The 115,343-nt window shown below is 70.4% G+C and carries 96 protein-coding genes (1 of these 96 running past the window's edge); 43 read left to right on the forward strand and 53 right to left on the reverse strand.

Going from position 1 to position 115,343, the window contains the following annotated elements; genetic code table 11:
- Positions 1–541: 541 nt before the first annotated feature.
- The gene (locus tag LDL49_RS26985; RefSeq protein ID WP_225294654.1) at positions 542–1,249 is read right to left on the reverse strand and encodes a response regulator; all 708 of its coding nucleotides are present in this window, start codon (positions 1,247–1,249) and stop codon (positions 542–544) included.
- The gene (locus tag LDL49_RS26990; RefSeq protein ID WP_225294656.1) at positions 1,246–2,397 is read right to left on the reverse strand and encodes a sensor histidine kinase; all 1,152 of its coding nucleotides are present in this window, start codon (positions 2,395–2,397) and stop codon (positions 1,246–1,248) included. Before LDL49_RS26990 ends, LDL49_RS26985 begins: the two co-directional genes overlap by 4 nt.
- Positions 2,398–2,509: 112 nt before the next feature.
- On the opposite strand from LDL49_RS26990, the gene LDL49_RS26995 reads away from it, so the two are divergent.
- Entirely contained in the window at positions 2,510–2,722 is a 213-nt protein-coding gene (locus tag LDL49_RS26995) for a DUF5957 family protein (RefSeq protein WP_225294659.1), read from the forward strand.
- The gene (locus LDL49_RS27000) at positions 2,719–4,215 is read left to right on the forward strand and encodes a multicopper oxidase family protein (protein WP_225294661.1); all 1,497 of its coding nucleotides are present in this window, start codon (positions 2,719–2,721) and stop codon (positions 4,213–4,215) included. The genes LDL49_RS26995 and LDL49_RS27000 overlap by 4 nt, the downstream gene beginning before the upstream one ends.
- 28 nt (positions 4,216–4,243) lie before the next feature.
- Here the strand turns inward: LDL49_RS27000 and LDL49_RS27005 are convergent, their stop codons facing one another.
- The 4 genes from LDL49_RS27005 to LDL49_RS27020 all read right to left on the reverse strand — a co-directional run bounded on the left by LDL49_RS27005 (position 4,244) and on the right by LDL49_RS27020 (position 5,682).
- Positions 4,244–4,543: a hypothetical protein gene (locus LDL49_RS27005; RefSeq protein WP_225294663.1), complete on the reverse strand. Its 300-nt coding sequence runs from the start codon at positions 4,541–4,543 to the stop codon at positions 4,244–4,246.
- Positions 4,473–4,919, reverse strand: coding sequence for a TetR/AcrR family transcriptional regulator C-terminal domain-containing protein (locus LDL49_RS27010; protein ID WP_225294665.1), 447 nt, complete (start codon positions 4,917–4,919; stop codon positions 4,473–4,475). The genes LDL49_RS27005 and LDL49_RS27010 overlap by 71 nt, the downstream gene beginning before the upstream one ends.
- A gap of 276 nt (positions 4,920–5,195) precedes the next feature.
- Positions 5,196–5,354, reverse strand: coding sequence for a hypothetical protein (locus LDL49_RS27015; protein ID WP_225294667.1), 159 nt, complete (start codon positions 5,352–5,354; stop codon positions 5,196–5,198).
- A 61-nt stretch (positions 5,355–5,415) separates the two neighbouring features.
- The gene (locus LDL49_RS27020) at positions 5,416–5,682 is read right to left on the reverse strand and encodes a hypothetical protein (protein ID WP_225294669.1); all 267 of its coding nucleotides are present in this window, start codon (positions 5,680–5,682) and stop codon (positions 5,416–5,418) included.
- Positions 5,683–5,740: 58 nt separating this feature from the next.
- On the opposite strand from LDL49_RS27020, the gene LDL49_RS27025 reads away from it, so the two are divergent.
- The 3 genes from LDL49_RS27025 to LDL49_RS27035 all read left to right on the forward strand — a co-directional run bounded on the left by LDL49_RS27025 (position 5,741) and on the right by LDL49_RS27035 (position 7,459).
- The gene (locus LDL49_RS27025; protein ID WP_225294670.1) at positions 5,741–6,961 is read left to right on the forward strand and encodes a right-handed parallel beta-helix repeat-containing protein; all 1,221 of its coding nucleotides are present in this window, start codon (positions 5,741–5,743) and stop codon (positions 6,959–6,961) included.
- Between the two features lie 154 nt (positions 6,962–7,115).
- Entirely contained in the window at positions 7,116–7,283 is a 168-nt protein-coding gene (locus LDL49_RS27030; RefSeq protein WP_225294672.1) for a hypothetical protein, read from the forward strand.
- Positions 7,280–7,459: a hypothetical protein gene (locus tag LDL49_RS27035; protein WP_225294674.1), complete on the forward strand. Its 180-nt coding sequence runs from the start codon at positions 7,280–7,282 to the stop codon at positions 7,457–7,459. Before LDL49_RS27030 ends, LDL49_RS27035 begins: the two co-directional genes overlap by 4 nt.
- A gap of 122 nt (positions 7,460–7,581) precedes the next feature.
- Here the strand turns inward: LDL49_RS27035 and LDL49_RS27040 are convergent, their stop codons facing one another.
- The gene (locus LDL49_RS27040; RefSeq protein ID WP_225294676.1) at positions 7,582–7,974 is read right to left on the reverse strand and encodes a MerR family transcriptional regulator; all 393 of its coding nucleotides are present in this window, start codon (positions 7,972–7,974) and stop codon (positions 7,582–7,584) included.
- 26 nt (positions 7,975–8,000) lie between these two features.
- Here LDL49_RS27040 and LDL49_RS27045 point away from each other — a divergent pair, with 26 nt between their 5' ends.
- The 3 genes from LDL49_RS27045 to LDL49_RS27055 all read left to right on the forward strand — a co-directional run bounded on the left by LDL49_RS27045 (position 8,001) and on the right by LDL49_RS27055 (position 10,627).
- Complete coding sequence (locus tag LDL49_RS27045) at positions 8,001–8,810, forward strand: alpha/beta fold hydrolase (protein WP_225294677.1); 810 nt, start codon at positions 8,001–8,003, stop codon at positions 8,808–8,810.
- Between the two features lie 38 nt (positions 8,811–8,848).
- Positions 8,849–10,003, forward strand: a complete 1,155-nt coding sequence (locus tag LDL49_RS27050; RefSeq protein ID WP_225294679.1) for an MFS transporter — start codon at positions 8,849–8,851, stop codon at positions 10,001–10,003.
- Positions 10,004–10,156: 153 nt separating this feature from the next.
- Complete coding sequence (locus LDL49_RS27055) at positions 10,157–10,627, forward strand: hypothetical protein (RefSeq protein ID WP_225294681.1); 471 nt, start codon at positions 10,157–10,159, stop codon at positions 10,625–10,627.
- A gap of 362 nt (positions 10,628–10,989) precedes the next feature.
- On the opposite strand, the gene LDL49_RS27060 is transcribed toward LDL49_RS27055, so the two are convergent.
- A complete protein-coding gene (locus tag LDL49_RS27060) occupies positions 10,990–12,129 on the reverse strand; it encodes an acyl-CoA dehydrogenase family protein (RefSeq protein WP_225294683.1) in 1,140 nt (379 codons plus the stop codon).
- A 37-nt stretch (positions 12,130–12,166) separates the two neighbouring features.
- Complete coding sequence (locus LDL49_RS27065; RefSeq protein WP_225294685.1) at positions 12,167–15,700, reverse strand: indolepyruvate ferredoxin oxidoreductase family protein; 3,534 nt, start codon at positions 15,698–15,700, stop codon at positions 12,167–12,169.
- Positions 15,701–15,795: 95 nt separating this feature from the next.
- Here LDL49_RS27065 and LDL49_RS27070 point away from each other — a divergent pair, with 95 nt between their 5' ends.
- Together LDL49_RS27070 and LDL49_RS27075 are read left to right on the forward strand one after the other, a co-directional pair.
- Positions 15,796–16,272 carry an Lrp/AsnC family transcriptional regulator gene (locus tag LDL49_RS27070; protein WP_225294688.1) on the forward strand — a complete coding sequence of 159 codons (477 nt, stop codon included), beginning with the start codon at positions 15,796–15,798 and terminating at the stop codon, positions 16,270–16,272.
- A 125-nt stretch (positions 16,273–16,397) separates the two neighbouring features.
- Positions 16,398–16,742, forward strand: a complete 345-nt coding sequence (locus LDL49_RS27075) for a histone-like nucleoid-structuring protein Lsr2 (protein WP_225294690.1) — start codon at positions 16,398–16,400, stop codon at positions 16,740–16,742.
- Positions 16,743–16,994: 252 nt separating this feature from the next.
- On the opposite strand, the gene LDL49_RS27080 is transcribed toward LDL49_RS27075, so the two are convergent.
- Positions 16,995–18,008, reverse strand: coding sequence for a LacI family DNA-binding transcriptional regulator (locus LDL49_RS27080; protein WP_225294692.1), 1,014 nt, complete (start codon positions 18,006–18,008; stop codon positions 16,995–16,997).
- 117 nt (positions 18,009–18,125) lie between these two features.
- Here LDL49_RS27080 and LDL49_RS27085 point away from each other — a divergent pair, with 117 nt between their 5' ends.
- The 7 genes from LDL49_RS27085 to LDL49_RS27115 all read left to right on the forward strand — a co-directional run bounded on the left by LDL49_RS27085 (position 18,126) and on the right by LDL49_RS27115 (position 28,165).
- Positions 18,126–20,033 (forward strand): glycoside hydrolase family 127 protein, encoded by a 1,908-nt coding sequence (locus LDL49_RS27085; protein ID WP_225294694.1) that lies wholly within the window; start codon positions 18,126–18,128, stop codon positions 20,031–20,033.
- 13 nt (positions 20,034–20,046) lie between these two features.
- Positions 20,047–21,414, forward strand: a complete 1,368-nt coding sequence (locus tag LDL49_RS27090) for an ABC transporter substrate-binding protein (protein ID WP_225294695.1) — start codon at positions 20,047–20,049, stop codon at positions 21,412–21,414.
- A complete protein-coding gene (locus tag LDL49_RS27095; RefSeq protein ID WP_225294697.1) occupies positions 21,414–22,295 on the forward strand; it encodes a carbohydrate ABC transporter permease in 882 nt (293 codons plus the stop codon). The genes LDL49_RS27090 and LDL49_RS27095 overlap by 1 nt, the downstream gene beginning before the upstream one ends.
- A complete protein-coding gene (locus tag LDL49_RS27100) occupies positions 22,292–23,194 on the forward strand; it encodes a carbohydrate ABC transporter permease (protein ID WP_225294701.1) in 903 nt (300 codons plus the stop codon). The genes LDL49_RS27095 and LDL49_RS27100 overlap by 4 nt, the downstream gene beginning before the upstream one ends.
- 27 nt (positions 23,195–23,221) lie before the next feature.
- Complete coding sequence (locus LDL49_RS27105; protein WP_225294702.1) at positions 23,222–25,135, forward strand: Ig domain-containing protein; 1,914 nt, start codon at positions 23,222–23,224, stop codon at positions 25,133–25,135.
- Between the two features lie 16 nt (positions 25,136–25,151).
- Positions 25,152–26,669, forward strand: coding sequence for an Ig domain-containing protein (locus tag LDL49_RS58490; protein WP_225294704.1), 1,518 nt, complete (start codon positions 25,152–25,154; stop codon positions 26,667–26,669).
- A 266-nt stretch (positions 26,670–26,935) separates the two neighbouring features.
- The gene (locus LDL49_RS27115; RefSeq protein ID WP_225294706.1) at positions 26,936–28,165 is read left to right on the forward strand and encodes an RNA-guided endonuclease InsQ/TnpB family protein; all 1,230 of its coding nucleotides are present in this window, start codon (positions 26,936–26,938) and stop codon (positions 28,163–28,165) included.
- A 106-nt stretch (positions 28,166–28,271) separates the two neighbouring features.
- Here LDL49_RS27115 and LDL49_RS27120 read toward each other — a convergent pair whose 3' ends face one another.
- Positions 28,272–29,663: a glycoside hydrolase family 43 protein gene (locus LDL49_RS27120; RefSeq protein WP_225294707.1), complete on the reverse strand. Its 1,392-nt coding sequence runs from the start codon at positions 29,661–29,663 to the stop codon at positions 28,272–28,274.
- Positions 29,664–29,878: 215 nt separating this feature from the next.
- Between LDL49_RS27120 and LDL49_RS27125 the strand changes: the two genes are divergently transcribed.
- On the forward strand, positions 29,879–31,066 hold the full coding sequence (locus LDL49_RS27125) for a cytochrome P450 (RefSeq protein ID WP_225294709.1): 1,188 nt from the start codon (positions 29,879–29,881) through the stop codon (positions 31,064–31,066).
- Between the two features lie 44 nt (positions 31,067–31,110).
- Positions 31,111–31,755 (forward strand): TetR/AcrR family transcriptional regulator, encoded by a 645-nt coding sequence (locus LDL49_RS27130; RefSeq protein ID WP_225294712.1) that lies wholly within the window; start codon positions 31,111–31,113, stop codon positions 31,753–31,755.
- Positions 31,756–31,819: 64 nt separating this feature from the next.
- Here LDL49_RS27130 and LDL49_RS27135 read toward each other — a convergent pair whose 3' ends face one another.
- The 3 genes from LDL49_RS27135 to LDL49_RS27145 form a co-directional block, all read right to left on the reverse strand.
- A complete protein-coding gene (locus tag LDL49_RS27135) occupies positions 31,820–32,848 on the reverse strand; it encodes a LacI family DNA-binding transcriptional regulator (protein ID WP_225294714.1) in 1,029 nt (342 codons plus the stop codon).
- Positions 32,845–35,712, reverse strand: coding sequence for a glycoside hydrolase family 3 protein (locus tag LDL49_RS27140; RefSeq protein ID WP_225294716.1), 2,868 nt, complete (start codon positions 35,710–35,712; stop codon positions 32,845–32,847). Before LDL49_RS27140 ends, LDL49_RS27135 begins: the two co-directional genes overlap by 4 nt.
- Positions 35,713–35,873: 161 nt before the next feature.
- Positions 35,874–37,058, reverse strand: a complete 1,185-nt coding sequence (locus LDL49_RS27145) for an ROK family transcriptional regulator (RefSeq protein WP_225294718.1) — start codon at positions 37,056–37,058, stop codon at positions 35,874–35,876.
- Positions 37,059–37,352: 294 nt separating this feature from the next.
- Between LDL49_RS27145 and LDL49_RS27150 the strand changes: the two genes are divergently transcribed.
- The 3 genes from LDL49_RS27150 to LDL49_RS27160 are packed head-to-tail and all read left to right on the forward strand — an operon-like array spanning position 37,353 to position 40,928.
- On the forward strand, positions 37,353–39,008 hold the full coding sequence (locus LDL49_RS27150; protein ID WP_225294720.1) for a type 2 periplasmic-binding domain-containing protein: 1,656 nt from the start codon (positions 37,353–37,355) through the stop codon (positions 39,006–39,008).
- Entirely contained in the window at positions 38,995–40,035 is a 1,041-nt protein-coding gene (locus LDL49_RS27155) for an ABC transporter permease (RefSeq protein ID WP_225294722.1), read from the forward strand. Before LDL49_RS27150 ends, LDL49_RS27155 begins: the two co-directional genes overlap by 14 nt.
- 2 nt (positions 40,036–40,037) lie before the next feature.
- The gene (locus tag LDL49_RS27160) at positions 40,038–40,928 is read left to right on the forward strand and encodes a carbohydrate ABC transporter permease (RefSeq protein WP_225294724.1); all 891 of its coding nucleotides are present in this window, start codon (positions 40,038–40,040) and stop codon (positions 40,926–40,928) included.
- Positions 40,929–40,968: 40 nt separating this feature from the next.
- Here LDL49_RS27160 and LDL49_RS27165 read toward each other — a convergent pair whose 3' ends face one another.
- The 8 genes from LDL49_RS27165 to LDL49_RS27200 all read right to left on the reverse strand — a co-directional run bounded on the left by LDL49_RS27165 (position 40,969) and on the right by LDL49_RS27200 (position 53,816).
- On the reverse strand, positions 40,969–43,680 hold the full coding sequence (locus tag LDL49_RS27165) for a cellulose binding domain-containing protein (RefSeq protein ID WP_225294725.1): 2,712 nt from the start codon (positions 43,678–43,680) through the stop codon (positions 40,969–40,971).
- Positions 43,681–43,857: 177 nt separating this feature from the next.
- Entirely contained in the window at positions 43,858–46,791 is a 2,934-nt protein-coding gene (locus LDL49_RS27170) for a glycoside hydrolase family 3 protein (protein ID WP_225294727.1), read from the reverse strand.
- 10 nt (positions 46,792–46,801) lie between these two features.
- Positions 46,802–47,614 carry a carbohydrate ABC transporter permease gene (locus tag LDL49_RS27175; protein WP_225294729.1) on the reverse strand — a complete coding sequence of 271 codons (813 nt, stop codon included), beginning with the start codon at positions 47,612–47,614 and terminating at the stop codon, positions 46,802–46,804.
- Positions 47,611–48,477 (reverse strand): carbohydrate ABC transporter permease, encoded by an 867-nt coding sequence (locus LDL49_RS27180; protein WP_225294731.1) that lies wholly within the window; start codon positions 48,475–48,477, stop codon positions 47,611–47,613. The genes LDL49_RS27175 and LDL49_RS27180 overlap by 4 nt, the downstream gene beginning before the upstream one ends.
- A complete protein-coding gene (locus tag LDL49_RS27185) occupies positions 48,467–49,774 on the reverse strand; it encodes an ABC transporter substrate-binding protein (RefSeq protein WP_225294733.1) in 1,308 nt (435 codons plus the stop codon). Before LDL49_RS27185 ends, LDL49_RS27180 begins: the two co-directional genes overlap by 11 nt.
- The gene (locus tag LDL49_RS27190; RefSeq protein ID WP_225294735.1) at positions 49,771–52,068 is read right to left on the reverse strand and encodes a TIM-barrel domain-containing protein; all 2,298 of its coding nucleotides are present in this window, start codon (positions 52,066–52,068) and stop codon (positions 49,771–49,773) included. The genes LDL49_RS27185 and LDL49_RS27190 overlap by 4 nt, the downstream gene beginning before the upstream one ends.
- A 145-nt stretch (positions 52,069–52,213) precedes the next feature.
- A complete protein-coding gene (locus LDL49_RS27195; protein WP_225294737.1) occupies positions 52,214–52,495 on the reverse strand; it encodes a hypothetical protein in 282 nt (93 codons plus the stop codon).
- 310 nt (positions 52,496–52,805) lie between these two features.
- Positions 52,806–53,816, reverse strand: a complete 1,011-nt coding sequence (locus LDL49_RS27200) for a LacI family DNA-binding transcriptional regulator (protein ID WP_225294738.1) — start codon at positions 53,814–53,816, stop codon at positions 52,806–52,808.
- A 148-nt stretch (positions 53,817–53,964) separates the two neighbouring features.
- On the opposite strand from LDL49_RS27200, the gene LDL49_RS27205 reads away from it, so the two are divergent.
- From LDL49_RS27205 to LDL49_RS27225, 5 genes are all read left to right on the forward strand, one after another.
- The gene (locus LDL49_RS27205) at positions 53,965–55,326 is read left to right on the forward strand and encodes an ABC transporter substrate-binding protein (protein WP_225294740.1); all 1,362 of its coding nucleotides are present in this window, start codon (positions 53,965–53,967) and stop codon (positions 55,324–55,326) included.
- Positions 55,326–56,240: a carbohydrate ABC transporter permease gene (locus tag LDL49_RS27210; RefSeq protein WP_225294742.1), complete on the forward strand. Its 915-nt coding sequence runs from the start codon at positions 55,326–55,328 to the stop codon at positions 56,238–56,240. Before LDL49_RS27205 ends, LDL49_RS27210 begins: the two co-directional genes overlap by 1 nt.
- The gene (locus LDL49_RS27215) at positions 56,237–57,079 is read left to right on the forward strand and encodes a carbohydrate ABC transporter permease (RefSeq protein WP_225294743.1); all 843 of its coding nucleotides are present in this window, start codon (positions 56,237–56,239) and stop codon (positions 57,077–57,079) included. The genes LDL49_RS27210 and LDL49_RS27215 overlap by 4 nt, the downstream gene beginning before the upstream one ends.
- Before the next feature lie 36 nt (positions 57,080–57,115).
- Complete coding sequence (locus tag LDL49_RS27220; RefSeq protein ID WP_225294744.1) at positions 57,116–59,200, forward strand: glycoside hydrolase family 2 protein; 2,085 nt, start codon at positions 57,116–57,118, stop codon at positions 59,198–59,200.
- 110 nt (positions 59,201–59,310) lie between these two features.
- Positions 59,311–60,960: a sialidase family protein gene (locus LDL49_RS27225; protein WP_225294746.1), complete on the forward strand. Its 1,650-nt coding sequence runs from the start codon at positions 59,311–59,313 to the stop codon at positions 60,958–60,960.
- Between the two features lie 3 nt (positions 60,961–60,963).
- On the opposite strand, the gene LDL49_RS27230 is transcribed toward LDL49_RS27225, so the two are convergent.
- From LDL49_RS27230 to LDL49_RS27255, 6 genes are all read right to left on the reverse strand, one after another.
- Complete coding sequence (locus LDL49_RS27230) at positions 60,964–61,836, reverse strand: carbohydrate ABC transporter permease (RefSeq protein ID WP_225294748.1); 873 nt, start codon at positions 61,834–61,836, stop codon at positions 60,964–60,966.
- A gap of 28 nt (positions 61,837–61,864) precedes the next feature.
- Positions 61,865–62,743: a carbohydrate ABC transporter permease gene (locus LDL49_RS27235; RefSeq protein WP_225294750.1), complete on the reverse strand. Its 879-nt coding sequence runs from the start codon at positions 62,741–62,743 to the stop codon at positions 61,865–61,867.
- Between the two features lie 4 nt (positions 62,744–62,747).
- Positions 62,748–64,070 carry an ABC transporter substrate-binding protein gene (locus LDL49_RS27240; RefSeq protein WP_225294752.1) on the reverse strand — a complete coding sequence of 441 codons (1,323 nt, stop codon included), beginning with the start codon at positions 64,068–64,070 and terminating at the stop codon, positions 62,748–62,750.
- A gap of 28 nt (positions 64,071–64,098) precedes the next feature.
- Complete coding sequence (locus LDL49_RS27245) at positions 64,099–66,195, reverse strand: glycoside hydrolase family 36 protein (protein WP_225294753.1); 2,097 nt, start codon at positions 66,193–66,195, stop codon at positions 64,099–64,101.
- A 40-nt stretch (positions 66,196–66,235) separates the two neighbouring features.
- A complete protein-coding gene (locus LDL49_RS27250; RefSeq protein WP_225294757.1) occupies positions 66,236–68,401 on the reverse strand; it encodes a carbohydrate-binding protein in 2,166 nt (721 codons plus the stop codon).
- Positions 68,402–68,512: 111 nt separating this feature from the next.
- Positions 68,513–69,562, reverse strand: coding sequence for a LacI family DNA-binding transcriptional regulator (locus LDL49_RS27255; protein ID WP_225294759.1), 1,050 nt, complete (start codon positions 69,560–69,562; stop codon positions 68,513–68,515).
- Positions 69,563–69,768: 206 nt separating this feature from the next.
- On the opposite strand from LDL49_RS27255, the gene LDL49_RS27260 reads away from it, so the two are divergent.
- From LDL49_RS27260 to LDL49_RS27275, 4 genes are all read left to right on the forward strand, one after another.
- Positions 69,769–70,080, forward strand: a complete 312-nt coding sequence (locus LDL49_RS27260; protein WP_225294760.1) for an STAS domain-containing protein — start codon at positions 69,769–69,771, stop codon at positions 70,078–70,080.
- A 127-nt stretch (positions 70,081–70,207) separates the two neighbouring features.
- The gene (locus LDL49_RS27265) at positions 70,208–70,624 is read left to right on the forward strand and encodes an ATP-binding protein (RefSeq protein WP_225294762.1); all 417 of its coding nucleotides are present in this window, start codon (positions 70,208–70,210) and stop codon (positions 70,622–70,624) included.
- A 170-nt stretch (positions 70,625–70,794) separates the two neighbouring features.
- Complete coding sequence (locus LDL49_RS27270) at positions 70,795–72,633, forward strand: HSP90 family protein (protein ID WP_225294764.1); 1,839 nt, start codon at positions 70,795–70,797, stop codon at positions 72,631–72,633.
- Positions 72,630–75,245, forward strand: coding sequence for a hypothetical protein (locus LDL49_RS27275; protein ID WP_225294767.1), 2,616 nt, complete (start codon positions 72,630–72,632; stop codon positions 75,243–75,245). Before LDL49_RS27270 ends, LDL49_RS27275 begins: the two co-directional genes overlap by 4 nt.
- Positions 75,246–75,512: 267 nt before the next feature.
- Here LDL49_RS27275 and LDL49_RS57155 read toward each other — a convergent pair whose 3' ends face one another.
- Positions 75,513–75,638: a hypothetical protein gene (locus LDL49_RS57155; protein WP_263655576.1), complete on the reverse strand. Its 126-nt coding sequence runs from the start codon at positions 75,636–75,638 to the stop codon at positions 75,513–75,515.
- Between the two features lie 202 nt (positions 75,639–75,840).
- On the opposite strand from LDL49_RS57155, the gene LDL49_RS27280 reads away from it, so the two are divergent.
- Positions 75,841–76,956: a branched-chain amino acid aminotransferase gene (locus tag LDL49_RS27280; RefSeq protein WP_225295162.1), complete on the forward strand. Its 1,116-nt coding sequence runs from the start codon at positions 75,841–75,843 to the stop codon at positions 76,954–76,956.
- Between the two features lie 156 nt (positions 76,957–77,112).
- Here the strand turns inward: LDL49_RS27280 and LDL49_RS27285 are convergent, their stop codons facing one another.
- Genes LDL49_RS27285 through LDL49_RS27300 form a run of 4 tightly spaced genes read right to left on the reverse strand, consistent with a single transcriptional unit; the run spans position 77,113 to position 80,564 of the window.
- Positions 77,113–77,376, reverse strand: a complete 264-nt coding sequence (locus LDL49_RS27285) for a hypothetical protein (RefSeq protein WP_225294769.1) — start codon at positions 77,374–77,376, stop codon at positions 77,113–77,115.
- Between the two features lie 7 nt (positions 77,377–77,383).
- Positions 77,384–78,280, reverse strand: a complete 897-nt coding sequence (locus LDL49_RS58495) for a carbohydrate ABC transporter permease (RefSeq protein WP_225294771.1) — start codon at positions 78,278–78,280, stop codon at positions 77,384–77,386.
- Positions 78,277–79,209: a carbohydrate ABC transporter permease gene (locus tag LDL49_RS27295; protein WP_225294773.1), complete on the reverse strand. Its 933-nt coding sequence runs from the start codon at positions 79,207–79,209 to the stop codon at positions 78,277–78,279. Before LDL49_RS27295 ends, LDL49_RS58495 begins: the two co-directional genes overlap by 4 nt.
- Positions 79,206–80,564: an ABC transporter substrate-binding protein gene (locus tag LDL49_RS27300; RefSeq protein ID WP_225294775.1), complete on the reverse strand. Its 1,359-nt coding sequence runs from the start codon at positions 80,562–80,564 to the stop codon at positions 79,206–79,208. The genes LDL49_RS27295 and LDL49_RS27300 overlap by 4 nt, the downstream gene beginning before the upstream one ends.
- Before the next feature lie 176 nt (positions 80,565–80,740).
- On the opposite strand from LDL49_RS27300, the gene LDL49_RS27305 reads away from it, so the two are divergent.
- From LDL49_RS27305 to LDL49_RS27325, 5 genes are all read left to right on the forward strand, one after another.
- On the forward strand, positions 80,741–81,415 hold the full coding sequence (locus tag LDL49_RS27305) for a GntR family transcriptional regulator (RefSeq protein WP_225294777.1): 675 nt from the start codon (positions 80,741–80,743) through the stop codon (positions 81,413–81,415).
- Positions 81,402–82,337 (forward strand): dihydrodipicolinate synthase family protein, encoded by a 936-nt coding sequence (locus LDL49_RS27310; RefSeq protein ID WP_225294779.1) that lies wholly within the window; start codon positions 81,402–81,404, stop codon positions 82,335–82,337. The genes LDL49_RS27305 and LDL49_RS27310 overlap by 14 nt, the downstream gene beginning before the upstream one ends.
- Entirely contained in the window at positions 82,334–83,470 is a 1,137-nt protein-coding gene (locus LDL49_RS27315; RefSeq protein WP_225294781.1) for a mandelate racemase/muconate lactonizing enzyme family protein, read from the forward strand. Before LDL49_RS27310 ends, LDL49_RS27315 begins: the two co-directional genes overlap by 4 nt.
- Before the next feature lie 153 nt (positions 83,471–83,623).
- Positions 83,624–84,343 (forward strand): DUF4429 domain-containing protein, encoded by a 720-nt coding sequence (locus LDL49_RS27320; protein ID WP_225294783.1) that lies wholly within the window; start codon positions 83,624–83,626, stop codon positions 84,341–84,343.
- A gap of 326 nt (positions 84,344–84,669) precedes the next feature.
- Positions 84,670–85,854: a DUF2786 domain-containing protein gene (locus LDL49_RS27325; protein ID WP_225294784.1), complete on the forward strand. Its 1,185-nt coding sequence runs from the start codon at positions 84,670–84,672 to the stop codon at positions 85,852–85,854.
- A gap of 449 nt (positions 85,855–86,303) precedes the next feature.
- Here the strand turns inward: LDL49_RS27325 and LDL49_RS27330 are convergent, their stop codons facing one another.
- From LDL49_RS27330 to LDL49_RS27340, 3 genes are read right to left on the reverse strand one after another with little or no spacing between them, the layout of a single operon-like run.
- Complete coding sequence (locus LDL49_RS27330) at positions 86,304–86,978, reverse strand: GntR family transcriptional regulator (protein ID WP_225294786.1); 675 nt, start codon at positions 86,976–86,978, stop codon at positions 86,304–86,306.
- Entirely contained in the window at positions 86,975–88,090 is a 1,116-nt protein-coding gene (locus LDL49_RS27335; protein WP_225294788.1) for a CaiB/BaiF CoA transferase family protein, read from the reverse strand. The genes LDL49_RS27330 and LDL49_RS27335 overlap by 4 nt, the downstream gene beginning before the upstream one ends.
- Positions 88,087–89,532: an aldehyde dehydrogenase family protein gene (locus LDL49_RS27340; RefSeq protein WP_225294790.1), complete on the reverse strand. Its 1,446-nt coding sequence runs from the start codon at positions 89,530–89,532 to the stop codon at positions 88,087–88,089. The genes LDL49_RS27335 and LDL49_RS27340 overlap by 4 nt, the downstream gene beginning before the upstream one ends.
- Before the next feature lie 66 nt (positions 89,533–89,598).
- Here LDL49_RS27340 and LDL49_RS27345 point away from each other — a divergent pair, with 66 nt between their 5' ends.
- On the forward strand, positions 89,599–90,759 hold the full coding sequence (locus LDL49_RS27345; protein WP_225294792.1) for an acyl-CoA dehydrogenase family protein: 1,161 nt from the start codon (positions 89,599–89,601) through the stop codon (positions 90,757–90,759).
- A gap of 5 nt (positions 90,760–90,764) precedes the next feature.
- On the opposite strand, the gene LDL49_RS27350 is transcribed toward LDL49_RS27345, so the two are convergent.
- From LDL49_RS27350 to LDL49_RS27390, 9 genes are read right to left on the reverse strand one after another with little or no spacing between them, the layout of a single operon-like run.
- Positions 90,765–91,847 carry a C45 family autoproteolytic acyltransferase/hydrolase gene (locus LDL49_RS27350; RefSeq protein WP_225294794.1) on the reverse strand — a complete coding sequence of 361 codons (1,083 nt, stop codon included), beginning with the start codon at positions 91,845–91,847 and terminating at the stop codon, positions 90,765–90,767.
- Positions 91,844–92,455, reverse strand: coding sequence for an FMN-binding negative transcriptional regulator (locus LDL49_RS27355; protein WP_225294796.1), 612 nt, complete (start codon positions 92,453–92,455; stop codon positions 91,844–91,846). The genes LDL49_RS27350 and LDL49_RS27355 overlap by 4 nt, the downstream gene beginning before the upstream one ends.
- A gap of 5 nt (positions 92,456–92,460) precedes the next feature.
- The gene (locus LDL49_RS27360; RefSeq protein ID WP_225294799.1) at positions 92,461–93,429 is read right to left on the reverse strand and encodes a P1 family peptidase; all 969 of its coding nucleotides are present in this window, start codon (positions 93,427–93,429) and stop codon (positions 92,461–92,463) included.
- Complete coding sequence (locus LDL49_RS27365) at positions 93,426–94,163, reverse strand: ATP-binding cassette domain-containing protein (protein ID WP_225294801.1); 738 nt, start codon at positions 94,161–94,163, stop codon at positions 93,426–93,428. Before LDL49_RS27365 ends, LDL49_RS27360 begins: the two co-directional genes overlap by 4 nt.
- Complete coding sequence (locus LDL49_RS27370; RefSeq protein WP_225294802.1) at positions 94,160–95,146, reverse strand: ABC transporter ATP-binding protein; 987 nt, start codon at positions 95,144–95,146, stop codon at positions 94,160–94,162. Before LDL49_RS27370 ends, LDL49_RS27365 begins: the two co-directional genes overlap by 4 nt.
- On the reverse strand, positions 95,143–95,988 hold the full coding sequence (locus LDL49_RS27375; protein WP_225294804.1) for an ABC transporter permease: 846 nt from the start codon (positions 95,986–95,988) through the stop codon (positions 95,143–95,145). The genes LDL49_RS27370 and LDL49_RS27375 overlap by 4 nt, the downstream gene beginning before the upstream one ends.
- Positions 95,985–96,881 (reverse strand): ABC transporter permease, encoded by an 897-nt coding sequence (locus LDL49_RS27380; protein WP_225294805.1) that lies wholly within the window; start codon positions 96,879–96,881, stop codon positions 95,985–95,987. The genes LDL49_RS27375 and LDL49_RS27380 overlap by 4 nt, the downstream gene beginning before the upstream one ends.
- 2 nt (positions 96,882–96,883) lie before the next feature.
- Complete coding sequence (locus tag LDL49_RS27385) at positions 96,884–98,503, reverse strand: ABC transporter substrate-binding protein (protein ID WP_225294806.1); 1,620 nt, start codon at positions 98,501–98,503, stop codon at positions 96,884–96,886.
- 12 nt (positions 98,504–98,515) lie between these two features.
- Positions 98,516–100,459 (reverse strand): primary-amine oxidase, encoded by a 1,944-nt coding sequence (locus tag LDL49_RS27390; protein WP_225294808.1) that lies wholly within the window; start codon positions 100,457–100,459, stop codon positions 98,516–98,518.
- Between the two features lie 96 nt (positions 100,460–100,555).
- Here LDL49_RS27390 and LDL49_RS27395 point away from each other — a divergent pair, with 96 nt between their 5' ends.
- On the forward strand, positions 100,556–101,551 hold the full coding sequence (locus LDL49_RS27395) for a LacI family DNA-binding transcriptional regulator (protein ID WP_225294810.1): 996 nt from the start codon (positions 100,556–100,558) through the stop codon (positions 101,549–101,551).
- On the opposite strand, the gene LDL49_RS27400 is transcribed toward LDL49_RS27395, so the two are convergent.
- Complete coding sequence (locus tag LDL49_RS27400; protein WP_372470439.1) at positions 101,546–102,244, reverse strand: response regulator; 699 nt, start codon at positions 102,242–102,244, stop codon at positions 101,546–101,548. The genes LDL49_RS27395 and LDL49_RS27400 overlap by 6 nt on opposite strands.
- Entirely contained in the window at positions 102,232–103,452 is a 1,221-nt protein-coding gene (locus tag LDL49_RS27405) for a sensor histidine kinase (protein ID WP_225294814.1), read from the reverse strand. Before LDL49_RS27405 ends, LDL49_RS27400 begins: the two co-directional genes overlap by 13 nt.
- Positions 103,453–103,583: 131 nt before the next feature.
- On the opposite strand from LDL49_RS27405, the gene LDL49_RS27410 reads away from it, so the two are divergent.
- Positions 103,584–104,630, forward strand: a complete 1,047-nt coding sequence (locus tag LDL49_RS27410) for an AF_0692 family protein (RefSeq protein WP_225294816.1) — start codon at positions 103,584–103,586, stop codon at positions 104,628–104,630.
- On the opposite strand, the gene LDL49_RS27415 is transcribed toward LDL49_RS27410, so the two are convergent.
- Complete coding sequence (locus LDL49_RS27415; protein ID WP_225294818.1) at positions 104,617–107,088, reverse strand: beta-glucosidase; 2,472 nt, start codon at positions 107,086–107,088, stop codon at positions 104,617–104,619. The two genes, LDL49_RS27410 and LDL49_RS27415, sit on opposite strands and share 14 nt — an antisense overlap.
- A gap of 42 nt (positions 107,089–107,130) precedes the next feature.
- On the reverse strand, positions 107,131–107,907 hold the full coding sequence (locus tag LDL49_RS27420) for a hypothetical protein (protein WP_225294820.1): 777 nt from the start codon (positions 107,905–107,907) through the stop codon (positions 107,131–107,133).
- Between the two features lie 279 nt (positions 107,908–108,186).
- Here LDL49_RS27420 and LDL49_RS27425 point away from each other — a divergent pair, with 279 nt between their 5' ends.
- Together LDL49_RS27425 and LDL49_RS27430 are read left to right on the forward strand one after the other, a co-directional pair.
- Complete coding sequence (locus LDL49_RS27425) at positions 108,187–109,665, forward strand: MFS transporter (protein WP_225294821.1); 1,479 nt, start codon at positions 108,187–108,189, stop codon at positions 109,663–109,665.
- Positions 109,662–110,138, forward strand: a complete 477-nt coding sequence (locus LDL49_RS27430) for a MarR family winged helix-turn-helix transcriptional regulator (protein ID WP_225294822.1) — start codon at positions 109,662–109,664, stop codon at positions 110,136–110,138. The genes LDL49_RS27425 and LDL49_RS27430 overlap by 4 nt, the downstream gene beginning before the upstream one ends.
- Before the next feature lie 76 nt (positions 110,139–110,214).
- Here LDL49_RS27430 and LDL49_RS27435 read toward each other — a convergent pair whose 3' ends face one another.
- From LDL49_RS27435 to LDL49_RS27450, 4 genes are all read right to left on the reverse strand, one after another.
- Positions 110,215–111,765 (reverse strand): M4 family metallopeptidase, encoded by a 1,551-nt coding sequence (locus LDL49_RS27435; RefSeq protein WP_225294823.1) that lies wholly within the window; start codon positions 111,763–111,765, stop codon positions 110,215–110,217.
- Between the two features lie 126 nt (positions 111,766–111,891).
- Entirely contained in the window at positions 111,892–112,356 is a 465-nt protein-coding gene (locus LDL49_RS27440) for a hypothetical protein (protein ID WP_225294825.1), read from the reverse strand.
- Between the two features lie 40 nt (positions 112,357–112,396).
- Positions 112,397–113,566, reverse strand: coding sequence for an MFS transporter (locus tag LDL49_RS27445; RefSeq protein WP_263655577.1), 1,170 nt, complete (start codon positions 113,564–113,566; stop codon positions 112,397–112,399).
- A 155-nt stretch (positions 113,567–113,721) separates the two neighbouring features.
- Positions 113,722–114,705: a LacI family DNA-binding transcriptional regulator gene (locus LDL49_RS27450; protein ID WP_225294827.1), complete on the reverse strand. Its 984-nt coding sequence runs from the start codon at positions 114,703–114,705 to the stop codon at positions 113,722–113,724.
- A gap of 166 nt (positions 114,706–114,871) precedes the next feature.
- On the opposite strand from LDL49_RS27450, the gene LDL49_RS27455 reads away from it, so the two are divergent.
- Positions 114,872–115,343, forward strand: partial view of an SDR family oxidoreductase gene (locus tag LDL49_RS27455; RefSeq protein WP_225294829.1) — the 5' portion only. 338 nt of this gene lie beyond the right edge of the window; the window shows 472 of its 810 coding nt (coding positions 1–472); it begins with the start codon at positions 114,872–114,874; the stop codon falls past the right edge of the window.

The following is a 115,343-nucleotide window of genomic DNA, read 5'->3' on the forward strand; positions in this document are numbered from 1 at the left end:
ACTTGCATCGACTGGAGATTGGGCTTCAGGCAATCCAGCTTTCGCCATATCACGCGGGTCCCCCCGGCACCCCGCCCCTGACCACTGGGCCCGGTCGCCAGGTTTCCTGACATGCTGTTGTCCCCTTCACCTTTCGGATCCAGGTCAGTCATTCGACCCAGGAACCTCCCTCCAAGTCCCTCCCGGCTCTGCCGGGGATGCAACAGAGCGCCTCGCGGCGCACGGGGATCTTTCGACGATCCAGCGGCGCGGAAGAACCTGGAAGCCGACCTGGCCAGCGGCCTTGGTGACCTTCAGGGTGAGGCCGAGGAATCTGCCCACCCAGGCGACCAGCATCCCGGCATAGGCGCTGTCGGCCCAGACCAGGGACAGCTGCGGGTGCAGGCCGCTTACCGCTATTGGGTGCTCCACCAGTACCGGGGCCCTAGCAGATCCAGGAAGCTGCGAACGGAATGGGCAGTGGACTTGCCGTGATAGCCGAGAGTGTCCATGTGATGGCCTCATGTGAGGCGAAGCACCCGGCAGTCGCTTCTGCGCGGGATTATGCCGGCGATGGTGCGGCGTCCCCGTCGTCGTCCGGCTGGCTGAGGGCTTCCTCGCCGGGGCGGACGAGGCCGCTCTCGTAGGCGATGTGCACCAGTTGGGCGCGGTCACGGGCGTCGAGCTTGGTCAGCAGGCGGCTGACGTACGTGCGGGTCGTCGCGGGGCTGAGGAAGAGCCGCGCCGAGATTTCGGCGTTCGACCGGCCCGCCGCGATCTCGGCGAGCAGCTCGCGCTCCCGCCCGGTCAGCCCGGCGAGCAGGCGTTCGCCGGCGGGGCGGTGCCGTACCGCGACGGCCGCGAGCACGCGCCGGGTGACGGCGGGCGACAGCAGCGCGTCGCCCGCAGCGACGGTGCGCACGGCGGCGCGCAGCTCGTCGGGCGCGGTGTTCTTCAGCAGGAACCCCGACGCCCCCGCCCGGATGGCGTCGAACAGGTGCTCGTCGGTGTCGAACGTGGTGAGCACGACCACCCGCACGTCGCGCAGCCGCGCGTCGGCGACGATCCGCCGCGTCGCCTCGATGCCGTCGAGGCCGGGCATGCGGATGTCCATGAGCACGACGTCCGGCCGTTCCGCGACCGCGAGCGCGTATCCCGCCGCGCCGTCGGGCGCCTCCCCGGCGACGGTGATGTCGTCCGCGCGTTCGAGCAGCGCGCGCAGCCCGGCGCGCATCAGCTCCTGGTCGTCGACCAGCGCGACGCGGATCACCGCCGCGCCACCAGCGGCAGCGACGCCTCGACGCGGAACCCGGCGCCGGGCCGCGAGGTCACAACCACCCGGCCGCCGAGCAGCGCGGCGCGCTCCCGCATCCCCGTGAGGCCCCGCCCGGCGGGCCCGGCGGTGAGGTCGGCGCCGCGGCCGTCGTCGGAGACGGTGACGCGGAGCCGGTCGCGTTCGTAACGCAGCCGTAACTCGGCCCTGCTCGCTCCGGCGTGCCGCAGGCAGTTGGTCAGCGCCTCCTGCACGATGCGGCAGGCGGCGCCGTCGACGACCGCGGGCAGCGGCGCCGGCTCCCCCTCAGTGGCCAGTTCGACGGCGAGCCCGCCCGCGGTGGCCGCGGCCACCAGTGTGTCGAGGTGGCGCAGGCTGGCGGCCGGGGCGCGGCCCTCTCCCCCGCCCTGGTCTCTGAGCAGGCCGAGGGTGCCGCGCAGTTCGCCGATGGCGTCGTCGCCAGCGCGCCTGATGACGGCGAGCGCGGAGCGCGCCGCCTCGGGGTCGCCGTCGAGCGCCTCGCGGGCCACGTCGGCCTGCACGGAGATCACGGCGATGGTGTGGCCGAGCACGTCGTGCAGGTCCCTGGCGATGCGCAGCCGTTCCTCCTGCACGCGCCGGCCCGCCTCGCGCTCGCGCTCGGCGGCGGCGAGGTCCGCGCTGCGGCGCTGCTCGGCGCGCAGCAGCCGGGTGGCCCGTACGGCGGCGCCGAGCGCGATGGCGGCCACCATGAGGCCCAGGGTGGACGCCAGCTCGAACCCCAGCAGGTATCCGGGGTCCTCACCGTCGCGGAGCCGGAACGTGGTGCTCACCACCACCAGGGCGGCCGCCACGGCGGAGGCGACCATGAGCCTGCCCGCCTCGGCGGCGGAGTAGAGCGCCGCCGCGACGGGCAGGGCCAGGCCGATCGGCGGGTAGCCTGCCGCGTAGTAGGCGAGCAGGCCGGTGGCCGTGGCCACGAGCGCCAGCACGGGGAAGCGGCGCCGCACGAGCATGAGCGCGCCGAGACCGGCCACGAAGGCGTAGGCCGCCGCGTCGGGAGCGCGGTGGCCGCCGAGGTCCATCGTGACGGCGACGGCGACGACGGCCGACACGGCGACGCCCAGCGCCGCGTCCCCGGCGACCTCGCGATTCCCCTCGATCACGAACCCGAGGATAGCCAGCACGGCCGGTGGGCCGCAGTCGCCGGATGTTGACATCCGCTGTCGCCCCCTGCCGATGACGCGCCGCCTCCCGCCGGGCCTAACGTGCGGCGGCATGAGAACGCTGGGAGTCGCCATCCTCGGGCTCTTCGCCGGTCTGGCAGCGGGATTTCTGCTGTTCAGCGAGGTGCTGGGCAGGATCGTCGCAGGTAACGGGCCGGTGGGGCCGCCGTGGACGTTCGTCATCGGGTTCGGCCCGCAGGTGCTGGCCGTCGTGGGCGCGGTGGTCGCCGTCGTGATCGACAACGCGCGGAGGGGGAGGTCGTGAACGTGTCGAGGCGGCGGCTGCTGCGGGCCGCCGCGGAAGGGCTGGTGCTCGTCCCGCTCGCCGGGTGCTCCCCGGGCGACGGCCACGGAACGCCGGGCCGCGGGGGCGCGAACGTGGAGACGGAATCCAGCGCGGGCGCGCTGGTGCGCAGTACGGCCCGGCTGCCCGCGCCGTTCACCGTGCCGCTGCCGATCCCCCCTGTGCTACGGCCCGCGCGCACGGACGGCGACGCGGACGTGTACGAGATCACGCAGCGCGTCGGCGAGGCGGAGCTGCTGCCCGGACTGCGGACCCAGGTGTGGGGGTACGACGGGATCTTCCCCGGGCCGACGATCGTGTCGCGGCGCGGGCGCACCACGATCGTGCGGCACCGCAACGAGCTGCCCGCCCCCGTGGTCGTGCATCTGCACGGCGGGAGGACTCCGGCCGAACACGACGGGTATCCCACGGACCTGGTCGCGCCCGGAACGGCGCGCGAGTACGTGTATCCGCTGGACCAGCCCGCGGCCACCCTGTGGTATCACGACCATCGGATGGAGTTCACCGGGCCGCAGGTCTATCGGGGCCTCGCGGGGTTCCACCTGGTGCGTGACGACGAGGAGGACGCGCTCCCGCTGCCGAAAGGCGACAGGGACGTCCCCCTCATAATCGCCGACCGGTCTTTCGCCGAGGACGGCTCGCTGCTCTACCCGGACGTGCACAGCGACTACATCAGCGGCGTGCTCGGCGACTGCGTACTGGTGAACGGCGCGCCGTGGCCGGTCATGGAGGTCGCCGCGGCACGCTACCGGTTCCGGTTGCTGAACGCCTCCAACGCGCGCCGCTACCGGCTCGCGCTCGATCCGCCGCCGCCTTCCGGGCCCGCGTTCGTCCAGGTCGGCAGCGACCTCGGACTGCTCGGAGCGCCGGTCGGGCACCAGGAGCTGCAGATCGCGCAGGCGAAGCGGTTCGACGTGGTGGTGGACTTCTCCCGGTATCCGCTCGGGCAGCGGGTGACGCTGGTCAACCGGCTCGGCGAGAACGGCACGGCGAACGTCATGCGGTTCGTGGTGGCGCGCAGGGCGGCCGACGACAGCCGCGTGCCGTCCCGGCTGGCCGGTTTCGAGCCGCTGTCGCCGTCGGCCGCGGTGGTCGAGCGCACCTTCACCTTCGAGCGGGGCGGCGCGGAACGGCACGGCATGCCGGTGTGGACGGTCAACGGCCGGCCGTTCACCCCGGACCACATCGCGGCCGAGCCCGCGCTCGGCACGGTCGAACGGTGGACGCTGCGCGCGCAGAACGTGCCGCACCCCGTCCACATCCATCTCGCGCCGTTCCAGGTGCTGGCGGGTGGCCGCTTCGCATCCGGCTGGAAGGACACCGTGGACCTGGCGAGCGGCGACCAGGCGGAGGTGCTGCTCAGGTTCGACGGCTACCGGGGCACATACGTCTTCCACTGCCACAACCTGGAGCACGAGGACATGATGATGATGGCCAACTTCCGGGTCCGCTGAGGCCCGTACGGCCCGCCCCTCGCGGCGGTCAGGAGGCGGCGGAATCGAGGTGGGAGAAGGCGGAGCGGGCGGACAGGAGGCTGTGGCGGAGCGCGCGTTCGAGCCGGTCGGCGTCGTGGGTGAGGCGGGCGAGCTCGGGCGCGGACAGCGCGTCGGCGCCCGACTCGGCGAGGAGCTCCTCGTAGCGGGGCAGCAGGGCGCCCAGCTCGTCGAGCCGGCACCGATGCCGGCGTGGCGTCCGGTATGCGCTGCCGCGGTCAGCGCAGCTTGAGCGTGGCAGCGGCGTGCTCGATCCAGGCGGCGAGGAACCGCTCCGACGCGAGGTCACCGGGAGTGTGGCCGATCATGGCCCGCAGCACCGGATAGTAGGTCAGGGACGCCAGGAGCACGGCCGCGGTCGCCTCCGGATCTTCGACGTCGACAGTGCCCAGCGCCTTTTGCGCGATGATCCAGTCGGCCCCTTGGGCGCAGACGTCCGCCAGCACCCCTTGCCACATTCGCTCGAAGAGATCGGGAAATTCGTCGGACTCCCGCATCATGATGCGGATCAGATCGCGGTCGCTCTCCAGCACTTCCCACACGACCCTCGCCATGCGCTCCAGCGTCGCCCGCCCGTCCTCGTCCGCCGGCCGCGCGGCCGTGGCGGCGGTGGCACGCTGCCCGATGATCTCGAGATTCCGCCGCACCGCCTCCTCCAGCAGCATGCCGGAATGCCGATCCCCTCATCGTTACGACTCCTACCAGGCACTGTAACCGCGCCATCGCGCGAGCGGTGGCACAGGTGTCGCGGTGTGCGGTGTAACGGCTCAGACCGACAGGCGTTGAAGTCCGTCCCGTGCGCTCCGGCGAAGGAGACGTGCAGGCAGTCGGACTGGGCGTCGATCACGAGTCGGGCAGTTGGCGCAGCAGCGCCCCGCAAGATCGTCTCTTTGGAAGCGTACGGGCGGAGCCCGTTCCGTTGTGAACTGTGGAGATACGAATTAAAATCCGATAGCCTTTACATTGTAGATTTCGATAGGCGCATCAAAAGGTAGGTCCTGACGACCGTTCTGCTGGTGCCGCCCTCGGGGCGTGGCGGGCTTGCCCGACTTCGGGCCGGTCTTGTTGGCTTCCGTCCTTGCCGCGATGTTGTCGATCACGATGCTGGCCCGGTTACCCTGGCGCCGTCGTCCGAAGCGGAGATCGACAGATCCCTTAGCTTTACCGGAAGCGGCGAAGTCTCTGGTGCACCGTGGATACCGGAATGCCCGTGGCCCGCGAAATGGATCCGCGCGACGCCCCTTCCTCGACCAAGCGCCATGCCACGGAAGCCCACCCGGGCAGGTTCTCGGTAGAGGACAATTCCTGTTCGACCTGGCCGGAGCGGTCGTCATCGTCGCCGGCATCACCCTGATGGCGCAGGCGGCCGGCCTGGCCTGACCCGAGCAGATCACGCGCCGGCCTCCGGTCGGCCAGAATGATCTCCACGGGGGCACGAGGGATCTCCGTGTCCCCGTGGCCATCATTTTGACAAAGGGGCCGACAAATGCGTCAGTTACCGATCCGTCTGCTCGCGGCAGGCGCCGCGCTCACCGCGGCCGTCACGGGGGCGGCCGTCCTCATGCCGGTGCCACCGGCCGCGGCGTCCCGCGTGGAGGCGACCTGCGCCAACACCACCGGCGACGCCGCCACGCTGCAGGCCGCGATCGACTCGTCCAAGGAGGGCGACGAGATCGTCATCAAGGGCCCGTGCCTCATCAACGCCACCATCAGCCTGCTCGACCGGCGCACGTATCGGGGCGACGCCAAGGCCGGGGCGGTGCTCAGGCAGGCCGACGGCGCCAACCTGCCCGCCCTGCTCGCCTCCGAGGGCTGGCTGAAGAACACCGAGTTCAGCGGCGACACCGTCCGCCTCGAGAAACTCACCATCGACGGCAACCGGGACAACAACACCGGCACCGTGGGCCTGCTGCTCCGCTCCTGGAACACCCGCGTGTACGACGTCGACATCTTCGGCACGCCCTCCGACGGCATCCGCATCAGCAATCCGTCGCAGAACGGCACGCCGCTGCGGAACACCATGGTCAACAGCGTCATCAGCGACGTCTACATCGAAGGCGCCGCCGAGGCCGGCCTGCGCATTGTCGACCCCGGCAACTCCGTCACCGACTGGACCTTCCAGCGCTCCTGGATCGGTTTCAGCGGCACGCACGCCATCCAGAGCGACAACGCCGCCGGATGGACGTTCAGCGACCTGCACCTGTACGCCACCCCCAAGAACGCCATCGACGCCCACCGCTGCTTCGGCACCTCGATCCACAACAACTACATCGAGGACTTCGGCGCCGAGAGCACCGCGAACCAGACCTACTACGGCATCCGCTGCGACCTGCAGGGCGAGGCCGCCACCACGATCACGGCCAACCGCATCCACAAGTTCCTGCCGCCGCCGAACGCACTGGCCGAACTCCGCGAGGCGCGCCGACGGGGCGCGGCGCCGCCCGAGCGCAAGCACGCCGTCTCCGGGCCGCTCCCGCCGGACGTGACCTTCGTCTACCTGGCGCTGGACGCCGTCAACTACGGCGTCGGGCACGCCGCCGTCAACGGCAACACCATCCTCGGCCACGGCACCAAGCGCGAGACCGGGATGCTGCTGACCAACGGCGACGGGGAGTCGATGTCCGTCGCCTCCAGCGGCAACCTGATCGACGACATCAGGGTCCCGCGCAAGATCGGCCCCAAGGTGCGCGTCACCAGGGGCTACTGACCGGCCTCGCGGGCGGCCGCGGTCACCTCGCGGCCGTCTGTCCGGGCCGATCGCACAACCGGCAACGATAGGTAGGTGCCTACGCCCCGACCCCGCTGAGGGGGTCTGCGCTCCCGGCGAGGTCGGAACGGAGGGGATCTGCGGGGCGTGAGCCGTGGCCTGGCCACGACCGTTGATCAGCGCCCAGCGCCTGGACCATCTGTTCGCCACCCCGGCCACCGGCACGCTGGCCCGCTGCGTCTACGACCACACCCCGCGCACCAGCCACCTCACCGACCACGCCGCCCTGCTGGCCACCTTCATCCTGGGCGCCCCCGCGTGAGCTCCCCTGCCGTGCACTGCTTCAGCTACCTGGCCGCCACCCACACCCTGCACGTGGACAACTACCCGAAGATCAACTACGGGGTCGAGGTCCACGCCACCGACCGATTCATGGCCGGCGACGGGCCGCTCATCAGCAGTCGAGCCCGAACGATCCCGACGCCGATGATGATGTGACCGGTTGACGCCGCGATCGATGCCGCGCTTGACGCGTGACCGGCACCGTCGCCTCAGGCCCGCGCCGGACGGCTGCGACACAAGAGGAGCCGGGTTGATGGGTTTGAGCCTTCTCCAGCGGTCTAACGCGATGCGGCGCCGATGACCGTGTCGAGCATGGTGCGGGATGTCTGCAGTTCCCGGATCGTAAGGGTGATCCGTTCTCTTTCCCGCTCCAGTTGGGCGACCAGGTCTGGGCAGGTGGGCACGAGGCGGTCGTCGTCCGCGCGTACGCAGGGCAGGACCTGAGCGATCAAGGTGGTCGTGAGTCCTGCTGCAAGCAGGCAGCGAATACGACGCACCGTTTCCACGTCCGCCTCGCTGAAGACCCGGTAGCCGCTCGGCAACCGCTGCGGCGCCAGGAGTCCTTGCTGCTCGTAGTAGCGCAGCAGCCGCTCATGAACGCCCGTACGCCGGACCATCTCCTTCATGTGCATCTGGCCCGCCTCCCACTCGGAGCGATTTGACTCTGACATTGATGTCGGAGTTTAGCGTGACCGGCATGAGCACTAATCACTCACTCCCCAAGCCCTACCTCGACGTCGTCGTGCAGGGCAGCGGCCCTGCGCTGCTGCTCGCCCACGGCGCCGGCGGCGGGATCGAAGGAAATTTCGGTCTCGTCCTCGACGACCTGGCACGTGACCACACCCTCATCGGCCCGCACTACCCGGGGGCCGGCGGCTCTCCCGTCGCCACCGAACCGCTGCAACTGGACGAGCTCGCCGACCAACTGGTCGACTCCGCCGTCGCGGCAGGGCACGAGTCGTTCGCCATGCTGGGCGAGTCGCTCGGCACCGCCGTGGCCGTCCGGGCTGCCACCCGGCACCCCGGACGGGTCACGGCGCTCGTACTCACCGCCGGCTTCGCTGTCGCCGACCCGGTCCTGGCGTTGGCCGCCCAGCTCATCAAGACCCTGGCACGGGCAGGAGCGTGGAGCGACGTGGCCCGTCTCGCCTGCCTGTCGTGCATGTCACCGGCCCAGCTAGCCGAGATCACCCCGGCCGACCTCGACGCCCTGGTGGCCCAGGTCCAGGCCGGGATACCGCCGGGGATGCTTGATCACTTCGACCTGGTGTCCCGGGTGGACGTCCGAGAAGACCTCGGACAGCTGACCGTCCCGACGCTGGTGGTGGCGCCGACCGGCGACCGCTTGGTCCTCCCGGACAGCTCCTACCGCCTGGCCGCCGGTATTCCGGGCGCCAAGCTGATCGAACTGTCCGGTGGCGCCCACATCTTGAACGAGGCCGACCGCATGACCTGGCTGCGGCACACTCGAGAGTTCCTCAGCACCGTCCCCTCGCAGTCGGCGTGACGGCTCTTTCCGGCACAGAACAGGTCGGCACTCCCGTCGTGTCTTCCGCGCGGCGGCGCGCCGGCCTGGCCGTGCTCGCGATCACCACGTTCGTCGTCGTCACGACCGAGGTGCTGCCGGTCGGTATGCTGCCCTTGATCAGCCACGACCTGGGCGTCGCACGTTCACGCGTGGGGCTGCTGATCACCGTCTACGCCTTCACCGTTGGACTGACAGCGGCCCCGTTCACGGCCTGGACATCACGGTGGCCGCGCAAGCGTCTGTTCACCGTGGTGTGCGCGCTGTTCTCCCTGGGCACAGTGCTCTCCGGGCTCGCGGTGAACTACCCGATGCTGGCGGTCGCACGTTTCCTATGCGGCACCGCGCACGGAGTCTTCTGGTCGATCGTCGCCGGATACGCCGTTGCGCTCGCCGAACCTGGACGCACCGGACGTGCAACCTCGATCGTCTTCGCGGGAAACTCGGCGGCCCTTGTCCTCGGCGTGCCCCTGGGTACCGCCCTCGGCGGGGTCACGGGGTGGCGTACGGCCTTCTGTGCCGTGGCAGCCGTCGGCCTCGCCACCCTCGTCGTGGCGCTGCTCGTCCTTCCGCACACCCCCGGCAGTGCCGCACAGAGGTTGGCCGACCTGCCCCGGGTACTGCGCCTTCCCGGTCTGCGGCCCATAGTGGCAGCGACCGCGTTGCTTGTCCTGGGGCACTTCACCCTCTACACCTACGTGACTCCCCTGCTGCACGACGTCGGCTCCTTCGATGACGCCGCGGTGAGCACACTGCTGTCGCTGTACGGCCTGGCCGGCTTCGGCGGCACGTGGCTCAGCGGGATGCTGGTGGACCGGAGGCCACGGCTGGTCATGTTCGGTACCGTCGGGTTGATGGCCACCGCGCTGGTCGCGTTCGGCGCGGGCATACACGTACATCCCATCGCCGTGATAGCCGTGGCCATGTGGGGTGCCGCCTTCGCCGCATTGCCGGTGATCCTGCAGACAGCCGTCCTCCGGCAGGCTGGCGCCGTCCCCGACGCAGCGTCTTCCTGGTACGTTGCCGCGTTCAACGTGGGTATCGGCGCCGGTGCCCTGAACGGGGGCCTGCTGGGCACCACGACTGTGGCAGTACTGCCGTGGGCGGCCTTGATAGTGATGATCCCAGCCACCGTCCTCATCCGCAGAGCAGGGGGCGCCCTCTCTCGTCGATGAAACGGGCCCCTACTGGCCGGGTAGACCCACGGCGAGCTGACCGGCGACGCATACCCAGGCAGGCCCAGGACCACCTGGGTCTGCCTGGGTAAATCCCAGGTGAAGAAGGAACGGCCACCGCTGTGATCATTCAGGTGTGATGGATCGGAAGCGATGTCCCTGTGGGGTGGGCTGACCTTGCAGCGGGCGGTGGCCGCCTCCCGAGTGAATCAAGCCGACGTCGCTTACGAGCATCTGTCTCGAGCCCGCGAGATGGCGGCGCGGGTTGGCGAGGGGCGCAACGACTACAACACCGAGTTCGGACCGGCCAACGTCGCGCTGCATGAGGTGGCAGTGGCGGTGGAAGTGGGCGACGCCGGTCACGCGCTGCGCGTCGGAGCCGCAGTAGACGCCTCGACGCTGTCGGCAGAGCGGCGGGCGCGACTGGCCATAGACCTGGCACGGGCGCACGCGCAACGTCGTCAGGTCGATGAAGCGGTAGCCCAGATCCTTGAGGCCGAGGCCATCACTCCCGAACAGATCCGTAACCACCGGATCGTGCGGCAACTCGCCTCCGACCTGCTGTCGATGCAGGATCCGGCCTCGACTGAGCTGCGGGAACTGGCAGACCGAGTGGGGGCCTAGAAAACACCGCTGCGGCGGGTAGCAAATCTACGAACGTCCAAGGCGTGGGATCTGGGCAGCGTCTGGCTCTACGACGCTCCTTGGAGACCACGACCGTGGACTACACAATCGCGAGTTCGCACCTGCTGTCCGTCTCGGGTCGGCCACGGTCAACAAGAGCCGTGCAGGCGAAGCCTGCCTGGGTAGGGCGTCCGAGCGAAGCGAGGCCCTACAGGGGTCGGGGCTTTGGCCCGACTGGAAGCAGCGCCTGAGCCCCAAGGCGCGAAGCGCCCACCAGCGAAGCCCGTTGTGCGCCGAAGGCGCCCCCAGAAGAGCGCCCGGAGCGAAGCGGATGTCTTTGGGCGGGCATCACAAGGCGCAGGTCAGCGGGCCAGGTCGCGGCTGATCACCAGGCGTTGGATCTGGTTCGTGCCCTCAAAAATCTGCATGATCTTGGCCTCGCGCATGTACCGCTCCACCCTGAACTCACGCGTGTACCCGTACCCCCCGAACACCTGCACCGCGTCCGTGGTGACCTTCATCGCGGCGTCCGTGGCCACCAGCTTGGCGACGCTGGCCTGACGCCCGTACGGACGGCCGGCGTCGCGGCGGCGGGCGGCGTCCAGATACGTGGCGCGGGCGCAGTCCACGGCCGCGGCCATGTCCGCGAGCAGGAAGCCCAGGCCCTGGTGGTCGATGATCTTGCGGCCGAACGTCTGGCGTTCCTTGGCGTAGGCGACCGAAGCGTCCAGCGCGGCCTGGGCGAGGCCGGTCGCGCAGGCGGCGATGCCGAGGCGGCCGGAATCGAGGGCGCTGAAGGCGATGGGCAGGCCCTGGCCCTCCTCGCCGAGCAGGCGGTCGGTCTCGATGACGGCGCCGTCCCAGTGCGCGCTGGTGGTGGGGATGGCGTGCAGGCCCATCTTCTCCTCCGGGCGGCCGAAGGTCAGGCCGTCGGCCGCGCCGGGGGCCAGGAAGCAGGAGATGCCGCGGCTGCCCTGTCCCGTGCGGGCGAACAGGGCGTAGAAGTCGGCCTTGCCGCCGTGGGTGATCCACGCCTTGTTGCCGGTGATGCGGTAGCCGTTCTCGACCTTCTCCGCCTTGCAGGTGAGGGCGGCGGCGTCGGAGCCCGCCTGGGGTTCGGACAGGCTGTAGCCGCCGACGAGCCGGCCCGCCAGCATGTCGGGCAGCCAGCGGTCGCGCTGCTCGGGCGTGCCGTAGGTGGCCACGGGGAAGCAGGCGAGAGTGTGCACGCTGGTGGCCACCGCTACGGCGGCCCAGCGGGCCGCCAGTTCCTCCAGCACCTGCAAGTAGACCTCGTACGGCTGGCCGCCGCCGCCGAACTCCTCCGGGTACGGCAGGCCGAGCAGTCCGGCGGCGCCCAGCGTGGCGAACAGGCCCTCCGGATAGGTCTCGGCGCGCTCATGCTCATCGACCCGGCTCGCCAGCTCCTTGTCGGCGATCTCCCGGGTGAGGGCGATGAGGTCCTCGGCATCCTGGGTGGGCAGCAGGCGGTCGACGGTCACGTTCTCTCCAGAGGGCTGGGCAGCAGGCGGTCGACGGTCACGTTCTCTCCAGAGAGCGGGGTCCGGCGGGCTCGCTCAGCTGCGCGAGGGCGGTCCTGGCGCGATCGCGGAAATCCGCGACCCGCGCGAGCTTGATGTCCTCATACCCGCGAACCGCCTCCGGCAGCGCCGCGATCGCGGCCACGGCGTCGGCGGTCGCCGGGCTCAGCCGGGCGAGAGCGTCACGCATCAGGTCACGGTACTCGGTGATGATCGCCCGCTCGACGCGGCGTACTCCGGCATACCCGAACACGTCGAACGGCGTACCCCGCAGGAACCTGGCGGCGCGCAGCACGCGGAAGACGACGTTCGCCGAGCGGCGCAGCCTGATCTTGCGCTTCATGCCCAGCGCCCGCAGCAGCGGCGGGTGCAGCAGCACCGACACGGTGGCGTCCGCGCCGAACTCCCGCTCCCGCCTGGCCCGCTCGGCCGGGTCCAGGTGCAGCCGGGCGACCTCGTACTCGTCCTTGTAGGCCATGAGCTTGTGCAGCCCCTTGGCGTAGGCGAGGGCGATCGGCGCGGCGGCCTCCTCCCCCGCGCGGTCGGCGGCGAGCGCGGCCACGCGGCGCACGTCCTCGGCGTACCGGGCGGCGTAGGCCGCGTCGCGGTAGCCGGTCAGGTCGGCGATCCGCGTGGCCAGGGCCTGCTCGAAGGTCTCGGCCCGCGGAGCGGGGGTCTCCACGGCGGCCAGCACCGCCTGGCGGTCGGCGACGGCGGCCCGGCCCCAGCGGAACGCCGCGAGGTTCTGCTCGGCCGCGGCCCCGTTGAGCCGGATGGCCCGCTCGACGGCCTCGGCGGACACCGGCAGGCAGCCGTGCTGGTACGCGGCGCCGAGGAGCAGCATGTTGGCCGGCATGTGGTCGCCGAACAGCGCCTCGGCGAGCCCGTGAGCGTCGAGGTAGAGGTTGTCGGCGCTCCGGGTGGCCGACTCGACGCGGGTGATCGCGTCGGCGGGCGAGTCCGGTACGGTGGCGCGGCCGGTCACCATGGCGGCGGTCGGCACGACGGCGCTGCTCAGCACGGCGACGGTACGGTCCGGCGCGGCGACCGCCAGGTTCGCGTCGGCTGCCGCGCCGAGCAGGTCGAAGCCGATCAGCACGTCGGCGGTGCCGGGCGACGCCTTCGGGGAGCCGATGACCGGGTTCGGGGAGATGCGGACGTCGCTGACGACCGGGCCGCCCTTCTGTGCCAGGCCGGTCTGTTCGAGGCCGGCCGCGTGCAGGCCGTCGAGGTGGGCCGCCATCTGCAGGATCTGCGAGACCGTCACGACGCCCGTGCCACCGATGCCGGGCATCCGCACCAGCACCTCACGGCCCGGGAAGCGAATCACCGGCTCGGTGAGCTGCACCGGGAGCTCCGGGATCGGCCGTGCGCCCCGATCCAACGGCTGCGCCCGCTTGGTGCCCGGCTTGACCAGCAGGAACGACGGGCAGTCGCCCTTGAGGCAGCTCAGGTCGGAGTTGCAGGACGGCTGGTGGATCCGGGTCTTGCGACCGTACACGGTCTCGACGGGCTGCACCGACAGGCAGGTGGACACTTCCCCACAGTCGCCACAGCCCTCGCAGACCCGCTCGTTGACCACGACCTTCTCCACCGGGACGGGCAGTTTGCCGCGCTTGCGCAGGCGGCGTTCGTCGGCCGCGCACCGGTCGTCGTGGATGAGCACGCTCACCCCGTCGAGCTCGGCCAGCTCCTTCTCGGCCGCCGCCAGCCCGTCGCGGTGCCGTACCGTGGCGATCGGCGCGAGCCGGACACCCCGGTAGGTCTCCGGCTCGGGCGTGGTGATCACGATCCGGCGGACCCCCTCGGCGGCCAGCGACCGCGTCAGCGCGGGCACGTCGAGCCGGCCCTCCGCGCGCTGGCCGCCCGTCATGGCGACGGCGTCGTTGTAGAGCAGCTTGTACGTGATCGGCACCCCGGCCGCGACGGCGGCCCGAACGGCCAGCGAGCCGGAGTGGTGGAAGGTGCCGTCGCCGAGGTTCTGCACGAAGTGCCGGTCATCGGTGAAGGGGGCAAGGCCGATCCACTGGGCGCCCTCGCCGCCCATCTGGGTGAGGCCGACCTGGTTGCCGCGTCCGGCACCGTCCAGGGCGATCATGGCGTGGCAGCCGATGCCGACGCCGACCAGCGTGCTGTCCGACGTGCGGGTGGAGGTGTTGTGGGGGCAGCCCGAGCAGAAGTACGGCGTGCGCGCGGCGACCACCGGCAGCAGGCGGCGCGGCTTCGGCTTCCTGGCGGGAGCCAGGTGGACAGTGGTCCGTGGCAGCGTGTCGGCGAAGGTGGCCAGCGCCTTGGCCACGTCCTCCGCGCCCAGCGTGCCGCGGGCGGTGAGCAGCTCGCGCCCGACGACGGCGGGAGTGCCGGGGGCGGTGAACAACTCGCGGTCCGCGACGGCAGAGGAGCCGGCGGGGGTGCGTGCGACGTCGTACAGCGCCTGCTTCAGCTGCCCCTCCAGGAACGGCACCTTGTCCTCCACCACGAGCACCCGGTCCAGGTCCGCGGTCATGGCGACCAGGTCGGCGGGCGCCAGCGGGTACGGCATGCCGAGCCGGATCAGCCGCAGCCCCAGGTCCTCGATCGCGGCCTCGTCCATCCCGAGGTCGGCCAGCGCCCGGCGCACCACCGCGAAGGACGCCCCCGAGGCGACGATGCCCAGGCGGGCGCGCGACGAGCCGGCCACCACCCGGTTCAGGCCGTGCGCGCGGGCGTAGTCGCGGGCCAGGTCGAGCCGCCGGGTCAGCATGTCGTGCTCGGCGTCCAGCGCGGCCGGACCGACCAGGGCGGCCGGCGTGGCCCGGCTCGGGTGGTCCGGGGCCGGAATGCCGTCACGCAGCGAGCCGAGATCGACGGTGGCCGACGCGTCCGCCAGGTCGGCGACGATCTTCAGGCCCGTCCACAGGCCGCTGACGCGCGAGAGGGCGACCGCGTGCAGCCCGAACTCGATGATCTCCGCCACCGAGCCCGGCGCCAGCAGCGGCACGCACAGGCTCTGGCACATCGGCTCGCACGAGCTGGGCACGGTCGAGGACTTGCTGCCGGGATCGTCGCCGATCCAGGCCACCGCGCCGCCGAGCGCGGCGGTGCCGGCCAGGTTGCCGTGCCGGATGGCGTCGGCGGCCCGGTCGAGGCCGGGGCTCTTGCCGTACCAGAAGCCGGTCACGCCGTCGTGCCGCCGGCCCGGCAGGCGCTCCAGGAGCTGGGTCCCCGCCACGGCGGTGGCGGCCAGCTCCTCGTTGAGCGCCGGCCGGACGACCACGCCGGCGGGGTCGAGCAGCCGGGCGGCCCGGCCCATCTCCAGGTCGACGCCGGCCAGCGGCGAGCCCGGGTAACCGGAGACGAACACGCGCGTGTCCAGCCCGCGCTCCTGGTCCAGGCGGCGCTGTTCGAGCGTCAGCCGGACGAGGGCCTGCAGGCCCGACATGAGCACGCGGCCGTCCGCAGCCGTGTACTTGTCGTCGAGGGTGACGCTCATCCGGGCCTCCCTGGGGTTCGTGGGGACCCCAGCACAGCAATGCAGGCGGGCATCGCGCAAGTATCGCCCAAGAAGACACGACAAAGACGCAAAACCTTTGCGGCCTCGGCCTCTTTCGCTAGGGTTCTTTCCACCAAAAGCCGAGGAGTGCCCACATGCCAGAAATAGATGACATTGATCATCGGGTGTTGCGTCTGCTGCGCGAGGACGGGCGCCGCACCTTCTCCGACATGGCGGGCACGATCGGCCTTTCCGTGGCCGCGGTCAAGCGCCGGGTGGACCGGCTCAAAGAGCTCGGCGTCATCACCGGTTTCAGCGTGCAGATCGACTACGCCAAGCTCGGATGGGGCATCGAGGCGTTCACCGAGCTGCGTTACGCGGGCACGACACCGGTGAGCGAGATCGTCCGCACGGCGACCGACGTGGCGGAGGTCGAGGCCGTTTTCACCATCGCCGGCGACCCCGACGCGCTGATCCACGTACGGGCCCGCGACCTCGGTCATCTCCAGCAGGTCATTGATCACCTGCGCCGCGCCGGGAACGTCACGGGCACCAAAACGCTGTTGGTGCTGGGCTCGTGGACCCGCGACGCACTGGCGCCGCGACCGCCCCGGATAGCGGGAATGAAATAGCTCGCTATGCAATTAGCCGAGCTTTCTTTGTCCTGGCTATCCACCGCCCCCGGGGGTGCGCCGGACAACGGGACCATACGCTACAGTACTCATTGTCTTCTCGCCTCTGAATTCGGAGCACCAGCATGGCCAAGCAAATTCAAGAGATCTTCCTTGACGACCTCGACGGATCCGCCTTGTCGTCCGAGAACACAATCAGGTTCGGCCTCGACGGCTTTGCCTACGAGATCGACCTGTCGGATAAGAACGAGGAGAAGTTGCGCAAAGCGCTTGCCCCGTTCCTGGTCAAGGCGCGTCAGGTCCGCAAGGAGCGCGGTGGCAAGGTCCGTCGCGGAGTCGGCTCGGCGCGCACGGTCAGCCGCGACAAGTCCACCGAAATTCGCCAGTGGGCGAAGCAGGCGGGACTACCCGTGAGCGAGCGCGGACGTATCGCCGCGACCATCGTGGAGCAGTACGAGGCGGCTCACTGAGATTGCCGCTCCGGCAATCACTACGGCGATAATGACCGGCACCTCCTGAATTCGAAATGCGCCCGCCCACCGGCCTTTGGCCGCCGCGACCGCGGGTGCGCGGCGGGAGGATGGCGATCAGAGTCGGCCGGCTGCCTTTAAGGCCGTACGGCCCGCCGGTCCAGGCGAGGGGACCGGTGGCGCAGCCGTTAGCCGACGTTGCCCAGACACTCCACGTGCGCTCCGAATGTCCGACCGCCTGACCACAACTCCTCAGGCGCGGGTCGACTCCCGCAGCACCAGGCTGCACGGCATCCGCCGTACCCCGCCCTGGTGCGGCACTCCGCCGATCACGTCCAGCAGATGCGTGGCGGCCGCGCGCCCGATCTCCCCGAGGTTCATGTCGACCGTGGTGAGCGGCGGCCGTGAGCCGAGCGCCATCGGCGCCCAGTTGTCGAAGCCCACGAGCGCCACGTCGTCGGGGATGCGCCGGCCGCGATCCCTGAGCGTCTCGGCGACCCCTCTGGCGATCTGGTCGCTGCCGCAGAACACCGCGTCGACGTCCGGCTGGGTGCGGAGCAGGATGTCGGCGCCCTGCCGCCCCCACTCCTCCGACCACTCCCCGAACAGCGTCTCGCCCGCCGCCGTCGCCCCCGCCTCCGCCAGCGCGTCGGCGAACCCCGCCGCGCGCGTCCGCGCGGCCAGGAACCGCTGCGGCCCGGTGATGTGGCCGACCCGCCGCCGCCCGGTGGCCAGCAGATGCCGTACGGCCAGGAGGCTACCGCCCAGGTCGTCGGGGATCACCGAGAAGTCGGCGGGTTCCGTGGACTGGGTCATGGCGTAGACGACCGGGACGGGCAGGCCGGTGCCGATGCTCGGCCGGGGCTCGGTACGCCGGCCGGTGACGATGATGCCCTCCACCCGCCTGGCCAGGAGGCGCTCGACGTAGTGCTGCTCCCTGATCGGGTCGTCGCGCGTGTCGCACATGAACACCGAGATCTGGCCGGCGCCCAGCGCATCCTCGGCGCCGAGCATGACCGGGATGCTGAAGCGCCCGAAGCTGTCGCACGTCACCAGGCCGACGGTGAAGGTACGGCCGTGCAGCAGGCCCTGGGCGAGCTTGTTCGGCCGGAACTCCAGACGCTCGGCGGCGGCGATCACCCGCGCCCTGGTCTCCTCGCGCAGCCGGCCCTGGCCGTTGAGCGCCTTGGACGCCGTGCCGATCGACACTCCGGCAGCCGCGGCGACCTCACGGATGGTCACGGCGCGCTGGGAAAATTCAGACAAACGGTTTCCCTCCCTCGACATCCTGGTCACGGTCCAACTGTTCAGAGGGTTGACCAGTGATGTGTAACACCTTACTGTTCGCCAAGGAAAGCCTATTCCCCATGTGCGAGGAGTTCGATGGACCAGGCCTGCGGCCCTGCCGTACCGACCGCAGCATCCAAGGCCGTGCAGCGGCCGCTGGGCATCCACGACGTCGTGATCACCGGTGGTCCGTTCGGGCGGTGGCAGAGCGTCAACCGCGCGGCGAGCATCCCGCTCGGGCTGGAGCAGATGGAAGAGGCGGGCAGCCTGCCCAACCTGCGGCTGGCCGGAGCCGGCGCGGCGGCCGAGGGCGAGTTCCGCGGGTACCGCTTCCAGGACTCCGACCTGTACAAGCAGCTTGAGGCCGTCGCCTGGGAGCACGCCAGGCGCCCGTCGGCGGAGTACCCGCAGTTCGTCGAGCAGGCGGCCCAGGTGCTCAAGCGCGCCCAGCGGCCCGACGGCTACCTCAACTCCCACTACCAGGTCGTCAAGCCGGACAAGATCTACGCCGAGCTCGAGTACAGCCACGAGATGTACTGCGCGGGCCACCTGTTCCAGGCCGCCGTGGCCGCCGCCCGCGCGGGAACCGGCGCGGAGCTGCTCGAGGTCGCCAGGAAGTTCGCCGACCACCTGGCGGAGGTCTTCCTGCGCGGTGGCAACGACGGCATCGACGGGCACGCCGAGGTCGAGACCGCGCTGGTGGAGCTCTACCGGGTCACCGGCGAGCGCTCCTACCTGGACCTGGCCGCGAAGCTGATCGACAACAGGGGCAAGGGGCTCATCCGCGACAGCGGGCTCGGCATCCTGTACGCCCAGGACCACCTGCCGGTCAGGGAGGCGGACACGGCGGTCGGGCACGCGGTGCGCCAGCTGTACCTGGAGGCGGGCATCGTCGACGTCTACCTGGAGACCGGCGACGAGTCGCTGCTGGAGTGCTCGGTCCGGCGCTGGGAGGACCTGGTCGCCACCAAGACCCACCTGACCGGGGGCATGGGCAGCCGCCACTCCGACGAGGCGTTCGGCGACCGCTGGGAGCTGCCGCCGGACCGCGCCTACAACGAGAGCTGCGCGGCCATCGCCAGCATCCACTGGAACTGGCGGCTGCTCCTGGCCACCGGCCACGGCCGCTACGCCGACCTGATCGAGCGCACGCTCTACAACGCCTTCGCCGCCTCGACCTCGGCGGACGGCATCCGCTTCTTCTATGTCAACCCGCTCCAGCGCAGGGACGACCACGTCGAAGGAGCCTACGCCGGTCGGCGGCGCGAGTGGTTCGCCTGCGCCTGCTGCCCGCCGAACATCATGCGGCTCGTCTCCTCCCTCGGCGGCTACGTCGCGACGTCCGCCGCGCGCACCCTGCTCGTCCACCAGTACATGCCGGGGACCGTCACCGACGGCGAACTCACGCTGGCCGTCGCCACCGACTATCCCTGGAACGGCCGCGTCACGTTCACCGTGGAGCGCGCCCCCGGCACCCCGTGGTCGCTGGCGCTGCGGGTGCCCGCGTGGAGCGCCTCCACCACGGTGACGGTCGGCGGCGAGTCGGCGGTGGCCGTACCGGACGAGCGCGGCTACGTCGTGCTGACCCGCGAGTGGCGGGCGGGCGACACCGTCGAGCTGGAGCTGGACATGGCGCCCCGGCTCGTCCACCCGCACCGCCGCGTCGACGCCGTCAGGGGATGCGTCGCCGTGGAGCGCGGCCCGCTCGTCTACTGCTTCGAGCAGGCCGACCAGTCCGAAGGCGTGGACCTTCCGGATCTGGCGCTGCCCGCGGGCGCCGAGCTCCGCGTCCTGGACAAGGACGACCTCAACGGCGTCGGGCGCACCGTCCTGATCGAGGCCGACGCCCAAGTCGCTACCCAGCCGGTGGGCGGCCTGCCGTACACCACCACACCCCCCGGGGAGCTCTCGACCGGCTCCCGCGTGACCGCCACGGCGATCCCCTACTACCAGTGGGACAACCGCGACGGCCGCGGGATGCGGGTCTGGATCCCCCTCGCGTAAAGGAATCACCCCCATGAATAGACGTGATCTCTTCAAGATCGGCGGTCTCGCGGCGCTCGGCGCGGCGGCGGCCGCGTGCGGGAGCGGCGGCGGCGGATCGAGCGGCGCCAAGCAGCTGCAGTTCATGTACTGGGGCTCCACCTTCGAGCAGAAGGCCGTGGAGAAGATGCTCAGGCAGTTCGAGCAGAAGAAGCCGGGCGTCAAGGTCAAGGCGCTGTTCACCCCGGACGAGTACGACGTCAAGCTCAACACCTTGGTCGCCAGCGGGCGCGTGCCGGACGTCGGCTATGTGCCGATGGCCATGTCCTTCCGCCTGGCCGAGCAGGGCAAGCTGGTCGACCTGTTCCCCTACTTGAAGAAGTATCCGCAGCTGGCCGGCTACCTGCCGGACGCCTACCTCTGGTACGGCCAGGACAAGCTGCACGGTGTGGCCACGGCCAACGAGGTCGAGCTGCTCTGGTACAGCAAGCAGGCCATCGCCGACGCCGGCATCACTCCCCCGCCGGCCGACGCCGCCTCCGCCTGGACGTGGGATGAGATGGTGCAGAACGCCTACAAACTCACCATCGACCAGAACGGCAAGCATCCCGACGAGTCAGGCTTCGACCCCAAGCAGATCAAGCAGTTCGGCATCTCCAGCAGCATCACCTACGGCGCGGCCTGGTACGGCTTCCTGCGCAGCAACGGCGGCGACTTCGCCGACGAGGCCGGCAAGCGATGCCTGCTCGACTCGCCCGAGGCGATCAAGGTGTTCCAGAACCTCCAGGACCTCATCTACAAGCACCGGGTGATGCCCGGCCCCGGCCAGCTCGCCGCCACCGGCGACGACGTGCCCGGCACGAACATCCTGCTCAAGACCAAGCGCGTGGCCATGGTGGTCGACGGCCACTGGTCGCTGCTCGACATGAACGAGAGCAAGACCGACTACGGCCTCGGTGTGCTGCCCAAATACGGGGAGCCGTTCACCGCCACCCAGGTGGCGGGCGCCTCGGCGGTGTTCGCCGGGACCAAGCATGTGGAGGAGGCCGTCGAGCTGTTCGCCTTCCACAACGACCCGCGCTACGTCGACCTGTACAAGCAGGGCCTGTGGATGCCGCAGGAGAAGAAGTACTACGAGGACCAGGCGTCCATCGACTCCTGGACGAAGAACGAGACGCACCCGCCGGAGTTCAGGACCGCGGTCGTCGACTTCGCGCGGGACCACGGCGTGCCGACCTTCGGCAACCGGATCAAGAACATGACGACGATCAGCTCCGATGTGCTCACTCCCGCCCTGCAGGAGATCGAGTCCGGCAAGCGGCCCGCGGCCGAGGTGCTCAAGGCCACCGCGCCCAAGATCACCGGGATGCTGCAGGGCTGGCAGCACACGCAGGCGCTCTGATGCGCAGGTTCGAGACGCGGTGGGGCATCCTCATGGCGTTGCCGGCCATCCTCGGGTTCGCCATCTTCACGATCGGCCCGATGGTCGCCTCGTTCTTCTTCAGCCTGACCGACTGGCAGATCGGCGGCAGCCCTTCGTTCGTCGGCCTGGACAACTACACCAGGATGGCCGACGACGAGCTGTTCTGGAAGTCGCTGAGCGCCACGACGTACTACACGCTCGGCGCGGTGCCGCTCACGCTGATCGTCAGCTTCGCGGTCGCCATGCTGCTCAACCAGAAGGCGCGCGGCCTGTCGCTCTGGCGGACGATCTTCTACCTGCCGACGCTGGTCCCGGCCATCGCCAACGTGGTGCTCTGGATCTGGATCTTCAATCCCGACTTCGGGCTGCTCAACTCGCTGCTGCGCCAGGCCGGGCTGCCGACCTCCCAGTGGGTCTACAGCGAGCAGATGGCGATCCCGTCGCTGATCATCATGAGCACCTGGGGCTTCGGCAACACCATGGTGATCTTCCTGGCCGGGCTGCAGGGCGTGCCGCGTCACCTGTACGAGGCGGTGTCGATCGACGGGGGCGGCCCGTTGCGCCGCTTCTGGCACGTGACGCTGCCGATGATGACGCCCACCATCTTCTACAACCTGGTGGTGGGCGTGGTCGGCACCTTCCAGGTGTTCAACCAGGCGTACGTGATGACCGAGGGCGGGCCCAACCACGCCACGCTCTTCTACGTCTACTACCTCTTCCGCAAGGCCTTCACCGAGAGCGAGATGGGCTACGCCAGCGCGCTCGCCTGGGTGCTTTTCATGATCATCATGGTGGTGACGTTCCTGATGTTCCGCAACGCCCGCCGCTGGGTCTACTACGAGATGGCAGGTGCCCGATGACCACGCTGGCGGCGCGGGAGAGGACCCGCGCGAAGGGCGTGGCGCCGACCCAGGGCCTGCGGCGGCCGCGCAGGTACGGCAGGGCGCTGCTGTACGTGGCGCTGGTCGCGGGCGCGATCCCGACGCTGCTGCCGTTCGTCTGGCTGGTGCGCAGCGCTCTGATGACCGACAGCCAGATGTTCGTCGCGCCGCCGGAGTGGATCCCGCGCCCGTTCCAGTGGTCGAACTTCGGCGAGGCGCTCACCGCCCAGCCGTTCGGCCTCTACCTGGTCAACACGGTGATCATCGCGGTCATCTGCGTGCTCGGCACGGTGTTCACCTGCTCGGTGGCCGCCTTCAGCTTCTCCCGGCTGCGGTGGAAGGGGCGCAACGTCGTCTTCGCGCTGCTGCTGACCGGCGTCATGCTGCCGTACGCGGTGACGATCATCCCGACCTTCGTCATGTGGCAGGAGCTGGGCGCGCTGAACACCTTCGTCCCGCTCACCGTGCCCGCCTGGTTCGCCGGGGCGGGCGGCGGGGTGTTCAACGTGTTCCTGCTGCGGCAGTTCTTCCTGACGATCCCCTTCGAGCTCGACGAGGCCGCCTACATCGACGGGGCGTCGCCGTGGCGGGTCTACTGGACGATCGTCATGCCGCTGTCCAAGCCGGCCATCATCGTGGTCACCATCTTCACCTTCATCGGCACCTGGAACGACTTCCTCGGCCCGCTGCTCTACCTGCAGGACGAGGAGAAGTACACGCTCTCGCTCGGGCTGGCCTCGTTCCAGAGCATCTTCATCACGCAGTGGGGCTACCTGATGGCGGCCTCGGCGGCCGTCATCGTCCCGATCGTGGCCCTGTTCTTCTTCCTCCAGCGCTACTTCATCGAGGGAGTCACGCTCACCGGCATCAAGAACTGACGTCAAGGAAATGAGAGGTGTCACATCATGAAGCGATTAACCGTCGCGCTCCTGTTGCTGAGCTCCTTGTTCGTCGGAGTGCAGCCCGCCCACGCCCTGTCGGCGGCCCAGGTCGTCGACATGTTCGGCAGAACGGTCAACACCTACGGCGTCAAGCTGGTCGACTGGGAGGGCTACCTGGCCAACCCGTACATCCAGCTGACCGTCAAACCCCCGCAGGACGCCCAGTTCCCCGTCACGATCGACCTCAAGGCCGAGGGCACCTCCCGGCTGATGATGGACCTGCCCAGCCAGCTGACCGCGACGGGCGCCACCAAGACGCTGACGTTCGCGAACGCGTCGGAGCAGAAGACGTTCAAGCTGGAGATCGCCTCCAAGCGCGGCGCGGGCCAGGACGAGCTGCACACGCTGCGGCTGGCGATCAGGGACGGCAGCGGCGCGACGTTCCAGCAGTCGATGCCGATCAGGGTCCAGCAGGACGAGAAGACCGCCCTGCAGCCGACGATCCCGATCACCTTCGACTACCGCTATGACACGGTCACCGGTTACTTCTCCGACCCGGCCTTCAGGACCGCCGCCGAGGAGGCCGTCAAGGACTGGTTCAGGTTCTTCGACGTGACGCCCTTCGACACGGTCGCGGCCGGGGCGGAGAACAACCACCTGCCGGGCAACGACTGGCAGAACGAGATCACGGTCACCAACAACGCCGCCTACAACGGCATGTACGTCTTCTTCCGTGGCATCCAGTCGCCCTACTCGACCGGCTACCCGGCCGCCAACGGCAAGTACTTCACCAGGAACGGCCAGCAGGTCGCGGGCCCGCTCCACCGCTCCACCGCGATGATCTTCGAGTACGACGAGGCGAACAAGCAGCTGTTCACCTCCCTGGCCGACGAGGACTGGTACAAGACCGACATCGCCGGCTCGGTGCTCGACGTGCACGGCCTGGTCATGCACGAGTACGGTCACGCCGTCGCCTACCACAGCGACTGGGCCGGGATGCGCTCCTACGTCAGCGGCGGCGGCAACGACCCGGACGTCGTCGACTACATGGGCTACGCCGTGCCGCTCGACAGCAGCTACCACATCCCCGGCGACCAGCGGAACTGGGACCGGCTGAGCGGGCAGAGCGGCGGCTGGACGCACTACTTCCCGACCCGCCGGTGGATGCTCACCAAGCTCGCCCTGCTGGTGGCCGAGAACGCGGGCTGGAAACTGAACCGCAACCTGACCCCGTTCCTCAAGCCCGCCATCACCACCAGCTCCCTGCCGCAGGCGACGCCCGGCCAGAGCTACACGCAGACGCTCGCCGCCAAGGGCGGGGTGCCGTTCTACGACTGGCAGGTGACGAGCGGCTCGCTGCCCGCCGGGCTCAGCCTCGACCGGTTCACCGGGACGATCAGCGGCACGCCCACCACGGCCGGGACCTCGACCTTCACCGTGCAGCTGCGTGACTACGACAGCAGGAGCACGCCGGTGACCAAGTCGTTCCAGCTCCAGGTCGGCGGCGGCGGCCCCACGCCGGTCAACCTGGCCACGAGCGCGACGCCGTCCGCGTCGTACACCTCGCCCTGGGAGAGCGTGGCGGCGCTCAACGACGGCATCGACCCGCCGAGCTCCAACGACACCGTCAACCGGCGCTGGGGCACCTGGCCCAACACCGGCGCGCAGTGGGCCGAGCTGACCTGGCCGGCCGCGCAGCCGATCCGGTCGGCGGACGTGTACTTCTTTGACGACAACGACGGCGTGCGCCTGCCGGCCTCGTGGAAGCTGCAGTACTGGAACGGCACCGCGTACACGGACATCCCGGGCACCTACCCGACCACGCTCAACGCCTACAACCACGTGACGTTCACCGGCGTGAACACCACCAAGCTCAGGGTCGCGCTCCAGAGCGGCCAGGCATCCGTCGGACTGCTGGAAGTGAAGGCATTCGCTTGAGAAGAAAGAGCGCTCAGTGAGAAAGATCGGCGTTGTAACCGTCCTGGCCGGGCTCGTGGGCGCGCTCTCCGTGCCCACGCCCGGCCTGGCGGCCCGCCAGGCGGCCCCGGCGCTGGACGTGTTCGACATCTTCTACCGCAACGTCAACGACCATGGCGTCCGGCTCGTGGACTGGCAGGGCTACCTGGCCAACCCCTACATCGAGCTGACCGTGCGCGCGCCGAAGGTGCCGGGCATCGCCTATCCGCTGACCGTCGACCTCAAGGCCGAGGGCACCTCCCGGCTGATGCTCAACATGCCGAGCGAGCTCACCGCGACCGGCGCGACCAAGTCCTTCACGCTCACCGGCCCGGCCGACCGCGAGGTCGTCCGGCTGGCCATCCACTCCAAGCAGGGCCCGGGTCAGGACGAGCGGCACAAGTGGGTCATGAAGACCACCGACGCGACCGGCGCCACGATCACCCAGACGATGCCGATCACGGTCCAGCAGGACGAGAAGACCGCCCTGCGGCCGCCGATCCCCATCGACTTCGACTACCGCTACGACACGATCACCCGCTACTTCTCCGACCCGGGCGTGCGCAAGGCCGCGGAGACGGCGGTCCGGAACTGGTTCGCCTTCTTCGACCTCAAGCCGTTCGACCTCGTCCCCGCCGGGGACGAGGTCAACAAGCTGCCGGGCGACGACTGGCAGAACGAGGTCGAGGCCACCAACGCCAAGCCGTACAACGGCATGTACGTCTTCTTCCGCGGCATCCAGACGCCCTACTCGACCGGCTACCCGACGATCAACGGCAAGTTCCACACCCAGAACGGCAAGCCCACCCCCTACCACCGCTCGACCAGCATGATCCTGGAGTATGACGAGCAGCTGATGAAGCTGGTCAGCTCGCTGGCCGACGAGGACTGGTACAAGACCGACCTCGGCCAGGTCATCGACGTGCACGGCCTGGTCATGCACGAGTACGGCCACGCCGTCGCCTTCCACAGCGATTGGGCGGGCATGGCGAAGTACGTCGAGAGCATGGGCGACAAGAGCAAGGGCAGGGACGACCAGGAGGTCATCGACTACCAGGGCTACCCGGTCCCGCTCGACACCAGCTATCACGTGCCCGGTGACGAGCCGTACTGGGACCGGCTCAGCGGCCAGAGCGGCGGCTGGCGCCACGTCTTCCCGACCAGGCAGTGGCAGCTGACCAAGCTGACGCTGCTGATCGCGGAGAACGCCGGCTGGAAGCTGAACAGGAAGCTGACCCCGTTCCTGAAGCCCTCGATCGAGACCGCCTCGGTCAAGGCCGGCCGGGCGGGCGCCGCCTACGACCAGCGGCTCCAGGCCAAGGGGGGCGTGCCCTTCTACGACTGGCAGGTCACCGGCGGCGCGCTGCCCGAAGGGCTGGCGCTCGACCGGTTCACCGGCGCGATCACCGGCAAGCCCGTGAAGGCGGGAACGTCGGCCTTCACCGTCCAGCTCAGGGACTACGACAAGCTGAGCACGCCCGTCACCCGCGAGTACTCGCTCACCGTCAACGCCTGAGAAGGGCGGTGGCCCCAGTGGCCGCCGCCCTCCCGGTTTTACAGTCCGTAGCGGCTCTTCAGGTGCCGCCACCAGCCGCGGAATATCCACGCGTCGAACTCGGTGATCGAAGTGGCGCTGCCGCTTTCATCTGAATTGTGGTGCGGAGACTCGGTCCTTCGAGGCCGGGAGCAGCGCCACCCCTCCTTTCGAAAACAGTATGGAAAGAATCGGTCACGTTCGGTAATATGTGCGGTGAGTGAGGCCGCTGTGACAGGAGGTGCGCGATGGCGATCCGCCGCTCCACCGCCAAACGGCACGGCCTGCCCACGATCGTGCAGCTGCGGCTCACGCCCGCCCCTGCCCAGGCTGAGGCGCTGACGGCGGCGGTGCTGCTGTGTAATCAGGCAGCCACCGTCGTGTCCCGGCTGGCCTGGCAGCACCGCGTCTTCACTGTGGTGGAGTTGCACCGGCTGGCCTACTATCCGGTGCGGGCGCAGGTGGCCGGGCTGGGCGCGCAGGCGGCCGTGCGGGCGATCGCCCGGGTCGCCGGCGCCTACGCCAACCGGCGCGCCTCCAAGAAACGGGCTCACATCTTCCGGCCGCACGGCGCTGTCCCTTACGACGCCCGGCTGCTGAGCTGGAATCGTGACGCCCGGACCGTGTCGTTGTGGACTCCCACCGGCCGTGTCGCCGTGCCGTACACGGGTCGGCCGGAAGATCTCAAGGCCGTGGACGGGCTGCCGATGGGGGAGGCTGACCTGATCTGCCGACGCGGGGTGTGGCTGCTGCAGGTCGCCGTCACCTTGCCCAAGCCCCAGACGCGTGAGCCGGTCGGCGGCTTCGTGGGAGTGGATCAGGGGGTGGCGAACCTGGCGGTCACCTCCGACCGGGTGGTGCTGCCCGGTCCCGCCCTGGCCGGGCCTGTCGGCAGCAACGGCCACGTCCGCACCCTGCGCGAACGGCGCCACCGCCAACGCCGACGCCTGCAGAAGACGGGCACTGCTGCGGCGCGGCGGGTGCTGCGCCGCCTTGCCGGGCGTGAACACCGGATGATGACCGACCTCAACCACCAAATCAGCAAACATGTGGTGCGTGAAGCCGAACGCACCGGCCGCGGCATCGCCCTGGAAGATCTGCAGGGCATCCGCGGCCGGGTAAGGGCTCATCGGTTCCAGCGGCGCACCCTGCACAGCTGGGCCTTCGCCCAGCAGATCGCCTTCACCCGCTACAAGGCCGCCCGGGCCGGAGTCGCCTTCGTCCTGGTCGACCCCGCCTACACCTCCCAGGCCTGCCCGGAATGCGGGTGCGTGGCCAGGGCGAATCGGCCGGCGCGGGGCCGGTTCGTCTGCACCGGGTGTGGCCTCGCTGGGCACGCCGACCACATCGCAGCCCGCAACATCGCCACACGCGGCGCAGCGGGCTGGGCTGCTGTCAACCAGCCACACGCTACCGGCCACCCGTCAGCCAGACGGGACCGAGAGAGCAAACCACCGGCCTCAACCGGTGGTAGTTGACCAGGAAGCAGCACACCCGCGTCGGAGTCCAGTCGTAGAAGACTTCCAGAGCGAACCCTGCGAAGGAAGAAGCAGTTTCATCGCATCTCCAGTGCTGGTGAGAGGGTCACGCCTGAGCGGTCCACTCCAGGACGCCGGTCGAGAAGCCGGTCTTCGAGGTGACGCTCAGCCGGAGCCTGGTCGTCGAGACCGCCGTGAACGTCGTGGTGTTGAAGGTGTTGGCCGCCGTTCCGCAGGCCGACTGTCCGGGCACGTCCACGTACGCGCTGCCGTTCCAGTACTGGACCTTGCACGAGGCAGGCAGGTCGATGCCCTGGTCGTCGTCGAACCAGTAGACGCCGACCCGGTTGACGGTCTGCGCGGATGGCCACTGGTACTCCAGCCACTCGGTGCCCTGGTGGTCCCAGTTGCCGTAGGCGCCGTGGCTGTGGTCGGCCGAGCCGGCCGGGGTGAAGCCGTCGTTGACCGCGCCGAGGGTCTCCCACGGCGAGACGTAGGAGGTGGACGCCGTCGCGCTGAGCGCCAGGTTGCCGGGGTTGGCGGGACCCGTCGTCTGCACGACCTTCCGCATGGTGCCGTCGGCGTTCCAGTAGAGCTTGTCGAGCGTCACCGAGCGGCGGAAGTCGCCGCCTCCCGGGCTGCCCGCGTTGTGGTAGACCATGTACCACTGGCCCTTGAACTCGATGATCGCCGGATGGTTGGTGGTCGAGGAGACCTGGTCGAGCACCACTCCCCGGTGCGTCCACGGTCCCAGCGGGTTGCTAGCAGTGGCGTAGCGGATGCACGCGTAGCCGGGCGCCGAGCAGGCCGAGTCGTTGGCCGAGTAGGCGAGGTAGTAGGTGCCGTCGCGCTTGAACATCCAGGGGGCCTCCCAGAAGTTCGACACGCCGCTCGGCGTGACCACGCCGCCGTCGAGGTTGATCATGTCGGGCTTGAGCTTGGCGGCGCGCAGGCCGTAATAGGAGCCCCAATAGATGTAGGCCTGGCCGTCGTCGTCGGTGAAGACGGTCGGGTCGATGTTGAGCGGCGAGGAGTTGGGGGTGCTGTCGCTGATCAGCGGGCCGCCCTTGGCGTCGTGGAAGGGGCCGAGCGGGCTGTCGCCGACCGCCACGCCGATGTCCATCCAGCCGGCGCCGTTGCCGTTGACGGGGGCGTACCAGTAGTACTTTCCGTTGCGCGGCTCGACCTCACCCGCCCACGCGTCGGCGCCCGCCCAGGAGAAGTCGGTAAGTTTCAGCTTCGCGCCCTGATCCGTCCAGGTCGTCGCGTCGCCGGAAGTGAAGACGTGCCAGTCCCGCATGACGAAGTTCGTGCCGCCGGCGGGCGCCTCGTCGTGCCCCGTGTAGAGGTACATCGTGTCGCCGACCACCAGCGCGGCCGGGTCGGCGGTATAGATGGAGGTGGTGATCGGCGCGGCGGCGGGCGCCGGGGCCGCGCTGATGAGGACCAACCCGGCGGCGGCCGCCACGGCCAGGGTCATGGTTTTCAGACGTCTCATGTCAGGGCACTCCTCATTCGAGCTAGCGATTGCTTGGTTAGCGCTAACATTTTGGATCCCAGATCTGTGCGGTCTGCGAGGCGTTGTCGAGTGTTAGCGATACCACCAAGGTCGTCAAGGCCCAATGTTTACCGCGATGGCCTTGCGGCTAATCGATAGGTTGCTATCGTTTCTTGTCAGGGTATTTCGTGACGACCGGTCATCCTGGGGGATGTATGAGCGACACCTCAACGCTGCCTCTTTACATGCGGCGGACGGAGTTCAATCCCGCCACCGAGCTGGCGGAGCTGCGGGAGAAGGAAGGGATCACCCGCGTCACCACGTCGTTCGGCGTCGAGGCCTGGCTGGTGACCCGCTACGCCGACACGCGCGCGGTGCTGGGCGACGCCGAGCGGTTCAGCAACGCCCGCCAGACCTTCTTCCAGCCACCCGGCGCGACGGAGGAGGAGCTCAAGGCGCTCCGCGCCGGCAACCTGCTCTCCTTCGACCCGCCCGAGCACAGCCGGCTGCGCCGGTTCCTGACGCCGGAGTTCACCATCCGCCGCATGCGGCGGCTGGAGCCGCGGATCAAGGACATCGTCGAGGAGCACCTCGACGCCATGGAACGAGCCGGCTCACCCGTCGACCTGGTGTCGTCGTTCGCCCTGCCGATCCCCTCGCTGGTGATCTGCGAGCTGCTGGGCGTGCCGTACGCCGACCGCGCGGACTTCCAGCGCAGGACCGGCCGGATGCTCGACGTGTCGCTGCCCATGGACGAGCGCCTCAAGCTGCAGCAGGAGTCGCGCGCGTACATGACCGAGCTGGTCGAGGGCATCCAGGCCGACCCCGGCGAGGAGCTGCTGGGCATGCTCGTGCGCGAGCACGGCGACGACCTGACCACGAACGAGCTGATCGGCATCGGCAACCTCCTGCTGATCGCCGGGCACGAGACCACCTCCAACATGCTCGGCCTGGGCACACTGGCCCTGCTCCGGCAGCCGGACCAGCTGGAGCTGCTCAAGAAGGAGCCCGAGCGGATCGAGGCCACCGTGGAGGAGCTGATGCGCTGGCTCAGCATTCTGCACGCCAGCATCGGCAGGGTGTGCACCACGGAGACCGAGGTCGCCGGTCAAACGATCCAGCCCGGCGACCTGGTGATGTGCTCGCTGCCCCTCGCCAACCGCGACCCCGCCTTCATGGACGAGGCCGACGAGCTGGATATCACCCGCGGCGCGCCCGGCCACCTCGCCTTCGGCCACGGCGTGCACCACTGCCTGGGCGCGCCGCTGGCCCGGATGGAGATGCGGATCGCCTTCCAGGCCCTTTTCCAGCGCTTCCCCGGACTGCGTACCGTCGCGCCCATCGCGGACTTCCGCTCCTTCCACATCGTGTACGGGCTGGCGTCGCTGGAGGTGGCCTGGTAACGCTGGCATGGAGTGACGGCGTGGATGCTGCTAGCGTTCGGCATGTGCCAGAGCAGCGACGTCGTGCGGACGCACTGCGTAACTCCGACAGGATCGTCAGGGCGGCGATCACCGCCCTGCACGAGTCGGGCACGGCCGTCCCGCTGGAGGAGATCGCCCGCCGCGCCGGAGTCGGCATCGCCACCGTCTACCGGCGCTTCGGCGACCGCGACGGCGTGATCCTGGCCTGCTTCGAGACCTACTTCGCCGAGGAGATCGAGCCGGTCCTCCAGGCCGCCCGCGTGGCCGCCGACCCCCGGCAGGGGCTGGCCGACGCGCTGACGGCCGTGGTCGACACGCTGTCCGGCCACCGGGCGCTCCTGTCGGCCGCGAAGGAGGCCGGGGCGTTCACGATCGGCATCGCCGAGCGGTTCATGGGACCGCTCGGCGACGTGCTGGCCGCCGCGCGGGCGCGCGGGCTGGTCCGCGACGACCTGCTGGTCCGAGACCTGGCGGCGATCGTGGTGATGGCACTGGCGACGACCCGCCACCACGGGGCCGACTCCGACGACAGCGCCGACCGGCGGCGCTACCTGGCGCTCCTCCTCGACGGCACCCGCCCGTCGGCCGTGCCGCTCCCCCGCCCGTCCGCCGTCGACCTCTTCGCCCACGAGCCGACGGACCACTGCCCGCGCCGCCACCACCACTGACCTGAGGGCCCGGCTGTGCGGTCAGGTGCTCCCGCGGACGTCCGGCGCGGGACTCGCTGTTCGGTCAACTGCTCGCGCGGACCGTCAGGCGGGGGACCAGCAGGGTCGCCGGTGGCACCGGGCGGCCCGCCAGTTTCTCCATCAGCAGCCCGACGGCCTCCCTGCCGACCTCCTCGGCCGGGATCAGCACCGAGGTGAGCCGGGCGGGCTCGGCCACGTCGTCCGGGCAGATCGCCACCACCGCGAGGTCCTGCGGCACCTTGCGGCCCAGCTGCCGCAGCGAGCTCAGCACGTGGTTGACGGCCGCCTCGTTGTGCACGACCAGCCCCGACAGGCCGGGCCGGGCCGCCAGCAGCCCGCTCACGGTGGCGTGGACCTCCTCGAAGCCCTCCTCGCACGGCAGCGCCGTACCATCGAGCCCGTGCTCGGCCAGGGCGGCGGTGAAGCCTTCGAGCGTACGGCGGGCGAAGCCGGTCCCCCGCTCGTAGACCACCGCCGGCGCGCCGAGCAGCACCACCTCGTGGTGCCCGCGCTCGGCCAGGTGCGCCACGCACAGCGCCCCGGCGGCGGCGAAGTCGAGGTCGACGCCGGTCACCCCGGCGGCGTCGGCGGGGAAGCCGATCAGCACGCTGGGCTCGGCGAGCCGGCGCAGCAGCGGGACTCTGGGGTCGTCGAGCTCGACGTCCATCAGCACCAGGCCGTCCACCAGCGCGCTGGCCGCGGCCCGGCGCAGCCCGTCGAGGCCCTCGTCGGCGGTCAGGAGCAGCACGTCGTGGTCGAAGTGGCGGGCCGCGGTGACCACCGAGGTGGCGAAGCGCATCAGCACCGGTACGTGCATGCCTGCCCGCAGCGGCAGCACCAGCGCGATCACGTTGGCCCGCTTGCTGGCCAGCGCCCTGGCGCCGGCGTTGGGGTGGTAGCCGAGCGTCCGCACGCTCTCGAGCACCCGCCGCCGGGTGTCGGCCGAGATCGCCCGCTTGCCGCTGAGCACATAGGAGACCGTGCTCACCGCCACACCCGCGTGCCGCGCCACCTCGACGATGGTGACCGCCCGGCCGGTCGCGTGCCCGTCCACCGGGTGGCCGTCTGTCATGTGGTGGTCCGTCCGGTGCCGGCGTGGTCTCGGTCCATGTGTCCTCTGCCCGTTCGTCCCCGGTCGGCGCGTACGGCGCCGGCCGATCGGGGGGCCGCCCGGTCGGTGCCGGTCAGTTCCAGCCTGCCCAGCGTGATGCCCACGTTCTCGAACACGACATAAAGATCGTGCACCCCCGAGGCTTCCGCAAGCTCGCCCGAGGACGCCGCCGGAGCGTAGCGCCCGGCCGGGGGCACGGGGATGGCGCCCAGCGTGGGGCCGTGGAGGAGGTCGTCCAGCCGGAGCGTGACGACCCCGCCCTCGGTGCTCGCGGCCTCGATCAGGCACGACGCGGCCCCGGTGAGCTCGACGTCGCGGAACAGGATCCACGCCCCCTCGGCCTCGGAGCGCACCGCGTCGCCCGACACCTTGGCCGCGTCGACGAAGGCGACCGCGTCGTAGGCGTCGTGGTCCGCCGCGGCCATCCCGCCCCGCCGGGGCGGGATGGCCGCGCCCTCGACGTGGAAGGCCGCGCTCAGCCGCAGGTCGGTCGCGCTGCGGCCGACCATGAGCTGGTGCGGCGCGTCCTCGACGGCGAATTCGCCGCGCGTCACGTCCCAGAAGGCCAGGTCTCGCACGGGGAAGGTGAGCGTGACGGCACGGCTCTCACCGGGCGCCAGCCGTACCCGCTCGAAGCCCCGCAACCGGCGCAGCGGCTGCTTGACCCGGGAACGCCGCTGGTGGGTGTAGAACTGCACGACCTCGGTGCCGGTCCGCGAGCCGGTGTTGGTGACCGTGACCGTGGCGGTGACGGTCCCCCCGTCGACCGCGACTGTGAGGCCCGAGTAGTCGTAGGTGGTGTAGCCGAGGCCGTGGCCGAAGGGGTACAGCGGAGTGCCCCGGTAATAGAGATAGGTGGCGTCCGTGGCGATGATGTCGTAGTCGAGCAGGTCGGGCAGCTCGCTGGCCGAGCGGTACCAGGTCTGGGTGAGCCGCCCTTGCGGGTCGGCGTCGCCGAACAGCACGTCGGCCAGCGCGTGGCCGTACTCCTGGCCGCCGTGCGAGGACCACAGCACCGCGGGCACGTCCGGGTCCGACCAGGTGACGGGGTAGCCGCTGGTGATCACCATGACCGTGCGCGGGTTGGCCGCCCGTACCGCCCGGACGACCGCGTCCTGGGCGGGGGCCAGGGCCAGGTCCGTACGGTCCTCGGTCTCGCGGCCGTTGACCAGGGGATGGTCGCCCACCACCACGACCGCCACGTCCGCGGTGGCCGCCAGCGCGGCCGCCGCCGCGGCGCCGCTCTCGACGACCTCCACCGTCAGCCAGGTGGCGGCGTCGGCGTCGTCGACCAGCCTGAAGACCCCGTCGGGCGACAGGCCGATGTAGCGGCCCGTGGAGATGTGGCGCAGGACGACGGCGCCGCGGGTGCGCTGTTCCAGCCGGAAGGTCTGGCGCACCTCCCAGCCGTTCGGGCCGGGCTGGTCGTTGACCAGGACGCCGTCGTCGTCCACGGACAGGAAGCGGCCGGTCGCGACCGCGCGGAAGGCGAAGGACCCGCCGCCCCAGTCGAACAGGTCGAAGTGGCCCCCCGGCGTGCCGATGCCCAGGGGCCCGCCGTCGAGCCCGGCCACCACCGGGCCCGCGTCGGCGGTCAGCGTGACGCGGTCGACGGCCTCGCAGAAGACCGTCTCGCAGCGCTCGGCCAGACCGGCGCGGGCGGTCACCTCGTACGGCAGCGTGCCGCTGTACCAGTCCTCCAGCAGGGTGTCGCCGAGCTGGCCGAGCACCGCGATCCGGCGGCAGGCGGCCGGCGCCAGGGGCAGCAGGCCGTCGTTCTTCAGCAGCACGATCGAGCGGGCGGCCGCCTCGCGGGCCAGCGCCTGGTGCTCGGGGCAGTTGACGACCGCCTCGGTGATGTCGTCGTAGGGCGTGGCGGGGTCGAACTCGCCGAGCCGGAAGCGGATCGACAGCGTGTGGCGTACGGCGGTGTCGAGGTCGGCCTCGCTCAGCAGGCCGCGCTCCAGCGCCTCGCGCAGGTGGCCGAGGGTGGCCTCGGCCCGGTCGTCGTCCTGGGTGAAGCTGTCGAGCCCGGCCCGTACGGCGTGCGCGTACGCCTCGGCCGGATCGTCGTAGTACCCCTGCAGCGCGGTGAGGTTCCCGGGGGCGTAGGCGTCGCTGACCACGAGAAGGTCGTCCGGCGCCCAGGTCCGCAGCACCTGCCCGATCAGCGGGCTGAGGTGCGCCGGCCGACCGTTGACCAGGTTGTAGGAGGGCATGACCGCGACGGCGGCGCCGCTCTCCAGGGCGGGCCGGTAGGCGGGCAGCTCGTACTCGTGCAGGACCCGAGGCGGCAGGTTGCTGGAGGTGAGGCAGCGGTAGGTCTCGTTGTTGTAGCCGAGGAAGTGCTTGAGGGTAGGTGCCGTCCGCATCACGGGAGCGCTCCCACGAAGCCCGTGCGCGTAGGCCGTGGCCATGACGCCGGTCAGCAACGGATCTTCGGAGTAGCCCTCCTCGTTGCGGCCCCAGCGCGGATCGCGCAGCAGGTTGACCACGGGGGCCCACACGTTGCGCCCGGCGCCCGACGGGTCCTTGTGGTGAAAGGCCAGGACCTCCTCGCCCGCCGCCTCCCCCACCCGGCGGACCAGCTCCGGATCCCAGGTCGAGGCCAGCCCCACGGCCTGCGGGAAGACCGTCGCCGGACCCAGCCAGGCCAGGCCGTGCAGGGCCTCGGTGCCGGTGCGGAAGGCGCCCACGCCGAGCCGCTCGACCGGCGCCTGGTACTGGTGGAGCAGTGCGAGCTTCTCGGTCACGGTCAGCCGGGCCTGCAGATCGGCGATCCGCTCGGCGAGGGGGAGGTCCGGGTCGCGGAACGGTTCGTTCATGGAGCCATCCTCAGAAAGCGTCGAAACGCTTCGACTAGCGGGGGGAGCGCACTTCGAGCCTCTGTCGAAGCGCTTCGATAGCCGGTCCAGAAAAACCCCGCCCGTTACACGAGTGTTTCGAACGGAGTTCTTCTGAAGGGTGCACGCGTGTGCGAGCGGGGTCAAGAGATTCGCGGCAATCTTCCTGAATCGATGGAGTCGAGCACCCGGGCGGCTCCGCCGAGCGCGGCCGCGTCGTAGCCGAGCGACGAGATGACCACCTGGCAGCCACCGGCCTCCGGCGCGATGGTGCGCTCGCGTACCTCGGCCTCCACGGCGGGCAGCAGCCAGGGCGCCAGCGGCACGTAGTAGCCCCCGAGGATCACCACCTCGGGGTTGAGCAGGTTGGCCAGGATGGCCACCCCGCGGCCGAGGTCGCGGCCCACGCCGCGGAGCAGGCCCAGGGTGTGGGCGTCGCCCGCGCGGGCCCGCCGGACGACCTCCTCGATCTCCAGCTCCACCTCGACCGGCGAGGGCGAGACGTGCTCCAGGACCGCGCCGATGCCGGCCACCGCTTCCAGGCAGCCGGTCCGGCCGCACCGGCACTCCGGCCCCAGCGGGTCGATCTGGATGTGGCCGATCTCGCCGCTGTAGCCGCGCCCGCCGCGGCGCAGCCGCCCGTCCAGGATCACGCCGGCGCCCACGCCCATCTCGCCGGTCAGGTAGACCAGGTCGGCGACCGCCCCGTGGGGGCCGAACCGGTGCTCGGCCAGGGCGCCGAGGTTGGCGTCGTTGTCGGCCTGGATGGGGAAGCCGGGGTCGCGCAGCGCCTTGGCGAGGTCGCCGCTGACGTCGGTGTCGAGCCAGCCGAGGTTGGGCGCGACCCGCACGACGCCCTGCCCGTCGACCAGGCCCGGCACGGCCACGGTCAGGCCGAGGATCTGCTTGTCCTCCTTGGCCATGCGGTTGACCACCCGCCTGACGATCGCCGCGACGGCGGCCACCGAGCCGGGGAAGGCGCGCCGCCAGGACAGCAGCCGCTCCCCCGCCAGGTCGACGGCGACGGCCGTCACGTAGTCGACGTTGATCTCCAGTCCGATCGCCGCGTACGGCGAGCCGTCCAGCACCAGCATCGTGGCCGGCCTCCCCACCCGGTTCTCGGTCAGGCCGGTCTCCCGGACGAGCCGCCTGTCGATCAGGTCGGCGACCAGGCTCGACACGGTCGCCTTGTTCAGGCCCGTGGAGGCCGCGATGTCGGCCCGCGAGCAGGGCGCGTGCTCGCGGACGAAACGCAGCACGACGGCGAGGTTGGTGGCCCGCACGTCGGCGAAGTCGGCCGGCTGCGGGTCGGTCGATGAGGTGATCAAAGTCTGTCCCGTCCGTCAGGCCGTCGCGGGCGATCATGCCGCCGTACCAGTGTGCGCCGTCCCCCGGTGTCCCCGTGCCATCGCCGAGAGCCGCGCGGGCCCCCGGGCACGGCGGCGAGGGAGCCGTCAGCGAATCTCATCTCACTCCCGACATCAATCTGTGACCGGTGCCACACCTTGTGGTCAGCATCGCCTCGGGTTTAGTTTGTTTGGTCATTAGACGAACTAATTCTAGCCCGTAGACCTCCCGTTCCGACACCCCTCACCCTGCTCCGACCAACGAAGGGAGCCGTCGTGACTCCGTCGATGACTCGCCGAGGATTTCTCGGCCTGGCCGGTATGACCACCCTCGCCGCCTGCTCCGCCCCGACCGGGACCCGGCCCGGCTCGAGCGGCGCGACCGCGGCCGCCGCGGACAAGCTGGCCCAGCTCACACCGGCGTACGCCGAGTTCCCCGGCGTCAAGCCCGAGCTGGCCGGCACGGTCTCCAACCTGCCGGGCGTGCCGGGCATCGCCGGCGGCTTCACCACTTACCCGGCCGCCCCCACCGCGGCGCTCACCCAGAAGGCGGGCAAGGGCGGCACCTACAAGGCGATGACCCCGTTGTGGGGCCCGCCGCCGCCCGGTCTGCCGGGCAACTCCTACTTCCAGGCGGTCAACGCCGACATCGGCGCGACGCTCGAGTTCCAGATCGCCGACGGCAACACCTACGCCGACAAGGCGATCGCCCGGCTGGCCTCCGGCGACCTGCCCGACATCTTCGCCCTCCCGAACTGGGAGATCGACAAGATGGCGGACTTCAACACCGCCGTGGACAAGGCGTTCGAGGACCTCACGCCGTACCTGCAGGGCGACAAGGTGAAGCCGTACCCGCTGCTGGCCAACCTGCCGACCGCCGCGTGGGAGTGGTCGGTGTGGAACGGCAAGCTGATGGCGATCCCCTACCCCACCGAGCCCTTCCCGTACGCCCTGCTCTACCGCAAGGACCTGTTCGACAAGAACGGCTGGAACCAGAACCCCAAGACCGCCGACGAGCTCTACCAGCTCGGCAAGACGATCACCGACGAGAAGGCCAAGCGCTGGGCGTTCGGCGACATCCACGAGATGGCCTGGCCCATCTTCGGCGTCCCGCAGGAATGGCGCTACGCCGGCGGCAAGCTGACGCACAAGTACGAGACGCCGGAGTTCGAGGAGATGCTGGCGTGGATGCGCAGGCTCTTCGCCGAGGGGCTCATCCATCCGAGCGTCGCCGGCAGCAAGGGCGCCAACGAGAAGGACCTCATCGGCGCGGGCCAGATCACCATCTACAAGGACGGCTTGGGCGCCTGGAAGGAGCTGCTCCAGCAGCACACCGGCAAGAACCCCGACTTCGCACTGGGCGTCTTCCCGCTGTTCGCGCATGACGGCGGCACGCCGATCATGTATCACAACAACGCGGCGGGCCTGTTCACCTTCATCAAGAAGGGGCTGCCGAAGGAGAAGATGGAGGAGATCCTGTCCATCCTCAACTGGTGCGCCGCCCCGTACGGGACCAAGGAGTACGAGCTGTCCAACTTCGGGGTCAAGGGCAAGCACTTCACCCTCGACGCCAAGGGCATCCCGCAGAGCACCGACCTGGGCCGCAAGGAGGTCGCCTACACCTACGGCTTCCTGGGCGGCCGTCCCCTCTACGTGGACTGGCCCTTCCCCGAGGCGGCCAAGGCCAACATCGACTGGCAGAACGCCTCCTTCAAGTACATCGAGAAGACGCCGTTCGACGGGATCAGGATCCAGCGGCCGTCGAAGTACTCGGGCCTGCAGGTGCCGACCGAGGACAAGTTCACCGACATCATGCGCGGGCGCCGCCCGGTCAGTGACGCCAAGCAGATCGCGACGGAGTGGCGGCGCGACGGCGGCGACGAGGCACGCGAGTTCTACATGAAGGTCCTGCGGGACAATGGCCGCGCCTGACCACATCGCGGTCGAGCGGTCCGCGGACGCCGGGCCGGCGGGAGACCTGCCCTCTCCCGCCGGCTCGGGCACCATCCGGAGACGGGCCCGGAGAAGGGCCGAGGACCGGATCAAGAACGGCTCGCTGCGGGCCCGGTTCCGGCGCGACTGGCAGCTGCTGCTCATGACCGTGCCGGCGATCGGGCTGCTGCTCCTGTTCCACTACGTGCCGCTGCTCGGCAACGTGATCGCCTTCCAGGACTACTCCCCCTACGTCGGCGTCAAGGACAGCCCGTGGGTGGGGATGTCGAACTTCCAGTGGCTGATGTTCGACGAGAGCTTCTGGGACGCGACGCTCAACACGCTGTCGATCACCACGTTCCAGCTGATCTTCTACTTCCCGTTGCCGATCCTGCTGGCCATCCTGCTCGACAGCGTCGTACGGCCGCGCCTGCGGCTGTTCATCCAGGGCATCGTGTACATGCCGCACTTCTTCTCCTGGGTCCTGGTCGTCACCCTGTTCCAGCAGATGTTCGGCGGCGCGGGACTGCTCGCGCAGATCCTGCGCGACCACGGCTTCGCGGGCGTGGACATCATGACAAATCCGGACACGTTTATTCTGCTGGTCACCGCGGAGACAGTCTGGAAGGACGCCGGCTGGGGGACGATCATCTTCCTGGCGGCGCTGGCGGCCATCAACCCCCATCTCTACGAGGCCGCCGCCGTGGACGGCGCCTCCCGCTGGCGGCGGCTGTGGCACATCACGCTGCCCGGCCTGCGCCCGGTGTTCGTGCTGCTGCTGATCCTGCGGCTGGGCGACGCGCTCAACGTCGGCTTCGAGCAGTTCTTCCTGCAGCGCGACGCCGTCGGCCGCGACGCCGCCGAGGTGCTCGACACGTTCATGTACTGGCGCACGCTGCTGACCGGCGAGTGGAGCTACGGCGCCGCGGCGGGCCTGGTCAAGGGTGTGGCCGGGCTGATCCTGATCCTCATTGCCAACAAGGTCGCCCACCGATTCGGCGAGCAGGGAATCTACAAACGATCATGACTATGCCTGCCTGGGCCGAGCGGCCCACCCGGTTCGGCGCGAGCGTCAAGGGGCTGGTGCTGGCCCTCATCGTGGCCGCCGTGCTGTTCCCGATCTACATGGTCGTGCTGACCAGCCTGTCCACGCAGGAGGCGGTGTCGAAGGCGGGTGGCCTGGTCACCGTGCCGGGCGAGCTGTCCTTCGCCGCCTACGAGCAGCTGTTCGCGGGCGGGGTGGTGACCCGGTCGATCGGGGTGAGCCTCGGGGTGACCGGCGTCGGGACCCTGCTCAGCCTCACGGTCACGGTGCTGGCGGCCTACGGGCTGTCGCGTCCCGGCTCGCTGCTGCACCGGCCGATGCTGTTCCTCGTGCTGCTGACGTTCCTGTTCGGGCCGGGCATGATCCCGAGCTACCTGCTGGTCAGCTCGCTGGGGCTGATCGACTCGTACTGGGCGCTGATCCTGCCGACCGCCGTCACCGCGTTCAACCTGGTCGTCATGCGGGCCTTCTTCATGAACATCCCGGAGGAGGTCACCGACAGCGCGCGGATCGACGGGGCGAGCGAGTTCCGCATCCTGTGGCGGATCGTGCTGCCCATGTCCAAGGGCGTCACGGCGGTGATCGGGCTGTTCTACGCGGTCGGCTACTGGAACGCCTTCTTCAACGCCACCCTCTACCTCAACGACAACACCAAGTGGCCGCTGCAGGTGGTCCTGCGGCAGTTCGTGCTCCAGGGGCAGTCGATGTTCGTCGGGCAGACGGGTGACACCGCGGTCGGCGGGCACGCGCTGCCGCCGAGCCTGGCGATCCAGATGGCCATCGTGACGCTGGCGCTGATCCCGGTGCTGGTGATCTACCCGTTCGTGCAGAAGCACTTCACGAAGGGCGTCATCATCGGCGCCGTCAAGGGCTGACCGAGAGAGGGCCCCGTGTGGGCCCTCTCTCTCCGCGTTGTCAGGCGGGGGTGCAGGTGACCGTGGCGGGCGGGTCGTTGCTGCTCGTCCAGTTGCCGGTGAAGCCGAACGTGGTGCTCGCGCCCGGGTCCAGCGCGCCGTTGTAGCCGACGTTGGTGACCTTGACGGCGGCGCCGGTCTGGGTGTGGGCGCCGTTCCAGAGCTGGGTGATGGTCTGGCCGCCGGGGAAGGTCCAGCCGACCGTCCACCCGATGATGGCGACGGTGCCGGAGTTCTTCACCGTCACCCCGGCCTGGAAGCCGCCCTGCCACTGGCCGCTGGGCGCGTAGGTCGCCGCGCACGCCTTACCCGGAACCGGCGTCGGTGTGGGAGTCGGGGTGGGCGTGGGAGTCGGGGTCGGTGTCGGGGTGGGCGTCGGCGTCGGAGTCGGGGTGGGCGTCGGGTTGGGGCCGGTACGGTCGCCGTAGATGATGCCGCGGCCGTTGGTGCCGAGGTAGACGCGGCCGTACACGCGGGGGTCCCCAGTGAGCGCCTCGCCCATGTTGGCGTACTGGTGCCGGTCGTCGTTGATCCGCACCCACGAGGCGCCCGCGTCGTCGGAGCGGAACAGCCCGTGCACCCCGTCGATCAGGCCGGCCAGGTAGATCGCCATGTACGAGCCGCCGGGCGCCGCCTTGCCGAAGCCGACGTTCTCGGCCGCGGTGACGTTGGCGAGCCTGGTGAAGGTGGCGCCGGAGTCGGTCGAGCGCCACAGGCCGTAGGTGCCCGCGGGGTCGTACTTGCCGGTCGACGGGGACCCGCCGGCCAGCCAGATGTGGCCCTCCTTGCCGGGCACGGCCTTGAACTTGACGGTAGTGGCGCCGCTGGGCAGCCCGGTGGCGGCGGACTGGGTGAAGGTGGCGCCCGCGTTGGTGCTGACGTAGAACCTGCCGCCGGAGTAGCCGTAGAACTTGTTCGGGTTGACCCGGTCGGAGCGCACCTGCGCCTGGGCCGGGATGCCCGAGGCGGCGGTCCACGAGCTGCCCGAGTCGGTCGAGCGGCTGACCGCCCCGCCGGTCGGCGACCACACCGTGGTGCCGGCGTTGGCCGAGATCGCGACGCTGCCGCCCTGGGTGACGCCGCCCGGCTCGCTGCTGCCCTGCCACCAGTTGGCGCCGCCGTTGGAGGAGAACCCGATGCGGGTCACCCCGGCCGTGTCGTTGTCGCCGGCACGGACCATGTTCGACGGGCTGAGCTCGGCGTAGTCGATGCTCCTGGTGGTGACGAGGTTGGGCTGGGTGTACATCATCGGTGGCACGGCGTCGAGGTTGCTGTGCACGAAGCCGCCGATGTCGCCGACCGCCGAGAGCAGGGGCGCCCCGGTCGGCGGGCTGATCAGGTCGAGGACCGCGGTCTCCTCCAGCCCCTCGATGAACGGCTTGATGGTGATCTTGCCGCCGGCGGCGTCCCACTGCTTGAGGTTGGCGGTGCCGTAGATGGTGGCGCCGGTGCCGTACAGCAGCCGGTTGGAGTCGAACGGGTCGATCTCCATCGCCTCGGTCATCCAGCCGAGCTTGGGCGTGATCTCGGGGGGCTGCGGGTTGCCCATGGCCAGCCACGGATGGGAGGAGACGTCCTGGGTGTAGCGGAAGGTCCGGTTGGGGTAGCCGTTCCAGTCCCAGATCCGCGTCCAGGTGGCGCCGCTGTCGGTGCTGCGGAACATGATGTTGTCCGGCCACCACGACACCTGGCTGGCGACCATGATCGTGCTCGGGTTCTGGCGGTCGATGGTCATGCCGCTGAAGCCGTAGTAGCGGTCGGCGTCGGGGGTCGGGGTGATCTCGGTCCAGGTGCCGGTGGCGGTGGCGTAGCGCCACACCTCGCCGTCCTCGCCCACGTACGGCCCGCCGGTGTTGCCGGTGGCCAGGTAGAGGTAGCCGTTGACGGCGTCGAGCACACCCTTGTGCGGGATGTAGCCGGTCGGCTGGCCGGCCACGCGGCTCCAGGTGGCGCCGCCGTCGGTGGAGCGGTAGACGTTGTTGTCCTTGTCCGCCACCCCGGCGTAGATCGTCTTGGTGGCGGTGCCGGCCGAGCCGGTGCGCGGGTCGAAGGTGATCCAGGGGATGCCCTGGGTCATCGTGTTGTAGTTGTTCTGGGTGTCGTTCGGGTCCTGGGCGAAGGTGCCGACGTTCGGGAAGCTCGTGACCTTGGCCCAGGTGACGCCGTAGTCGGTGCTCTTCCACAGGCCGTTCTTGTTGGCGGTGCCGTAGAAGAGGATGTTGTTCTTGTTCGGGTCGATGACCAGGCGCTCGCCCATGCCGCGGCCCGGCATGTTGCCGCTGCCCTTGAACGGCAGCTCGGTGGCGGCCCAGGTGTTGCCCCGGTCGGTGGAGCGCAGGATCGCGCCGTTGTTGGCGTCCCAGTCGTTGGTGTACATGCCGGTGGCGACGTAGACCCGGTTCGGGTCGACGGGGTCGGTGGCGACGCTGACGCCGCCGACCCAGCTCCACTTGTCCCAGCCGATGCCGTCGAGCAGCGGCGTCCACTTGGTCTTGTCCCAGCGGTAGACGCCACCGATGTCGGTCCGGGCGTAGATGAGGTCCTTCTCCTTCTGGTTGAAGACGATGCCGGGGACGAAGCCGCCGCCGCCGATCTTCACTCCCTTGAAGGCGTACGGATCCGCGGCGACGGCGCCGACCGGCGCCATCCGCACCACCACCATCGCCACGACGACGGCGGCCACCGCGAGCAGGCTGAACAACCTTCTTCGCATGAGCGGTTTCCCTCTCCGGGGCCAAGCGCCCCACAGCAGCAGATGACCGCCATGCACGACCGGGTACAGGACCCTGCCGTCGCCGCTCCAGCGCACATGGTCGCGAGGTCCCCGAACCCTCACTCAGAGGCTCACACAGCCTCCGAGTGAGGTCAATAATTTGGTTATTAACCAAACTTACTTGGTGAGGGTCAGGTCCTTGATCCGCAGGTCGCCCTTGAAGACCAGGTAGAGGTCCTGGATCCCGCCGGCTCCGGACAGCGTCGCCGACACGGTGCCGTACTGGTAGATGCCGCCGGTGGCCGGGACCGCGACGGTGGCCAGCAGCGCGCCCGACGGGGAGCCCGCGCGGACCTCGAAGGAGCCGCCCGCCACCGAGGACACGCCCGCGGTGATGCCGGTGAGCCCGCCGCGCAGGTCGGCGCCGGCGAACTTCAGCCAGTCGCCCGTGGCCGCCCCGACCGCCTCGCCGCTCGCCTTCGAGGTGTCGACCAGGTCCACGCCGGAGTAGTCGTCGAAGTCGATCGCCCGGGTGCTCCTGGTCAGGTCGCGGGGCGGGATCCGCTCGCCGCTCACCTGGAGGGTCGCGCGCTGCCTGATGGCCGAGGAGGAGCCGCCGACGAGGACGTCGTGGGTGGCCGTCTCCACGGTCCACTTGCCGCGGGTGACGTCCCACAGGGCCAGGTCGGCCTTCTTGACGGTCAGCTTCACCCTACGGCTCTCGCCGGGGCGCAGCGTGACGCGGGTGAAGCCGCGTAGCTGCTTGACCGGCTGGGTGACGCGCGAGCGCTGCTGGTGGGTGTAGAGCTGGACCACCTCGTCACCGGTCCGCGACCCGGTGTTGGTGACCTTGACGGTGACGTCATAGGAGTCGCCGCGCGGGGTCACCTTCAGGCCCTGGTATCCGAAGGTGGTGTAGCTGAGGCCGTGGCCGAAGGCGTAACGCGGGTCGCCCCGGTGATAGAGGTAGGTCATCCCGGTCTTGGTGATGTCATAGTTCAGGATGTCCGGCAGGTCGTCGGAGCGGTACCAGGTCTGGGTGAGCCGGCCCGCCGGATTGCGGTCGCCGAAGAGCACGTCGGCCAGGGCGTGCCCGGTCTCGGCGCCCGCGTGGGTGGTCCAGAGCAGGGCCGGGGTGTCCACCTTCATGGTGGTCGGGTAGCTGTCCTCCAGGACGACCACGGTGTTGGGGTTGGCCGCCCGCACGGCCTTGATCAGCTCCTGCTGGCCCTGGCCGAGCGCGAGGGTGGAGCGGTCGTGGCTCTCGCGGCCGTAGACGAACGGGTTGCTGCCGACCACGACCACCGCCGCGTCGGCACCCTTGGCCGCCGCCGCCGCGGTCTTGGCGCCGCTCTGGACGACCTCCCTGGCGAAGTGCGCCGCGGCGGCCTTCGTCCCGGTGCCGAGCGTGCCGTCCGCGCCGACGGTCACGTAGTGCTCGGGGAAGGGCCACCAGCCCTCGTTGACCTCGTAGCCGACGTACTGGATCAGGTACGTGCCGTCCGCCTGGCCCTCCAGCCGGAACTGCTGCTGGACGTACCAGCCGCCCGGGACGTCGGAGTTGGTGACATACGGCCCGAAGTTGCCGGTGAGCAGCTTGCCGTTGCCCACGTTGCGCAGGGTCGAGACGTCGCCGGTCCAGTCGGTCTGGTCCCAGGTCGAGGCGCCGCCGGGCGCGGTGTCGGAGACGACGACGCTCTGGCCCGTGGTGCCGGTCGCGGTGACGTACTTGCCGCTGGCCAGGTCCTTGAGCGCGATCCGGTCCAGCGCGTCGGCGCCGGTCACCGCCGCCCGCGTGCCGAGCCGCTCCTTGATGCCGGCCAGCGGGGTGACCTGGTACGGCATGGTGCCGCCGTACCAGTCGCTGTAGAGGGTGTCCTGCAGCGGCCCGAGCACCGCGACCTTCTTCAGGCCGGGTGAGAGCGGCAGCGTCCTGCCGGAGTTCTCCAGCAGGACCATCGCCTCGCCGGCGGTCTGCCGGTTGAGCCGCTGGTTCGCCGCCGAGTTGATCACGTCCTTGGTGATCTTCGCGTACGGTCCGCCGTCGGGGTCGAGCTGGCCGAGCCGGATCCTGATCGACAGCACGTGCCGCACGGCCCGGTCGATGTCGGCCTCGGTGATCAGCCCTTGGGAGAGGGCGGCCTTGATGTTCGCGGTCATGGGCGCCGGGTCGTCGTTGTTGATCGTGAAGCTGTCCAGGCCCGCCTTGAGCGTCGCGGCGACGGCCTCGGGCTTGGTGTCGTAGTAGTGCTCGTACTCCTGCAGCGCGTCCGGCGCCCAGGCGTCGCTCACGTTGTAGAGGTCCTTGGCCGTCCACGAGCGCACGACCGCGTCGAGGTCGGGGTTGACGGTGTTCGGCCGCCCGTTGACCAGGTTGTAGGAGGCCATCACGCCAGTGGCGGCGTCGTTGGAGATGGCCGGCTTGAACGCGGCCTCGTCGTACTCGTGCTTGATCCTCGGCCGCAGGTTGGAGGAGGTGAGGCTGCGCAGGTACTCGTTGTTGTTGGCCAGGTAGTGCTTGAGGACCGGGGCGGTCTTGAGGTAGACGGGGTCGTCGCCGGACAGGCCCTTGCCGTAGGCGGTGGAGATGGCGCCGGTCAGCAGCGGGTCCTCCGAGTAGCCCTCCTCGTTGCGGCCCCAGCGGGGGTCGCGCAGCAGGTTGACCACCGGCGCCCACACCTGCGTTCCCCACAGGACCGGGTCGATGGCGTTGTAGCCGCGCACCTCATCGCCCACGGCCGAGCCGACCCGCTTGATCAGCTCCGGGTCCCAGGTGCTGGCCAGGCCGACGGCCTGCGGGAAGACGGTGCCGCTGGCCAGCTTCTGGGTCCAGGCGTCGTTGTGGTCGTTGGACCAGGCGACGCCGTGCAGCGCCTCGGTCCCGGCCTTGAAGTACGGCAGGCCGAGCCTGGGGATCGCCGGCTGCGACTGGTGCAGCAGCGAGATCTTCTCGTCGAGGGTGAGCCGGCCCAGGAGGTCGCCGACGCGCTGGTCGAGCGGCACGGCCGGGTCCTGGTACGGCAGGACCGCCGCGGCATGGCCGGGCGCGGCGTTGACGGGCGCCGCGCCCATGGTGACCGCCAGCAAGGCGGCCGCCAGGAATCGCTTCATTCGGGAGCTCCTACTTGATGGCGCCGACCGTGATGCCCCTGGTCAGCGTCCGCTGGAAGATGAGGAAGAACGCGACGGCCGGGACGATGCCGAGCAGCGCCGAGGCGCTGGACATGGTGGCGTCCATGTACTTCTCGCCCTGCAGCACGCCGAGGGCGACCGGCACCGTCTGGGTGTCGTTGGAGACCAGGAAGATGAGCGGAAGGAAGAACTCGTTCCAGGTCCAGATGAAGAAGAAGATCACCAGGACCGACAGGGTGGGCCTGCTGATCGGGACGACGATCCGCCACAGCGCCAGGAACCGCCCCGCGCCGTCCATCCGCGCCGCCTCGAGGATCTCCTTCGGGAACTGCCCGAGCACGGCGCTGAGCAGGTAGGTGCCGAAGGCGGCCTGGATGACGGTGAACACGATGATCACCGACAGCTTGGAGTCGTACAGGCCGGCCGCCTTGGCCAGGTAGTAGAGCGGGTAGGCCAGCGCCTCCTGCGGCAGCGTGTTGGCCACCAGGAACAGCACGAGGATCCACAGCCGGCCGCGTACCCGGCCGATGCCGAGGGCGTAGGCGTTGAGCACCGACAGCACCACGGCGAGCATCGCGACGGAGCCGCTGATCACGAGGCTGTTCAGGAGCTTCTCGCCGAAGTCGACCCGGGTCCAGAACGCGATGATCCCGTCCAGGTCCAGGCCCTGCGGCGGGCTCAGCGGGCTGCCCGCCGAATACTCGGCGGGCGTCTTGAAGGCGTTGAAGGTGACGATGACGAACGGGAACAGCATGACGACGGCGAGCATCGTCAGCGCGGCCAGGATCGGGTAGCGTCTCACGGCTTCCGCTCCTGGAGGAACAGGAAGGCCGAGGTCACCACGACGATGATCAGCGCCAGCACGGTGGCGATGGCCGAGCCGTAGCCGATGTTGGCCTTCTGGAAGAAGTTCAGGTAGGAGAAGTAGGAGGGCACCATCGTGGCGTTGCCCGGCCCTCCCCTGGTGAGCACGAAGATCGGCCCGAACACCTTGAGCGCGGCGATCGTGCACGTCAGCAGCACGACGAAGATCTCAGGACGGATCTGCGGGATCGTGATGTGCCAGAACCTGCGCCACCACGACGCCCCGTCGATCTCCGCCGCCTCGTGCAGGGCCGGGTCGGCCCGCTGCAGCCCGGCCATGAAGATGACGACCGGGTAGCCGAGCTGGAACCACACCATCACCGCCATCACGGTGGCCAGCGCGTAGTCGGGATCGCCGAGCCAGTTGACCTTCAGCCCGAAGATCTGGTTGACCGCGCCGTAGGTCGGGTGCAGCATCCAGCCCCACACCACCCCGGCCACCGCGACGGGCAGCACCTGCGGCAGGTAGTAGGCCGCCCGCAGGGCCGAGGCCGTACGGGGGCCGAACCTCTTGCCGATGTAGTCGAACAGCGCGGCGGCCAGCACCAGCCCGATCACCGTGGGGATGATCGCCATCGCGACGATCAGCGCCACGTTGTTGCGGAAGGACGTCCAGAACCGCTCGTCCGCGAACAGCCGGACGTAGTTCTGCGTACCGACCCAGGTGGGTGTGCCCACCCCCGACCAGCGGGTGAAGCTCGTCGCGACATTCATCACGAACGGCACGACGATGACCGCGGTGAACAGCACCGCGCTCGGGATCAGGTACGGCCAGTACCCGCGTGCTTCTCTAGTTGCCAAGGTCGGCGAGGTTCTCGTTGTACGGCTGGGCGATCTCGTCGAGGACCTTGGCCGGGGGCTTGCTGCCGTTGATGAGGTTCTGGACGCCGGCCACGAGGACGTCGTAGTAGCCGGGGGCCGGCCAGTCGGGGTAGAAGGCCAGCTGGTCCTGGGAGGTGAGCTTGTTGAAGTTGTCGATGAGCTCCTTGCTCTTGGGGTCGGTGATGGCGGCCGGGTCGGCCGCGACGGGGACGCCGCCGGAGTTGCCGAGCAGGTTCTGGATCTCCTTGCTCATCGTGATGTCGATGAAGTCGTAGGCCAGGTCCTTGTTCTTGGACTTCTCGGGGACGACCCAGATGTTGCCGCTGGAGCCGGGGGCCAGCTGGTTGCCGGGCCACAGGAACGAGCCCCACTCGAACTTCTTGATCTCCGTCTGGAACCGGCCGTACCACCAGCTGCCGGACACCATGATCGGGAACTTGCCGCCGATGAACGCGGTGGCCATGTCCTCGGCCTTGATCCCGGCCGAGTCCTTGGCGATGTAGCCCTTCTTCACCCAGTCGGCCATCGTGTCGGCGGCGTAGGTGAGCTCGGGGCCGTGGAAGTCGACCTTGCCCTTGTAGAGCTCGTAGGAGTCGACCCACGCCCGGTTGGCCTTGCTCAGCGCGAGCAGGTAGAAGATCTGCTGGGCGGGGTATTCGGCCCCGGCGGTGGAGATGGGCGTGACGCCGGCCTTGGCGAACTTGTCCAGCGCCGCGGTGAACTCCTCGAACGTGGCCGGCACCGTGACGCCGTTCTTCTCGAACAGCTTCTTGTTGTAGTAGACCATCACGTACTCGCCGTAGTTCGGCACCCCGAACCACTTGCCGGAGCCCATGATGCCCCGGTCGTCATACTTGGCGGTGGTCTGCAGGCTGGCGGAGAGCAGCTTGTCCCAGCCGCGCTTGGTCGCCTGCTCCGACAGGTCCGTCAGCAGGCCCTGCTTCGACAGCAGCCCCGCGGTGGCGTTGCCCTTGTTGTACTCCATGACGTCGGGCGCCTCGTCGGAGTTGAGGACCATGCTGGCCGTCTTCTGGATCTGCTCGAAGCCCTTCTCCTCGAACTTCACCGTCACGCCCGGGTGGGTCGACTCGAACTTCTTGATCGCCGCCGCCCAGGCCTTGCCCATCGCGCCTTCGGCGCTCTCGTAGTGCCACAGTTTGAGCACGCGCGGCTGGCCGCTCGCGGCGGGCTGCTGCCCATCCGAACCGGAGCCGCAGGCGGTCAGGGTCAATGCCGCGACGGCGAGCGCCGCCGCGGCACTTCTCAGCTTGATCATGGTGTCTCCTGGGGGGTGATGACCGCCCGGACCGGCGCGCCCGCCACCGGGGCGAACTCGACCCCGGCGACCCGCTTCGGACCGGTGACGGTGACGTGCAGGGTGTCGCCGTCGCGGGTGGCCTCGACGACGGTCTCGCCGTCGAGGTCGTGGACCGTGCAACGGCCGTCGCCGCCCCCGAAGGCGACAAGGGTGATCTCCGAGGGGACGTCCACGGTGTCCCCAGGCGTGGTGACCGGGATGAGCGCGCCGTACCGGACGAACAGCGGGATCCGGTCCAGCGGCGCCGAGACGGCGCGGTAGCGCCCGCCCTCCAGCAGCTCCCCGGTCCAGTAGTCGACCCACCGGCCCTCGGGCAGGTACACCTGCCGGGTGCCGTCGGGCGTGGTCATGGGCGCGACCAGCAGGTCACGGCCGAGCAGATACTCCAGGTCGGCCTGCCAGGCGACGGGGTCGCCCGGATGGTCGACGCACAGCGCCCGCATCATCGGCGCGCCGGTCCGCGCGGCGTCCACGGCCGCCGAGTAGAGGTAGGGCATGAGCCGGTACCTCAGCCGCAGCGCGGCCACCGCCTCGGCCTCCACCTCGGGGAACTCCCACGGCTCGCGGCTGGTGGTGCCGTGCAGCCGCAGCAGCGGCGACAGCGCGCCGAACTGGGTCCAGCGGACATAGAGGTCGTCGGCCGGGCGGCCGGTGAAACCGCCCGCGTCATGGCTCCAGAACGGCACGCCCGACAGCCCGTGGGCCAGGCCGCCGCGCAGCGTGCTGCCCATCGCCGGGTAGCTGGTGAAGGTGTCGCCGCCCCACTGGGCCGAGTGCCGCTGGCCGCCCAGGAACGACGAGCGGGCCCAGACCAGGCCGTGGCCGTTGACCTCACGGGTCACCTCGGCGACAGCGTCGTTGAACAGCAGCGTGTAGACGTTGTGCAGGTCGGTGCCGGTCATGCCGTTGAAGGCCGTCGCGTCGTGCGGCACGCCCTCGGCGAAGTCGGTCTTGAACGCCTGCGCACCCTGCTGGAGCAGGGGGCGGAGCAGCCCCTGGAACCATGTGACGGCCGCCGGGTTGGTGAAGTCGACGATGCCGCAGGCCGGGTAGGACCCGTGCCAGCAGTCGGCGACGTACGCCTCGCCATCCTGATTTTTCAGGAAATATCCGGCTTCGGCGGCTTGGGGGAAAGCTGGGCTCAGGTGGGAGATGTAGGGGTTCATCCAGAGGCAGACCTTGAAGCCCATCTCGTTGAGCTCGGCGAGCATCCCGGCCGGGTCGGGGAAGCGGGCCTCGTCCCAGCGCAGGTCCGACCAGTGGCCGTCGGTCTGCCAGTAGGTGTCCAGGTGCAGCACGTCGCACGGGATGCCGCGCTCGCGGATCTTCCGGGCCCGCGTCATGACCCGCTCCTGGCTGTCGACGAAGAAGCCCGAGGAGATCCAGGTGCCGAACGCCCACTTCGGCGGCAGCGCCGGACGGCAGGTCAGCCGGTCGTAGCGGTCGAGGATCTCGGGCGGCGTCGGCCCGGCGATCACGTAGTAGTCGATCAGGTCGTCGGGGACGACGATCTGCACGACGCTGTGCGTGGACTGGCAGACGTCGAACTCCGTCGGCGCCCCGCTGTCGACGACGATGCCGTATCCCCTGCTCGACTGGTAGAAGGGCACGTTCTTGTAGGCGCGCTGCGACTCGGCGCCGAAGGCGTCGAAGTTCCACATGACGGGCCGCTGGCCGCGCTTGTCGAGCGGGGTGAACGACTCCCCGAACCCGGTGAACACCTCGTCGGCCGGCGCGGCGAAACTCTCGTGGTAGGCCACGGTGACGCCGTCGGCGTGGGAGCGCCCGAACGGCAGCGTGCGCAGCCGTCCGCTGATGTCGGTGTGCCCTCGGTCCTGCTCCACCAGCGTGGCGCCCGCCGCGTCGGTGAACCGCAGCCGCCAGGGGTCCAGGGTGATCTCCGCGCGTAACGAGCCCGCGTCGATGGTCAGCCCGCCGGACCCGGTCTCCACCCGGGCTCCGGCGTACGTGCCCGGCGTCACCAGCGAGGTCGCCCGGGCCGAGCGGGCGCGCGCGTCCACGTCCTGGCCGAGCCGGACCCGGATCACCCCTTCGCCCGCCACCCGCACCTGTACGACCAGGCTCTCCTCCGCCGAGGTGATGCCCTTCAGCGTCACCCCCGAGTCGTCCACGGCCACCGGCTCGGCGGCGGTCAACGCGGACAGCCCCTGTTCGCCCAGCGTGCGGACCGGCAGCTCCGGCGGGTCGGCGACAAAGTACTCGTGCGCGACCAAGGGCGGGCGGTAGGGCATGGAGGCTCCTTCAAATGACCGGCACGGCTCGCGAGTTAGTTTTCCGTCCCAACCAACAAACGTCAACGGTCGCCTATTAGTTTAGATGCCAGCCAAACAAAAAAGGATGGCATGAGGGTGCCGGGGAGCGCGCGGGGGCCTCGCCTCAGATGCGGGGGCCTCGCCTCAGGCGTGCGGTCAAAGTCTTCAGCAGCCCGTCGGTGGTCTTGGGGCACTCCACCGGACCGTTGCCCTGGTAGACGAGCTTGGTGATCTGGGCTCCGGCCGTGGCGCAGTCGGTGAGCGCGGGGACCTGGCTGTATGGGCAGATCTTCATCCACGAGCCGCCGCCGGACAAGGGGACGCCCGGCAAGGGGTTTCCCAGCCGAGCGTCTTTCTGTGTCTGAGCGTTGAGCTCAGTGGCGATGGCGGCGGCGACGGCGCGCAAGCGCCGCTCCACTGCTACCGCTGGACAGATCCGGAGGCGCAGGAACCGGCGGGCGGATCATGCCGAAGAAGCACAGAATAGACATAATGTTCTCCGTGTGATTCTGGTGTCAGCGGGGACGGGTGCTGCCCCCGCTCTCCACGGTAGAACACCGCGCCCGCCCACATCCTGCCCCGCCAGAGGGCTTGTGACCTGGATTTTCATCCCCCACACCCATGGCGGGACTCAGGCCGCGGTGCCGCCCCCCGCGCTTTGCGCCGCGGATGGGTCGCTGTGGCGTTCCGACTCCGCTGGGAAAGACTACCCCCGGTCAGAGAGCGGCGCTCTCCCGGACGATGAGGCGGTGGGGGACGACGATCTCTGACGGCGTGGGCGCCGAGCCGTTGATCGACTCGATGAGGACGCCCACCGCCAGGCGGGCGATCTCCGCCTTGTCCGGGGCGACCGTGGTGAGGCTCGGCGTACTGTACTCGCCCTCCTCGATGTCGTCGATGCCGACCACCGCCACGTCGTCCGGGATGCGGCGCCCGGCCCGGTTCAGGGCGCGCATAGCGCCCAGGGCGAGCAGGTCGTTGTAGCAGAACACGGCGTCGGGCGGGTCGGGCAGCGCGAGCAGGCGCTCCATCGCCTCTAGGCCCAGGCGCCGGTGGAAGCGGGGGGTCGGGACGATGAGCCGCTCGTCGACGTCCAGTCCCATCCGGGCGTGCGCCTGCCGGTAACCGGACGTGCGCAGCTGCGCGGTCTCGCCGGTCGCGTACGGCTGGTCGCCGATGGCGGCGACGCGGCGACGGCCCTGCTCCAGCAGGTGCCCGGTGGCCGTACGGGCGGCGGCCACGTTGTCGATGGCGACGTGATGGAAGCTGCCGTTGAAGATGTGCTCGCCGAGCAGCACGATCGGCACCCGGTTGCCCCGGCCGCGCAGCTCCTCGGCGGAGATGGCCAGCGGGCTCAGCAGCAGACCGTCGAACATCGTGGCCCGCGAGTCACGGGCCAGCAGCTCCCGCTCCCGCTCGGCGTCGCCGTCGGTCTGGTCGACCATCACCACGTAGCCGTACGCCCGAGCAGCGGTGATCACCTCGCGCACCAGCTCGGCGAAGTAGGGGACGTCCAGCTCAGGGACGACCAGGCCGATCATCCCGGTACGGCCCTGCTTGAGGTTGCGGGCGATCAGGTTGGGCCGGTAACCCACCTCGTCCAGCACGACCTGCACCCGGGCCCGCAGCTCGTCGGAGACCGGCGCGTAGCCGTTGACCACGTTGGACACCGTGCGGATCGAGACGTTCGCCCGCTTGGCGACGTCACGCAACGTTGGACGGGCCATGTTCCTCCTCTGCGGTTGGTGTGATCATAACTCACTCTTGCATCGTTGCAGAGGAGTATGCATGATGTCTGCATCGTTGCAGAGCATTCACCAGGCCGATCCCCGTACTGTGGGACGGCTGTGCCGTACCCCCGCCCGAGGAGTAGAGATGTCCACACCCGCCATGGCCCGCCGCGGCTTCCTCAAGGGAGCGCTCGGAATCGGCGCGCTGGCCGCGGCCGGCGCCTGCGCTCCCGGCGGCGGCACCAGCGCGGCACCGAGCAAGCTGGCCAAGCCCACCGTTTCGGCGGCCACGTCCGCCAAGGGCGAGATCACGATCTGGAACCGGTCCGGTGACCTGTTCAAGGTGTTCGACGCGGCGATCGGCAAGTTCCGGGAGGCCTATCCCGGTGTCAAGGTGAACCACCTGGCCGTCGACATCGATGCCAAGCTGGCCAACACCCTGATCAGCGGCACCGACGTACCGGACGGCAGCTTCTGGGACGACGCCAAGATCGGCGGCCAGTCCGAGCACCTGTACGACCTGACCGACCTGATCGCCCCCTACCGCGACAAGGTCGCCCCGTACAAGCTGTCCGTCAACACCGTCGGCGGCAAGATCTTCGGCGTGCCGTGGGACCTGGACCCCGGCCTGCTCTGGTACCGCGAGGACATCCTGCAGGACGCCGGCGTCGACCCGGCCGGGATCGGCACCTACGACGACCTGCTGACCGCGGCCCGGACGATCAAGGAGAAGGACCCGAAGACCAAGCCCATCCACCTGGACAAGAACCCGTTCCTCGGCCAGCTCTGGCTGGAGATGCTGGCCGGCCAGCAGGGCACGAGCCTCGCCGACGCGCAGGGCAGGCTCCGGCTGGAGTCGGCCGAGTACCGGCGGACCCTGACCTGGATCCAGGACGCGGTCAAGGGCGACCTGGTCACCCACGCGCCCTACCTGGAAGCGGCCGACATCAACACCCTCGACAGCGGGCAGCAGGTGTTCGTCCCGTGGGCGATCTGGTGGTCGTTCGCGCCGCAGCAACTGCTCAAGGCCACCAAGGGCAAGTGGCGGGCCGCGCCCCTGCCCGCGTGGACGCCCGGCGGCGCCCACAGCGGCGCCATGGGCGGCAGCAGCTTCATCATCCCCGCCAAGGCGAGGAACCCGGAGCTGGCCTGGCTGCTGTATGAGTTCCTGTGCTTCACCGAGCCCGGCTGCACCGCCGTCTATGGCCCCAACAGCATCTACCCCGGTGGCCTGTCCACCTCCGTGCCCTCCTTCACCCCGGCGCTGAAGCCGGACAAGCCGCTGTTCAAGCCGATCGACGCGCTCGGCGGCCAGGACCTGTGGAAGGTCGCCGTCGAGGCCGCCGCCACCATCCCGGCCGCCGCGCCGATCCCCGTGTGGTGGGCCCAGTCCGTGGACTATCTCGGTGACAACACCCAGCGCCTGATCGAGGGGAAGATGTCCCCCGACGACGTGATCGCCGAGTCGGCCAAGAAGATCCAGCGCAACCTGATCGACCGGGCCTGATGACGAGCCTCACCGCCACGACGGCCGGGCGGGCCGCCACCGGCTCGCGGCGCCTGCCCCGGCTGTCGCCGTACCTGTTCATCGCGCCGTTCTTCGCGGTCTTCGCGGCCTTCGGCGTCTACCCGCTGGTCTACGCGCTGCGCCTCAGCTTCACCCGCTGGCGCGGCGCGGGCGAGGCCACCTGGGTCGGCGTGGGCAACTACGTCTACCTGCTGACCAACCCCGACTTCTGGGCCTCGCTCGGCAACAGCGCGGTGATGTGGCTGCTGATCGTGCCGGTCCAGGTCATCGCCGGGCTGGGCGCGGCGGTGCTGCTGGCCAACGCGCGGCTGCGGCTGCGCGGGCTGTTCAGGGTCGCCTTCATCGCGCCGTTCGTGACGCCGCTGGTGGCCATGGCGCAGGTGTGGATCGTGGTGTTCGACGAGGACTACGGGCTGGTCAACCACGTGCTCGGGCTGGTGGGCCTGCCCGCCGTCAGCTGGCTGACCTCCACCGCGTGGGCCAAGCCGACGCTCGCGCTGCTGTTCCTGTGGAAGACCACCGGCTTCGCGATCATCATCCTGCTGGCCGGGCTGCAGGCCGTTCCGGGCGCCGTGTACGAGGCCGCCTCGATCGACGGCGCCTCGCGGTGGCGGCAGTTCTGGTCGCTGACCGTGCCGCTCGTCCGACGCAGCATCGCCTTCCTGGTGGTCGTGCAGACGCTGGCGGTCTTCCAGATGTTCGCCGAGCCGTACGTGGTCACCGAGGGCGGCCCCTACGGCTCCACCACCACGGCCGGCCTCTACCTCTACGACCACATCTCGGCATCCGACCTGGGCACCGGTGCCGCCAACTCCTTCCTGCTGGTGCTGCTGGTGTTCGGCCTCTCACTGGGCGCGGTCCGGCTGCTGCGCCCGAAAGAGGAGGTCTCATGAAGCAGGCCCGGCCCGGTCCGGTGCAGTACGTGGTGCTCGCGCTGCTCGCCGTCGCGTTCCTCTACCCGATCTGGTGGGCGCTCAGCTCCTCGCTCAAGCCCGCCGCCGAGATCATCACCAGCCCGCTGTCGGTGGGCGGCCCGACGCTGGACAACTATCGGGCGATGTTCGCCGACGTGCCGATCGGCACCGGCTTCGTGAACACCGCGCTGGTCCTGGCGGTCAAGGGCGCGATGACGATGGTGTTCTGCCCGCTGGCCGGTTACGCCTTCGCCAAGTACACCTTCCCCGGCAAGAACGCGCTGTTCGGGGTGGTGATGCTCACGCTGATGCTGCCGACCCTGGTGCTGATCATCCCGCTGCTGCTGGAGATGAGCGCGCTGGGCTGGGTCAACACCTATCAGGCGCTGATCCTGCCGGGCAGCGTCGACGCCTTCAGCATCTTCTGGATGCGCCAGGTCATCGCCGCCATCCCGGACGAACTGCTCGACGCCGGGCGGGTGGACGGCGCGAGCGAGTTCGGGGTCTTCGCCCGGGTCGTCATCCCGGTGATCCGGCCCGGCCTGGCCGCGCTGGCCGTGCTGACCACCATGAACATCTACAACGACTTCGTCTGGCCGGTCGTCGCCGTCAACGACACCGCGCACCAGACGGTCCAGGTGGTGCTGTCGACCCTGGCGCAGAACGTCACCGGCAACCGCGTCGGCGCCGACTTCGCCACCGTCTGGGGTGAGCTGCTCGCCGCCGGCAGCATCGCCATGCTGCCGCTGCTGGTGATCTTCATCCTGCTGCAGCGCCACTTCATCAGCGGCATCCTCGCCGGCAGCGTCAAGGGCTGACCGCGCAAACCTTCTCATGATCGGAGCACCCTTCCAATGACGCCGCGTGCGGAATACCCGCGCCCCCATTTCGACCGGTCGCACACCTGGTCGAGCCTGAACGGCGAGTGGGACTTCCGGGCCGACGCCGACCAGGGCTGGGACCGGACCATTACCGTGCCGTTCGCCTGGGAGACCCCGGCGTCCGGCATCGAGGCCCACTGGCTGCCGGTGGCCTGGTACCGCCGCCGGGTCACCGTCCCCGCCGGCTGGGCGGGGCAGCGGATCGTCCTCCACTTCGGGGCCGTGCACCACGAGGCCACCGTCTGGGTCAACGACACCGAGGTGGCCCGGCACACAGGCGGCTACACGCCGTTCGAGGTGGACATCACCGACGCGCTGCGCGAGGGCGAGCAGGAGATCGTGGTGCGGGTCTCCTCCCCCGCCGACAAGCGGGAGATCGCGCACGGCAAGCAGCGCAGCATCCCGCGTGACGACTTCGACGGCGTGTGTTTCACGCCTTCGTCGGGCATCTGGCAGAGCGTCTGGCTGGAGGCGCGGCCGGCCACCCACCTGGCCGCGCTGAAGCTGCGCCCGGCCGAGGCGCTGGACGGCATCGAGGTCGAGGCCCGCGTCGATGGCCCGGCTCCGGCGACCCTCCGGCTGACCGTGCGCGGCCACGGAACGCCGGTGGAGGTCCCGGTCTCCGGCGGCCCCGCCCACACCGCACCGCAGACCGATGACGACACCGGTGGCCGTGTCGCGCGGGCCGTGCTGCCGATCGCCGAGCCGCGCCTGTGGTCGCCCGAGGACCCGCACCTCTACCACGTGGACGCCGAACTGGTCTCGGCCGACGGCACCGACCGGGTCACCGGCTACACCGGGCTGCGCCGGATCGAGGTGTCCGGCGAGGACCTGTACCTCAACGGCCACCGCCTGTTCGTGCGCGGCGTGCTCGACCAGGGCTACTGGCCGCGTACCGGCATCACCGCGCCCGACGACGCCGCGCTGCGCCGCGACCTCGAGCTGGCCGCCGCCGCGGGCTACAACCTGGTGCGCAAGCACCTCAAGCTGGAGGATCCGCGCTTCGTCCACCATGCCGACACGCTCGGCATGCTCGTCTGGGCCGAACCCGCCGCCACCGGCCGGTTCTCGGCGGAGTCGGTCGCCGCCTTCGAGGCGCAGATCGCCCCGATGGCCGAGCGCGACGGCAACTCCCCCGCGATCGTCATCTGGGGCCTGTACAACGAGGAGTGGGGCCTGGACTGGGACATTCCCGGCGACCCGGCCAAGCAGGACGCCGCGGCCCGCGCGTACGACCTGCTCAAGGCCCTCGACCCGACCCGGCCCGCGGTCGACAACTCCGGCTGGGCGCACGTGAAGACGGACCTGCTCGACTGGCACTACTACGACGAGTCGGCCGCCTCCTGGGGTCGGACGATCGCCGCGCTGCTGAACGGCGACCAGGACGACTTCCCCGTCCCGCTCGGCCCCGACTACGTGGTCCGCAAGAAGCTGGCCGGGACGCCGTCGCAGCCGCTACGCGACCTGCCCAACCTGAACAGCGAGTACGGGACCGGCTTCACCAGCGTGCAGCGGGGCTGGCAACTGCGCTGGCAGACCCAGGAGATGCGGCGCCACGACCGGCTGGCCGGGTACGTCTACACCGAGCTGTACGACATCGAGCACGAGTCGGCCGGGCTGCTGGACTTCGAGCGTCGCGCCAAGGACCTGGCCGGGGTCGATCCGGCGCACGTCAACGCCACGACGACGCTCGTCCTGGATGTGGTCCCCGTCGCCCCCGGCCGGGACCTGCTCAGCGAGACCGGGCGGGTCACGGTCCCGGTCCGGATCTCCCATCACGGCACGGAGTCCGTCAGCGGCCACCTGCACACCGCCTGGTCCCCCGTCTTCGGGCCCGCGCCCGCGCGACCGGGGACGGCCGGGGAGCGGGCCGAGGCCAAGCCGTTCCTGCTGGGCGCGCCCGCCGAGGTCCACGCCGAACTGCCCGACGGCTGGACCAGCGGCCGCCTGCACATCGCCCTCGTGTCGGACGACGGCACCGTCCTGGCCCGCTCCGCCGTGGACGTGGACACCCACACCGCACCGGTCATCGGCGACGACCCCCACGCCCGCCCCTGAACGTCCCACAGGCCCGCCCCTGAGCACGCCCGGAATCTGAGCACACCCGGAATCGGCTTCCGAACGTCCCGGTGAGATCCGCTCACCAGGCCCCCACCCCAGGAGACACCGTGCGCATCGCACCACCCCCCAGGAGCCCATTACCGCTGGTGATGGCGCTCACCCTGATCGCCGGGCTGCTCGTCGCCCTGGCCGGTCCCGCCGCGGCCGCCCCGGCCGGACAGGTGCTCTACTCCCCCAACCTGAGCACCTATCCCCAGGGTGACGCCAGCTACCCGAGGGCCGTCCGGCTCGACTACGACGGCTCACCGAACGAGACGATGCTGGCCACCTTCGCCCGCAACAACCACAACGCGCCCAACGCCTTCCCGATCTACCGCAGCACCGACGGCGGCCGCACCTGGACCGCCAACCCCATCTCCACGATCACCTCGCACACCTCCGGCTGGGACCTGGGCGCGCCGGTCCTGTACGAGGTGCCGCGCACCGCGAACGGCCTGAACCAGGGCGACCTGCTGGCGGCGGGCACGGCCTGGCACGTCGGCGACTTCACCGCGCAGAAGATCGAGGTGTTCAAGAGCACCGACCACGGCGTCACCTGGACGTGGCTGTCCAACTGCACGCAGACCAGCGGCCAGCCCAACACGGTCGGGCACGGCATCTGGGAGCCGTGGTTCCTGCTCGCCCCGAACAACACCCTGGCCTGCTTCATCTCCGACGAGCGGCCCGCGAACACCCCGACCAACAACCAGGTCATCGGCCACTACACCTCCACCAACGGCGGCCAGACCTGGAGCGCCACGCCCACCCAGGACGTGGCCTTCCCCGCCGACAACCTGGCCAGGCCCGGCATGTCCATCCTCACGCCGCTGCCGAACGGTACGTTCCTCATGGCGTACGAGCTGTGCCGCGACGCCACCGACCCGGACCATGCCTGCGAGGTCTACACCAAGACCAGCCCCGACGGCCTCAACTGGAGCGCGGCCGGGACCATCGTCCGTACCTCCGACAGCCGGGAACTGCTGCATACCCCCTATGTCGCCTGGCTGCCCGGCGGCGGGGCCAACGGCACGCTGCTGATGTCCGGCCAGCGCGTGGTCGCCGGTCCCACCGGCAACAAGACCGTGGACGGCGAGTCGGGCCTGGTCCTGTTCGCCAACACCAATCTGGGCACCGGCGCGTGGACCGAGATCGAGGCACCGGTGACCGTCAACCCCACCGGCGGCTACGCTCCCGGGGCTCCGGCCTGCCCCGGCTACAGCTCGCCGATCGTGCCCGCCGCCGACGGCACGAGCTTCCTCTACCTGGCCGGCACCCAGCTCACCGGCAACCAGTGCCAGGTCCGCTACGGCATCGGCACTCTGGGCGGCCCGGTCGGCCAGATCACCGGCCCGGCCACGGCCGGGAAGTGCGTGGACGTCGACACCAACACCAACGCCAACCGCAACGCCGTCCAGCTCTGGGACTGCGGCACCGCCAGCGGCCAGCGCTGGTCCATGCACCCGAACGGCACGATCCGGGCGTTCGGCAAGTGCCTCGACATCGACGCCAACGCGACCGCGAACTTCAGCAAGGTCCAGCTGTGGGAGTGCAACGCCGCGGGCGGCCAGCAGTGGCGCAAGCAGGCCAACGGCTCGCTGCTCAACCCGCAGTCGGGCCGCTGCCTCGACAGCCCACAGGGCGCCACGGCCAACGGCACCCGCCTGCAGATCTACGACTGCAACGGCCTCGACCCGCAGAAGTGGACCGTCCCCCAGTAGGCCCTACTTCACCGCGCCCCCGGTGATCCCCGAGATGATCCTGCGCTGCGCCACAGCGAAGACGACCAGCAGCGGCAGGCTCATGAGGATGATGTAGGCGAAGATCAAGTGCCAGTTGTTGAGGTAGAGCCCGGCGTTGGCCACCTGGAACAGGTTCAGGGGCAACGTGTCCATCCGTCCGCCGATGACGAAGAACGCGTAGAAGACGTCGTTCCACACGTACAGGCAGATGAGGATCGTGGCGGTGGCCAGCACCGGGCGCAGCATCGGCAGGATGACCGAGACGAAGACCCGCACGGGGCCCGCGCCGTCCATGCGCGCGGCCTCCTCGATCGACAGCGGCACCGTACGGACGAAGCCGGTGACGAAGAAGACGACGGTCGACAGGTAGATGCCGACGTAGACGCCGATCATGCCGGTGAGGGTCCCGGCCAGGCCGAGCTGGCGCAGCAGCAGCACGATCGTCACCACGGCGGGCGGCAGCACGATGCCGCTGATGGCCAGCGCGTACAGGACGGCGTTGAGCCGGGTGGCCCGGCGGGCCAGGATCCACGCCGCCATGGAGCCGAATGTCAGCACCAGGGCGACGGCCGGGACCACGATCAGCACGCTGCCGAGGAAGGCGGCCGGGATGTCGCCCTGGGTCCACACCTGCGCGAGGTTGTCCCACAGGAGCCAGCGCGACGGGGGCGACAGGTCCGGCGAGAGCGCCTCGGACTGTGACTTGGCCGCCGTCGAGACGATCAGCCACAGGGGTACGCCCATCACGGTGGCGACGAGCGCGACGACGGCGAAGGGACGCAGCCGCGCCGCGAGGCCGCTCGCGCGGGGCGGCCGGACCCGGCGGCCGCGGGCGCCGTACGCGGGGATGGTCATGAGCGGACACTCCCGCCCGTACGAACGGTCACAGGATCTCCTCCCGCTTGCGCAGGGTCCGGATGACGGGGAAGGCCAGCAGCCCGACCAGCAGGAACAGCACCAGGCTCATGGTCGTGGCCTGCGCGAACAGGCCCTGGCCGAAGGTGCGGTAGATGAAGATGTTGAGGATCTCGGTGCTGCGCGCCGGGCCGCCCCCTGTGGTGGCCTGGACGATGTCGAAGCCGTTCATCGAGCCGAGCAGCGCGGTGGCGACGTTGAAGGTCACCGCCGGCGCCAGCAGCGGGAAGCGGATCGACCAGAACGCCTGCCAGGGCGAGGCGCCGTCCATCCTGGCGGCCTCGGTGACGTCCTCCGGCACGGTCTTCAGCCCGGCCAGGTAGATGAGCATGGACAGCCCCATCCACTTCCAGGCGTGGATGACCGAGACCACGACCAGCGTCCAGGTGGTGTCGCCGAGCCAGGCGACGCTGACCGGGTGGCCGAGCAGGCCGCCGAGCAGGCCGTTCAGGCTGCCGTGGGGTTTCAGCAGCGCCTGGAAGACGTAGCCGACCGCCAGCGCCGACATCAGCACCGGGATGAGGAAGAACAGCCGGGCGACCCGGTTCAGCCAGGTGTCGCGCTCCAGCAGCACGGCCAGGCCGAACCCGAACAGGTTCTGGAACAGCGCCACCAGGACGGCGTAACTCACCGTGATGCGCAGCGCGCTGAACAGCGTGCCGTCCGAGAGCAGATCGGTGAGGTTGTCCAGCCCCACGGGGCGGATCTCGCTCTTGAAGCTGGACCAGTCGGTGAAGGCGTAGATGAAGTTGAACAGGGTCGGCAGGAAGAAGAAGACGAACAGGATCGCGAAGGCCGGGATCAGGAACCACATCGGATGCGTGCGGCGCGCGCTGGTGACGGTCATGTGGTCAGAACCCGGACGCGCCGGCCGCCTTCGCGAGCTGGGCGAACTGCTTCTGGGTCGCGGCGGCCACCTGCTCGGGCGTCAGGCTGCCGGTGATCATGTCGGCCAGGTTGAGGTACAGGTCGGGGTTGGCCACCGCGAGCGCCTGCATCGAGCCGACCGCGCCGCCGAGCGACTTGTGCACGTCGAGCAGCGCCTGTGGCACGCCCGCCGGGCTCGGCACGTCGGCGCGCAGCGAGACGGTCTTGCGGTCGGCGACGAAGCCCTGGTAGCCGGGCCCCATCCAGTACGACAGCAGCTGGCGAGCCGCCGCCTCGCGCTTGGCGTCACCGGTCCTGAAGGCCACCAGCGCGTTGCTCTGGTCGGGGATGAAGGTGCCCACGTTGTCGGACGGCGAGATGGGGAAGAAGCCGATCTTCTTGTCCAGCGTCGCGGTGTCGGCCTTGGCCTGGAGTTGGCCGAAGAACGAGTTCACCTGGACGGCCATCGCCGCCTTGCCCGACAGCAGCGCCGCGCCCTGGTCCTCGAACTTCGCCGTCTTGATGTCGGCGTTGAACAGGCCCTCGCCGATCAGCGCCTTGTACTTCTTGATCGCGTCCAGGATGGTCTTGTCGGAGAAGGTCTCCTTGCCGGTGTTGACCCGGTCCCACAGGCCGTCGCGGGCGGCGTCGGCGAGCTGTACCTGCACCCACCACTGGGTGGCCCACTTGTCGCCGGCCATCTCGAAGAACGGGGTGACGCCCTTGCTCTTGAGCTTGCGGGCCGTCTCCACCATCTCGTCGAAGTTCTTGGGCGTCGCGGTGACGCCGTTGGCGGCGAAGACCTCCTTGTTGTAGTAGACGCCTTCGACGGCCGGGCTGGTGATGAGGGCGGCGTAGCGGGTCTTGTCCAGCAGGCCGGTGATGTCGCGCAGTTCGGGCGTCATCGAGGCGAGCCAGGGGGCGCCGTCCAGCGGCTGGAGGTTGGTCCTGGCGTTCAGTGCGGTGAGCATGGACGCGGTCGGCTGCCAGAAGGCCAGGTCGGGCTTGTCGCCGGTGGCCACCTTGGTCTGCACGCCCTGCTCGTACGGGTCCGGGATGGTGACGACGTCGATCTTGGCGCCGGTGGCCTGGGTGAAGGCGTCGGTCACGGCTTTGGGCACGGTGTTGCTGTTCTGGGCGGCCCAGATGGTGAGCGTGGTGCCGTCGAGCCGGCCGGTGGGCGCGGCCCAGGCGGCGGGCTGCCCGCTCCCCGCCGGGGTGGCGGCGGGTCCGGAGGCCGGGTCGCTGCACGCGGTGAGGGTCAGGAGCGCGGTGGCGGCCGCAGCCGTGATCGCGGTGAGTTTCACGGTGTGTTTCCTTTTGGTCCGTGGGGGGTCAGAGAGTGCGGAGCTTCAGGATTCGGGCGGTCGGTCCGGTAACGGTGCTGGTCACGGACAGCTCGGCGGTCTGCGGGTCCCACGAGTGGCCCCATCCTGCCTTATCGCCCGGGTAGACGGTCTCGACCTCGACGGCGCGCCCGGCCAGGTGGGGCAGCGACAGGATCGAGGTCTCGGCGGCGCCGGGGCGGCGCCACAGCCCGAGGTGGGTGGTGTCCCCGGCGCGCAGGCCGAGGGCGAGCCAGTGGTCGGCCCAGCCGGGCAGGCCGAGCGGCCAGCACGGGACCGCGCGCACCAGGTCGGCGCGCAGGTCGCGGTGCGCGCGTACGCCCGCCCGCACCAGGTCGAGCTGGCCGGCGCTCATGGCGGGCAGGTTGCCCGACAGGTAGAGCCGCCCCAGCACGCCGGTGCACATGGCGAAGACGAGCTCCTCGTCGGTCATCTCCGGCTGCGGGTACGCCCAGTTGGCGGCCTGTTCCGGCAGCATGGACAGCGGCGCGGCCACGGCGATCGGCGGGTAGCGCAGGAAGTCCTGCTGGTCGCTGGTCGACTGCAGGTTCAGCCGGGACAGCAGCGCGTAGTCCATGCGCATCGCGCCCGACGCGCAGTTCTCCAGGACGAGCCCGGGGTGCCGGTCCAGGACGCCGTCCAGCCAGGCGAGGTGGGCCCGGTTGCAGGCCAGCAGCCCGGCGCCGGCGCTGTCGGCGTCCAGGTCGGTGCCGGCGCCCGGGTTGATGTTGTAGTCGAGCTTGAAGTAGCCGACGCCGAGCTCCTCCACCAGCCGGTCCACCACCTGGTCCAGGTGCCCGGTGGCCGCGGGGTGGCGCAGGTCCAGGTGGTAGCGGCCGTGCTCGGCCACGCGCCGGCGGCCGCGCTGCAGGAACGCCTCGGGGGGCAGCTTGTCGGCCATCGGGCTGCGCACGCCGATCACCTCGGGCTCCAGCCACAGCCCCGGCGTCATCCCCCGGTCCCTGATGTGGCCGAGGACCTCCTGGATGCCGCCGGGGAAGCGGGTCCGGGACGGCTCCCAGGCGCCGACGCTGTCCCACCAGGCGCCGTCGTCGTCGTACCAGCCCGCGTCGACGCAGAAGATCTCCGCCCCGGCCGCGGCGGCGGCGTCCACCAGCGGCAGCAGCTTGGCCGTCGTCGGGTCGCCCATCAGGGTGTTCATGTAGTCGTTGAACACCACGGGCAGCGTGGACCTGTCGGGGTGCGGGCGCAGCAGCGCGCGGCGGTGCGCGGTGAGCGCGGCCACCGCCCCCTCGAGCCCGTCGTCCGAGACGGCGACCGAGACCGGCACCGTGGTGAAGGACTCCCCCGCCGCCAGGGTCTGGCTCCACTGGTGGTCGGCGTCGGTGGGGCCGGTGGCCACCACGTACACGCCGTCCAGCCGCTCACCGGTCTCCCACCCCCAGGCGCCGTTGTGCTCGATCTGCCACAGCCAGGTCTGACCGGTGCGCCGGTCGGCCAGGCCGCCCATCGGCACGTACCGCCCGCTGGACCAGGTGCCGGTGCTGCTCAGCGCGTACCGGCCGCGCCCGTGCTGACCGTGCGCGGCCAGGTTGAGGTCGGCGATGTGGTCGCCGAGCGGCCGCCTGCTCCACCTGCTCTCGCCCAGCCACTCGCTGTCGGCGGACAGGACGTCCACCTCGCTCACCGGGCGGCCGAGGAAGCCGCCGGCGAAGGAGGACACGGCGAGCAGGAGCACCGGGTCCGTGCCCTGGTTGGTCACCCGTACCTGGGCCTGGCAGGCGGCCACACCGTCGAAGGAACGCAGCGTCAGCTCGGCCGCCAGCCCGGACACCTCGTCGCGCAGCGCGACGCGCAGCGTGTGACAGTCGCCGTCGCGGCTCTGCTCGGCGCCCGTGTACCGCAACCGGCAGCCGACCGCCGTCTCCGACAGCCGCTGCGAGGCCTTGGCCCGGCCCTCGCCGGGGATCAGCACCTCGACCAGCGGCTGCGACAGACGGGACGGCTCGGCGCCGGGCGGTCCCAGCCTCTGGAGGGCCACCGGCCGGTCCGGGTGGATCTCCACCACCGCCGCCAGGGCGCCATGTCCCCAGCGCAGGGTCTCGACCACGTCGGCAGGCTTCACGTAACTCTCCTTCGGTTGTGCGGTGGTTGTGGGACAGGCGTCAGCCGAGCGCGGCGGCGACCTGGATCCGGTCGACGTCGGGGCCGTACGCGACGGCGTTGCCGAACTCGATCGTGTTCGCGCCGGCTCTGAGGTCGGCGGTCATCACGGTGGTGCGGAAGTTCGACCAGCCCAGCGTGTTGCGGAAGTAGACCCGGGTGGCCGCGCCGCCGTTGACGCGGATGTCGGCGTAGCGGTCCACGATGTTGGTGTTGTAGTTGGACGCGCCCTCGCCCAGCTCGCCGTTGGCGTACGTGATCACCACGCGGTAGCGGCCGGCGGCCGGGGCGTTGACGCCGGTGAAGCGCAGGATGTTGGCGGCGCCCTTGCCGATGTAGCCGACGTACGAACCGCCGGACGCGGCGCCGTTGGCGCCGACCACGGCCGTGCCGCCGAGGACGTTGGCGCCGCTCTCGGCCTCGTAGGCGGTGACGGTGCCGGTGGTGGCCGTCACGTCCAGGTAGTCGAGGTTGACGGCGTCGCGGTCGTCGGTGGTGAAGGCGTGCACGCCGACCCGGTTGACGCCGCCCTGGAGGAACACCTTGGTCGTCACCGTGTTCCAGGTGTTCCAGTCGGCGGTTCCCGGCAGCGTGAGGTCGGTCAACGCGGTGCCGTTGAGCGCCAGGCGGGCGGTCCGGTCCTGCGGCGCGCCGGTGTACGGGCCCGCCGAGTAACGCAGGCCCAGGTTGTAGTAGCCGTCATTGGGCGTGGTCACGACGAACGTGGTCGCCGCCGTGTCGCTGCCGCCGTAGCCCTCGGAGAAGGAGGTGCCGGAGTAGCCGGTGTTGGGGCCATAGGTGACGCGGGCGGTGCCGCCGAGCGCCGCGTACTCGGCCTGGTAGCGGGTGGCCGGGCCGGCGGGCGTCAGGTCGGTGTTCGGGGTGACGATGACCTGGTACGCGGCGGCGCCGTTCAGCCCGGTGAGCGGGACGGTGATCTGGCCGCCCGAGACGGTGTAGTCGCCCTCGTGGATCAGGGCCGGGCCCGGGGAGGCGTTGAGGCCGGTGCTGTTCACCCCCCACACCGTCACGTGGACCGAGCCACCGAGGTAGGGGGCCGAGCCGATGCCCTTGACCACGACGTCGGCGGCGTAGGTGTCGGTGACGTTGAGCGAGCCGCCGAAGATCACCCGGGCCTGCTTCCTGGCCGGGTCCATGGCGGCCAGCCCCTGCAGGGGGCCGTTCCTGGTGGGCGGGGTGACGGTGACCGTGTGGCCGGTCAGCTCGCCGTACCACTTGTAGAGCCACCACCCGCCAGTCGCCTGGTTGTTCCTGGTCACCAGGTCGTTGAGCGCGCCGGCCGTGGTCCAGAAAGCCAGGCAGGCGTCGACTTTGCTGTTCTCGAACCGGGTCACGTACTGGACCAGGTTGCCGGGCACGCCCAGGTCGCCGGAGTAGCGGGCGTACTCGTTGATCACGATGGGCCGGGGGCTGATGCCGAGGCTCGTCTCGATGGCCCGGTAGTCGGCGTGGTGGTCGTACCAGCTGGTAAAGAAGTCGTTGCCGAGCTCGTGCCAGGTGAAGACGTCGGGCAGCACGTTGTTGGCCTTGGCGTAGGTGAGGAACGCGCGGTGATCGGCCGAGCGGTAGGAGGCGAAGTTGGGGCCCGCGATCCGGGCGCCGGGGTCGATCGAGCGGATCTTCTGGTAGACGCGCTTCCAGGCGTCGAGCAGGCCGTTGAGGTTGCCCTGGTACCAGATCTGGTCGGGCTCGTTGAAGGGCACGTACACGTACGACGTCCGGTAGGGGTCCGCGACGATCTTGCGGGTCATCGTGTCGACCTTGGCCAGGTAGTCGTCGATACCGAGGTTCTCGTACGGCCATTGGCGGTAGACGTCCTGCATGTAGACCTGGATGTCACGGCCGCCGGTGCGCTTGAACATGGGCGCGATCTGGAGGGCGTCGCCGTTGGGATGCTGGAGACCGTCGGGCGCCTTCTGCGCGGTGACCTGGGGCTTGAGGGCCGCCAGCATGGTGTCGGTGGGGATTCCGTCGTTTCCCAGGCCGTACAGGAAGCCGGTCGCGCCGTACTTCAGCGGGCCGGTGTCCGAGGCGAGGTCGACGACGAGGGCAGGGGACGCGGCCTGCGCCGGGCCGGCGGCGCACAGCAGGGCCGAGACGAGCGCGGAGACGACGGTCGTGACACCCAGGAGCCGGAACGAAGTCAACGGGAGTACCTCCTGCCGGGAGAAGAGCGGCCATGTGACCGGTCACATGGAGTGTGAGCGGTCACATGGCAGGAACGGAAGGGCCCTTTGCCGGATTGTTACGCGGCGGTTTCAGCCGTGACGCGGAGGGGCGGTCGACTCGCGCACGATGAGGCGGGGTGGGGTCAGCTCGGTCTCGGGCCGCGGCTGCCCGGTCAGCTCGGCCACCGCCGCCAGGAAGCACGCCCGCCCCAGCCCGACGAAGTCCATCCGCACGGTGGTCAGCGCGGGGATCCAGAAGGCCGAGCCGGGAATGTCGTCGAACCCGACGATGCTCACGTCACCGGGCACGTCCCTGCCCGCGTCGTAGAGGGCGCGGCGCACCCCCTGGGCGATGTCGTCGTTGCCGCACAGCACCGCCGTGACGTCCGGATCACCGGCCAGCCGCTGCCCGGCCAGGTAGGCGGCCCGGATGTCCCAGCCGGAGGCGACCACCTCGGGGATCTCGGCGCCCGCCCGCGACAGGGCGTCGCGCCAGCCGGCCTGCCGACCACTGGAGCGCCCCTCGGACGGGATCGCCACGTGGTGTACGGTCCGGTGGCCCAGGGCCAGCAGGTGCTCGGTGGCGTCGGCGGCGGCACCCCGCTCGTCCAGCGCGATCGTGACCCGGCCCGTGTCGGGCGCCACCGGCTCGGTCGCGGCGATCGCCGGTATGTCCGCCGGCAGCGCCTCCAGCACCGCCGTGCCCGCCGGGTCGAACGCGATGACGACCAGCCCGCCCGCACTCGGGTCGTTCACATAGTCGACGGTCTGCTTGATCTCGGCGGGCGAGTCCGACTCCACGACCCTGACCCCCACGGCCATGCCCTCGGTCCGCGCCGCCTCCTCGATGCCCTGCAGCGTGGACGCGTAGCCGTACAGCATGGTGTTGGACGTCACCACGGTGATGCCCGGAGCGCGCCCCAGGCCGAGCGCCCGCGCGGCCCGGTTGGGGTGGAACCCCAGCGTCTCGATGGCCGCGCGCACCGCGGCCCTGGTGTCGGGACGCACCCGCGGCGAGTCGTTGAGCACGCGCGAGACGGTCTGGTAGGAGACGCCCGCCGCGGCCGCGACGTCGCGAATGCTGGGCACGGCCCCTCTGCGGGCGCCGGAGCGCGGCTCGCGCCGAGGGCTCGGACTCACGATCACATCGTAAGGCGCCCCGGACCGCGGCTCCGCCCCGGCTCACCTGCCCGCCAAGAGCCGTCGACGGGTGGCGTGGCGGTCGGGCTGGTGATAGATACCGCTATGTACCGGACAATGATGGGTGTGGGCAGCCGCCCTGCGGTTCGGAGCGCATCATGGGGGCAGACTCGCCGTGCCCGGCATCGGCAGAGGAAGGAACGCGCATGGAGGTGGTGTCAGTAGGCACCGTGACCGACGGCACGCTGGAAGTGGTGCTGCGCGGCGACATCGACTTCACGAACGCGGCCTGGGTACGGAGCACGGTCTCCACCGCCGTGCTCGACCAGCGCCCTTCAATGGTGTGGATCGAGATGGGCGAGGTGGCCTTCATCGACTCCTCGGGGATCGGCGTGCTCGTGGACGCGATGAAGGCGTCCGCCGAGGTCGAGGCGGCCTTCAGCGTGCGGCACCCCACGTCCCGGGTGTTCGACCAGCTGCGCATCACGGGGCTGCTGTCCGCGTTCGGTCTGGCCTGAGGAGAGCTGGCCTGAGGAGAGCTGGCCTGAGGAGAGCTGGGCTGGGGGCTGAGGAGAGCTGGGCGCGCCACCGTGGCCTCCGCTTCGCGGCCCCGTCCCGCCCGCGCCGGTCGGGGCGGACGCGCCGATGAGCGACCCCGGCGAAACCCTGGAGACGCGGTACGACTTCGACTTCGACACGCTCGTCCTGCTGCGCCGGCTGGTGGCGCGCTACGCCGCGCGGCACGGTCTCACCGGGCGAGACCTGTACCGGTTCGTGGTGGCGGTCAACGAGATCACCACCAACGCGGTGCGCCATGGCGGCGAGAGCGGACGGCTCAGCCTGTGGCAGACCGGCGGCCGACTCTATTGCCGGGTCACCGACAACGGCCCGGGGCTGGCGCGGCCGGACTCGCAGGGCCACCACGCCGTGCCGGCCGACAGCAGCAGCGGCCGGGGCCTGTGGCTGGCCCGGCAGTGCGTCAACCGGCTGACCATCGAGAGCGACGCCAACGGCACCATCGTCACCCTGGAGGCCGCCGCCCCGCAGCCGGACTGCCCCTGAGCAAGATCCTTTAGTCGCTCGGTTGCCGAAAGTGGCATTCCCTCCGGCTGCCGAGACGGAACAGAAGGCGAACCTGGTGGTCGTCAGGCCCGGTGGGAGGATGCCGGTGTTCGAGCTCGCGGCCGAAATTGATCAGTTCAATGTCATAGCTTGACGCTACGATCTTCCGCATGCTGGACAAAGAGTCGGGAAATGCCCACTCCTTTCAGGTTGACCTGCGAGGACTTGTTGATCTCCTGTCGCACCACCTTTATTCCAGTCCACGCGTCTACCTGAGAGAGCTGCTGCAGAACGCGGTCGACGCGGTGACAGCGCGGCAGCGGATGGACCCGACGGCATCCACCGCCATCCGGATCACTTTGAACGAGGCGGGGCTGCGGATCGATGATCCGGGTATCGGCTTGACGGAGGCGGACGTCCATCGTTTCCTCGCGACCATCGGCCGGTCATCGAAGCGCGATGACCTGGAAGGGGCTCGCCGCGAGTTCCTTGGCCAGTTCGGTATCGGCCTCCTGGCCTGCTTCACCGTCGCCGAGCGGATCCAGGTGATCAGCCGTTCTGCCGCCGTCCCGGATGCGCCGGGCATTGAGTGGCTGGCCGCGTCCGATGGGACGTACTCGGTCCGGCGGCTTGCGCCGCATGAGCGCGCCGTTCCCGGAACGACCGTGTGCCTGACGCCACGAGCGGGAGCCGAACGGTGGTTCGCCCCTGACGTGGTCACCGACCTTGCCCGCGACTTCGGTTCGCTGCTGCCATACGAGGTGACGATCGACACGAGTGGGCGGACGATCCGCACCACGGACAGCCCCCCGGTGTGGGACCGCTTCTACGATTCGGCCGCCGCACGCCGGGCCGCGCTGATCGAGTACGGCGAGCGCGCGCTCGGCTTCACCGCACTCGACGTCGTCGAACTCGACGTGGAGCTGGCCGGGATCAGGGGCGCCGCCTACGTGTTGCCGCAGCCGGCGAATCCGGCCGACAGCGGCCGCCACCGCGTCTACCTGAAGGGCATGCTGCTCAACGACGCGACCACCGGCCTACTCCCTGAATGGGCGTTCTTCGTCCGCTGCGTGATCGATACGGACACGCTGCGCCCGACCGCATCGCGTGAGGGTCTGTACGAGGACGAGACGCTGGTCGCGGTCCGCGAGGCGCTAGGTGTCCGGCTGCGGGACTGGCTCACCGGGCTGGCCGCGCAGGAGCCACAGCGCCTGGCCGCGTTCCTCGCTGTGCACAGCCTCGGGGCGAAGGCGATGGCCAGGCATGACGCCGAGCTGTTCCGGATCATGCTGCCGTATCTCACGTTGGAGACGACCGACGGTCAAGTCACGTTGGCCGAGGTCGCCAGGAAACACCCCGTGGTTCGGATCACGCCCACCGTTGAGGAGTTCCGGCAGATCGCGCCGATCGCGGCCGCCCACGGCGTGGCGGTCGTCAACGGGGGTTACACCTACGACAGCGAGCTGGTCGCGCTGCTCCCTGATGTCATGCCGGGGGTGGTGGTCGAGGAGCTCGGTTCGGACGTGGTCACCGCCGCGCTCGACCCGGTTGACAGCGCGAATGAGCTGGCCATGGCCGGGTTCATGGCGATGGCACGCTCCACGCTTGACCCTCTGGGCTGCGATGTGATCCTTCGTGCGTTCTTTCCGGCGTCGGTGTCCGCTCTGCATCTGGACTCCCGCGCGGCACGCAACGAACGAACCCGCGCGGAGGTCGCCGCCGACGCGGACGACCTGTGGGCCGAGCTCCTGGGCGCACTCAAGTCCACCGAGCCTCGCGCGCAACTCGTACTCAACCACCGCAGCCCGGTGATCCGCCGGCTTGCGACGATCAGTGATCGCGCGCTGCTCGTCACCGCCGTCGAGGCGCTGTACGGCCAGGCGCTGCTGATGACGCATCGGCCCCTGCGGTCGGTCGACACCGCACTGCTCAACCGCGCCTTCGACGAGCTGCTCGGCTGGGCCTCCCAGAACGTGACCGAATCCACTGAAGAGGATGGCACCGCATGAACGTCGCCGAGATCCGCGACGCCCTGCGTCAGACCTACGCGCTGCCACGCGGACGCCAGAAAGCCGAACGCCTGGAACTGCTCGCCACCGCGGCCAAGGCGGCCGAGGACCGGTCGCTGGAAGCCGAGGTGCTGCTCACCCTCATCCAGGCCTACGAGGACGGCGCCGAAGGTGACCGCATGCCGGTCGCGTTCGGACGGCTCCTGCAGATTCACGACGGCTTCCCAGCCGAGGTGGGCACGTTCAGTGATCGCATCCACTGGCAGCTCAAGTGGATGAGCTACTACCTCGTCCTCAACCCGGCCGTGCCGCTGGCGACCATCCACCGCTGGCTCGACGAGTTGCAGAACCGCTATCGGCAGCGCGGATACAGCCCGCGCCCGGTGCTCAGCCTGCGTTCGCTGCTGGCGCAGCATCTCGGCGACGACGAGACGGCAGCGGCGGCGATGGAGTCGTCGATCTCCGCTCCGCGCGACCAGATGGCCGACTGCGACGCCTGCGAGGGCAACGGCTGGGGCACGTGGCGCGTCTCGGCGGGTGATGACGCGGGGGCGCTGGACTACTGGGCGCCGCTGCTCGACGGCGAGCGGTCATGTGCGGAGGAGCCGCACAGGGTCCTGGCCAAGGCACTGCTTCCCCTGCTGCGCACCGGACGAACCGAGGACGCTCGCAGCGCCTTCCTCAGGGGATACTCGCTGGTCCGCCACAATGTCAGCCTGCGCGAGTCGGTCGGCCACCACATCGAGTTCTGCGCCCTGACCGGCAACGAGGCGCGTGGCCTGGAGATCCTGAACGAGCACGCGTCCTGGCTCATGAAGCAGCACGAGGACGTCTCGCAGCGGGTCGGCTTCGTGAGCGGTGTCGTCGTACTGCTCCGCCGCCTGGCCATGCTGGGCCACGGCGGCATCCGGATCGGCGACCTGACTCTTGATGCGACTCTCGCCAGGTTGGAACAGGAGATCAGCGAGCTGTGCGCCCGCTATGACGCGCGCAACGGCAGCAGCGTCTTCAGCGAGCGCGTCGCCAAGCGCCTCGCCCAGGAGCCGTTGGCGGATCGGCTGCCGCTCGGCGTCCCGGCGACGCTGCCGCAGCCGGCCGGTCGTGCCGTACCGGTCCCGCCGAAGGGCACCGATTCGAGCCTCGACGGCCTGGTCCCAGAAGCGCGGCGCCTGTCCGAGACTCGTCATCCCCACGCCGACAGAGCGTGGGAACGAGTCGCGGCCAGTGAGCTGCCGCTGCCCGAGATCGTTGTCGCGGAGGTCGAGTACGCCAAAGCGCTCTCCCTGCTGGACTCGGACCCCGGCGCGGCCTACGACGCGCTGCTGGCTGTCGCCGAGAGCTTCGACCGGCTCGCCGACACTGCCAAGTTTCTGGAGGCCCGCGCCGCCGTGGCCCTGGCGCGCTTCCAGGCCAGGGATCGGACCGGAGGCGAGGCATTGGCGGCAAGCGTCATGACGCAGGCGGAAAGCGCGTACGCGGCCGGAAAGCTCACCTCGCGCGAATACCTGAGCGTGCGAAGAGCCGGTCCCCTCATGGCAATGGCGGCGCTGGGGCAGCAGGAGAACCCGGCCGAGGCCGAGCTCAAGGCCACCCATGCGCTGCTGGAGGCCGAACTCGCCGTGGCAGTGAAACTCGCGGTGACCGAGCGCATGGCCATGTATCACGACCTGCTGGCCCGGATCTCCTTCCCGCTCGGCGATGCGGACGGCGCGCGTGCCCATCTGCAGGCCGCCGTGGCGGGCTATCTCGAAGCCGGGCAGCCGTGGCGCGCCGCGAATCCCGCCTCCCTGCTCGCCGAGCACGCCCTCGGGAGCGACGATCCGAAGGCGGCCGAAGAGTTCGCGTCGAAGGCGATCACGTACGGCGCCGATCTCGTGCCGCACGACCAGACCGCCCAGCTGAGCTCCCTGCTCGTCGAGGCCATCTCGAGACAGCCCGGCCGCGAACACGACCTGGTCGGCGCGGCACTGACCGCGGCAGACCGCTGGAATGGCCTGTCCGAACCCGACACCCTGCACAACACGTTCACGGCGGCGCGCGCCTATCACCGTCTCGAAAGGCATGCCGAAGCAGCGGCACTGTTCGAGGAGGTGATCCCGAGGGTGGAGATCCCTTACGACGCACCGGTCATCGCGATGACCCGGGGACAATACGGTGCGTCACTGCGTGAGCTGGGCCGCGACCGCGAGGCCGCTGAGCAGTTTCTCAAAGGCGCGGAGCTGGTCCAGAATGATTCGGACCAACGAGCCATGCATGCCGAACTGGCCTGGTCCGCCGCCGAAGCACTGCAGTATTCCGGACAGACCGCAGAAGCGCTGGCCGCCTATCAGCGGGCGGCCGCGCTCTGGACCGAACTCGGCGAACTCACCCCGCGCGTACGCTGTCTTCGGTCGGCGGCCTGGTTGCTGCGCTACATGGGCGAGCCTGATTCCGAGGAGCACCAGGATGCGGAGCGGCCCGGCGTCGCTGAGATGCGTGCGGTTCTCGCCGAACTGGTAGGGCTGGCCGAGCACAGCCCGTCCGAGGAGGTGCTGGCGGAGCTCGCAGAGACGCAGAAGCAACTCGAGCAGATGATCACGGACAGCTTCGACGAGTACGGCGACGTCGACTAGCGTGCGGGCACTGGCACGCGCTCATCGCCGATGACGGATGCCAGCCAGCGGTCCTGCACGACGACCGCTCAGCTTTGGCCGACCAGGGCGGAGGCGACGTCGATCAACACCTGCCCAGGCCCCGGGACCGGGTCGGGTGCATCTCCAGGTACGAGCACCTCGGGCCTGCCGAACTCTTCAACCACACCACGCGCACGTTGCTCTCCCCTGTTCGGTTGATGTCGTCCCCAGCCGGCAACCTCAACCGAACTCGACGTCAACCCGCGATCACCAGCACAGCTCGACCGCAATGTCGAACTGGTTGCCGTGCCGTTCTCCTTCGTCGACGCCATTCACCCCGGCATCAAGTGGGTCTACGCTGTACGCACGGGCCACGGGCAGTTGCTTGCTCATGGTTTTGGAAGATCTCGACCCCTGCCTGTTACCGGGCTGCACCACCGCCGAGACGCGCGAGCGGTTCTTCATCGAGTTCGGCCGCGCCCTGCGCAGGCTCCTCGACGGCCCGCATCCCTGGCCCGTAGCCAGTCCTCCGAAGCCCATTCCGCACCCGCTGACCGCGCACCACGGTGAGCACTCGGCCGCAAGGGAAACCCAGATGCCCCTCACGCTCCCGCAGTTCACCATCAAACCGCATCCTCACCTGCGTCCTGATGCCGAGCGGCAGCAGATTCTGGCCGCGCCCGGCTTCGGCCGGTACATGACAGATCACATGGTCACCATCAAGTGGACCGGCGAGGGGGGCTGGCATGACGCCGCACTGGGCCCATACGCCCCGCTGACCATCGACCCGGCCGCCACAGGGCTGCACTACGGCCAGTCGATCTTCGAGGGGCTCAAGGCGTACCGGCAGCCGGACGGTACGGTCGCGCTGTTCCGGCCCGAGGCCAACGCGCACCGCTTCCAGGCGAGCGCCCGCCGGATGGCCATGCCGGAGTTACCCGTCGAGCTGTTCATGAAGGCATGTGAGCTGCTCGTGAGTCAGGATCGGTGCTGGGTTCCCGACGCCGCCGAGCACTCTCTGTATCTGCGGCCGCTGATGTTCGCCACCGAGAGCACGCTCAGCGTCCGGCCCTCGGCCGAGTACCTGTTCCTGCTCATCGCCTCCCCGGCCGGGTCGTTCTTCCCCGACGGCATCAGACCCCTGTCGGTGTGGATCGCCGAGGACTATGTACGGGCCGCCCCGGGTGGCACCGGCGCCGCCAAGTTCGCCGGGAACTACGCCGCCGCATTCCTCGCCCAGAACGACGCCGCCGAGCACGGCTGCGACCAGGTGGTCTGGCTCGATGCGGTTGAGCGGCGCTGGATCGAGGAAGTGGGCGCCATGAACCTCTTCTTCGTACGCGGCCACGGCTCTGCCGCCGAGATCACCACCCCCGCCCTCACCGGCTCACTCCTGCCCGGAATCACCCGCGACTGCGTCCTCACCCTCGCCCGCGACCTCGGCCACCCCGTCAGCGAGAGCCGCATCAGCCTGGAGGAGTGGCAGACGGGCGCGGCGGACGGCTCGATCACCGAGGTCTTCGGCTGCGGCACCGCCGCTGTCATCACCCCCGTCGGCCAGGCCCGCACACGCACCACCGCCTGGCAGATGGCAGACGGCCGGCCCGGTCCCCTCACCCTCCGGTTGCGCGAGAAGCTCATGGCCGTACAGACCGGCCGTGCCCCCGACCCGCACGGCTGGGTGCACCATCCGCGCACGACAGCGCACTGACCTGCGCGAAGGACGCCATTCGCTGGGGTGGGCTCCCATGTGCACGGCTCTGTCGCCGTCGGAGAGTGCCGTCCGGCTACGGTTTCACCGAGTCTGATCCGGTGCTTCGGTCGGCGGTGGCCGGGGCCTTCTGGGTGCCGAGCATGTCGAGAAGAATCATGGCGTCGTGGTCGGGGCTTGCGACGTCGGCGTAGTAGACGACGAGGCGGTGGCCGGGGGTGCCATCCAGCTGCAAGGACTGGTAGCCGAGGGTGACGCCTCCATCGACCCGGCCACGTCGACCATGTGGAAGCGGCGGTTGGCCTCGGCCATCTCCAGCACGTCACCCGCCGCCGCGGCCCGCTCGACCTCGGCCTGCGCGCGCTCGGTCACCGACGCCGAGCGGGCCACCATCGCCGCGGGATCCACAGCGAACCGCACGCCGGCGTCAGCCCTTTACCGCGCCGGCGCTCAACCCCTGGATGAGAAAGCGCTGGACGTACGCGAAGAGCACGACGACGGGCGCGACGGCGATCAGGCCCCCGGCGGCGAGAGCGCCGAAGTCGCTGCCGAACTCGCCCAGCAGGTAGCTCAGCCCGACGGGCACGGTGAACCGGTCCTGCGAGCTGATGAACATGATGGCGAACAGGAAGTTGTTCCACGCGCTGATGAACGCGAAGGAGCCGACGGCGACGATCCCGGGCTTCAGCAGCGGCAGGACGACCGCGCAGAACGCGCGGATCCGGCCGCAGCCGTCCACCTGAGCCGACTCCTCGAGGGTGACCGGCACATTTCTGATGAAGCCCGCCATGAGGACGAGGGAGAGCGGCAGGTGGAAGACGGTGTCGGCGATGATCAGGCTCCATAGGCTGTTCGTCAGATAGAGCCCGTTGAAGATCTGGAAGAGCGGGATGAGCATCATGGCGCCCGGGATGAACTGCGTGCACAGCATGATGACCAGGAAGACGTTCTTGCCGCGGAAGGTGAGGCGGGCGAGCGCGTACCCGCCGAGCATGCCGATCACCGTCGACACGACGAGGCTGGCGACCGCGACGGCGATGCTGTTGCGGAAGTAGACGCCGAAGCCCGAGCCCTCCCAGACCCGGCGGAAGTTCTCCAGGGTGATAGGCCACGGCACGAGGGCCGTGGAACCTGGCGGCCGGAAGGCGAACAGCACCATCCAGTACAACGGGACGAGCGTGAAAAGCAGGAACAGCGTCAGCGGCAACCACAGCATCAGGCGGTCGCCCATCGAGCGCCGTCGCTTGCGGGCCGCGTGCCGCCGGGCCGGTGGTGCAGCAGGCACCGGGGCCTGCCCGACGTCGTCGTGGGTGGCGAGGCTCACTTGCCCTCCTTGGAATCGCCGGAGCTGATGCGCAGGTAGACCATGGACGCGAAGGTCAGCAGCAGGAACGCCGTGACGGTGAGCGCGGAGCCGTAGCCGAAGTCCTGGTCGTGGATGGCGGTCTGGGCCACGTAGAGCGGCAGCGTGGTCGTCGAACCCGCCGGGCCGCCGGCGGTCATCGTGTACAGCAGGTCGACGTTGTTGAACTCCCACACCGCCCGCAGCAGCGTGGCGATGACCACGGCCTTGCGGATGTGCGGCCAGGTCACCGCCGAGAAGCGGCGCAGCGGCCCGGCGCCGTCGACGTTCGCGGCCTCGTACAGCTCCAGCGGCACCGACTGCAGGTCGGCGAGAATGAGGATGGCGAAGAACGGGATGCCCTTCCACAGCTCGGCGATGACCAAGGCCCAGAAGGTCGTGTCGGGCTCCGACAGCAGGGAGGTTCCGTACTCGCCGATGCCCATGGACGCCAGGTAGTGCCCGATCCCGGTGGTGGGGTTGTAGAGCAGGATCCAGATCGTCGTCGTGAGGATGCCCGACACCGCCCATGGGCTGAAGGCCAGGGCGCGGGCCAGCCCGCGGCCCACGAAGGTGCGGTTCAGCACCAGCGCCAGCGCCAGGCCGAGCACGAACTGCAGCCCCACCTCCACGAACACCCACTGGGCGGTGAAGCGCAGGCTCCGCCAGAACAGCTCGTCGGCCAGCAGCGCCCGGTAGTTGTCCAGGCCGGCGAACCCGTCGTCGAGGGGCCGGGTGAGGTTGTGGTGGCGCAGGCTCTCCCAGAAGACGCTGAGCACGGGATAGAACAGGAAGACCAGCACCAGCACGACGGCCGGCGCGATCAGCAGGTACGCGTGCCCGGCCCGGGACCCGGTGGGGCGGCGCGCCGCGGGCGGGCGGCGTACCGGTTCGGCGGTCGTGGAGCTCATCCGTGCTCCTTGTCGTACTTGCGCTTGGCCGTGGTCAGGGCCGAGGCCGCGGCGGTGAGGAAGTCACGGGGCGTCAGGTTGCCCTGCAGCACCTTCTGCCACTCCGGAAGCAGGTCCGTGACGGTGATGGCGGTGAATTCCGGCAGGTAGTAGGGCTGTTCCAGGGTCACGACGCCGGGCTTCGCGGCGGCGTCCAGCGCGGCCTTCATGGCGGCGTTCTCGGTCACCCACTTCTCTTTCGCGACCGTCTTGTTGCCCGGGAGGTATCCGGACTTCTGGGCCCAGAAGCTGTTGCCCTCGGGCTCCATCGTGTAGGCGAGGAACTTCCAGGCCTCCTCCTGGTGCTCGCTCTTCTGGAACATCGCGAACCCGGTCGTCATCCAGCCGGTCAGCACCTGGTTGTCCGGCCCGGGGAAGGGCGCGACGGCGCCGACCTTCTCGGCTCCCAGGGCGGCGACGTGGTTGGGGTAGGAGCCGATGCTGTGGCTCAACATGGCCGCGCCGCCGTTGCCGAACTGGGCCACCATGGTCTTGAAGTCGGCGGTCAGATCACTGCGCGCGGTCTGCTTGCCGAACAGGGCCACGTACTTCTCGCAGGCGGCGATGACCGCGGGGTCGTCCAGCGTGGAGGAGCCGTCCTCGCGGAAGAACGTGCTCACGCCCGCGCGTGGATAGACCATCTGCACGAGCTGGCCGAAGAAGCCGTTGCCGCCGCGCAGCGTGTAGCCGAAGCGGCCGGAGGAGGCGTCGGTGAGGCGGCTCGCGGCCGCGTCGAAGTCCGCCCAGGTGGCCGGCGGCTTCAGCCCGGCCTCCTGGAACCAGTCGGCGCGATAGTAGATCACGTCGGCGAGGCTGGTGGTGGGCGTCAGGTAGAGCTTGCCGTCGGGGGCGGCGGCCCGGGAGGACTTGAGCATCTGCTCGGAGATCTGCGGTTCGAGGCCGGCCTTCTTCAGGCGTTCGTCCAGGGGGGCGAGCGCGTTCTGGGCCACCAGGGCCGCGAGGTCGGACGCCTTCGGGGTGAGCAGGTCGGGCGTGGAGCGCGTCGCGATCGCGGTGTTGATCTTCTGCATGTACTGGTCGGTGGGCAGGCCCAGGTAGTTGATGCGGAGGCCGGGGTTCTTGGCCTCGAACATCGAGATCAGCTTCTTGAGGTTGGCCGTGCGCTCCGGGCGGGTGTCGGTGTCCCACAGCTGCAGCGTGACGGCGCCGCCGCTGCCGCCGCCTGAGCCGCCGCACGCGCTCACCGCGGACGCCAGGCCCATGGCGACGCCGGCCTGTGCCGCCGTCCGGATGAAGCCGCGCCGGGACAGGGCGTGCCGGCCGAGGGCCTCGGCCGGATGCTGCTGACGGGTCATGGGTCTTTCCTCTCGTTCACCAAGAACTGCGCTCCGCTGTGCGGTTGCCATACGGTACATGAGATATGAGATTTAGGGTATGGTCGGTTCTATACAACGGGCCACGTGCCCTCCGATCCCCGGGCGGCCAGGCGGAGCGCCGGTTACGGTGGTCGATGACAAGTGAAGGAGTGCGGGTGAGTGAGACAGCGTTGGGCGCGATCAAAGCGTCTTCCAGGACGGCCCTCGTCCTCGAAGCGCTGCGTCGCGGCATTCTGAGCGGCGAGCTGCCGGCCGGGCGGTCCCTTGTGGAGGCGGAGCTCGCCAGCCGTTTCGGTGTCTCCAAGACTCCGGTGCGCGAGGCGCTGAAGACGCTCAGCGGAGCCGGCCTGGTCACCATCAGCGAATACACCGGTGTGACGGTCCGCAAGGTCGACGAGCGCCTCACCCGAAGCGTGTTCGACGCCCGGTGCCTGATCGAGCCGGCCGCGGTGCGGCGAAGCGTCGAGGCGGGACTGCGCGACGGCGGCCGGCTCGCCGGCGAGGCCCTGCGCAAGTCGGACGAGGCCACGGACGAGGTGACCCGCAGCCTCGCCAATCGCGACTTCCACCGCGCCCTCTACGCCGATTGCGACAACGAGGTGCTGGTCGGCGTGCTCGACCAGTTGCGCGACCAGACGGCCCTCATCTCCGTCAACGTCTGGTCCCAGCGTCCCTCCTGGGAGGACGAGGCGCAGGAGCACCGGCAGATTCTCGAGGCGGCACTGAACGGGCAGGCCGACGAGGCGGCCCGGCTCGTGTTGCAGCACATCAGCGTGTTCCAGGAGCGGGCGCTCCAGCAGATCAAGGAGGCCGGCCGTGAGGTTCGGTGAGCTCTCCCGGGCCCTGCGCGACGTCGTCGCCATCCCGGTCACGCCCTACGCCGGCGGCGTCCCCGACCTCGCGCTGTACCGTACGCTGCTGCGCCGCCTGGTCGACGCGGGCGTCAACGTGCTCACCCCGAACGGCAACACCGGCGAGTTCTACGCCCTGAGCGCCGAGGAGCGGCTTCAGCTGATCACGGCCGCCGCGGAGGCCGCGCGGGGAGAGGCGCACCTCCTGGCCGGGATCGGCCTCGACGTCGCCACCGCCGTCGAGGAGGCCCGCCACGCGGCGGCGCACGGCATCCGGATGGTCATGGTGCACCAGCCGGTGCACCCGCACGTGTCGGCCCAGGGCTGGCTCGACTACCACAGGGAGATCGCCGAAGCGGTGCCGGACCTGGCCCTGGTCCTCTACCTGCGCAACGCCTGGGTGGACGGCCGGCTGCTGGCGCGGCTGGGCGACCTGTGCCCCAACGTGATCGCCCTGAAGTACGCCGTCGCGGACGTGAACCGTTTCGCGCAGCTACGCGCGGAGGCAGGCCCCGACCGGTTCGTCTGGATCGCCGGGCTGGCCGAACCGTACGCGCTGTCCTACGCCGTCCACGGGGCCGAGGGCTTCACCTCCGGGCTGGTGAACGTCAACCCCGCCTTCTCCCTCCGGCTCATGGACGCCCTGCGCGAGGAGCGCTATCCGGTGGCGGAGCGGATGCTCCAGGACATCGCGCGGTTCGAGCACCTGCGCGCGGTCGACGGCGGAGCCAACAACGTCAGCGTCGTCAAGGAGGCGATGCACCAGCTCGGCCTGTGCGACCGCGCGGTCCGGGCGCCGAGCACCGTACTCGGCGAACCCGAACGGCAGGAGGTCGCGCGGATCCTCACCGAGTGGGCCAAGGCCGACGACCTCGGGCCCCTGCCCGTGGCGGCGTCATGAGGATCAGCGGCCTCCGCTCGTTCGTGCAGCGCGTGGGCGAGCGCCCCCGGGTGCTGGTGCGCGTCGACACCGATGAGGGCGTCAGCGGCTGGGGCGAGGCCTACAACCACGGTCCCGACCTGGCGCTCGGCCCCCTGCTCGACTACCTCGGCGGGCAGATCAGGGGTGCGGACCCGCGGCGCGTGGAATACGTGTCCCAGCTCCTCCTCCGCAGCGCCAGGTTCCCGCAGGGGGCGCTCGGGCTGGCGGCGATCGCCGCCATCGACCACGCGCTGTGGGACATCACCGCCAAGGCGCTCGGCGTGCCCGTCTACCAGGTGCTCGGTGGCGCCGTACGGGATCGGGTGCGCGTCTACTGCGGGCTCTACTCCGCGCCCGACCCCGACGAGTGCCGCCGCCAGACCACCGAGCTGCATCGGCGCCACGGATTCACCGCCTTCAAGCTGAGCCCGTTCCGTACGGACCTGCACGCCCGACGCTGGGGACTCGTCGTCGCCGAGGCGGCGGAATGGGCTCAGGAGATCAGGCGGTGCTGCCCGGAGGAGTTCGACTTCGCCTTCGACGCGCACGCCAAGATCTTCGAGCCTTACCAGGCGGTTCAGCTCGGCAACGCTCTGGCGCCGATGGACCCGCTCTTCCTGGAGGAGCCCCTCCGCCCGGAGCACTTCGCATCCTGGGGCTATCTGCGCCAGCAGTTGCGGGTCCCCCTGGCCACCGGGGAGAGCCTGTACTCTCCCCACGAGTTCCTGAACCTGCTCACCCACGGGGGCGCCGACATCGTCCAGCCGGACATCTGCGTGGTGGGCGGCATGTCCCAGATGCGGCGCATCGCGATCCTCGCCGAGACCTTCAACACCATGGTGGCGCCCCACAACCCGATGGGGCCACTGGCCACCGCGCACAACGTGCACTTCGCCGCGGCCTGCAGCAACTTCTCCATCCTGGAGTACAAGCCGGAGACGACGAGGTGGTGCCCGGACCCGTACGTGCCGGTCGACGGGCACCTGGAGCTGCGGCCCGACCGGCCCGGCTGGGGCGTCACCATCGACGAGGACGCCCTGGCGGAGGACGACTACGTGCACTGGGAGCGCCGGGTTCCCGTCCGGCCGGACGGGTCCCTCGCGTTCTGCTGACATCGCGGGGCCCTGGAAGGTGCGGGGGGCGGGCGTCATCGGCGCATGCTGAACCCGAGGCGCGGGATCGATTTCGGCCCAGGCCCGGCCGGCTCGTCGCGGTGGCCGCCCGTCTGCGCAGCCGCCAGTGTTCGGGCACCTATCCTTGCTTGCATGGGTGACGTACTGAAGGGGCGAGGTTGCGCGTGGGAGTTCGAGGACGGGGGGCTGCGCATTACGCCTGAGCCGGGTAAGGCGTCGAAACTGAGCATGGAGCTCGGTGAGCGGTTCGTGCCGTACCACGCGTTGGCCGATGTCATGCTGGAGCCTGGTGCACGCGGCAGGGTGGTGTTGCGGGTGGTTCCCCGGGAGGGAGCCGATCCGGTCATGTCCGCGGCAACGGGACAGCTCCAGGAGTCGCTCGATCCGTACCGGCTGGTGCTGCCCGCCGCCACGAAGACGCTGGCCGACCAGTATGCCGACGAGATGCGCGCGGCCCTGTCCGAGCGCGGTCCGGCTGAGCGGTTCCTGATCGCCGGTCCTTCGGTGCCGCGTAGTTTCAAGGCATGGGACGGTGAGGCCGCCTTCGACGGGCAGGCTGTCACCTTCACCTGGTTCTCGTCCGGAGCTTCCCCGGCCAAGTACACGGCAGGTGACCGGCGTTACCCGATCACCGAGATCGAGGGCGTCGAGTGGCATGCGCTGGAGGACGCTCGCGGGTCGTTGCGGCTGCGCATCCGTGGGCACCAGGCCCTCTCCAACCCCAACAATGATCCCGCCTCCGTGGTGTTCGGCATCGGCTGGGGAGCCACGCATCACTCCCTGCCCTTCGCCGCCGCCGTGCTGGCCGCCGTACAAGCTCCCATGATCGAACAGGTCGCGGCGGAAGGCTGAGCTGCCGCCGCAGCACCGCCACCTCATGACGCGACACCATGATCTCCGCGTCCTTCGACGCCTGGCCGCGGCCCGGCAACATCAGCCGGCCGAACACTCGAAGCGTGATCAGACAGAGCAGGCGAACAGGCACAAGACGCGATCTTTCGTGCGGGTACGAACCCCGGCAAACCACAGGTCAGAGCCGTCGTGGTCGCGTTTTGACGCGGTACATGGTCAGCCGGGGCCGGTCAGGACCTCGCCGCCTTCCACCGCGCCGGTGAGCAGAGGACGAGGCTTCGTCGCGGTAGGGTTCTGGCGGACTTTCTTCAAGGTGGACGGCACGTGTGAGTAAGGCTGATGAGCTGATCGGCGCGGCGATGGAGGCCCTCACCCGCGAGGATGAGGCAGCCTTCGACTCCGCCGCCGCCTTCCTGGCCGACCGGGACGACGCCGATCGCGTGCTGGTGGAGGTTGTGACCCGTGCGATCTCGGGGTTGTGGCGGAACGGCTGGCAGCCCGCCGACGTGGTCAGGATCGCAGCCAGGTGGCTGACCGACTGGCACGGGCGGGCGGCGGCTGACCTCATCGCCTGGGAGATGCGGGCCTACGCGCCGGCCACGGTGGATGAGCGCTGGCGCGACCAACTCGCCGGCCTGGAGGCCGCGGTGTGGTGGAAGGGCGGCTACCTGGCGGCGCGGCAGGCACGCGACGGGGCCAGCCGACTGGCGACCGTCTCCGGTGGGCTGGAGCTGCTGGGGTTGCTGACCGGGCTGCCGCGGCTGGAGTCGTTGAGCCCGCGGCCCGGGGCCGCTCGCGGTACGGTCCAGGCACGCTCGCACGCGGTCAGCGAGAAGACGTTCACGCGGGTGCGGGCGCTGCTTGCCAAGGCGGAGTCGACGACGTACGAGGCGGAGGCGGAGACGTTCACGTCGGCGGCGCAGAGCTTGATGGCGAAGTACAGCATCGACGCGGCGATGCTGGACGCACAGCCGGGCGGAGGCGAGGCCCCGGCGGGCATCCGGGTCGGCATCGACGCGCCGTACGAGCAGCCCAAGGCCGTGCTGCTCAACCTCATCGCCGAGGCCAACAGGTGCCGGGTGATCTGGTCGAAGGAGCTGGGGTTCGCCACCGTGCTGGGATTCTGGGCGGACCTGTCCTGGGTGGAGGTGCTGTTCACCTCGCTGCTGGTGCAGGCGCAGACCGCGCTGGTGAACTCGGGCACCAAGAAGCACGGCACCGGCCGGTCGAGGAACAAGACGTTCCGCCAGTCGTTCCTGTCGGCGTTCGCCTCCAGGATCGGGGAGCGGCTCGCCGAGGCCACGGCGGGTGCGGTCGCGCAGGAGAGCGCCAGCCGGGGCACCGACCTGGTGCCGGTGCTGGCGGCCCGCGAACAGGAGGTGGAGCAGGCGGTCGAGCGCATGTTCCCGAACCTGGTCTCGCACGCGGTCCGCACGTCATGGGACCGGGAGGGCTGGGCGGCCGGCCGTAGCGCCGCCGATCAGGCCAGCCTCGGGGCGCGAGACCGATAGCGCCTGTATTGCGCCTGCCGAGAATCACATCCACCCAGGTCATGGCCATGTGAGGGCTTAGCATGGTGGCGCGAGGAACGCCAACTCGGCACCGACACCAGAGTCAGATTCGCTCCCAAAGACCGGCCCGCCCACCCTCCAGTCCATCCGCGCTCTCATCCTGCGCATGGTTCGGGAGAACCCCGGCTGGGGCTAGCGACGGGTGCACGGCGAGCCCACCACCCTCGGCATCAAGGTCGCGCCGTCCACGGTGTGGGAAGTACATCCCTGCTCTTCCCGCAGCAACCGGAGATGACGGATGGATCATGGTGTGTGCAGGGTTGGCGCAACCGAGCGCGCATGGAGCGAGCATCCCGCATCGCCACAGGTCAGAGCATGATCAAAGCGCGCCCTGCAGGATTCGAACCCGCGACCGTCGGATGAGAAGTCCGCCGCGCCGAACCCGCCGGTCAGCCGGCCGTACCGGGCGACAGCTGCGCCTCTATGGCGGTCACGGCGTGGGCGCGGTGCGCGGCCAGCACGAGCACCACGGCCTCCGCGTCGCGGCGGCGCAGGAGGTCGAGCGTGGCGCGGTGCTCCTCGATGACCCGTTGTCTGTTGGGCTCCTCGCCGTAGTACAGGGACCGGTAGGCGTCGGTGGAGTCCCACAGCGTCCTGATCAGCCGGACCAGCCGCGGCAGCTCCGACCATTCGAAGATCGTCATGTGGAAGCGGCGGTTGGCCTCGGCCATCTCCAGCACGTCACCCGCCGCCGCGGCCCGCTCGACCTCGGCCTGCGCCCGCTCGGCTTCAGCCAGCCCGGCGTCGGTGAGGCGTTCGACCGCGCGGCGGACCGCCTCGGCCTCCAGCAGCTCGCGGATCAGGTAGACCTCGCGCAGGTCGTCGAGCGAGAGCCGCTGCACGCAGTAGCCGCGGTGCGCCTTGTACGTGACCAGCCCCTCGCCCTCCAGGGTCTTGAGCGCCTCGCGCAGCGGGACCCGGCTGACGTCGAACTCCTCGGCAAGCGCCTCCTGCCTGATCGGGTCGCCTGGACGCAGCCGGCCGGTGGTGATCGCCCGCCTGAGCTCCTCCAGGACGAACTGCTGGGCCGTGGGCGGCCTGCGGTGCCCTTCTACCGAGGTCATTGCCCCAATATCTCACGGACCCAGTCCCCGTCCTGCCCGAGCGAGGGCGGCGGGAGGCGGTACTCCGGCGGCGTCACGCCCAGGCCGATGGGGTTGGCCACCTGGTCACCGGCCAGCGGCTCCAGCCCGAGTTCCGCGGCGAAGGCGAACGCCGCGTCCAGGGTGTTGATCGGCCCGCACGGCACCCCGGCCGGGGTGAGCGCGGCGAACCACTCGTCGGCCGTACGCGTCCCGAGGGTCCGGTCGAGCTCGGCCACGAGCACCTCCCGGCCGGCCACCCGGCCGGTGTTGGCGGCGAAGCGGGGGTCGTCAGCCAGGTCGGCCCGGCCCAGCACCTCGCACAGGGCCCGGAACTGCCGGTCGTTGCCCGCCGCGATGACGATCGGCCGGTCGGCGGCCTGGAACACCTCGTACGGCACGATGCTCGGATGCCGGTTCCCCATGGCCTTCGGCACCACCCCGGCGGCGGCGTACCCGGAGGCGTGGTTGGTCAGGGCCGACAGCAGCGACGACAGGAGCGACACGGAAACCCGCTGCCCCTGCCCGGTGGCGTCGCGGTGGCGCAGCGCGGCCAGCACGCCGAGCCCCGCGTGCAGCCCGGTGATCACGTCGACGAGGGCCACGCCCGCCTTCGTGCCGGGGCCGTCCGGCTCGCCCGTCACGCTCATCAGCCCGCCGACGGCCTGCGCGATCAGGTCGTAGCCGGGCAGTTCCGCGCCCTTGCCCGCGCCGAACCCGGTGATGGAGCAGTAGACCAGCCCGGGGTTGGCGGCGCTCAACGCGGCGTAGCCGAGGCCCAGCCGGTCCATGGTGCCCGGCTTGAAGTTCTCGACCAGCACGTCGGCGCGGGCGGCCAGCGCGCGGGCCACCTCCAGGTCGGCCGGGTCGCGCAGGTCGAGGGCGATCGAGCGCTTGTTGCGGTTGACGGCCAGGAAGTAGGTGGCCACTCCCCCGGCGTGCGGCGGCCCCCATGAGCGGGTGTCGTCGCCGGCGCCGGGGCGTTCCACCTTGACGACGTCGGCGCCGAGGTCGGCCAGCAGCATGGTCGCGTACGGCCCGGCCAGCACCCGGCTGAAGTCGGCGACCAGCAGCCCCGACAGAGAGCCACTCACGCGGGGGCGCCGAGGTAGACGGTCACGGTCTGGGTGAAGAACTCGCGGGCCGCGCGCCCCTGCTCCCGGGGCCCGAAGCCGCTGAGCTTGCGCCCGCCGAACGGCACCCAGGGGAAGGTGCCCGCCGACTCGGAGTTGATGTGCAGCACGCCGACCTCGAGGTGGTCGACGGCCTGAAGGGCGGCGCCGAGGTCCCTGGTGAAGATCGCCGCCGACAGGCCGTGCTCGCTCCGGTTGGCCAGCCGCAGCGCCTCCTCGGGACCCGAGGCCCGCACCGCGCCCACGACCGGCCCGAACAGTTCCCTGCTCCACACGTCCACGTCCGTGCCCGGCAGCGCGAGCACGGTCGGGGGCGTGAACCAGCCGGCCGCGAGGTCGCCGTCGGTGTACGGCCGGGCGCCGGCCAGCACGGTGGCCCCCTGCCCGAGCGCGTCGCGTACACCCGCCGCCACCCGGTCCCTGGCCGCTGCGCTGACCAGCGGGCCCATGTCCACCCCGGCGCCGAGCGGGTCGCCGACGACCAGTTCGTCCGCCTTGGCGGCCACCTTGCGCAGCAGCTCGTCGGCGACGGACTCCTCGACCACCAGCCGGGAGGTCGCCGTGCACTTTTGCCCGGTGGACCGGAACGCGCCCATGCACACCTGCTCGGCGGCGTGGTCGAGGTCGGCGTCGGCCAGGACGACGGCGGCGTTCTTGCCGCCCATCTCGGTCTGCACCGGTTTGGCCAGCTCGCCGCAGCGCGCGATGACGGCCCGGCCCACCTCGGTGGAGCCGGTGAAGGAGACCACGTCCACGCCGGGGTGGCCGATGACGGCCGCGCCCGCCTCCGCCTCGCCGTACACGAGGTTGAGGACGCCGACGGGCAGGCCCGCCTCGACCAGCGCGCCGGCCAGGCGGGCGGCGAGCAGCGGGACGAGCGAGGACGGCTTCCAGACGACCGTGTTGCCGTAGGTGAGCGCGGGCGCCAGCTTCCAGGCGGGGATCGCGATCGGGAAGTTGAACGGGGTGATCACGCCGGCGACGCCGACCGGTTTGCGCATGACGAGGAGGTTCTCGCCGCGGCGCGGGGAGGCGTAGATCTCGCCGCTCTCCCTGTCGGCCTCGGCGGCGTAGTAACGCAGGATCCTGGCCGCGCCGCGTACCTCCGCCACGCCCTCGGGCAGGGTCTTGCCCTCCTCGCGGCTCAGCTCCCGCCCCCACTCCTCGGCGGACTCCTCGATCAGGGCGGCGGCCGCGGTGAGGACGGCCGCGCGTTCGTGGTGCGGGGTGGCCCGCCAGCCGGGCGCGGCGTCGCGGGCCGCGCGGATCGCCTGCTCCACCTGCTCGGGCCCGGCGGCCCGGCCGCGGGCGACGATCTCGTCCGGGCGGGCGGGGTTGGTGTCGGCGAACTCCGCGCCGGATCCCTCGATCCAGCGGCCGTCTACGAGGTTCAGGATGTCCATGGTCAACGCACCCTAACTGTGTCATATTGGATAATCAATATTGGATCCAAAATATGGAGCTGGGACATGCATCCTTCCGCCCTCTTCGCCATCGACGGCCTGCTCACCGACGAGGAGCGCGACATCCGCCAGACCGTCCGGCAGGTGTGCGACCGAGAGATCCGGCCGTACGTCGCCGACTGGTTCGAGGCGGGCGCGCTGCCCGCCCGCGAGCTGGCCCGCTCGCTCGGCTCCGTCGGCGTCCTCGGCATGCACCTGGACGGGTACGGCTGCGCGGGCCTCGGCGCCGTCGCCTACGGCCTGGCCTGCCTGGAGCTGGAGGCGGCCGACTCCGGGCTGCGCAGCCTGGTGTCGGTGCAGGGCTCGCTGGCCATGTACGCGATCTGGAAGTACGGCAGCGAGGAGCAGAAGCGGGAGTGGCTGCCCGCGATGGCGGCCGGGGAGCGCATCGGCTGCTTCGGCCTCACCGAGCCCGACTTCGGCTCCGACCCGGCGGGCATGCGGACCACGGCCAAGCGGGACGGCTCCGACTGGGTGCTGAACGGCACCAAGATGTGGATCACCAACGGCTCGGTGTCCGACGTGGCCGTGGTCTGGGCGCGGGCCGAGGAGGGCATCCGCGGCTTCCTGGTGCCCGCGGGCACGCCGGGCTTCGCCGTACACGATCTCAAGCGGAAGGTCTCCCTGCGCGCGAGCGTGACGAGCGAGCTGGTGCTGGACGGCGTACGGCTTCCGGAAGAGGCGATGCTGCCCGGCGCCCGCGGCCTGTCCGGGCCCCTCGGCTGCCTGAACGAGGCCCGGTTCGGCATCGTGTTCGGCGCGATGGGCGCGGCGCTCGACTGCCTGGAGACCGCGCTCGCCTACGCGGCCGAGCGGGAGATCTTCGCCCGGCCGCTCGCCTCCTTCCAGCTCACCCAGGAGAAGCTCGCCGACATGGCGCTGGAGCTGGGCAAGGGCCTGCTGCTGGCGGTGCATCTCGGGCGGCTGAAGGAGCGCGGCGAGCTCACCCCCGAGCAGGTGAGCGCCGGCAAGCTGAACAACGTGCGCGAGGCCCTCGACATCGCCCGGACGTGCCGCACCCTGCTCGGCGCGAGCGGCATCACGCTGGAGTACCCGGTGATCAGGCACGCGGTCAACCTGGAGTCCGTGCTGACCTACGAGGGCACCTCGGAGATCCACACGCTGGTCCTGGGCAAGGCGCTCACCGGCGTGCCCGCCTTCCACTGACTGACTCAGAAGCTCTGCCAGGTCGAGCCGGTGACCTGGCAGAGCCTGCCCTTGTGCACCCGCATCTCGGCCGCGGCCACGTCCAGGCTGATCACCGCGAGCGTCTCCCAGCGCTGGTCGAGCGGGAGCTCCGGATCGGCGTGCGCGCACACGGGCGCCACCGGCGCGTGGCAGGTCATCGCCCGCGCCCTGGCCGTGGCGTCCGGGTCGCCCAGCTCGCCGGTCCGCTCCTCCAGGTGTTCGAGCCTGGCGTACGTGGCCGGCCGCTCGGTGCCCAGCCGCTCCCCCGCGCTCAGCGCGCCGTCCAGGAAGTGGTTGGCGTGCAGCAGTACGCCGGCGGCGTCCGCCTCGACGACCGCGACGCCGGCCGGGCAGATCTCCAGCGACCTGGCCCCTTCCATGGTCACCACGGTGATGACCGTGGACGCGGACGTCTTCGCCGACCTGGCGATCTCGGTGGCCTGCTCGAGGGTGGCGGCCTCGTCCAGGATCCGGCGCGCGACCACGTGCACGGGCACGCCGACGCTGGCGTGGTCCGACTCGTGGCGCAGGATGTTGAAGTGCGCGCCCAGGCCCGCGCTGTTCACGCCGATCTTGGCCAGCACCCCGAACTCGGTGAAGGTGCGTACCTGGTGCCCTTCGCGCGGCTCGTACGCCCACAGCACCGGCGCGTCGCGCAGGTGGTCGTGCCAGTCCCAGGTCTGCGTCGTGCGCGGGGGCAGCCCGCCGCCGAGCACGACGGCGGTGGAGCACTCACCCTCGCCGCCGTGCCGCAGCGCGGCCAGGATCTCGGTCCGCGCGTTGACGACCGCGACCTGCCAGGTCTCCAGGCCGCAGCCCGCCGCGATGCCGCCGATCTCCTCGGCCAGCTCCGGCGCCCACGCGGCCGTGCTGTCGAGCGCCCGCTCGCCCAGCTCCCTGACCCGCCCGTGGCTCGCGCCGCTCACCTCGAACAGCCGCAGATATCCGTCCAGATTGGCGTGTACGGCCTCGCGCCAGCGGGCGCCGAACTGCCTGCCGCGTCCCGCCGCGTCGAGGCAGGTGGAGGTGTAGGAGGGAAACGAGGTGTTGGAAGGAAACGTCGTCATCTGGGGGCTACCTCGTCCATCAGTGCCGCGACGGCGGGGTCCGCGTCGCGGTGGACCCGGTGTCGCTGCTCGTCGTCCTTGTCCTGGCTCAGCTTGAACACGCTCTGCTCGGCCGTGACCCGCACCCGGAAGGCCGCCACGCCGGACACGATCCTGGCGAAGACCTCCTCGGAGGCCGCGCTGGGCCGCCAGCCGGGCGTCCGTGACGACTCCACCGCCGCCACCGTGCGCCGTACCACGTCCAGGGGGTGCGGCTCGATCCGGCCGGTCAGGTGGACCGCCGCGTAGTCCCACGTCGGTACGGCGGGATCGACCGCATAGCTGGTCGGCGAGACGTAGCCGTGCGCGGCGGAGAAGACCACGAGCACCTCGGGCGCTTCAGCGGAGGGCGGGGCCCAGGCGTGCCACTGCGGGTTGACCCTGGCCATGTGGCCGAGCAGTGTCCCGCCCACGAACGTGGACTCGCCGCCGCTCTCCACGATGACGGGCACATGCGTGGCCACGGGCGCGCCGCCGGTCGCGGTGATCACGAGCGCGAACGGGTTCGTCCGCACCAGCCGGGCCACGTGCGCGTGGTCCGGCGCCGCGAAACGGGGGAAGCTATACATTCCTCCTACTCCACGCTGCTCAGGATGGCGTCCCAGGCGACCTCCGACGCCAGGGCGCCCAGCCCGGCCGGCTTGAGGCCGCCCAGGTCCACCTCGTCGGTGGTCAGCGCGAACAGCACGTCGCCGTCGTTCTGGGTGTGGAACGGCTGGATGCCCCGGTGCATCGAGCCGTGCACCTGGCGGCTCAGCTGGGTGAGCTCGACGTCGTGCAGCCGTACGTTCGTGATCAGGACCGTCAGCGTGGTGTTGCCCATGACGGCGGGAGCGTCCGACGCGATCGCGTAGTCCACGCTCGGGTGGCGCCTGGCGTCCTCGCCGGCGTGGTAGTTGCCGCGCAGGATCGTCCCGTCGCGGCCGACGACCACGCCCACGGAGTTGACCACCGTCGCCACCAGGACCTTGACCGCCCCGAAGGTGCCGAAGGCGGCGCCCTGCCCGGCGAACTCGGCCCTGGCGAAGTCGACCTTGCCCGCGCTGGCGCTGCGCCCGGCGCCGCACCTGCCCACGGGGAACTCGCCCTCGACGGCGGCGCGCAGCGCGGCGCGGCCCAGCGGCCCGTCGGGGTGCACGGCGTTGTCCCGCGTGGAGAAGTCGTAGATCACCGCGCCCGAGACGAGCTGCAGCTCGTCCCACTTGGTCTGGTTGCTCCGGCGGGCCAGCAGTTCCTCGCTCACCCCGGCCACCGCCGACATCCCGTACACCGACCCGCCGGTCAGGCAGATGGCATGGTTGTAGTCGTAGCCGCCGCTCAGGCCCACCGCGCCGCCGCGGGCGTCCACGGCGGTCCGCGCGCCCGCCGGGACGTGCACGACGGTGCAGCCGGTGGGGCCCTCGCCGTACTCCGCCGTGCCGACGAACACGCCGGGCAGGTCGAACGCGACCGAGCCGCGCCCCGGGCTGGGCTGCGGGGTCAGCGGGAGGTCGGAGTTACCGGGCACGCCGGCGGCGAAGGCCGACACGGGAGCGAGGGTCACAGGGACTCCAGGAGTTGTCGCGAGTACGGATGTTCGGGGGCGGAGTAGAAGGTGGCAGCGTCGGCGGTTTCGACGACCTCGCCGCCGCGCATGACGGCGATCCGGTCGGCCACGTAGCGGACGGCGCCGAGGTCGTGGGAGATGAACAGCGCGGCGAAGCCGTACTCCGCCTGCAAATCCTTGAGCAGGTTGAGGATCTGCACCTGGACGGAGACGTCCAGGGCGCTGACGGCCTCGTCGAAGACGATGAAGCTCGGCCGGGTGATCAGCGCGCGGGCGATGGACACCCGCTGCCGCTGGCCGCCGGACAGCTCGTGCGGGTAGCGGCCGGCGAAGCCGGCCTCCAGGCCGACCTGTTCGAGCGCCTCGGGGACCAGCTCACCGGCGGCCTTCCCGAGTACGGCGAGTGGCTCGCCGACGCTCTGCCCGATGCGCATCCTGGGGTTCAGCGACCAGTGCGGGTGCTGGAGCACGGCCTGCATCCGCCCGGCCAGGTCCTTGCGCCGCCGGGGGAAGGGGCGGCCGTCGAACCTGACCGTGCCGGACGTGGGCCGCTGCAAGCCGAGCGCGACCCGGCTGGTGGTCGTCTTGCCCGAGCCCGACTCGCCCACCAGGCCCAGCGTCTCGCCCTCGGCGACGGAGAGCGAGACGCCGCGCATGGCGTCCAGCCGGGTACGGCGCAGCGGCGGGCCCGTGGTGAAGGAGACCGTCACATCGGTGAGATCGAGGATCATGCGATCACCTCCAGCTCGGCGGCCCGGTGGCAGAGCACGTCCTTGGCGCCGACGCGGACCGGCTCGGGGCGCTCGGTGGCGCAGCGGTCCTCGGCGAAGGGGCAGCGGGGCGCGAACGCGCAGCCGGGCGAGGGACCGGTCAGGACCGGCGGGCGGCCCGGCACCGGCTCCAGCCGCACCCCGGGAACGGCCACGGCGGGGGCCGACCTGGCCAGAGCGGCGGTGTAGGGGTGCACGGGATCGCCGAGCACGTCGGCCGCCGGGCCGCTCTCCACGACGCGCCCGGCGTACATGACCGCCACGCGATCGCACCTGCGGGCGACGGCCGGCAGGTCGTGGCTGAGCCAGACGATGCTCGTGCCCGCCTGCCGGGCCAGCGCGAACACCACGTTCAGCACCTCTTCGCGCACCTGGCTGTCGAGCGAGGCGGTCGGCTCGTCGGCGACCAGCAACTCGGGCGAGGCGGCCATGGCCAGCGCGATCGCCACCCGCTGAGCCATGCCGCCGGACAGCTGGTGGGGGTAGGCGGCGGCCACGCGCGGGTCGTCGAGCTTGACCCGCGCCAGGTGAAACGCCACGTCCGCGCCGCCCCGGCCGCCGTCGCGCCCACCCGGACTCTCGCGACCGTCGCGGCCGTGTGCGCGTAGGACGAGCCGGAGCTGGGCGCCGACCCGCATGGTCGGGTCGAGCGAGGCGATCGGGTCCTGGAAGACGAAGCCGAGCCGCTGCCGGCGCAGCCGCCGCAACGCGGCGGGCGGCAGGTCCAGCACCGGCTCGCCGGCCACGCGCACCGTGCCGGCGGCCACCACCGCCTGGCGGGGCAGCAGGCGGCCGATCGCCGCGCCGAGCGTGGACTTGCCCGACCCGCTCTCGCCCACCACTCCGACGGCCTCGCCCGCCGCCACGCGCAGGTCGGCGCCGTCGAGGGCGCGGGCCGTCCCGTAGTCGACCTCCAGGCCGTCCACTTCGAGCAGCGCGCTCATATCAGTGACCTCGTCTCCCTCGGTTCGAACCGGTCGCGCAGCCCGTCGCCCAGCACGTTGATGGACAGGATGGCGAGCACCAGCACGACGCCGGGTCCGATGATCAGCCAGGGGGCGGCCATCATGTAGGTGCCGCCCTGGCGGATCAGCACCCCGAGCGACGCCTGCGGCGGTTGCACGCCGAAGCCGAGGAAGCTCAGGCCGCCCTCGACCGAGATGCCGACCGACAGCGCGTAGGTGCCCTGGACCGCGATGGTGCCGGCCACGTTCGGGAGTACGTGGCGGCCGAGGATGCGGGGCAGTCCCGCGCCGCTGATGGCCGCCGCGGTCACGTAGTCGCGTTCGGCCACGGCGACGGCGGCAGCGCGTACGAGCCGGGTCATCAGCGGGATCGTGACCAGCACGATGCTGGCCACCGCCGCGAGCTGGCCGGGCCCGGCGACAGCCGCCACCAGGATCGCCAGGACGATGGCCGGGAAGGAGTAGAGCAGCTCCACCACCCGCATGATCAGCTCGTTCAGGTAGCCGCCCCGGTATCCGGCCAGGATGCCGAAGCCCGCGCTGAGCGCGGCGGTCACCAGGACGGCGGCCGAGGACAGCAGCAGCGTGGTGCCGACACCCTCCATGACGCGCGGCAGCATCGAGCGGCCCAGGTTGTCGGTGCCCAGCCACCAGCCGGGACCCGGGGGCCGCAGCCGCGGGCCCACGATCGCGTCGGGGTCGCCGCCGGCGTGCACGAGCGAGCCGAGCGCGACCAGGACGAGCAGCAGCAGGCAGCCCAGACCGGCCAGCGACAACGGATCGAGCCGCCTGGACCTCTTCACCCGCGCGGTCCTGTTCACGCGCGCCTCCCGAGCCTCGGGTCGACCAGGCCGACGAGCAGGTCGATCAGGACGTTCATGACGATGAACACGGTGGCCGCCAGCAGCACGCCCGCCTGCACGACCGCGTAGTCCCTGCGCCCCACCGCCTGGACGACGTACGAGCCGATGCCCGGCAGGTTGAACAGGTACTCCACGATCAGCGCGCCGCCCAGGAGGTAGGCGGTGAGCGTCAGCACGGGCCCCGCGGCGTTGCGCAGGATGTGGTGCCGGACGATGAACCACGGCGTCTCGCCCCGGGCGACGGCGGCCGTGACGTGCGGCTCGACCAGCACGTTCAGCACGGCGTCGCGGGTGGTCCTGGCCGTCGCCGAGATGGCGAAGATCGACAGCACCGCGGCGGGCAGCAGGTAGCCGCTGGTCTGCAGGCCGTACCGGGAGACCACGAACACCACCAGGCTGCCCAGCGCGAACTCGGGGACGCTCACGCCCAGCCCACTCAGCAGCCGTCCCGCCGCGCCGCCGCCTCCGGGGCGGGCGCGCAGCGCGGTCAGCACGCCGAGCGGCACCCCCGCCAGGACGGCGGCGGCGACGGCGAACAGCGTGAGCCGGCCCGTCACCGGCAGCCGGGCCCACAGCTCGGCCGCGACCGGCTGCCTGCTGATCATCGAGGTGCCGAAGTCCCCGGTGCCGACCGCGGCCAGCCAGTGCCCGTACTGGGCGAACACCGACTGGTCGAGCCCGTACCTGGCGGCCAGTTCGGCCTTCTGCGCGGGCGTGGCGAACGGGCCCAGGATCGTCTCGGCGAAGCCGCCCGGCATCAGCCGGAGCGCCGCGAAGATCAGGACGGAGATGCCGAGGAGGGTGACGGCCGAGCTCAGCGCCCGGCCCGCCCACCACAGCAGGAGCCGCATAGTCAGCCCTTCTTGACCCGGGCGTCGGCGACCAGCCGGAGCAGGTTGCCGTAGCCCTCGGTGGCGTACAGGCTCGGGCTGACCCCGTCGGCGCGATAGGCGATCGTGGCCGGGCGGGTGACCAGCGGGATCATCTGCGCGTCGGTGTCCACCTTGGCGCACACCGCGGCCAGCGCCTTGTCGCGCTCGGCGCCCGCCGGGGTCTCCGTCGCGGCGGCGATCAGCGTGTTGAGATCCTTGTCGGCCTGCATGAAGCCCGCGTTGAAGCCGGCGACGTCGGGGTTCCACCAGGTGGTGACCATGCCGGGGTCGGCGTATCCGGCGAACCACGACAGCGCCGCGTCGAAGGTCGCGGGCACCTTGCCGTACACCTTGCCCGCCCAGCTCGCCTCGTCCATCTGCTCGATCTTGACGGTGACGCCGGCCTGCTGGAGGTTCTGCTGGATCACCTGGGCGACGGCGGGGGCCGGCTCGGTGGAGTAGATGCTGAGCGTGAACGACAGGTTCGCGATGCCCGCCTGGGCGAGCAGTTCCTTGGCCTTCGCGGCGCCGCCGGCGGTGGCCGAGGGCAGCGTGGCCGGGTCGCAGGCGCCGGGCAGGCCGGCGGGGGTGACGCCGGTGGGCTTGCCCTGGCCGCCGAGCGCCACTTCGGCCATCTGCTTGCGGTCCAGCGCCATGTTCAGCGCCTGCCGGACCCGGGGGTCGGCGAACTTGGGGTTCTTGGAGTTGAGCATCAGGTAGTAGAAGTCGGTGGTGGCCTGGGTGGCGACCTTGACGTTCGCGGCGCCGGCCAGCATCGCGGCGGAGTCGACGTTGCCCAGGGCGGCCAGGGCGGAGCTGCCGTTCTGCACGGCGGCGACGCGGGCGGCCTCCTCGGGCGCGATCGTGACGGTCAGGCTGTCGGCGGCCGGCTTTCCCTTGTCCCAGTAATGCTCATTGCGGGCGAAATTCCAGGACACGTCCTGGCGGTGCGCCTGCACCTTGAACGGCCCGGTGCCCAGCATCTCCTTGGCCGGGTCGAGCGTCTTCGCCTCGATCTCCTTCATCGGCAGGATCGCGGCCGGCACGTTGGCCAGCGCCGCCAGGAACGGCGTGTACGGCTTGGCCAGCGTGACCTTGACCGTGGCCGCGTCGACCTTGGCCACCTTCTCGACCGGGCCGAGCTGCCCCCGCCACACCGACTTGGCGGCCAGCAGCCGCTTCAGGCTGCCCACCACGTCGTCGGCGGTCATCTCCCTGCCGTTGGAGAAGGCGACGCCCTTGCGCAGGTGGAACACGTACGTGGTCGGATCGGGGTTGTCCCAGCTCTCGGCGAGCCGCGGCTGCGGGCTGAAGTCGGGCCCCACGGTGACCAGCGTCTCGTAGACCAGCGACATCAGCTGCCAGGAGGTGGCCACGTCGGCCAGCTGCGGGTCGAGCCCGGTCGCCGCGCCGCTGTCGATGTGCACCGCGACGTTGAGCGCGCCGCCCGCGGGCAGCTTGCCGTCGGCCACGGCCAGGTAGCCGGGGGCGGCGGCCGAGCCGGTCGCCGCGGCGCCCGGCGGGGCCGCTTCCATGCCGCCGCCGCAGGCGGAGGTGGCCAACACGACCGCCGCGACGCTACCGGCCAGTCTGTATCGCATGACGCCTCATCTCTAGTGACAGGAGCCCTGGCTGCTCGGCGGGACGTCGAGCGTGGGGTTGCGATCGAAGAACCCGACGGGCTTCAGGGTGAACCCGCACGTGTCGACGGGCATGATCGGCCAGTCTTCGGTACGGGGGAAATGGGTCAGCCCGAACGTGTGCCACAGCACGATGTCCTGGCCGTCGATGTCGCGGTCCGCGGCCGTGTACGCGGGCAGCCCGGCGCCACCCGGATGCTGATTGACCAGGTCACCAGCCGGATAGCGCTCCCGGGGATGGTACCTGGTGACCCAGAGATGGCTGGTGGCGAACTCCGCCCTGGCCCGGATCGAGGAGTTCTCGTGGGCGAGCAGGGTGGGCAGGCCCTCGGGGTGCAGCGCGTAGCCGACGGGCTCGCCCAGGCGGTTGGTCACCTCCGGGTTGACCACGTGCCAGGTCCGGCCCGTGGCCAGGTCGGCGTCGCGCCGGCCCTGCGCCTCGGTGCGCAGCCTGGTGGCCTTGCGGCCGAAGGCGTTGCCGTACGGGTTGCGCTCGTCCATGGGCAGGCGTACGACCTCCACCTCGTCCACCGCGTTGGCCGGGCCGTCGACCATCATGTCCAGCCGCGCGGAGAACAGGTGCTGGTGGTAGGGCGCCGCCAGCCCCGGCGCCACCTGCGAGCCGTACGGCGCGGCCCGCTCGTCGTAGGCGCCGGTGAACACGATGCCGGTGGCCTTGACCTCCAGCTCGATGGTGCCGTCCAGGTAGAGGTACCAGTAGAAGCCGTAGTCGTAGTTGCCGACGGTGACGAAGAAGGAGATCACCAGCCGCCGCTGCCTGCGCGTCTCGCGGGAGTCGTTGGCCGGGTCGGTGTGCTTCCACAGCACGCCGTAGTCCTCCTCGTGCATGCAGATCGCGTTCGGCAGCACCTTGGGCGAGCCGTCGCCGCCGGTGACGGTGACGTCGAAGTAGGTGATCTCGCCCAGGCAGTCGCAGCCCAGCTCCAGCGCGTTGGCCAGCTTGCCGAGCTGGTATTCGCCGGTGTCGAAGTAGTTCTGCCAGAACCGGACCGGGCTCGGGTCCCCGTACGGCACCAGCATCTCGGCCACCGACGCCCGGTAGACGATCGGCCGGCCGTCGAAGCCGATCTGGTGCAGGACCAGGCCCTCGCGCATGTCGTAGCCGAGGCGGACGTTCCACTTCTCCCAGGTGACGAGGTTGCCGTCGATGCCGAAGCTGGGACCCTCCGGCTGGGTGATGTGGATCGGGCGCTGGCTGGTGCGGTGCTCGCGCTCCAGGTGGTAGTCGCCCGCCTCGGCGGGGATGGGCAGCACGCCGGTGTCGACGATCTCGACCACCACGCCCTTGAGCAGGTCGACGAAGGCCACCAGGCCGTCGATCGGGTGCGCCCAGGGCAGGCTCTCCTCGGTCGGCCGCAGGTGGGCCAGCACGCGGGCGATCCGCCTGCCCTCCTCGCCCGGCAGGCCGTAGCTGCCCGCCGACAGGGCGGCGAGCCACACCAGGGCCGTGTCGTCCAGGCCGCGCCGGGCCAGCGCCGCGGCCCAGCCGGCGTCGGCGCCGAGCACCCGCCTGACCAGCTCGTGCTCCTCGTCCAGCATGGGGACCTGGCCGTCGGTGATCGGGTCGATCGGCCGGCGCTCGGCCACGCGTCCCTCGGTGAGCGAGACGACGACGTCCTGCGCCTGCTCGGTCGCCAGGTCGAGCACGAGGGCGCGGGCCCGCCGGGCAGCGGGCGCTTCGCCGAGCACGGCCTCCTTCGGGGGCTCCTCGATCCCGAGGTAGGCCACCCGGCCGGTGGCGGCCAGCACGCCGTCGTCCGCCATGATCCGCCTGGCGTCCTCGATCTCCTCCGCGCTGAGCGGGTCGAGCGGATGAGACCGCTCCCCGACTCCGAGAACCCGCCGTCCAGCTGCCATCCGGCTTTCCGTCCCTTCCTTGCCGGAACGTTCCGGCATGCGGGCCAACATACTTCCGCCTCAGGACGAGGACAAGACCTTTGGCCAGGTCGATACATGGCGGAAACAGATCGACTGGGGCGCTAGCATCGGGGCGTGCGCGCAGACGAGCCGGCCACTATCCTCACGGTCGCCAAGACGGCAGGGGTCTCCAAGACGACCGCGTCCGACGCGCTCAGGGGGTCCGGCCGGGTGTCGGAGGAGACCAGGGCCAGGGTGATGGAGGCCGCCGACGCGCTCGGCTACGTACCCAACGGGTCGGCCAGGCACCTGCGCCGGGCGAGCACCGGCACCATCGGCCTGCACGTGCCGGAGGTGCTCACCCGCTCGTCCTACTACATGTCGTTCGTGTTCGGGGTGGTGCAGGGGGCGGCCGACAACGACTACGACGTCACGCTGATCACCTCGGGCCGCCGCACCCCGCGCGTCGACGGTCTCGTGCTCGGCGACCCCCTGGGGGACGACCCGATCGTGGCCAAGCTCATGGACACCGGCCTGCCCACGGTCACCTGCGAACGCTTCACCGGCACCGGCCGGGCCGACGGCGTGGTCCGCTCCGAACACGCCGAGATGCTGGGCCGCCTGATGGACCACCTGCGCGCCTCCGGCGCGACCCGTCCCGCGCTCATCGTGGCCGGCGACGTGAGCGACTGGGCCGCCTCCGTGCACCGGGGCTTCCGTGACTGGTGCACCCGGCACGGCGTGGACCCGCTGGTCCGTACGGTCCCCTTCGACTGCCCGGCGGGCGAGGTCCACCAGGCCGCCCGCGAGCTGCTGGCGCTGGAGCCGCGCATCGACGCGCTGGTGTGCGGGCCCGCCGGCTCGGCCACGGACCTGCTGCCCCTCCTGCGCGAGGACGGAAGCGACCTGCGTCGCGAGGGGGGTGGCCACCTGCTGCTCGCGTCGTGCGTCGACAGCCCCGCCATGCAGCTGGCCGACCCGCCCATCACCGCCATCGACCTGCGCCCCAGGGAGGCGGGGGTACGGTGCGCGGAGCTACTGTTCGACCTGCTGTCGGGCACGGCTTCGGCGGGGACGGAGCGTATCCATCCCATCGAGCTCACCCTGCGAGCCTCCACGCGGGGTTCATGACGCGCTCTCGGCGTCGTGAACGACCAGGGCGAGCTGGACCCGGTTGTCCAGAGCCGCCTTGGTGAGGATGCGCGAGATGTAGCCCTTGACGGTGCCGACGCTCATGTGCAGCTCGGCGGCGATGACCGCGTTCGGCTTGCCCTGACCCACCGCCAGCGCCACCTCGCGCTCCCGCTCGCTGAGCCGCGCCAAGATCGTCCGGGCGTCGGCCCGGCGCTGGTTCTCCTCCTCGGGCACCAGGTGGGCGATCAGCCGCCGGGTGACGCTCGGGGACAGGATCGGCTCGCCGTCCACGACCCGGCGGATGGCATCGACGATCCCCTCCGGCGGGGTGTCCTTGAGCAGGAACCCGCCGGCCCCCGCCCGCAGCGCCCGGAACACGTGCTCATCGGCGTCGAACGTGGTGAGCATGACCACCTCGGGAGCCTGGGGCCGGCTACGCAGCCGCCGGGTCGCCTCGATGCCGTCGAGCCCGGACATGCGGATGTCCATCAGCACCACGTCGGGAGCATGCGCGTCGACTGCGGCCGCCACCTCCCCACCATCGGCCACAGCCCCTACCACCTGGAGGTCGGCCGCGCCTTTGAGCATCAACGTCAGACCGGTGCGGACGAGCGCGTCGTCGTCGACGATCAGCACCCGGATCGACGGCCGGAACGCCGACGGCGGCTGCGGCTCACTCACACCGGCCATGGTAACCACGCCACCAGCCGGAACCCGCCATCCACCACCGGCCCGCACTCAAGCCGCCCACCCGCCAGCGCCGCCCGCTCCGCCAACCCGGCCAGCCCCGCCCCCGCCCCGGTCGTCCCGAGGTCGGCTCCGGACACGCCTCCGGCGATCCCCGCATCCGGGGCCGATGAAGTCGTTCCGCCGGGCGACGGATTGTGCACCTCGACCCGCAGCTCGGCACCCGCCGTACCGGACAGGACGACCGTGACCGGCTGGCCGGGCGCGTGCTTGCGCGCGTTCGTGAGCCCCTCCTGGAGGATGCGGTAAGCGGCGCGCCCGGTGACATCCGGTAGGTCGGTCAGCCGGACCCCGTGATCGCGCAGCTCCACCCGCATCCCGGCGCTCCGGGACTCCGCCACGAGCGACGCGAGATCCGGACGGCCGGGCGACAGCGAGCCGTCTTCGGACGGCGGCGCCTCGCGAAGCACCGAGATCACCGCCCGCAGCTCCTCCAGCGCCAGGCGCGCGCTCGACCGGATCACCCCCGCCGCGTCGGCCACCTCCCCCGGCGTGGCGCCCGCGTTGAACTCCAGCGCCCCCGCGTGCACCGCCAGCAACGACAGCCGGTGGGCGAGCACGTCGTGCATCTCCCGCGCGATGCCGATCCGCTCGGCCCGGCGCGCCTCTTCGGCCCGCAGCCGCTGGTCGGCCTCGGCCCGGCGGGCCCGCTCGGCCAGCGACAGCACCAGCTCCCGCCGCGTGCGCGCCAGCATCCCCCAGCCGGTCAGCGCCCCACCGAACAGCACCGCCACCAGCGCCCACACCGGATAGGGCGCCAGCCCCGGCGGCCGCCAGGCGAACCTGCCCAGCGTCGCGGCCACGCCCGCCACCCCCACCGCGATCGCGGCGAGCGGCCTTCGGTAGAGGGCCACGATCAGTGTGGCGATCCCCGCCGCCACCGAGGCGGCCGCGGCGGGCACCGACAGCGCGATGACGGCCAGCCCCACGGTCACCGGCCACCTGCGGCACAACCACAGCCCCGCACAGGCCAGAGCGCCGCCCGCCATGTCGGCCACCAGATACCAGTCCGGCGTGCCGCCCGTCAGATCGCCCCAGACGACCCCGACCGCTCCGGCGAGCGCGAGCATGAACCCACCCGCCCCGACCGCCCAGTCGCGCCGCGACCGAATCCAGCCGGGCCGTACGTCTTCCGCACCGGCCACGAACATGACCGCTGATGCTAGCCCGCCACCGACCCGTGCGTAAGCAACCAAAGTCACAGCCGGAAGACGACCAAGGCTGCCATGGAGCGGCCTTCCGGGAGCAGCGGTGGTCACCCCTCGCGCGGCACCGTGGCCGCATGACCACAACAGACTCCAGCGGACGCCGCCGGTGGGCCGCGCTGCTGCTCGCGGTGATCACCCCGATCGTCGCCGAGCTCACCCTGGGCAACCCGCCCCTGAGCCAGATCTGGCTGATGCTCCTGTGGGTGCCGATCTACGGCGCGGGCACCGTGCTGATCCGCGAGCTGGTACGCCGGCGCGGCGCGGGCTGGCTCTCGATCCTCCTGCTCGGGATCGCGTACGGCATCGTCGAGGAGGGCCTGGCGTTGCAGGCAATCAGCAGCCCCACCCTGTACGGCGTCGCCGGGTGGGCGCCCAGGATCCTCGGGCTGAACAGCGCGTACACCGAGCTCAACCTCCCCTACCACGCCGTGTTCAGTGTGGCGCTGCCGATCCTGCTGGTCGACCTGGTGTTCCCAGGTCTGCGGGACCGGCCGTATCTGAAGCGGACCGGGCTGGTGGTGACCGGGGTGGTGTTCGTGCTGGGCGGGGCGCTGCTGCGGGTGAGCGTGACGAGCTTCATCGACCCCGGATACCAGGCGCCGATCCCGGTGGTGGCAGGCTGCCTGGCTGCCGTGGCACTGCTCGCGGTGCTGGCACTGCGCGTCGTCCCCCGCGCCTCGTACCTAGTTCCCAGCACATCGCAGACGGCACGGCACTCATCGGCTGCCGGTACGGGCGCGGTGCCCGGTTCGTGGAGCGTGACGGCTTTCGGGGGGATCGTCGCGTTCGGCTATCTCGCGCTCCTGTTCCCCTTCGGCGGCGCCACGCAGCCCGCCTTCACCCGGGGCAACTGGGTGGTGGTGCCGATGCTGGCCGCCGCCGCCCTCGCGGTGGTCGCATGGTGGCTGGTCCGCCGCTGGACGACGAGCGGCGCGTGGACCGACCGGCACAGCCTCGCGCTGGCCGGCGGGGCGCTGGTGGCGCACACCGCCTTCGGAGTGCTGGCCAACGCCGCGACCCTCACCGAGCGGGCCGAACTGACGGCGCTCGGGCTGGTCATGATCGGCCTGCTGGCACTGCTCGGCCGCCACACGCCAGTGCCGGGACTTATCCGAAAGTGAGGCCGGGAGCCTGGGAAAGCGTCTTCGGGTTCGAGGACGAGCCGACCTCCAGCTGGAAGGTGCCCGGCTCGACGGCCCAGCGGCCCGCCGCGACGTCCCAGTGCTCGAAGGCGCGCCGCCGGACGGTCACCGTCACCGCGACCTCCTCACCGGGGGCCGCGTCGACCGTGGCGAACCCGGCCAGCCAGCGCCGGGGGCGCTCGACGGCGCTGCCGGGGCGGCTCGCGTACACCTGCACGACCTCACGCCCGGGTCTGTCGCCGGCGTTCCGCACGCGGACGGTGATCTCGCCCGCCGCACCGTCATCGACGTGGCGGACCTCCGCGGCGCCGTACTCCCAGGTCGTGTAGCCGAGGCCGTGGCCGAAGGGGTACAGGGCCTCGATCCGGCCGCGGTAGCCGATCGCCGCTCCCTCGTCGTAGGCGAGCACGCCGTCGACCGGCTGCGTGGCGGCGCGGTCGCCCTCGTGGACCGGCCATGAGGTGGGCAGCCGCCCGCCGGGCTCCACGCGGCCGAGCAGCACGTCGGCCAGCGCGTTGCCGTACTCCTGCCCGGGGAACCAGGTGAGCAGGACCGCGGCGACCTCCTCGTGCCAGGGCAGCAGGACGGGGGCGCCGGAGTTGACCACCACGATCGTGCGCGGGTTCGCGGCGGCGACGCGGCGGACGAGCTCGTCCTGCCGCCCCGGCAGCGCGAGGCTCGTCCGGTCGAACCCCTCGCTCTCGACCTCCTCGTTGGTGCCCACGACCACCACGGCGACGTCGGCGGCGCGGGCCAGCGCGACGGCCCGCTCGATCTCCTCCTCGTCCGTGCCGTGCGGCGTCTGCAGATTGAGCTGGAGCGCGGGGCCGGGCAGCCCGCCTTCCGCACGCTCGCGATCATGTACCAGCGTGACCTCGACGCTCTCACCCGCCGCGAGCCGCACGGGGTGGGTCCGCTGCGGCGGCGTCAACATGGCCTCGACCATGTCCGCGCCCGGCGGCAGCGTGAGCACGACGTCGTAAGCCTCCTCCCCCGCGACGAGGAGCCGGTGCCGGCCGAGCCCGGAGGAGCCGACCAGGTACGTACCGGCCTCCGTGGCCCTGATCAGGGCACGGACCTCGATCGCGGCGAGCCGCTCCGGCACGACCCCCTCGGGGTAGGAGCCCATCACCCAGTTGAACGCGCCCCCGTCGCGCCGCTCCACGGCGAGCACGGAGCCGTCCTCGTCGAGGTATCTCACCTCAGCGCCGTGGGCGCCGTCGTCGGCGGCGCCGGGCAGGCAGAGCCAGGGGGCCCGCGCGATCGGCGTGCGGGTGTGCGCGACGACGCCGATGGCGTGCGTCACCTCGACACCGTCGCCGAGCGCCGCTCGCAGGCCGTCCAGCGGGGAGACCGTGTACGGCGGGAACACCGTGGCGCTCCCGCCTCCCAGGGTCCTGGCGACCTCCGCGTTGGGCCCCAGGACGGCGATCCCGCGCAGCCCGGCGGGGTCGAGCGGCAGCGCCTCTCCCTCGTTGCGAACCAGTACGAACCCGGCGGCCGCCGCGGCACGCACCTCCGCCGCGACCCGCTCCTCCGTGTACGCCGGGCCGACAGTGTCTGCGGCCCCGTTGCCCAGGGCGCCGTTGTCCAGGGCACCGACCCGGGCGGCCAGGCGGAGGATGCGCAGCACCTTCTCGTCGACGGCCGACTCCGGAACCGTGCCCGCCCGCACCGCCGCCACCAGCGCCTCACCCCACGGGCCCGACGGCCCGGGCATCACCAGGTCGAGCGCCGCGTTCCCGGCCGCCGCCGTCGAACGGGTGGCGAACCAGTCGGACATCACGACCCCGTCGAACCCCCACTCGTCCCGCAGGACGTCCTGCAGCAGCGGGTTCTCGGTCATGGTCGCGCCGTTCACGCCGTTGTAGGCGGCCATCACCGCCCACACCTCGCCCTCCCGGACGATGGCCTCGAAGGGCGCCAGGTAGAGCTCGCGGAGCGTCCGCTCGTCCACCCGGGCGTCGAGGGTCATCCGCTGGGTCTCGGAGTCGTTGGCGACGAAGTGCTTGACCGTCGCGCCCACTCCCCCGCCCTGCACGCCCCGTACGTACGCGACGCCGATCCTGGCCGTCAGCAGCGGGTCCTCGCTGAAGCACTCGAAGTGGCGCCCGCCGTACGGGGTCCTGTGCAGGTTGACCGTGGGGGCGAGCAGGACGTCCACGCCCTTGCGCCGCGACTCGGCGGCCAGCAGGCGGCCGATCTCCTCGACGCGGGCCTCGTCCCAGGTGGCGGCGAGGGCGGTGGGCGAGGGCACGTTCGCGGAGGTGTCGCGCTCGTCCCAGATCTCGCCGCGGACACCGGCCGGGCCGTCCGAGACGACCAGCCGACGCAGGCCGACGGCCGGTTCGGGGTGGAGCGACCAGAAGTCGGCACCGGTGAGCAGCCTCACCTTCCGCTCCAGGGGAAGGGCGGCGACAAGGCTTTCCAGCTTCATGAGGGGGTCCCTGAGGTCGGGGTGACAGCGTTGGAGGACGTCTTACTGATACGTAGAAGTGAGACGTATCAGTAAACGTAGCCGCAGCCCCGAGACGAGCACAAGAGGCGGATCAGAGTCCGAGCAGCGGACCGTACTCCCCCCGCACGCGGGCACTGATCGAGGCGTGCTTCGGGGCGTAGCGGGTGTAGAACTCCTTGCCGCACTCCAGGTCCTCCAGCGCCGCCTTGATCTCCTGATCGAGGTGCGGCCTGGCCTGTGCGGGATCTGGTTCTCGGGCTTGCCGCTCAGCTTTTCCAACTGGTCCCAGAACTCGGTCTCCCCTCTCTTGCCCAGCGCCATCGGCTTGGTCGAGGGAACCCGCCGTCCCTTGCCACCGAGGCAGTCGGCGAAGCCCGCGGCAAGCGAGATCAGCGCGGGGTCGCCGTCGATCTCGGCGGCCTCCAGCTCCTCCCTGGCCTCGCGCATTTGCGTGATTCCGTCCAATGCCGACTCCACCTCCTTGTTCAGCACCTCCTTCGCGGCCTTGACGATGCAACCCTTTAGCGCCTCGTCGTAGGAATCGAGCTGAGAGAGGTTCAGCTTCGCCACGATCTGCTCGTTCGGGTCGTCCTTGCGAGCGGACTCGGCGCTTTCGATGCTGCCGGTCAAGGGGTCCTTCGGGTAGACATACTGGGAGAACACTCCGAAGCCGTACTTCTGGCGGTAGGTCTTCATGGCCTCGTACGTGCTCAGATCAGGCTCGGGCCGCTGCGGCGCGACATAGGCCACGTACTTGAAGCCCTTCTGCTTCATGCAGTCGGCCTTGACCTGCTCCATCCTGGGCCGAGGATCCGCCGACCGTTTCGCGGCGACGGGGGCGGCGGCCGGTTCGGCGGCACACCCCGACATGAGGGCCAATAACAGCAACCACGTGACACGACGCATGGAATCTCCAGATAAGGCGGGACGCGCGCATGCGCGAATCGTGCGCCAGGATGGCCGCGACGATCTTCTGGGCGCCGATCAAGATACTCCGTTAAACGGAGTCTACGCAACTTGCAAACCCCGGACCGGCGTACCGAGCCCGACATTTGGTTCCATGAGTATAATTGTTATATGCCAGCAACTAATGAGCCCGTCGCCACCCTCAAGGAGACCGGGCCACCCAGGCCGGACCGCCGGCGGCGGCTGCTCATCCTCGCGATCTGCTGCCTGAGCCTGTTCATCGTGGGCCTGGACAACACGATCGTGAACGTCGCCCTGCCCGCCATACAGCGCGACCTGCACGCCTCCGTCTCCGGCCTGCAGTGGATCATCGTCGCCTACACGGTCGTGCTGGCCAGCCTGCTCATGCTCTCCGGCTCGACCGCGGACAGGTTCGGGCGGCGCCGCACCTTCCAGACGGGCCTGGCGCTGTTCACGCTGGGCTCCCTGCTGTGCTCGCTCGCGCCGAGCCTCGGCTGGCTGGTCGCCGCGCGGGCACTGCAGGCCGTCGGCGGCTCCATGCTCAACCCGGTCGCCATGTCGATCATCACGAACACGTTCACCGATCCGAGAGAGCGGGCGCGCGCCATCGGCGTGTGGGGTGGCGTGGTCGGGATCAGCATGGCCCTGGGGCCCGTGATCGGCGGGGCGCTGGTGGATTGGGGCACCTGGCAGACGATCTTCTGGATCAACATTCCCGTGGGGCTGGCCGCGCTCGTCCTGTGCGCCTTGTTCGTGCCCGAGTCGCGAGCCCCCCGGGCCCGCCCGATGGATCCCATTGGGCAACTCCTGGTCATCGTGCTGCTGGCCGGGCTGACATACGGTGTCATCGAGGCGCCGTCCGCCGGGTGGGGCTCGGGGCAGACCATCGCCTGCTGCGGGGCGGCCGCGCTGGCACTGGCGCTGCTCATCCCGTACGAGCTGCGCCGGGCGGAACCGCTGATCAACCCGAGGTTCTTCCACAGCGTCCCCTTCGCGGGGGCGACGGTCATCGCGATCTGCGCGTTCGCCTCGCTCGGCGGGTTCCTCTTCCTCAACACCCTCTACCTGCAGGACGTCCTCGGCTACTCGGCGCTGCACGCGGGGCTGCTGACCCTGCCGATGGCCGGGCTGACGGTGGTGTGCGCGCCGCTGTCCGGGCGGATCGTCGGCGGCGCCGGGCCGCGCGTGCCGCTGATCGTCGCCGGCGGCGCCATGTCCGTGAGCGCGCTGATCCTGACCGGGCTCACCGCCGACACCCCGACGTGGCAGCTCATAGCCTCGTACGTGGTCTTCGGGCTCGGCTTCGGCATGGTCAACGCCCCGATCACGAACACCGCCGTCTCCGGCATGCCGAGCGCCCAGGCCGGCGTCGCCGCCGCCGTGGCCTCCACCAGCCGCCAGATCGGCCAGGCACTCGGCGTCGCGGTGCTCGGATCACTGGTCGCCGCCGCCGTTCAGGGACCATGGCGTACGGGTTTCCCGCAGGCCAGCCACATCGGCTGGTGGATCTGCACGGCATCCGGCGCGGTCGTGCTGATGCTCGGTATCCTCACCACGAGCCGCTGGGCCAGGCGCACCGCCGAGCACACGACGGAGCGGCTGATCCACAGGATGGCGGGCACCGTATGAGCGACGCGACGAACGACAGCGGGACCGGCGAGGCCGCGCAGGACGCCGTCGCCCGTTCCTGGGCGGCCATGTGCTTCCTCGTCCTGAAGCAGGAAAACCGCCGCAAGGAGGTCGCCGACACGCTCGGCATGAGCTTCTTCCGGGCCAAGGCGCTGCGCCGCCTGCTGGGCGGCCCGCTCACCATGCGCGAGCTGACCGCCCGCCTGGGCACGGAGAAGCCGTACACCACGCTGGTCGTGGACAACCTGGAGCGGGCGGGCTACGTCGAGCGCAGCGTGCATCCCGACGATCGCCGCTCCAAGCTCGTCACCCTCACCCCGGCCGGCGTCGCCACCGCCGAGCAGGCCGAACGCATCCTGGCCCGGCCGCCGCGCTCCCTGCTGGCGCTGGAGCCGGCGGAACTGGCCGCCCTCGACCGGATCATGGCCAAGCTTCAGGCACCCGCCGAGGTGACGAGCGAACAAGCGCTCTGAGGCGGCCGCCCGGACACCGCCGCGCCCTGCTCAGGCGGATCACGGAAGATCCGCGCTGAACAGGGCGCCATCGTGCTCAGGGACAGGTCGGCTCGCCGCTCTGCGCGGGTACGTTCACCCCGCTCCAGGCCGCCTTGATGACGTTGAACTCGACACAGCCGGTGAACAGCGTCTTGGCCGCCCGCAGCGTGGCCACGCGCGCCTTGGCGTGCGTCCACGGCGCCGTCTTCATGTTCAGGCCGGTCAGGAAGATCTGGCCCGCCTTGCGGATGCCGACGCCGGTGATGGCCGCGCCGCCGTCGCACCGGCTGCTGGCCGGCTTACCACTCGGGTTCGTGCCCTCGGCCAGCAGGTAGAACCAGTGGTTCTGCGGTCCGGCCGCCGCGTGCACCTCGGTGCTCGGGATGGAGGAGCTGTAGCAGTTCGGGTCGCCCAGCGCCGACGGGTTGTACATGTTCCTGATCGCGCCGCTGCCCACCAGGTTGACCTCCTCGCCGACCAGGTAGTCGGGCGGGTCGAGGCTGGCCGGCTCGTTGGCGTACGCCTCGGTCAGCGCGCCGAAGATGTCACCCGTCGACTCGTTCAGGCCGCCGGCCTCGTTGCCGCTGCCGCTGCTGCCGCCGGAGAACTGGAAGACGCCGTGGCCGAACTCGTGCCCGACGACGTCCATCGAAGTGGCCTGCCGGCTGCCTGCGGAGTTGCGGCCGAAGGAGGCGTACGAGCCGTTCCAGAAGGCGTTGGCGTCGTTCAGTCCGACCCTCGCGGGGTAGCCGCGGCCCGAGCCGTTGATGCCGTTGCGACCGAGCCACTCGCTGAGCATGCTCCATTCGTGCTGGACCGCGAAGAGCGCGTCGACGCAGGCCGTCTCCAGGTTCGTGCCGCTGCCGTTGCCCCAGCTGTCGGTCGACTTGGTGTACGCCGAGCCGTTCTGGCCGCCGCACTGGACGCCGGTGCGCGTGGGGTCGCGCATCACGTACGACGGGGACGTGGCGATGGTGACCGGGTTGCCGTTGTAGTAGCTGTTGCCGGTGCCGTCGACCACCTGGTCCCACTGGTCGATGACCTGGCCGTCACGCGCGTCCACGTACACGTGCAGGATGCTCGACTGGTCGGCGGTGGCGGCCACGACCTCCCATGCCAGGCGTGGCGTGGTCGTGGCGGCGTGCACCACGAGAGCCGGCGTGCTGATCGAGGTGGCCTTGGGCGCCACGTTGCGGGCCGTGTCCGCCGCCGCCTGCGCGGCGATCCGCGGCTTGGTGTCCAGGGCGATCTTCGCCTGCTGGCCGGTGTCGATCGTGCTGACGGCCCTGCCGGACTTGTCGGTCGTGACGACCACCTCGCCGCCGTAGACGGGCAGGCCGGCGTAGGTACGGCTGTAGGTGAGGTGCTGTATGCCGTTGACGCCCGCGATGGTCGACGACAGGGAGAAGGCGTCCTGGTCGGCGGCCAGGAGCTGCGTCCGGCTGGACGCGATGACGCTCTGCGCGGTCGCCACCGCGGTGCCGCGCTCCGAGGGTGAGGGCGGGTCGGCCGCCTGGGCGTTCGCGCTTGTGGCGCCCGCCGGTGCGGTGATGGTCAGGGCTAACGCGAGTATGGCGGCAGCGCCCAACCTGAGCTTGGGGTTCACGCTCGTTGCTCCTCAGGGGGGTGGAGTGGACGAGCCCCGGCCGGCTGGGGTTGCACTCAGACTCGCATCGCGAGTGACTTAAGTGATACCTCCCAATTAGCCCATAACGCCGTGGTATGGGCCTCGTCAGGTGGCGTTATCCAACTGTTCGGCTATCCGCTCCAGACCACTCTTGATGAGCTGGCCGTACTCGTCGTCACCGAGCGCGCCGATCCCGGCTCGGGCCTGCTGGAGGTGCTCGCGGGCGCGGGCGAGATCGCCCAGCTTGCGATAGCACTCACTCAAGTTCAGGTGCAACGACGGATACAGGCCCGCCACCGAAAGCGGCACCCCGGCCTGCGCCACCTGCTCGTCGGTGACCTGATCAGCGGCGGCCAGCGCGCGCAGATCCCACATCAGCTCCTGGTGCACGTCGTCCTGCACATCGGCCATCGAGTGGGCAAGGACGCAGACATGCAGCGGATCGCCTTGCTCGCCGCCGATGTCCTCCCAGATCTGCGCGAACAGGTCGCGAGCGGCGTCAGGCTGACCTCGGTGGTGATGTAACTCCACCCCCTGGCCGATTCGGGCCATCGTCGCGTCGGCGGTCATCAGCGTCTCCTTCACTGGTCGGAAGCAGCGGCCAGCCTACTCAGTCGTCGTGGGCGATGAGCATGAGTTGCCGCCACAGCAGCACGACGAACACCGCGGAGCCGGCGAAGGCGAACCAGAAGGGCGCCGCGACACCGAAGCGGGTGGCCAGGACACCGCCGATCAGCGAGCCGACCACCAGACCGGCGTAGACGCAGATGGTGTAGACACTGCCCACCCGGCCCTGGAGTTCGTGCGGGACCGCGCGCTGGCGGACGGTGGTCGAGGTCGTGCCCCAGATGAAGGCGTGCGCGCCGAAGGCCAGGAAGATGGCCCCGGCCACCCACGGTGAACGGGTCAGGGCCAGGCCCAGGTGGGTGAACGTCTCGATGATGAGTCCGATCCGCATCAGGGCGCCGAGACTCACACCGCGGGTGATGGTCCCGTACAGGCCGGTGCCGATCAGGCCGCCGATCGCGCCGATGGTGGTCATCAGGCCGAACCCCATGGCGCCCAGCCCGAGCTGTTCCTGGGTGTAGAGGACGAAAACCGACCAGGCCGCGCCGAACGTGAAGTTGAAGATCAGGATGGTGAGCGCCAGGGTGCGGACCGGCGCGTGCTGGATGGTCCAGGTGAACCCGGCGATGAGTTCCCGTACGGTGTCGGGCTTGGGGCCGTCTGCCTGCCGGCCGTGCGGCGGCAACGTGATCCGCGAGACCAGGACGATCCCCGCCATCACCAGGAGCAGCTGGCTCGCGAACGGCCAGGTGAAGCCCAGGCCGAACAGCGCCGCGCCGATCGGCGGCCCGGCGAGCTGATTGAGCGTGATGAACCCCGTGCCCAGGCGGGCGTTGGCGATGACGAGATCGTCCTTGCCGACCATCATGGGCGTCAGCGTGGCCGTCGCGTTGTCGGCGAACACCTCGGCGATGGATCGGAGCGTGAGCGCCGCCAGCGCCGTCGCCACGGTCACGGTGCCGGTCACCAGGAGCGCGACGAGCGCGGCCAGCACCATGGCCCGTACCGCGTTCGCGACGAGCACGATCCTGCGCCGGTCGCGCCGATCCGACAGCACGCCCGCGTACAGGCCGAACAGCAACGGCGGCGCCCAGCCCACCAGGGCCGACAGCGAGATCAGCAGCGGGTCGCGGGTCAACGTCGCGATCAGCAGCGGGCCCGCGGCGGCCGCGACCCCGTCACCGAGATTCGTCAGCCAGCTCGAGGCCAGCAACCACCGAAACCCTGTCCCCAGCCGGGCAGGCAGGACCCTCTCCATCACTGTGATCACGAGCGCAAAACCATACGTTTCGCGGGGATCTACGGCAACGCGTTTTCGCGTCTACGCGCTACGTCGCGAGGAGCCGGCCGCTCTCCTCGGACCCCGAATCAGGCGGACTCGCGGATCACCAGGCTCGCGGTCTCGGTCCGTGGGGACTGCGGCGAGCGCGCGCCGTCGGCCCGCAGAATCATCTCCGTCAGGTGCTCGGCCACGGTCTGGGTGTGCTGGTCGACCGTGGTCAGGGGCGGCACGGCGAAGGGCGCGAGCGGGATGTCGTCCACGCCGATCACCGCGAGGTCGCCGGGGGCGGCCAGGCCCGCGGTCCGCATCCCGGCCAGCAGCACGAACGCCGTCTCGTCGTTGTAGGCACAGACGCCGTCGACGCCCGCGGCGTGCCAGCCGCGCGCCACCTCGGCGGCCGTGGCCGTGTCGAGCGGGACCTCGCGTACGTCCGGCGGCTCCAGCCCCAGCTCGGCACAGGCTTGGCGGACGCCGCCGAGACGCAGGTGGTAGAAGTCGCGTACGCGCGGATCGTCCGGCGCCGCGTAGCCGATGCGGCGGCGACCGGTGGCGGCGAGATGCCCGGCCTGAAGGCGGCCGATCTCGGTCTGCGGCAGCGTCAGGACGTTCTCGCCGCCGCCGTCGAGGCGGGCGCTGACCAGTTTGATGCCGGCCGCCCGCAGGCTCGCCCGGTCCTCGGCGGAGATGGCGGTGAACGCGACGATGGCGGTCGGCTCCAGCTCGCGGGCGAGCGCCGTCACGGGCAGGCGGCGTTCGCGCCGGGTGATCGCGGTCAGGCCGTGTCGTTCGAGGTCGTCGGTGAGGTGCTCGACGAGCTGCGCGAGCGTGGCGCCGAGCGGCACGCCGGACAGCACGATCAGCACGAGGTCACTACGGCCCCGGCGCAGGGTGCGCGCGGCGGCGGAGGGCGCGTAGCCGAGCTTGTCGACCGCCGCGAAGATCCGGCTCCGGGTCTCCTCGGAGATCTTCTGGTGCGGCACGTTGTTGAGCACGTAGCTGACCGTGGTCTGCGAGACCCCGGCCTCCCTGGCCACATCGATCGAGGTGATCCGGCGCTGCCTGGCTGCCATCCGACCCCTTCAGTACGGCTCCGGGCTGAATCGTAACAGTGGTGCCGGCGGAAACCGGCCGGGAGATCTCTGAGTAAGTCATCCAACTAACTGTGGACAAGCGCCGAGCGGACGCACTAGAGTTCTTCTCAGTCAGCCAACTAACTAACTGATGGAGAGCAACATCATGATCGTTGTCACGGGCGCCACGGGTAACGTCGGACGCGAGCTCGTCAGCATCCTCGCCGCCGCCGGCGAGCAGGTCACGGCCGTGTCCCGCCAGTCCGCCCAGTTCGCCGAGGGCGTCCGGCACAGCCCGGCCGACCTGAACGACCCCACGAGCCTCCGCTCCGCGCTGGAAGGCGCCGACGCGCTCTTCCTCCTCGTGGCCGGAGACGACCCGCACGGGATCCTGAAGGAGGCCGCGCACGTCAAGCGGGTCGTCCTGCTGTCCTCGCAAGGAGCGGGCACCCGTCCCGAGGTCTACCGGCACCCGGCCCTGTTCGAGCAGGCGGTGCGCGAGTCGGGGCTGGACTTCACGATCCTGCGGCCGGGCGGCTTCGATTCCAACGCCTACGCCTGGGCCGAATCCGTCCGGACGCGGCGCACCGCCGCCGCGCCCTTCGGGGACGTCGGGCTGCCGACCATCGACCCGGCCG

Origin of the sequence: Nonomuraea aurantiaca, assembly GCF_020215705.1 — a bacterium.
GTDB lineage: Bacteria > Actinomycetota > Actinomycetes > Streptosporangiales > Streptosporangiaceae > Nonomuraea > Nonomuraea aurantiaca.

Coding starts and splice junctions, on each gene's coding strand:
- LDL49_RS27340 (WP_225294790.1), bottom strand. CDS start 89,532: ATGGACATCCTGAACCTCGTAGACGGCCGCTGGATCGAGGGATCCGGC.
- LDL49_RS27410 (WP_225294816.1), top strand. CDS start 103,584: ATGACCACAACAGACTCCAGCGGACGCCGCCGGTGGGCCGCGCTGCTG.
- LDL49_RS27390 (WP_225294808.1), bottom strand. CDS start 100,459: ATGCCGGAACGTTCCGGCAAGGAAGGGACGGAAAGCCGGATGGCAGCT.
- LDL49_RS27185 (WP_225294733.1), bottom strand. CDS start 49,774: ATGATCAAGCTGAGAAGTGCCGCGGCGGCGCTCGCCGTCGCGGCATTG.
- LDL49_RS27040 (WP_225294676.1), bottom strand. CDS start 7,974: ATGTCAGAGTCAAATCGCTCCGAGTGGGAGGCGGGCCAGATGCACATG.
- LDL49_RS27425 (WP_225294821.1), top strand. CDS start 108,187: ATGCCAGCAACTAATGAGCCCGTCGCCACCCTCAAGGAGACCGGGCCA.
- LDL49_RS26995 (WP_225294659.1), top strand. CDS start 2,510: ATGAGAACGCTGGGAGTCGCCATCCTCGGGCTCTTCGCCGGTCTGGCA.
- LDL49_RS27260 (WP_225294760.1), top strand. CDS start 69,769: ATGGAGGTGGTGTCAGTAGGCACCGTGACCGACGGCACGCTGGAAGTG.
- LDL49_RS27025 (WP_225294670.1), top strand. CDS start 5,741: ATGCGTCAGTTACCGATCCGTCTGCTCGCGGCAGGCGCCGCGCTCACC.
- LDL49_RS27295 (WP_225294773.1), bottom strand. CDS start 79,209: ATGAGCTCCACGACCGCCGAACCGGTACGCCGCCCGCCCGCGGCGCGC.
- LDL49_RS27275 (WP_225294767.1), top strand. CDS start 72,630: ATGAACGTCGCCGAGATCCGCGACGCCCTGCGTCAGACCTACGCGCTG.
- LDL49_RS27405 (WP_225294814.1), bottom strand. CDS start 103,452: ATGTTCGTGGCCGGTGCGGAAGACGTACGGCCCGGCTGGATTCGGTCG.
- LDL49_RS27315 (WP_225294781.1), top strand. CDS start 82,334: ATGAGGATCAGCGGCCTCCGCTCGTTCGTGCAGCGCGTGGGCGAGCGC.
- LDL49_RS27055 (WP_225294681.1), top strand. CDS start 10,157: ATGTCCCTGTGGGGTGGGCTGACCTTGCAGCGGGCGGTGGCCGCCTCC.
- LDL49_RS27165 (WP_225294725.1), bottom strand. CDS start 43,680: ATGCGAAGAAGGTTGTTCAGCCTGCTCGCGGTGGCCGCCGTCGTCGTG.
- LDL49_RS27215 (WP_225294743.1), top strand. CDS start 56,237: ATGAAGCAGGCCCGGCCCGGTCCGGTGCAGTACGTGGTGCTCGCGCTG.
- LDL49_RS27265 (WP_225294762.1), top strand. CDS start 70,208: ATGAGCGACCCCGGCGAAACCCTGGAGACGCGGTACGACTTCGACTTC.
- LDL49_RS27070 (WP_225294688.1), top strand. CDS start 15,796: ATGCCAGAAATAGATGACATTGATCATCGGGTGTTGCGTCTGCTGCGC.
- LDL49_RS27045 (WP_225294677.1), top strand. CDS start 8,001: ATGAGCACTAATCACTCACTCCCCAAGCCCTACCTCGACGTCGTCGTG.
- LDL49_RS27355 (WP_225294796.1), bottom strand. CDS start 92,455: ATGTATAGCTTCCCCCGTTTCGCGGCGCCGGACCACGCGCACGTGGCC.
- LDL49_RS27450 (WP_225294827.1), bottom strand. CDS start 114,705: ATGGCAGCCAGGCAGCGCCGGATCACCTCGATCGATGTGGCCAGGGAG.
- LDL49_RS27190 (WP_225294735.1), bottom strand. CDS start 52,068: ATGCCCTACCGCCCGCCCTTGGTCGCGCACGAGTACTTTGTCGCCGAC.
- LDL49_RS27430 (WP_225294822.1), top strand. CDS start 109,662: ATGAGCGACGCGACGAACGACAGCGGGACCGGCGAGGCCGCGCAGGAC.
- LDL49_RS27300 (WP_225294775.1), bottom strand. CDS start 80,564: ATGACCCGTCAGCAGCATCCGGCCGAGGCCCTCGGCCGGCACGCCCTG.
- LDL49_RS27370 (WP_225294802.1), bottom strand. CDS start 95,146: ATGAGCGCGCTGCTCGAAGTGGACGGCCTGGAGGTCGACTACGGGACG.
- LDL49_RS27100 (WP_225294701.1), top strand. CDS start 22,292: ATGACCACGCTGGCGGCGCGGGAGAGGACCCGCGCGAAGGGCGTGGCG.
- LDL49_RS27420 (WP_225294820.1), bottom strand. CDS start 107,907: ATGGAGCAGGTCAAGGCCGACTGCATGAAGCAGAAGGGCTTCAAGTAC.
- LDL49_RS27155 (WP_225294722.1), top strand. CDS start 38,995: ATGGCCGCGCCTGACCACATCGCGGTCGAGCGGTCCGCGGACGCCGGG.
- LDL49_RS27320 (WP_225294783.1), top strand. CDS start 83,624: ATGGGTGACGTACTGAAGGGGCGAGGTTGCGCGTGGGAGTTCGAGGAC.
- LDL49_RS27220 (WP_225294744.1), top strand. CDS start 57,116: ATGACGCCGCGTGCGGAATACCCGCGCCCCCATTTCGACCGGTCGCAC.
- LDL49_RS27075 (WP_225294690.1), top strand. CDS start 16,398: ATGGCCAAGCAAATTCAAGAGATCTTCCTTGACGACCTCGACGGATCC.
- LDL49_RS27135 (WP_225294714.1), bottom strand. CDS start 32,848: ATGACAGACGGCCACCCGGTGGACGGGCACGCGACCGGCCGGGCGGTC.
- LDL49_RS27365 (WP_225294801.1), bottom strand. CDS start 94,163: ATGATCCTCGATCTCACCGATGTGACGGTCTCCTTCACCACGGGCCCG.
- LDL49_RS27085 (WP_225294694.1), top strand. CDS start 18,126: ATGGACCAGGCCTGCGGCCCTGCCGTACCGACCGCAGCATCCAAGGCC.
- LDL49_RS57155 (WP_263655576.1), bottom strand. CDS start 75,638: ATGAGCAAGCAACTGCCCGTGGCCCGTGCGTACAGCGTAGACCCACTT.
- LDL49_RS27200 (WP_225294738.1), bottom strand. CDS start 53,816: ATGGCCCGTCCAACGTTGCGTGACGTCGCCAAGCGGGCGAACGTCTCG.
- LDL49_RS27160 (WP_225294724.1), top strand. CDS start 40,038: ATGCCTGCCTGGGCCGAGCGGCCCACCCGGTTCGGCGCGAGCGTCAAG.
- LDL49_RS27415 (WP_225294818.1), bottom strand. CDS start 107,088: ATGAAGCTGGAAAGCCTTGTCGCCGCCCTTCCCCTGGAGCGGAAGGTG.
- LDL49_RS27120 (WP_225294707.1), bottom strand. CDS start 29,663: ATGAGACGTCTGAAAACCATGACCCTGGCCGTGGCGGCCGCCGCCGGG.
- LDL49_RS27440 (WP_225294825.1), bottom strand. CDS start 112,356: ATGACCGCCGACGCGACGATGGCCCGAATCGGCCAGGGGGTGGAGTTA.
- LDL49_RS27205 (WP_225294740.1), top strand. CDS start 53,965: ATGTCCACACCCGCCATGGCCCGCCGCGGCTTCCTCAAGGGAGCGCTC.
- LDL49_RS27170 (WP_225294727.1), bottom strand. CDS start 46,791: ATGAAGCGATTCCTGGCGGCCGCCTTGCTGGCGGTCACCATGGGCGCG.
- LDL49_RS27400 (WP_372470439.1), bottom strand. CDS start 102,244: ATGGCCGGTGTGAGTGAGCCGCAGCCGCCGTCGGCGTTCCGGCCGTCG.
- LDL49_RS27105 (WP_225294702.1), top strand. CDS start 23,222: ATGAAGCGATTAACCGTCGCGCTCCTGTTGCTGAGCTCCTTGTTCGTC.
- LDL49_RS27095 (WP_225294697.1), top strand. CDS start 21,414: ATGCGCAGGTTCGAGACGCGGTGGGGCATCCTCATGGCGTTGCCGGCC.
- LDL49_RS27210 (WP_225294742.1), top strand. CDS start 55,326: ATGACGAGCCTCACCGCCACGACGGCCGGGCGGGCCGCCACCGGCTCG.
- LDL49_RS27385 (WP_225294806.1), bottom strand. CDS start 98,503: ATGCGATACAGACTGGCCGGTAGCGTCGCGGCGGTCGTGTTGGCCACC.
- LDL49_RS27380 (WP_225294805.1), bottom strand. CDS start 96,881: ATGCGGCTCCTGCTGTGGTGGGCGGGCCGGGCGCTGAGCTCGGCCGTC.
- LDL49_RS27350 (WP_225294794.1), bottom strand. CDS start 91,847: ATGACGACGTTTCCTTCCAACACCTCGTTTCCCTCCTACACCTCCACC.
- LDL49_RS27090 (WP_225294695.1), top strand. CDS start 20,047: ATGAATAGACGTGATCTCTTCAAGATCGGCGGTCTCGCGGCGCTCGGC.
- LDL49_RS27235 (WP_225294750.1), bottom strand. CDS start 62,743: ATGACCGTCACCAGCGCGCGCCGCACGCATCCGATGTGGTTCCTGATC.
- LDL49_RS27115 (WP_225294706.1), top strand. CDS start 26,936: ATGGCGATCCGCCGCTCCACCGCCAAACGGCACGGCCTGCCCACGATC.
- LDL49_RS27280 (WP_225295162.1), top strand. CDS start 75,841: ATGCCCCTCACGCTCCCGCAGTTCACCATCAAACCGCATCCTCACCTG.
- LDL49_RS27330 (WP_225294786.1), bottom strand. CDS start 86,978: ATGACCTCGGTAGAAGGGCACCGCAGGCCGCCCACGGCCCAGCAGTTC.
- LDL49_RS27140 (WP_225294716.1), bottom strand. CDS start 35,712: ATGAACGAACCGTTCCGCGACCCGGACCTCCCCCTCGCCGAGCGGATC.
- LDL49_RS27345 (WP_225294792.1), top strand. CDS start 89,599: ATGCATCCTTCCGCCCTCTTCGCCATCGACGGCCTGCTCACCGACGAG.
- LDL49_RS27010 (WP_225294665.1), bottom strand. CDS start 4,919: ATGCTGCTGGAGGAGGCGGTGCGGCGGAATCTCGAGATCATCGGGCAG.
- LDL49_RS27125 (WP_225294709.1), top strand. CDS start 29,879: ATGAGCGACACCTCAACGCTGCCTCTTTACATGCGGCGGACGGAGTTC.
- LDL49_RS27270 (WP_225294764.1), top strand. CDS start 70,795: ATGCTGGACAAAGAGTCGGGAAATGCCCACTCCTTTCAGGTTGACCTG.
- LDL49_RS27230 (WP_225294748.1), bottom strand. CDS start 61,836: ATGACCATCCCCGCGTACGGCGCCCGCGGCCGCCGGGTCCGGCCGCCC.